This window comes from Streptomyces sp. RLA012, from assembly GCF_056270325.1.
Genome location: NZ_JBWDPA010000002.1, coordinates 11,164,136 through 11,279,478, shown reverse-complemented (window position 1 = coordinate 11,279,478; position 115,343 = coordinate 11,164,136). Strand labels below are relative to the sequence as shown.

The following is a 115,343-nucleotide window of genomic DNA, read 5'->3' as shown; positions in this document are numbered from 1 at the left end:
GACCGCTTCCTTCCCCTCCTTGATCCACTGCTCCACGGTTGTCTCGCTGCGCGAAGCCCGCACCGGGACCGCTCGGCCGGGTGTCGCCTCCAGCGCCTCCAGCGCCTCCAGCGCCTTCACGACCGCCGCTCCGGTGCGGCCGGTGGCGCCGAGGACCAGTACTCGCGGGGTGTCTGTGTTCCGCATCTGTCTCTCCCTTGAGCCATACGAAAGCGATCACTTTCGTATGACACGATAGTGGTCGCTGTCGTATGCTCTGTCAAACCGACCCAGACCTGGAGGAAGAACCGTGCGCACCTGGGCCGAGAACGACCCCAAGGCACGCCTGATGGCGCGCAAACGCGAGGCGATCATCAACGCCGCCCTCGCGGCCTTTCTCGAAGAGGGCTACGGCGGCAGCTCGGTCAACCGCATCGCCGCGAGCGCAGGCGTGTCCATCACCACCCTGTACCGGCATTTCGAGAGCAAGGACGATCTCTTCGTCGCCGTCATCCAGGAGGCCTGCGACACCTCCGCGCAGACCGCGGACCCTGGCTGGCTGGACCTGCCGCCCCTGGAAGGCCTGACGGAAGCGGGCTGCGAGCTTCTCCAACACATCCTGTCCGAGCAGCAGTTGGCGCTCTTCAGAGTGGTGACCCGGGACGCGCAGCGCTTCCCCGAACTCGGTCGCCGCTATCAGCAGGAGATCCTCGGGGACCGCATAGCCCTGTTCACGCGCCATCTGTCCCACTGGCCGACGGAACTGCGCGCCAGGATCAGCGACCCCACACGGGCCGCGCATGTCTTCTCCGCCCTTCTCCAGGCCGAGATCGTGGACACCGCCCTGCTCGGCGGACCGATCCCCGACCCGGCCGCCATCCGCATCCGCTCCCAGGAAGCCGCCAACGACCTGCTTGCCCTCGCCAAGGCCGGACGGCTGTAACCGACGTACACGCCCCTTGGATCATCGGCCTTGACGACCAAGGGGTTCTTGGGCCTGGACACTCGGCTTCGCACCCGGCCATCACCGGCGGTGCGCGAGTGCGGGGACGACCCGCGTCGTGGCAGCGACGAGTCGGAGCGGTCCTATGAACCGGTCCCCCTACCCAGCCTCGGCCGAGCCCGCCTCCACCGCCTCTACTGCATCCACCGCATCGGCTGCCGTCGGCCCGGCAGGGCACCACGGCAGCCCCTGTTGAAGTGGCTGGGGCTCACAAAGCGCCCACCGTCCGGTAATCGCCGCGACGGTGAGGGGGCTCACTGTTCGCGCCGGTCGGACGGACCAGAGCCACCCCCTGCTTGTACGGTGTTCCGGCCGGAGGGCAGGCAACGGGGTCAGTGCTTGGCGAACTGGACCCGGGTGGACTGCACGACGTTCGGCTGGATCGGGAGTGCGTCGACGGTGAGTCGTTCTCCGAAGATGTCGGTGATCCTCATCGTGCCGCCGCATCCCGCGCCGTTGTCGGAGATGAAGTAGTTGTAGGCGGTACGGGGCAGCTCACGCCAGCCGCCGCCGACGCGGACCTCCAGCCGAGCCACCGGATTCCGGTGGCCCATGACCTGGATGCCGCACCAATAGTGGCTGGACCCGGTCTTGTACCGGATCGACATCGTGCCGGGAATGCTGGGGCTCGCCAGCTTCCATGTGATCGCGATCCGGCCGCGTGTGGGGTCGGCGAGTTCGGCGAAGGCCTGCGCACTGAGGTCGATCTGCCCGGGTGCGCACTCCCCTGGGCATTCGTTGGTGATACGGACCGTGATGGACGTTCCGTTGGCCGCGCGGACGGACACATACGCGCCGCACGCCTTGGCCGACTCGTAGTCGGCGGAGTTCATCGCCCCGGTCATGACGTCACCGCTCGGGTCGTAGAGGCAGGCGCCTCCGCCGTCCGAGTCGTAGAAGGTGGCAACTCCTTCGTAGGTGACGTCGGGCCGGATGCGTCCCGCCAACGGTGCGCCGGCGGACGCCGCTTGGGGTGTGTCCGCAGCCGACGGCCTCGTCGACGCGGCGGTCGCGGCGGCGGACGCCGTCGGCGGAGTGACCTTGGCCGACGGCTTCGCCGACGCGGTGGTCGCACTGTCGGAGGGGGTCGGGGACGCCGTCGCGGGCGGGACGTCCGCCGGGGTGCCGACGACGGGCGTGGCTGCGGCGCGCCGGGCGTCGGCCTCGTGGTCGGGCAGGAGCACCACGACCAAGGAGGCGACCACGACCGCCGCGGCCGCCATCAGGAACAGCCACCGCCTGTACACCTGACCTCCTTGACGGCCGTTGACGGCCACAACCCGTTGCGATGGGTGACGGGCGCAGCGATCGTGCCAGACCCGGGGGCACGGCGGCAAGCCCGACTTCGGGGCGTACTTGGGGCCGAGAGCGGTACGGGCGTTACTGAACCCGCAGCCGGGTTGTCGTCCGGATCAGGTGCTCCGGCGTGGTGAACGCTGTGTTGGGATGACACTTCCTGCCGTCGTACGCACCCCGTTCCTGTCGTCGTACGCACCCCGGTTTCCGGGGCTCCCAGGACGGCGGCGGCCCTGTCCTCACCGCACACGGCCGCCACTGCCCTTGTGCCCCTCAGGATCAATAGGCCGTCGTCTGGGACCGCAGATAGTCCTTCAGGAAGGCGTACTTGGCGTCGCTGTCCGCGGCCGGGCGGACAGCGAAGTCGTCGCCGAGTTCCATGGCGAGCGGCTTCGTCGTGCGCAGGGCGGGCCAGGCAGGCAGGGAGCGGCCGTTGGGGTTGCCGGTGGCCACGAAGTTCGCGACGTACGAGGACGTGGTGTCGGCCATCGTGTAGTCGGCCTCGGTCCAGGGGCGGTCGGTGCCGTAGAGGTTACCGAAGAGGTAGTACTTCTCGGCGCCGTGGTAGGCGCCCGCGCCGTTCGCGGGCTCGATCGGGTTGGTGGTGTCGGAGCCGGGAGGGGCGTGGGTCCACCAGTAGTTGTAGATCGGGCTGCGGTTGCCGGCGGTGTTGCGGAACTGGGTGCCCCACAGGAAGGTGGAGACGCGTTCCTCGTCGCGTGCGTAGTTGTTGTACTGTGCGGCCGCCTCCGTGTCGGTGCTCGCCGGGTAGAGCGCCAGAAACTCAGCCGCGCGGTCGCCGAAGGTGGTCGCCGCGTACGCCTCGTACTGGGCGACGGTCATCGCGAGGGTCGGTGAAGCGCCGTTCTCGTCCTTGTTGTTGCCGGTGAGGACGGGCACGTCGACCTCTGCGCCGGACTCCATGGCGGCGGTGTAGCCGGTCGGCAGGACATGGCCGTCCAGGACATTGCCGAAGTCGGTGCCGGTGGCCGGTGCGCCGGGCGCGTAGACCTTCGTCACGATCTCGTCCGCGGTCAGTGCCCGCAGGCCGGCCAGTGAGGAGGCACCCATGTAGTCGGCGAACGCGGTCCCGTTGGCCTCGGCGGTGGCCAACGTGTCGTAACCGCCCGCCACATGACCGAGCGCCGGGTCCTTGGTGTACTGCACTCCGGCCGCCAGCAGTGCGCGGTGGTACAGCCCCCGGGCCAGCCGCGAGATCATCAGGATGTTCACGAACGACGAGCCGTGCGACCAGCCGGCGATGGTGACCCGGTCCGGGTCGCCGCCGAACGCGGCGATGTTGTCCCGGATCCACTTCAGCGCCGCGACCGTGTCCAGCACGCCCCAGTTGCCCGAACCGCCGTGCCCGCCCTCCGCGCTCAGCTCGGGATGGGCGAGGTTGCCGAAGGCGCCGACGCGGTGGTTGTAGGTGACGACGACCGCGCCCTTGGCCGCCAGGTTGGCACCGTCGTAGACCGGCTGCGAGGCCCACATGGCGGAGTTGCGGCCGCCGTAGATCCACACGAATACCGGGCGGCGCTCACTCGAACCGGCCGCGCCCGTCCAGATGTTGAGGTTCAGGCAGTCCTCGCTCAGCGGCGGGACCTTGTCGGCGGCGATGCCGTTGACCGGCTGGGGGCAGGCAGCGCCCCAGGTGTCGGCCGTGCGTACACCGTTCCAGGACGGCGCGGGCTGCGGCGCGCGCCAGCGGTTCCCGCCGGCGGTCGAGGCCGCGTAGGGGATGCCCTTGTAGACGGTGATCCCGTCCAGGGCGGCCGGGACACCGGTCACCAGGCCAGACCGCGTACGCACCGGACGATCGGCTGCGGCGCGGGAGGCGGCCGACGCGGGCCCCGCCGTCAGGCCGCCCAGCAGCGTGGCACCGGCCGCCGCGCCGACGGCGCTCCCGAGTAAACGGCGGCGACCGATCTCCTCGGAGTCGTGGTCGGGATGAGGGACGTCTCGCAAGCTCACAGGAGCTCCCTGTCGGAATGGAGGAAATGGAGGAAATGGAGGAACGGACGCTCCATGTGCACGGCTCGGCGTCCGTTCCGCCTGCGGTTGAGTCGTCCCATGCTGTGGTCGTTCAAGAAGTGGAACAAGCGGTGCCGACCAGACTCACAGCTTCCGCCGCGCACCCTGAACTTGCGCCCCGAAGGGTTGACAGCGCCTGCGTGCCCTTTCCCCTGCCCGGACGGGAACGAGACCCTCGCCTTCACATGTCGAGTTCACCTGTCGAGGACGGCATCTTCTGGGAGGTGTGGGCGGGGTTGGTCGGGGCTGGTCCGGGCTGGTCGGGTTCCGGGTCGATGGACCATGGTCTCCAGCCTTACAGACCGTGCTTTCCGGTGAGACGCTCAAACCCACTGCCGTGCACAAGGGGGGCTGGCCATGGATCGTCTTCTTGCAGATCAACGCCTGAATTTCGGGGACGAGTTGGTCTCGCACAACGCACGGGTGCGCCTGGTGATGCAGGGGGACGGAAACCTCGTTCTCTACCGCACGGACGACGGGGCACCGCTGTGGGCCTCCGACACCCAGCAGCCCGTCTCTCATGCCGTCATGCAGCAGGACGGCAACTTCGTCCTCTACTCAAACGAGGAGAAGCCGTACTGGGCCACGAACACGGACGGAAACCCAGGAGCGTCGATCGTCGTCCAGGACGACGGCAACCTCGTCCTCTACGACAGTCTCGGAACGGCTCTGTGGTCATCCGGCACGGTTCAACGCTTCGGGCCCGCCGCAGTACCTGGGTTTCTGCCGTCGACGCGGGCTCCGCTGTTCAGCAACTCGACAGGTTGGCCGCCCGGCCTCGCTTTGCAGATCAAGGTGATCGGGCTCCCCATCGCGTCCGTCGATGCGACCGGGTTCGGCTTGTGCGGCGGTATGTCATTCCTGGCCAGGGACATCTTCGAGACCGGCACACCGCAGCTGCGCGGACGTGACTCGCGGCAGATCCCCGTCGAGCTGGCGCAGCATGTCCTCGGCCGTCTGCTGCAGAGTTTCACCGGACCTGGTGTGGTGGCCAGATGGCTGTTGGACAGCCAGGCCCTCGACCACGACACCGTGTTCTGGGGCCCCGGCGTCTACCGTCGCACCCTCACCGAGGTCCCCGCCATTCTCGACGACATCGACAACGGCATCCTGTGTCCGCTCGGCCTCGTCCTGGTTCGCTCCTACGCGCCCTGGGACGTCTTCCAGAACCACGTCGTGCTGGTGTGGGGATACGAGAGGCACGCAGACGTGCTCACCTTGCGCACCTACGACTGCAATCGCCCCAACAGGGACGACATCGTCATCCAGCTGGACATCAGCTCTCCCGTGCCGGCGAAGACCATCACCACCAACGGGACGGCGGGTGACACCGCCGGCGAAATACGGGGCTTCTTCCGCATCCCGTACACCCATGCCGACCCCAGCCCCGCCTACATCGACAACGCCACTGTCGGCAGTTCCGTCCACCCTCCGGCCCCGATGGGGACGGGTGCCCGCGCACGGGTCACGGTCACGGCCACGAACGTCGGTTCGACCACCTGGACGGTCGGTGGCGCCTACCGCCTCGGCAGCCAGGCCCCTCAGGACAACACCGTCTGGGGAATCGGGCGGGTGGAGCTGCCGAAGGGCTCGGTGGACCCCGGCGACAGGGCTCAGTTCCAGTTCGACGTCACCGCTCCCGTCACCGCCGGCCGATATACCTTCAGCTGGCAGATGCTCCAGGAAGGGGTCCGCTGGTTCGGCCAACCGAGCCCACCGCTCACAGTTGCCGTCGGTTCGACGACCGGTGTCTGCGAGCAACTGCGCGAGCGGTACCGGGACCTCGCCGGGCAACTCGACGAGATCCGGGGGGAGATGGAACAGATCGACTGGAGCGATCCGTACGAGGCTCGGCGAGAGCAGGGAAAGCTCACCAAAAGGGCCGACACCCTACGGACGCACCTCGATGCCGTCGAGCGCGACCAGCGGACCCACGGCTGCGCCCCCGGCTGACCCACGGGCCCGGCCGGCGTGGATACACCCATTTTCTTGCTTCAACTACGGTTGTTCCGCATGGCCCATACCGAGATCGGGATCACCGCGAGGTTGGTCCGGGACTTGCTGCGCGACCAGCACCCGGACCTGGCCGAGCGCCCTTTGAGGCTCGGCGCGCGTGGCTGGGACAACCAACTGTGGCGGCTCGGTGACGACCTCGCCGTCCGGCTGCCCTGGGCGACGCAGTCTGCCGATGCGCTGCTGCGCAAGGAGCACGCCTGGCTGCCGGCCCTCGCCCCGCACCTCCCTCTGCAGGTCCCCGTCCCGCAGCGCCTCGGGGAGCCTTCCGAGCGGTTCCCACGGCCCTGGATCGTCACCACCTGGGTGCCGGGCGCGCCTGCCGACCGCGCTCCCGCCACGCGCGCTGCGGACGCGGCCGACAGCTTGGCCGCCTTTCTGACGGCTCTTCACCGACCCGCTCCCGGCGGGGCGCCCGCCGGCCGTGGCCGCGGGGGGGGGCGCCGGCCGGCCGTGGCCGCGGGGGGGGCGCCGGCCGGCCGTGGCCGCGGGGGGGGCGCCGGCCGACCGCGCCGAGCAGTTCGCCGGGCAACTCGCCTCGGCCACCGAACTGGGGCTGATCCCCGACCCGGACGCCGTCCGCGCGGTGTGGGAGGACGCCGTCGCTGCGCCTGGCTGGGCGGGCCCGGCCCTGTGGCTCCACGGCGACCTGCACCCGGCCGACGTCCTCACCGCGGACGGCACCTTCTGCGGCGTGATCGACTTCGGCGACCTCTGCGCGGGCGATCCGGCCTGCGACCTCGCCGCCTCCTGGTTGCTGCTGCCGGACGGCGCCGCCGACCGCTTCCATGACGCCTACCGACCGGCCCCGGACGCCGCGACCCTGCGCCGCGCCCGCGGCTGGGCGGTGCTGCGAGCCCTCAGCGGCCTCCTCATCGGAGAGGCCGGCGTCCACGGCCGCCCCGGCGGCAAACCCACCTGGGGCCCACCCGCCGGTATGGCCCTGCGACGCCTCCTCGCGGCGGCCTGCCGTTGATCGACCTCCCACCGTCACAGACCGGCGAGGATCGCGTCGTGCATCGGCGTACTCGCCCGCGCGCAGGAGGAGTTGAGCGCCCGCACCGGCTGTGAACGGGCTCAGTGGTGGCTGAAGGTGATGCAGTCGGGTTTTGGTACGGGTACGGACGCGCCGGTGTCCGTGAGTTGGCCCGAGTGTGGGTCGACGCCGAAGAGGTTCACCGTGTTGCTCGCCTGGTTCGCGACGAACAGCCACCTCCCGCCGGGATGCAGGGAGAAACTCCATGGTGTGAGTCCCGCGCAGGGGATGCGCTGTGTCTGGGTGAGCAGGCCGGTCCTGCGGTCCGTCGAGAAGACGACCAGGGTGTTCTCGCCTCGGTTGGAGGTGTAGAGGAAGCGGCCGTCACGGCTGATGGCCAGTTCGGCGGCGCTGGTGGCTCCGGTGTGTCCGGGCGCGTTGGTCGACAGGCTCTGACGGTGGGTCAGCAGGCCGTCTGCGGGGCTCCAGTGCAGGGTCTGGATGTCCGCGGTCAGCTCGTTGAGCAGGTAGGCGGTTCTACCGCCGGGGTGGAAGGCGAGGCGTCGTGGCCCCGACCCCGGCGCCGTCACGTATGAGGTCGGGCCGGCGGACAGTACGCGGGTGGCCCGGTCGTAGCGGTAGACGAAGACCCGGTCGGCGCCGAAGTCCGGGACCAGCGCGAACCTGCCGCTCGGGTCGATGACCACCTGGTGCGGGTGCGGGCCCAGTTGGCGGGGGTTGGGGCCGGAACCGGTGTCCTGTACTCGGGACGCCACGGCACCGAGTCCGCCGTCCCTGGCGATCGGGACCGATACCGCGGTGCCGGCCGCGAAGTCCGCGACGAGGAGCGTCTTCGAGTGACCGTCCACTCCGATGTACGACAGGCCGCCGCTGCCCGCCGGCGTGGTCTCCGTCTCGATCTCGCCGAACTGCTGAAGCGCGCCGGAGGCGGTGTCGACGCGGAAGACGCGGATGATCCCGCCCTGTTCGCTGCCGGCGACGTACAGGACCGCCCGCTTCGGGTGTGCGACCACCCAGTTCGAGCTGACCTGTGCCACGGGCCCGACCGGCGTCATGGTCGCTCGGGCAGGGTCGAACCGGATCGCGTACACCTGGCCGACGCCCCAGGTGCCGATGTGGAGGAGATCGGCCGTCCTGCTCGGCGCGGCCTCGGCCGGCGCGGCGGCGAGCAGTGGCACGCCCGCCGCGGCGGACGCCGCCATGGCGCCCAGCACCGTTCTGCGGGACGGTGGCCCGGTCGTCGAGTGGGGTCGGACGACAGGCGGAACGTGCGGGTGGTCACTCATCGAGCGGACCTCTCCTTCTTGCTCCCGGGGGTGCCCACGGCTCGGCCCCGCCGCGGTGTCCGACGGCGGGCCGCGAGGCCGAGGCGCTTGAGGGCGTATGTGTCGAGTGCCGTCAGCAGACTGTTCAGAACCAGTGTCATGGCCATGAGGATGATCAGACCGGCGAACTCGCTCGCCGCGTCGAGATTCTGGGCCGCGGTGAACAGTTCGTGCCCCACGCCCTCGGAGGAGGCGATGAACTCACCGCCGATGACCCCGAGGATGGCCAGCGGTCCACCCGTCTTGAGCGCGGCGAAGAAGGGCGCCGCGAGCGTGGGAATCGTGACGTAGCCGAGGACATGGTGCCTGCGCCCGCCCATCACCTGGACGACCTCGACGAGTTCGCGCTCCCTCAGCCGCAGGCCGAGGTAGACGTTGTAGAAGACCACGAAGGCCACGCCGGTCATGGCGATCGTGATCTTCGACCAGGGGCCGATGCCGAAGAACAGCAGGAACAGCGGCGCGAGTGCGATCTTCGGTATGCCGTTGAGGGCCGCGACGAGTGGTTCGAGAACCCGGCCCGCGAGGGGGAAGGAGCCCAGGAGCAGGCCCATCACCGTACCGGCGGCGACACCCAGTCCGAAGCCGGCCAGCACCTCGACGGCGGTCACCTTGATGTCGGTCCACCCGGCCGCCGAGCCGAGCAGCCGGGACAGGGCGTGGGCCACGTCGGTGGGCTTGCTGACCGCGTACTCGGGGACGACGGGGCCGCTCATCAGCTGCCACAGAACGAGGGCGACCACGATCACCGCGAGCCGCAGCAGCACCACGGTGGCGGTGCCCCGCCAGCGGTCGTTCGTCCTCCTGGCCGGTCCGGCCGCGGCTTCGGGCTCGGCCTCGGGCTCGGTCATGGCATTGCCGGTGGCAGTCGCCATGGTCTGCTCCTTCCGATGAGTGCCGGCCATGTCACGGCAGGTACTTGTTGGTCCAGTCGCCCGAGGAGACCTTCGCGTCCGGCACCGCTCCGATGCTCTTGACGAACGCGACGGTCTTGTTCCAGCCCGCGTCGGTCAGCTCGTCGGTCTTGGGCCACTCGACCTGTTCGATGCTGCTCCGCAGAACTTCGTCGGGTGCGCCCGTCATCGTCTTCTGCGCCACGCTCAGGACCGTCTTGTCCTGCGGATGGCCGCTGATGTAGGCGGTCGCCTGCTGAACGGCCGTCGCGAATCCCTTCACGGTGGCCGCGTCCGAGATCGCGTAACTCTTCTTCACCACCACGAGCTGGCCGTATCCGGCGTCCGCGTAGGCCCACTGGGGGACCTTCAGCGAGTCGGCCACCACAATGCCGTCACCGTCGTGTTGGACCTGCAGCGGAATCGGCTCGGAGGTGACGAACCAGTCGATCTCCCCCTTGGTGAGGGCTGCCTTGTCGGCGGCCGGGCTCGGCAGCGAGACCCACTTCAGCTTGGTCGGGTCGACTCCGTGAGCCTTGAGGTAGAGCCCCGCCTCGGCCTTGGTGTTGGCGGAGCTGGCGCCGGCCGTCGAGTCGGCCAGGGCCTGGGCCACCTGCGCCGCCGGGGTGTCGGCGGTCAGCTCGTGCTTCTTGGCGAACTCGTCGCTGACGACGAGGCCGAGCGGGTTGCCGCCGCCGTTGGTGCCGACCGCGAGCTCGGGGAGGCCCTTGGACAGGGCGGAGAGGAAGTTCGTCGGGCTGTCGTTGAGGAACTGCACCGAGCCCGACTCCAGGGCCGAGGTGCCCGTCGCGGCGGTCAGGGTCACGTACTTGACCTTGATGTTCTGCTTGTCGAAGTAGCCGTTCTGATCCGCGAGTCGGATGGACAGGTCGAAGATGTTTCCGCTGATGCCCACCGAGACAGTGGTCTTCCCGTCCGCGCCGACCGAGGTGGAGCCGCTGCCGCAGCCGGTCAGCAGAGCCGCGCCAAGTGCCGCGGCGGACGTCAGCGCGAGGGTCCGGGCACCGGTGTGGTGTCTCATGGGAACTCCTGTTCACCAAGCCTGTTGGGTGCGGAAGAAGCGGGTCCAGAAGTCGGCGCGGGCCCGATCCGCCACCGGGATCGGCCGGAAGTGCGCGCCGATCTCCATGACGGTGCCCGCGTCCGGCGAGTAGGCCGGCCAGCGGGGCAGGCCGGGGCCGTTGGGATCGCCGGTGGCGGCGAAGTTGGCCCAGTAGGAGGAGAGGGTCCGCGCGATCTCGCGGTCCTCGTCGGTCCACGGCGCGGTGCCGGGGGCCGGGTTGCCGAAGACGAAGTCGATCTCGGAGCCGTGTGCGGCACGGCGAGCGCCGCCGGGCCCCTGCGTGGGGGCGCGGTGGGTCCAGAAGTAAGTGCGGACGGGCCGCGTGGTGTGCCGGGTCCAGTCCACGCCCCAGAGGTGAGTGGAGATGCGGGAGTTGTCGCGCACGGCCTGGCTGCTCGCCCACGCCGCCTCGTCGTCCGTGCCGGCCGGGTAGAGCCGTAGGAACTCGTCGGCCATCTCGCCGAACTTCATCCGGGCAGCGGCGCGATGGCCGTCGAGCGTCACGTGGACCGGCGGGGCGCCCGGCCGGGTCGTCCGCCGTCCGGTCCGGAGGGCGGCGAACTCCGTCTCGGGGACGGCGCCGCTTTCGTCGAGGTTGTTTCCGGTGAGGTAGTCGACGTCGTTCTGCAATCCCTTGGTGTAGGTCTCGTCGTAGCCGGAGGGGATCACCCAGCCGTCCACGACCGGGCGGAAGAGCGGTGGTCCGGCCGTGCTGCCGGTCGCGACGGCGTCGTCGACCGGGTGGTGGCCGTCGACCAGCTTCCGCCAGGGCAGGGCCCGCAGTTGCTGGGGCGTGCGTGCGCCGTGCTCCCGTGCGTAGCGGTCGCCGGCGGTCTCGGCGTCGCCCGGGTGGCGGTAGGAGGTGGCCAGGTAGCGGAGTTCGGGGTCCCGCGCGTACCGGGCGTGGCTCTGCGCGACGGCGCGGTGGAACAGGCCCCGGGCGAGCGGGGACATGGCGAGGAAGTTGACCGTGCCGGCTCCGGCGGACTGGCCGGCGATCGTCACCCGGCCGGGATCGCCGCCGAAGTTCGCTATGTTGTCGCGCACCCAGCGCAGGGCCGCGACGCAGTCGAGCAGCCCGTAGTTGCCGGAGGCGTCGTGGCCGGACTCGTGGCTGAGTCCGGGGGTGGCGAGGAAACCGAAGGCGCCGAGCCGGTAGTTGAAGGTGACGACGACGAGGCCTTCACGGGCCAGGTTCTCGCCGTCGTAGCGGGGGTGTGCGCCGGTGCCCTCGCGGAATCCGCCGCCGTAGATCCACACCAGGACCGGGCGACGCTCGTCGCAAGAGGCCGCGCCCGTCCAGATGTTGAGGTTCAGGCAGTCCTCGCTCATGGGCACGTCGACGCCGGTCGCGGCCGCGTCGGTGGGTGCCTGTGGGCACATGGGGCCGAACCGGTCGGCCCGCCGCACCCCCTCCCACGGCAGCGGTGGCCGGGGCGGACGCCAGCGCAGTTCGCCGACCGGTGGGGCCGCGTAGGGGATGCCGCGGAAGACGGTGAGCGAGCGGTCCCGGCCCGCTATGCCCTCGACGGGGCCCGATTCGGTGGCCACGGCGCTACGTATGAGGTCACGCATGGGGTCCTTCCCGCCCCGTACGGTTCGTCAGGTGGCCGACGGTCCGGGGGGCTTGTCCAGGAGCAGCGCCCGGCGGGCGGAGCCGACGTGGTGGCGCATCGCGGCGACGGCCGCGTCGGGGTTGCGGGTGACGATGGCGAGGAAGATGGCCTGGTGCTCCTCCACCGATCCGGACCTCGGGTGCTGCGCGGAGAGGTTGCGGTACTGGCGCATCACCAGCGGGTAGAGCAGCGTGTCGTAGGCGTGGGCCAGGGTCTTCTGGTGCGCGGCCTGCTTGATCTGCTGGTGGAAACGCCGGTTGCCCCGCGAGTAGGCGTCCTGGTCGCCACGGGACTGCGCGTCCTCCATCTCGGCCAGGGTGCGGCGCAGGTCGGCGATCTCCTCGTCGGTGGCCCGTTCCGCGGCTTTTCCGGCGAGGGCGGACTCCAGCGTCTCCCGGGCCTCCAGGATGTCCGCCGCCTCCTCCACGGAGAAGCTCCTCGTACGCACCCCGCGGTTGACTTCGCTGGTGACGTAGCCCTCCTGCGCCAGGCGCACCAGCACGGCGCGCATGGTGCTGCGCGACACGTTGAACATCCTGGTCAGATCCGCTTCGGTCAGCCGTGTGCCGGGCGCGACGCTGCCCGACAGCAGCAGCGAGCGGAGCCCCTCGTAGGCCTGGCTGTGGCGGGTGGCCGATGGCTTCGCCCCACCCGCGGCCTCGTTGCTGTCGCTCTGCTCCACCTTGACCGCCCCTGTGTCCTGTGAGAATGACCACCGCGGCGGGAACCCTAGCCGACCGCACGTCAGGCGCCTGACGTGCCGAGAGCGTCGTACAGGCGCCGGGCCGTGCCCGCGAGGATCTCCTCGCGGGCCGCCACGGGCAGCGGCCGCAGGACGGTCCGGGCGAGGTCGAGGAGTTCGGGCGGTGACTGCTCGGCGGCCGGGCAGTTCGAGCCCCAGGCGATGCGCCCGGCGCCGAACGACTCGACCACCGGTACGAGGAACTCGACGGCCTCCTCCCCCACGTCGTGCAGCGGTTCGAGATTGCGGTGGGTGAGCTTCAGGTGCAGGCCCGGGTGCCGGGCCAGCTCGGTCACCTCCTTGCCCGCGCGCGCCGGGGAGGAGGCGATGTCGGGGTATCCGATGTGGTCGAGGAGCACGCGCACGGTGGGGAACCGCTCCAGGACCTCCACGAGCTGCCGCGTCGCCGGTCCGAGCCGCATCTGGAGGCAGACGGTGACGCCCAGCTCGCCGGCCGTGCGCCAGAACTCGTACGTCTCTGGCGCCGCGAACCACTCGCCCTGCGTGGGTACGGTGCTGCCGCTGGTGAACAGCCGTACCCCGGCCAGGCCGCCGTCGCCTACGCCCGCGGCGAGACGCGTGGCGGCGTCCGGGGCGAGCGGGTCGAAGGTGCCGACGGCGAGGAAGCGGTCCGGGTGACGGGCACGGCTGTCGAGGACGTAGGAGTTGTCGTAGCCGTAGGCGGTCGTGGCCTGTACGAGGACGGCCTGCCGGATGCCCGACTCGTCCATGCGGGCGAGCATGGCCTCGGCGGTGACCGGGCGGGAGGCGGCCCAGGCCGAGGGCTTTCCGCCGATCGGCGACCAGGGGTAGGCGTCCCGGTCCTCCGCGATGATGTGGCAGTGCGTGTCGACGATGTCCATGGCGTGCGCTCCTGTCATGCGTCCGGGTAGACGCCGTCGGCGAACAGCATCCGTGGCTCGGCGGGGAAGTCCGCGTCGAGCAGGCCCTGTTCACGGGAGTAGCGGACGAGCGCGGCCAGGCTCCGCTCGTTGGCGGCCGGGCCGTACGGCACGGGGTCGCCGCCGGTCTGCTCCGCCTGCCGGGCGAACCTCGGCAGGGCCGTCCACTCCGGGTCGTCGGCCAGGCATCGCCGTTTGGCCTCGGCGAACGCCGCGTACAGCGCGGTCGGCAGGCCGGGGTCCTGTGTCACGAGGTCCGCGCGGAGGGCGATCAGTGAGTGGAGCGGGTAGATGCCCGTGCGCAGGTACCAGTCCGAGGCGAGGACATCCGCCTGCGGGAACAGCGGGTAGGGGGCATCGCCCTCGGCCGTCTCCGGGTGGGCCGTCGCGGTCCAGCCGGTGCGGGGCGCGCCCGCCCGACCGGTGCCGGCGTTGCCGGTGAACGCGGCGTCGATCTCTCCGGAGCGCAGCAGTTCGCCGAGGGAGCGGCCGTCGGTGACACGCTCGACGTTCGGCGGAACCCGGCCCTCGACGTGGTCGTCGTCGTCCACCACCCAGGTGATCTTGTCGAGGTCGACGCCGTACTCCTCGGCGAGGATGCCGCGCACCCATACGCCGGTGGTCACCGAGTACGCGCGGACACCCACCCGGCGGCCCTCCAGGTCGGTCGGGACGCGGATGCCGGAGCCCGCGCCGCACTGGATGTCCCCGTGATGGAAGCGGCGGTTGAGGAAGACGGGGATCGCGGTGAGGGGGACGCCGGCCTGCAGGGCCATCAGGTAGGACACCGGCGCCAGTTCGCACACGTCGAACTCAAGGTCGCGAATCATCCGGCGGTAGGCGCCGATGACCGGTCTGACCTGTACCTCCTCGACGAGGTGACCGTCCACGGCGGCGGTGCCGTCGAGCAGCGACCGCGCGTGGGCGTAGTCGCCGACGACCAGCGAGAGCTTCTCCATCTCCTGCCTTTCGCTCGATGGGGGATACGTCAGCCGCCGAGGCGGGACGGGGGAACGCCGAGGGCCGAGCAGGACCGCTCGACCAGGTCGTCGAAGTCGACGGGGCCGGGCAGCACTTCCTGCTCCAGCGCGTAGGCGGCGGCCTGGGTGACCGCGCCGCGGAGCGCGGTGAACCCCACCGGATCGACGTCGGCGGGCCCGGCCGCGGCACGCATCGCGTCGTAGGCGGCGAGGATCGCGGCGGAGTGTTCGTGGGCTGCCTTCTCGGTGACGCCGACGACGTGGTTGACGGGGAGGAAGCCCTTGCGCGCGGACCACTCGGCGGCCACCTCCCGCGCGCCCTCGATGGCGGTGTGGATACGGTCGTCGTCCGGCAGTTCGTTGCCCATGATCCCGAAGTCGAGGCGGCCGTCGAGGAAGTCCACAGGGAGGCGGGCGCCCTCGGGTGCGCGGCCGACCCACGCCGGGTCCTGGTAGCCCTCGACATGCGCGTCCTCGTAGGTCCGCCAGTCGACCTTGCGCAGGTCGACGCCGTACTGCTCGGTGAGGAACCCGCGCACCCACACCCCGGTGGTCTGGCTCCAGGAGCGGACGCCGACACTGCGGCCCTCGATGTCGTCCACCGTCAGCCGGCCGAGGGTGACGAGCGTCTGGTGCTGGTGACGGCCGAGTGTGGTGAGGGGCAGCAGCAGCACGGGCCTGCCGTGGGCGACCGCCTGGAGGAGGGTCACGATCGCGAGTTCGCACACGTCGACGTCCGCGTCGTTGACGAAGCCGCGCGAGGCCTTGTGGACCGGCCGGACATCGAGCCGTTCGATCCGCGCGCCGGTCTCCCGGACGGCCGTCTCGGCCGCTGTCGCGAGGTCGTCGCGGCCCAGGACCAACTTCATGGCTGACTCCTCCTGGAGTGGAAGTGCTCGTGGTGCTGTCGCAGCAGGTCGACGCCGTAGTCGTTGCCGTTCGGGGTACGGACCACGGTGTGGATGTGCCGCCGCGACGGCACGTCGTTGTCGAACATCACGCCGGCCTGGTGCTCGAACTCGACGAGGAGCACGGGGCTGTGGATGCGGTAGTAGAAGACGCCATCCGGGTCGCCGTCGCCGTCGCCGATCCACGCGAAGTGCGTGTGGGCCTCGTGGGCGAGGACCTCGTCCGTCCGGACGCGGGCGTGCCCCGCGTTCGCCCGGCCCGTGTATAGGGCAGTCAACTCACGTGCCACATCCCGCTGTTCGATGGTCAGCGCGCCGAACGGGATGCCTTCGTAGTGCAGTTCGTAGTTGTCGCGGAAGGCGCCCACGAACAGGTCGGGCGGCAACGCGTCGGCGATCACCGCCCGTGCGCGTTGACGGGGGTTCAGATCGGCGAACAGCCTCTGTCCCAGGGCCTCTTCGCGCCGGAAGACGGTGGTTCCCGCGTACGTGCCGGACTCCGCGACCACCGGTTCGGCGCCGAGGAAGGTGGGGGTGAGGACCATGTGGTCGCCGACGAACACGCAGTTGACGTTCACGTGGTGGCCGTCGAGCTGCCAGCCGAAGGGGCGGCCACGGTCGGGATCGCCGTAGAGGCTGAACCAGTACAGCCACTCGTTGAGCAGGTCGGTCTCGCCACGTAGTTCGCCGATGGTGAGGTTGAGGTGCATCAGGTCGACGATCTGCTGGTAGCCGGCCTCGCCGAGGCTCGCGCGGACGACGTCGAGGGCGCGCTGCCGCCCGGCGTCGTCGAGGTCTTCCAGGCACAGGCCGTGGCGCAGGAAGTAGCGTGCCCCGTTGGCCCAGTGACGCCATGACACGTCGTCCATCGGGAAGCGGCCCTCGGCCAGTTCCTTCGGGGAGAGCGCGGCCAGGTAGTCCTCGGCCGCCCGGCGGATGCCGGTGGTGTCGACGCCGGTGCCGGTCAGTGGGAACAGATCCGGCCGCACCCCGCCCGGTGCGGTCACTCCGTGGAAGGGTTCGTCGGCGGCCCGGCGGCGCCACTCGACCTTCGTCAGCAGCTCCGGCGTCCACTCGGCCGGTCTGCGTGTGGGCGCCGCGCCGCGATTCCGCAGTCCCATCCCTGCCGCCTCCTCTCTCTTTCTCGCTGGTCCGGTCGCCCGGTCGCCCGGTCATCCGATGGCCCGGTCATCCGATGGCCCGGTCAGTCGGTCTCCTGGTAAGCCGGTGGCCCGGTCAGTCGGTCTCCTGGTAAGCCGGTGGCCCGGTCAGCCGGCGAGGAACGCCGCGTCCTTCTCGATCCGGGCGAGGTCGACGGGCGTGCGTACGACCTGTTGTTCGAGGGCGTAACGGGCCGCGGTCTCCAGGCACCGGGCGAGGGCGTCGCTCCAGCCGGCGGCGACGGCGCGGCCTGCCGGGGTCCGGTCGCGCTCCCCCGCGGTGTCGGCGATGGTCCGTGCCAGGGCCCGGTACAGCGCGGTCACCGCGTCCCGCGCGGACTTCAGGACGTCGTCGCGCACCACGAGCAGATGGTTCGCGGGCACGGTGCCGTGCCGTTCGATCCACGCGCGGCCCGCGCTCTCCGCGTCCGCCACGACGGGGACCAGGGGCGTTCCCTGGGCGCCGATCGCGCGGGGGCCGAGCACGGCCGCCGCCACGTCGCCGCCGCGGAGCAGTTCCGCGACGCTCCCGCTCGTCGACCGCTCGACGTACGGGGGTTCCCGGTACGACGCGACGTGCGGCTCCTCGGTGGTGACCCAGATGAGGTCCGAGGCGTCGACGCCGTAGTCCTCACGCAGGATGCCGCGCACCCACAGGCCGGTGGTCTGGCTGTAGGAGCGCACCCCGATCCGTTTCCCGGCCAGCCGCCTCGGGTCGAGCGCGGGGCCGTCCGGCAGGCGGGTGAGCGAGTGGTGGTGGGCGCCGCCGATCATGACGACCGGGAGGAGGGTGATCGGCACGCCGGCCTCCCGCGCCTGGAAATAGGTGGCGAGGGCCATCTCGCAGACGTCGAATTCGAGGCTGCGGACCATCCCGGGGAAGGCGGAGTACAGCGGCTTGGCCGTCGGGAAGCGGCAGTCGGCGCCCTCGACGGGGATAGTGCCGTCCTTGAGCGGGCGGGTGTGCGGGTAGTCCCCGAGCAGGACGGAGAGCGTCGTCGCGGCCGTGCGCTGCGGCACCCCGGTCATCGTTACCTCCTTACCTGAAACGTCCCGACCCCTGAAAGGTCCAGATATGTACCAATTCCTCCTCACACGTCCTCGCCGTACCAGAGCCGGCGGTACGGGACGCTGAGCACGCTGCGGGTGATGCGGACGTCGACGACGGTGGGTCCGGGGTCGCGCACATACCCGGCGAGGGCGGTACGCAGTTCGTCGGCGGTGCGGACGGTTGCGCCGGAGCCGCCGAGCGCCACCGCGACCGGGCCCAGTTCCGGTGTCGGGATCACGGCGAGTTGCGGATCGAGCCCCTTCGCCGCCGACTTGTGGTACTCGGCGCCGAGGCCCTCGTCGTTCATGACGACCGCGAGGATCGGCAGGCCGTAGCGGCAGGCCGTCTCGAACTCGGGCAGGTGCATCAGGAAGCTGGCGTCGCCCTCGACCACGAACGACGGCCGCCCACGATCCGCGACGATCTTCCCCATGGTCAGCAGGGGCGCCTGGCCGATGGCGCCGAACATGCCGTAGTTGGAGACGACCTCGCGCGAGCGCTGGAAGAGCATGGTGCCGAAGTCCGTCTGGTGACCGCTGCCGAGGACGAGGCCGATGGCGCCAGGGAGTTCGGCGTCGATGACGCGGATCGCCTCGCGTGGGTCGAGACGGCCCGGCTCGTTCACGTACTCGTCCGGATCCGCCGGCGGGGCTGCCAGGCGGCGGCGCACCTCGGCGGTGTGGAAGCCCTCCGTCCTGGCCGAGCGCCGGCCGAGTTCCTGCTCCAGTGCGGTGAGAGCGGTGACCGCGTCCGCGCGGATGTAGCAGTCGGCGGCGGCGCCGTTGCCCATGACCAGGTGCTCGGCGGTGTCGATCTGGACGTACTTCGCTTCGGGGAACAGATAGCCGTGCTCGGTGGTGTAGTGGTTGAGGCTGGCTCCGACCGCGATCACGCAGTCGGCCTCCTGGAGCAGTTCCATCGCCGTACGGTTGCCGAACAGACCGGAGATGCCGACGTGGTGCTCGGTGCGGTCGCACAGCCAGTTCTTCGCCTGGAGCGTGGTGGCCAGCAGGGCGCCGGTGCGGTTCTGGAGGCGGAGGATGTGCTCACCGGCGTCGGCTTGGCGCGCCCCGCGTCCCGCGACGATCACGACGTTCTTGCTCGCCTGCACGATGTCGGCGGCGCGGGCGATGCGGGCCGGGTCGGGCAGCGGTCGCTGGTGGTCGATCAGTTCGGTGGAGGGGGTGTACGGGTCGGCGTCGGCTCCGTCGAGGTAGGCATGTTGCTGGATGTCGATGGGGGCGCTGAGCATCACGGGGCGGGATTCGGTGCGTGCGAGGTAGAACGCCCGCTGGACGGCCTCCTGCGCCTGGTCCGCGCGGGAGAGGTGGACGAATCCGCACTCGATCGCGGCGGCGAAGCGGCCCTGGTCGAGGTACTGGGCGGCGGCCCGGTCGCCCCAGGCGGTCTCGCCGCAGAAGGCGACCAGCGGGGTACGTGCCCGCGCGGCGACGATCATCGAGGTGGCGAGCTGCGAGACGCCGGGCCCGCTGGTGGTGGTGAGGACGCCCGGGCGTCCCGAGGCGCGCGCCCACCCGTCGGCCATGCCGAGGCCGGAGCCCTCATGGCGCACCTCGTACAGCCGCACACCGCGCTGGGCCAGGGCGTTCATCCAGTGCATGTTGGCGTCGCCCATCATGCCGAAGACATCGCTGGTGCCCTCCTGGACGAACGCCTCGGCGAGCGCTTCGTAGACCTTCACTTTGCGCCCGCCTCCTGGTGGTTGAGGTTCTTGGTGCCCTCTATGCCGCTGACGCCTTGGACTCCTTGGACTCCTTTCAGGCGCGGGAACACGCGCAGTGCGTTGCCGGCCTGGATGAGGCGGCGGTCCTCGTCGCCGAGGGTGTCGATGGAGTCGAGGAGGTACTTCGTGTCGTCGAAGCGGTGGCCGGTCTCCGGGTCGATGCCGCGGACGGCGCCGATCATCTCGGAGGCGAACAGGATGTTCCGCGCTGGGACGACGTCCACCAGCAGTTGCAGCCCGCGTTGGTCGTACACACAGGTGTCGAAGAAGACGTTGCGCAGCACGAGCTCTTCGAGCGGGGGGCGGCCCTGGTCCTGCATGACCCCTCGGTAGCGGCCCCAGTGGTAGGGGACCGCGCCGCCGCCGTGCGGGATGACGAACCTCAGGTTCGGGAAGTCCGTGAACAGGTCCGACAGACACAGCTGCATGAACACGGCGGTGTCACCGGCCAGGTAGTGGGCGCAGGTGCCCTGCAGCGCCGGGTTCCGCGACATCGCCACGTGCAGCATCGCCGGGACGTCGAGCTCGGTCATCTTCTCGTAGAGCGGGTAGTAGACCTCGTCGGTGAGAGGCGGCGCCTGCCAGTAGCCGTCGGACGGGTCGGGGTTGAGCAGACAGCCGACGAAGCCCAACTCGGTTACGCAGCGCTCCAGTTCGGCGGCGCTGCGGCGGACCGAGGACGCGAGGGCCTCGCCGGGTGACTGGGGCAGTTGGCAGACGCCGACGAAGCGGCCGGGGAAGAGGCCGCAGACGCGGGCGATCAGGTCGTTGCTGACGCGGGACCAGGCCAGGCTGGTCTCCTCGTCGCCGTAGTGGTGGGCCATCTTCCCTGCGCCCGGGGAGAACAGCGCCACGTCGACACCGCGCTCGTCCTGGAGCTTGAGCTGGCCCTCCTCCAGGGCGGTCCTGATCTCGTCGTCGCCGATGAGGAGTTCGCCGGGCGAGACACGCGCGCCCGATTCCTCGAACGCCTGGATCTGCCGCTGCCGCCATCTGCCGAGCGCGGGAGGGGCCGTCGTGAAGTGGCCGTGGCAGTCGATGAGCATGGGTGTCTCCGGGGTTCGCGTGGGGCATGGCTGGACGCGCGGGAAACGGCGGTTCGAGTACGGGGGGGCAGAGACGGCCGGTCGGAGCACAGAAAAGGGAACGGGCGGGGAGGGGCGGGGACGACCGGTCGACGCGAAAGGGAGGAAGAGGTCAAGGGAGAAGTCAGGGACGGCCGGTCAGGGCACGGCCCAGGTCCAGGCCCGGGTAGCTGCGCACGGGCGCGGACATCAGGAAGCGGTAGCCGTCGTCGAGCACCTGCTTGACGTTGTCGGCGGTGACATGGGGGTGGCCCACGGCAACGCCACGCGCGTGACAGGTGTCGAGGACGCGGCGCTTGCTCTCGGCCATGCGGGGGTGGTCGTACTGGCGCGGGACGCCGAGCTCCTGGCTCATGTCGCCCTCGCCGATGATGACGAGGCCGACGCCCGGCACCTCGTCGAGGATACGAGGCAGGTTGGCGACGCCGAGCTGGTCCTCGATCATGAGGGCGACGAGGATCTCGCCGTCCGGAGCGAGTGGCCACACCTCGCTCTTCGCGTAGTACTCCTGGTTGGAGATGCCCCAGTAGCGGGCCGCCGCACCCGGGCTGTCGCCGCGCAGTCCGGCGGGGTCGTGGCGGGGTTCGCCTGGCAGCGAGGGGTAACGGCAGGCGGCCACCGCGTTGCGGGCCTCCTCGACGGTGCAGATGTGCGGCCAGACCACGCCGTACGCACCGAGGTCGAGGACCTGCTTGGCGTGCCACTGCGCCTTCTCGCCGCCGTTGGCGGGGATGCGGACGAGCGGGGTGAGGGCCGGGGCCAGGTCGTCGGCCGCGAAGATCTGACGTCGATTCAGCAGGTACTGCAGGCTGTCGCGGAGCGCGACGGCGTCCCAGGGCTTGTGCTCCATCTCGAAGACCAGGGCGTCGTAGCGGGTGGTGGAGAACTCGATCGCGGCAGTGGGTTCGGCCGCAGCGAAGGACGCGAAGACGTGTTGTCCGGCCGCCAGGCCGGCTATGACCCTATTGAGGCGTTGCGCTGCCACGGACAGCCTCCTCGCTCGACGCAGGCGACGGGGACGGGGACAGGGACGGAGAGGGAGAGGGAGAGGGGGAGGAAGACGCAGACGGGAACGGTGCAGGATCCATGGACGGTGCGGGTGGGGCGGTCGTACGTCGGCGGCGCAGCAGCCTGACCCAGCGGGCGCGGATCCGCCGCAGCAACCCCGGCTTCGCCGACGCGGCGTCAAACTCCGGCTGGGTCAGGGGGGTTGAGGGTACAGAGGCTTCGGCGCAGCGCTGGATCAGCGCCACCGAGAATTCCTCGGCCATCCTCGACACCACGACCCCGGCACCCGACTCGATGAGTGACGCGAGCCTCCCGGAGAGCTTCACCTCGCCGCGCAGGGACACGTGCGAGCCGCCCGTGGCGGGCTCGTCGGTCACCCGGAACACGGTGTCGGCGGCGAACCGGGTGGCGCCCTGGCCGTCCCGGCCCCGTGCGGTGATACGGCCTTCCCGCTCCGGCTCGTCCAGCTCAAGGGTGACCCGCGCGGCGAACCTGACCCGGATGCCGCCGAACCTGACGACCAGCGCCGCCTCGAAGGAACCGTCGTCGTGGGACCGACCGAGCTCGGCCCCGCCGATGCAGGACACCACGGCGGAGGGGTCCGAGACGACCTCCCAGACACGTTGCGCCGGGCTCGGCACGGTGATCTCTTCCGCGATCGATATCAACGGTGTGCACCTCGCTTCGCGAACTGCTAGGCGGCGTCCGACGTCCGGAGGTCGGACTTGAAGAGTCCCCAGAGGTCGTTGTAGAGCTCGGAGAACTCGGACGACTCGATGAGGGAGCCGATGGTGCGGGGGCGCTCGAAGGGGACGGAGAGGGTGCGGCGGACGGTTCCCGGCCCCTCGGACATCACGATGACCTCGTCGGCCAGGTAGATGGCCTCGTTGAGGTCGTGCGTGACGAATACGAGCGTGCCGCGCTGCTCCTCCCACAGGTTGAGGAGTTCCTGCTGGAGCTTGAGCCGGGTGATGGCGTCCAGCGGCCCGAACGGCTCGTCCATCAGCACGATGGAGGGTTCGTAGATCAGCGCCCGCGCGATCGCGCAGCGCTTGCGCATGCCACCGGAGAGTTCGCGGGGGTAGTGGTTCTCGAACCCGGCGAGGCCGACGAGCCGGATCCAGTGGGCGATGCGTTCCTCCCGCTCCGGTTTCGGGACCTTGCGGAACTTCAGCGCCAGGCCGATGTTGGCCTTGACGCTCAGCCAGGGAAGCAGGTTGGTCTGCTGAGTCACGTACGCCGCTTCGGAGTTGACGGCGGTGATCCGTTCGCCGGCGAAGTGGACCTGGCCGCTGGACGGGGTGAGCAGCCCGGCGGCCAGGTTGAGAAGGGTGCTCTTTCCGCAGCCGCTGGGCCCGATCACGGCGACGAATCTGCCGCGGTCGATCTGGAACGACACGTCCTCGACCGCCGGCCGGTGACTGCCCGGGAACTCCAGGGTGACGTGCTCGAAGCGAAGGGCTTCTGTCTGGGGGGCGCGTTGGTTGGTCGACATCCTTGTCTCCTCGACCGCTCCACGGGTGGGGTGGCACGGTCCTGCGCTTCGTCTGTGCAGTGGACGCATGTGCAGTTGACGCATGTGCGATGGATGCATGTGCGATGGATGGCCGGCGAGTTCGCCTGACGGCGGGTCCGGTCACGTATGGTCGGTTCGGAGATTGTCCGACAAGAACTGCATGGAACGTAACTCGCACGACCCACACCGGCAAGATGTCTGCAGCAAGAACATGCACTTCTCAGAAACCCAAGAACCGGGCCACGAAAGATTGTTGGACAATGCCCAGCGGCTCGGGGAGGCTCCCGGCGGCTTCAGGAGTTGTGGGAAATTTCGTCAAGCATGTTGCTCACAACATTGCCGCGCGGTTACGTTCTCGTACGCACCAGCCCCCGCACCTGCCCCACGACGCGTCGGCCGAGTGCCCGCGGCGGTCCTCAGAGCGGCAGCAGTCCGCGCGCCCCCGCTACGCCCTGACGGTCAGTCACGACTCCCCGCTCCCGTCCACCCTTGGGAGACAAGTCGCCATGTCCCACCCCACCAAGCGCCGCGGAACAGCGGCTCTGCGGGCCCTCGCGGCCCTGACAGCCGCCTTCGTCCTCACCGCGGGCGGCAGCGGCACCGGCACCGCGTCCGCCGACCAGAGACCCGACAAGAGACCCGACAGCACGCACGGTCTGTCCCCACAGGTGGTGCACACCGGCACCGGCACTGGCACTGGCACCGGCACCGGCACCGGTCCGACCGGCTACCGGGTCACCTTCCGTTACAAAGACCCCGACGCCGACCGCGTGCAGATCAAGGGCGAGTGGTATTTCGCCAACCCCTACGAGCTGTCCGCGCTCACCACTGACGACGGCACCGCCCTCGAAACGCCCGGCACGCTGCCCAGCCACTGGCAGCCCGGCGACATCCCCGTCGCGTATCCCAACTCCCCCGCCGCCAACTGGCCCGTCGTGGACATGAAGAAGGGCCGCGACGGTGTGTGGACGTACACCACACCACTGCCGTCCGGGGTGTTCACCTACTCCTTCTATGTCGACTGCGCCGACGACACCCAGGCCACCTGCACCGCCGTCTCCGACCCGGCCAACCCGCCGTGGAACGAGAAGGGCGGCAAGGTCTCCGGGACCATCGAGCGCACCAGCCAGGTGTACGTGCCCTCGGACCCGTCGTACGGAACGGTCGACTACGCCTGGCAGGGCCCGAGTTCGACCGGCAGGCACGGCACGCTCACCCACGTCACGTATCCGGCCCCGACCTCGGTCGACCCGCCCGGCGAGAACTACCTCTCCGTCTACACCCCGCCGGGCTACAACTCGGCCCGGGCCAAGCCGTATCCCACGCTCTACCTCTTCAGCGGCGACGCCACCGAGATGGACTGGAGCACGCAGGGGGACGCGGCCCACATCCTCGACAACCTCATCGTCACCGGGCAGATCCCCCCGATGGTCGTCGTCATGCCCAACACGGCCGGGTTCCCCGACTCCACCGGATACGCGTCCTTCGACCGGAACCTCACCGACACGCTCGTCCCGTACGTGGAGTCCCGCTACCACGTCTCCACCACCGCCGCCGAGCGCGCCGCCGCAGGCCTCGGTTACGGGGCGTCCCTGACCAACTCGCTGCTCTTCGGACACACCGCCGAGTTCGGCTCGTACGGAGTCTTCAGCCCTGGCCGGCGCGGCAACTACACGCTGCCCGACGCGTCGTCCGTCACCGGCTCCCAGGTCGCCGCACTCAAGCAGGCACGCGTCTACGTCGGCGGCGGATGGCAGGACCCGAGCCACGACTACCACGCCGGCGAGGTCGCCCTCCTGACCGGCCTCGGCGTCCCGGTCACGCCCGGCTTCGTCAACGGCGGCCACAGCTGGTTCGCGTGGCGTCTCAACCTCAAGGACTTCCTCACCGGCACCGCCTTCTTCCCTCCCACGACGGGGTGACCGGCCCCCGTACCCGCTACCCGGTTCGCACGGCAGGCCCACGCGCCACCCATCCACTCAGTGATCGGGAGATCCGTATGACCGTGCCAGACAGCCATGACCCCCGTCCCGCAGAGTCTGCCCCTGCCCTGCGCCGACGGGACTTCCTCGGCCGCACCGCGGGCGTCGCAGCGGGCGTCGTCCTCCTCGACGGTGCCGCGACGCAGCCCTCGTCGGCGGCGGAGTCGCTCGGCAGCAGACCGGTGCGGACCGAATCCGGCCTCGTCGCCGGTGTGCCCGGCGCGGCGTCCGGTGTCACCGTCTTCAAGGGGATTCCCTACGCGGCCTCCACCGCCGGGAAGAACCGGTGGCGTCCGCCGCAGCCGGCTCCGTCCTGGACGGGCGTCCGCGAGGCCGACACATTCGGGGACTCACCCCCGCAGGCGTCGGGCACGCTCACGATGAGCGAGGACTGCCTCAACCTCAACATCTGGACCGGCGCCCGGAGAAGCGGGGAGCGGCGCCCGGTGTATGTGTGGATCTACGGCGGCGGCTTCTCCGGGGGAACCGGCTCGGACCCGAGCTTCGACGGTTCGGTCCTGGCCGACAAGGGCGTCGTCGTGGTGACCTTCAACTACCGCCTGGGCGCCCTGGGTTTCCTCGCCACCTCCGAACTGAGCGCGGAGTCCCGCCACGGCGTCTCGGGCAACTACGGCCTGCTCGACCAGATCGCGGCCCTGAAATGGGTCCGGCGCAACATCGCCGCGTTCGGCGGCGACCCGCGTCGCGTCACCGTGGGCGGCCAGTCCGCCGGCGCCGGGTCCACGGACATGCTGTCCATGTCCCCGCTCGCCACCGGCCTCTTCCAGCGCTCCCTCGCCGAGAGCCAGGTCCGCTGTCCGAGCGATCCCGAACTGCGCTACCTCGGCGTGTCCCTCCGGAAGATGGACACCGCCCTCCAACAGGGCACCGCCTACGGCGCGACGAAGGGCGCGAGCACGCTCGCTCAACTGCGCGCCCTGCCCTGGCAGGACTTCACGGACGGCGCCTCGCTCAAGGACGAGTCGGTCGACACGAAGTCCGTCGCGAAGCCTCCGCTGTTCCGGCCCGTCGTCGACGGCTGGCTGCTGCCGGCCGGCTATCGGGCGACGTACGACGCCCGTGCGCAGAACGACGTCTGGTACCTGGCGGGCAACAATCTCGACGAGAGCGGCGCCGTGCCCGAGACCGCCTTCGAGTACTGGCGCCAGGCGGGTTACCCGGACCGCCCCGGCGCTCCTCCCGTCCACGTCACCCTGGACGACTACGTGAGCGCCGCGCGGCAGAAGTTCGGCGCGATGGCCGACGAGTTCCTGCGGCTCTACCCGGCACGTACGGACGACGAGGCCGCCCTCGCCAGCAACGACGCGGTCCGCGACAACTCCCGGGTCTCGACGTACCTGTGGGGTACCGAGTGGATCAAGGGCGCCGACCGGCCCGTGTACACCTACTTCTGGACGCACCGCCCGCCGGGCCCCGACCACGACATCCGGGGCGCGTACCACGGCTCCGAGATCGTCTACTTCTTCGGCAACCTCCACCCGGACACCCAGGGGTGGACCGACCAGGACCGCGAGATCGCCGACACCATGTCCTCCTACCTGGCGAACTACATCACCACCGGCAACCCGAACGGTCCCGGTCTGCCCAGGTGGCCCGCCTACAGCCCCGGTTCGCCGACCGTGATGGAGGTCGGTGAGCACTACGGGCCGATACGGGTGGCGTCCCGCGAGAAACTCGGCTTCTGGACACGGTACTTCGCGACGCAGGACGCCTGGTAGGGCTTGGCGTCCAGGTCCAAGTCCAGGTCCAAGTCCAGGTCCAAGTCCAGCTCCAGGTCCGGCGGCGACGACGCCTCCGCCGTCGCCGGACCGCAGCCGACGTGAGTTGAGCCCGCACCGGTAGGGAGGAGCACATTTCATGTCACTGACCAGACGTGCGGCAGCACGCGCCATGGCCGTCGGCATCGGCGCCGCGTCCTTCGTCGCGTCAGCCGTCGAAGCAGCCGTCGAAGCAGCACCGGCATCGGCCCGCGAGGGGGACGACGACGGGGATTCGGGGCGAAACCCGGGAGGCAGGGATCCGGCCGCCTTCGGTCCCGTGATCAGGCACACCGGCAAGAGCCCCAGGCCGGATGCAGGATCTGCGCCCCGGCGTCCGGGTACCGGTGGCTCAGCTCTCGCACCGCCGGGGTGACGATGGGACAGGAGGTGTATCCCCCTTTTGCTGCAGTCACACGGCGCCCCCGAGGCGCACTCTTCCCCCAGGCCCTACTCGGGTGGACGGACGAAGACCGGCCCGGCCCAAGCCGGCGGATCCGGGGCGGGCCCGGTCTGTTCCACGGCTTCGGCTGCGGCGGAGTCCGCCGGTGTCGGCGGACCCGAGTCACCCCCGCCCTCGCCCCCGCTCACAGCGGCACGCAGAGCCGCCACGAACTCCAGACAGGAGCCATAACGGTCCTCGGGAATCTTCGCCAGGGCCTTCGACACAATCTCGTCCACGGCCGCCGGGATCCCCGGTCGTCGCTCGCTCAGAGCGGGCGGCCGATCGTACTGATGCGCCCACAGCAGCGCCATGTCGTCATCCCGCTGGAACGGCGGCCCGCCGGCGAGGGTTTCGTAGACCACGCAGGCAAGCCCGTACAGATCGCACCTGCCGTCCACCGGGCGGCCTGAAATCTGCTCCGGCGCCACATAGTCGAGCGTGCCGACGAACTCGCCCACCGTCGTGAACCCGGTCAGCGACAGTGACTTCTTCGTCAGTCCGAAATCCGTGAGATACACGTACTCGGGGTGCTCACTGTCCGTGCCCCTGGCCACCAGAATGTTGCCGGGCTTCACATCCCGGTGCACCAAGTCGTGCTCATGAGCCGCGTCAAGCGCCGACGCCACCTGCGCGGCGATGCGCAGCGCGGTCGCCACGGGCAGCGGGCCGTCCCGGTCGAGCAGCGCTCGCAGATCCAGCCCCGACACATAGCGCATGGCGATATACAGGACACCATCCATCTCACCGGCCTCGAAGACCGGCACGATATGAGGATGATCGATCGCCGCGGCCACCCGCGACTCGTGCGTGAAGCGGCGACGGAACGTGTCGTTGCGAGCCAGTTCCGGAGCGAGCAGCTTCAACGCGACCGTACGGTCCAGTCGTAGATCCCTCGCGCAATAGACGACGGCCATACCGCCACGGCCGATCTCACGCTCCACCCGGTAACCCGCGATCTGCGCCCCGATCAGCCCCGAAGCCCGGCCCGAATAGAGCCCCATGCTCTGCGACGCCGCGTTCATCACAGCCCACCGCCCCAGGCCCCACCATCCACCCCGCGGCACCGGCCCAGGCCCATCACCGCGCCACCGGCACAAGCCCCCGACGCACACCCCGGCGCAACCGAACCCACAGGCCGCCCGTTCATACCTCAATTCTATCCAGCGCCCCCCGTAACCGCCCGGCCACCATCAGCCCCACCCAGCCCCGGAGCGGTACAGGGCCGGCATGCACTGCCCACACGGGCTCTCGTGCGTGAGCTGCTGCCCAGCAGCACATCGGCCTCGCTCCGCTGGTCCCGCGCACACAGTCTGCTCTCCTCCAGCCGTTTGACCTGCGTGGTCAGGTGGATCCCGGCGTGCACCCCGACCAGCGCCGACCCGCTCCAGAGCACGAGGGCGGCGCGCAGGTGCTGGAAGGCTTCGGGAGGGTCCGCAGCGTCCATCAGCGGCTCGGCACCCCACAGCTCCTCGCTCAGCATTGTCTCCCCGCCGAAGACGCTCAAGCTCCCCCCTCCGAACCGCACGGCTCTTGCGCGGCCACCGCCCTCTGACCTGTGGGAATGCAACGCCTTGATGCCCGCACCGGTACCCATGACGACCGTCGACAGCCAGGTCGGCGCCAACCCGACGCCCCGCCTCGTCCACCACGCCCGAGGGCTCTCTCGTGGAGCCTGCCCCGGGCAGGGCGGGGCACGGCAAGGCAGCCCATCCGTCCGCAGGACGTGTCCGGTCGCCGCTCGGCGCGGCGTCACGGGACGGTGGGAGCAGTGGGAATCCCCGCACACAAGTCCAACCGATCCGGACGGGGCCGAACGGCGGCTCTTGCCGTCATCATTGAGCACCACACCACCTGGGCCGCGAGTGTTGTTCAGCCTGCTCCTGTCGCTGTACGCGCACCGCCGGCCCGCAGCACGTCGAAAGCAGACAGCAATGGCAAACACCCGGGCCGCGTCGCCCTGTTCTCCCGTCGGAGCCGCGTCGTGATCGCGGCCCGCATCCCAGGCTTGATCATGCCTCTCGTCTACGTCTGCGCACTGCTCGCGGGCCTGGTCTGGTTCTGGCGTCATCGCGGCGAGTGAGACAGCGCCCCGAGATCGGGTGATCGTGAACGAATCGGCGCGCCGGTGCATCCGTACGGGACGTCTGGCCGGAACCAGTGCCATGACCGGCACGAGACGGGGCAGACGAGTTCTGTCTTCGATTCCTTCGGACGATTTGGGGTGGACCGCATGGCAGCCGTGACGGCAGCAGAGGTAACGGGCACGGCACGGCACGCAGTGACGGCCGAGGAGGTGGAGCTGCCTCTGATAGACGAGCCGCTGAAGATCAGCCCGATGGACGCGCGTGACCTGTCGCGCCAGTTCTTCGACCGGCTGTCCGTGCTGGAAGAAGGCACACCCGAATACCAGTACGCGCGCAACACGCTGATTGAGATGAACCTCTCCCTCGTACGGTACGCGGCGGCTCGGTTCCGCAGTCGCGATCAGGCCGAGCTGGAAGACATCGTCCAGGTGGGCACGATCGGGCTCATCAAGGCCATCGACCGCTTCGAGCTCTCCCGCGAGGTCGAGTTCACCTCTTTCGCCGTCCCGTACATCGTCGGCGAGATCAAGCGCTTCTTCCGCGACACCAGTTGGGCCGTCCACGTACCCCGCCGACTTCAAGAGGCCCGCATCGAGCTGGCCAGGGCGACCGAGAAGCTGCGCGCGCGACTCGGCCGTACCCCGACCACGCGTGAACTCTCCGCGCTGATGGGTGTCTCCGAGGAGGAAGTCATCGAGGCCCGCAAGGCCTCCAACGGCTACAACTCCTCCTCCCTCGACGCCACGCTCACGGCCGAGAACGGTGCGGACGGGGAGACCGTACTCGCGGACTTCATCGGCAAGGACGATCCCTCGCTCGAACTGGTGGAGGATTTCCAGTCCTTGGCTCCTCTGATCGCCGAACTCGACGAACGTCAGCGCAGGATCCTCCACATGCGTTTCGTCGAGGAACGGACCCAGGCCCAGATCGGCGAGGAACTCGGCATCTCGCAGATGCACGTCTCACGCCTGATCACCCGCACGGTCAAACGCCTGCGCAGCGGGCTGCTCGATCCTGACATCGCCTGACACATCCGCAGCGTCCGAGTGGTGTGCGAACCCGAGGAGCCAGCCGGCGAGGCGGCGAGTGAAGACGGTCCCGCCCGTGCGCGGGCGGGACCGTCACTGGGCTACCGGGCCGGTGTCCCCTCGGACGCCGAGCTCGGTGCCGGGGCGTAGCCGGCGGGCCGGGTGGTGAACACTCCCCGGCCCTGGGTCCGGCTGCGCAGCCTGGTCGCATAGCCGAACAACTCCGCCAGCGGCACGGTCGCGGTGATCACCACGGTGCCTGCTCGCGGGACGGATCCCGCGATCTGCCCGCGTCGCGCCGCCAGGTCGCCGAGCACGCCGCCCACGGCGTCGTCCGGCACGGTGACCGTGACGTCGGCCACGGGCTCCAGGAGAACCATCGCGCTGGCGCGCAGCGCCTCCCGGAGCGCGAGCCGACCGGCCGTCCGGAACGCCATCTCCGAAGAGTCCTTCGGATGGGTCGCTCCGTCGGTCAGGACGACCCGCAGTCCCGTCACCGGATGCCCTCCGAGCGGCCCCTCGGCCAGCGCGTCGCGGCAGCCGGCCTCCACGGCCCGGACGTACTCCTGCGGTACCCGTCCACCGACGACGGTGGAGCGGAATTCGAAGCGCGTCACGCTGACGTGGGTGTTGTCACGGTTGTCCCCGTTACCGACCTTCCCGACCTTCCCGACGTTGCCGCCGATGTCGTTGGCGTCACCGATGTGGTCGGCTGTGCCCGGGGCGGCCTCCAGTGGCTCCACGTCGAGAACGACGTGGGCGAACTGACCTGCGCCGCCGTCCTGCTTGACGTGCCGGTGGACCAGTCCGGACACTCCGCGGGCGACCGTCTCCCGGTAGGCCACCCTCGGTCGACCGACCCGGACGTCCAGTCCGTGAGCGCGCCGGATCTTCTCCACCGCCACCTCCAGATGCAGTTCCCCCAGGCCGGACAACACCATCTGTCCGGTCTCGGGGTCGGTGCGGACGACCAGCGAAGGGTCCTCCTCGACCAGCCGCGTCAACGCCTGCACCAGGCGTTCCGTGTCAGCGCTCCAGGCCGCCTCGACCGCCACCGAGACGACCGGATCGGCGACCGTCGGCGGTTCGAGGACCAGCGGAGCCCCGGGGGCGCACAGGGTCGACCCGGCGCGGGCCGATTTCAGCCCGACCACCGCGACGATGTCCCCGGCCACCGCCTGCTCCAGTTGGGCGTGGCGGTCGGCCTGGACCCGCAGGATCCGGCCGATCCGCTCGGTGCGCCGCGCACCCGATTCCCACACCGTCTCTCCCTTCCGGATCGTTCCCGAATAGACACGCAGGTACGTCAGCCGCCCCGTGGCGGTCGCGTTCACCTTGAACGCCAGTGCCGCGAACGGTGCCGCCGGATCGGCGAGCCGTTCCTGTTCCGTGCCGTCCCGGGTGCCGCGTACCGCGGGCACGTCCAGGGGCGAGGGCAGGTAGGCCAGCACCGCGTCCAGCAGCGGCTCGATCCCGCGGTTGCGGTAGGCGGAGCCGCACAGCACCACCACACCGTCACCGGAACGGGTCAGGTCGCGCAGCGCGGCGGCCAGAGTCTGCGCGGAGAGGGTCCCCTGCGCGCAGAACTCCTCCAGCGCGCCGGGGTGGCGCTCCGCCACCGCCTCCTCCAACCGCCGTCGGCGACGGTCCGCTTCGGCACCCAGCGCCTCCGGTACCGGACCTTCCTCGACCGTGTCGCGGCCGTCCGCCCAGACCAGCGATCGCATACGGAGCAGATCCACCACACCGGTGAACCCGGCTTCCGTACCGATGGGCAACTGGACGACGAGCGGGGCGGGATGCAGCCGCTCCCTGATCGACTCGACCGCCGTGTCGAGGTCGGCGCCGACGCGGTCCAGCTTGTTGACGAACGCGATCCTCGGCACTCCGTACCGGTCCGCCTGCCGCCATACCGACTCGCTCTGCGGCTCGACTCCCGCGACGGCGTCGAACACCGCCACGGCTCCGTCGAGCACCCGCAGCGAACGCGCCACCTCGTCGGAGAAGTCGACGTGCCCCGGAGTGTCGATCAGATTGATGCGGTGGTCGTCCCAGTCACAGCTCACGGCCGCGGCGAAGATGGTGATGCCACGATCGCGTTCCTGGGGGTCGAAGTCGGTGACGGTCGTTCCGTCATGGACCTCGCCCCGTCTGTGCGTGGTCCCCGTGACGTACAGGATCCGCTCAGTAACGGTGGTCTTGCCCGCATCGACATGGGCGAGGATGCCCAGATTGCGTACGGCGGCAAGGGGACTTGTGAGGTGACGGTGCAGGTCGGTACGCACGGTCCGTGGCCTTTCGCGATGATCCGGAAACGGGTCGGCGCGATTTCCGGACGAGACGGCCCGCGGTCGGACCACGGGCCGGGCAGTGACCTCTCGCCACGGCACATCCCATCGGGATGCCGTGGTCGATCCACCCGACAACGGGCAGACAGTGGTCAGATGTTCGTCGCGGAGAACCGGTCCCGGCCGCGCAGCCGGCACCGGGCACCCGAAGACACGAGGATCACCTCGTACTGTGACCGGGGAACAACGACAGCGGTGCGGTAACGCACGGCCCGGCTCCCCTCACTCGTCACGATGTGTGGCGAGTGTAGGCAACGCGGAGCGGTCGACGCACCGCATTTTTCCAGCCCGGCACCGCGCATCCAGCCCCGGACATCCGGCCCCGGGTATCAGGCCCCGCAGGTCGCGGATCACCTCACAGCAGACCGCTCTTGGCTGCCGAGAACGCCTGGGCGAGCAGTCCACCGGGCGGCTCGGTGGACGTCAGCAGTTCGGCGACCGCCGAGCCGGTGGCGCGGTGCCAGGTTCCGCCGCGTCGGAGCATGGCGTGGTCACCGCCGTTCACCAGCAGGACACCCGCGCGGGAGCCGCCAACCGGGCTCGACCGACGAACGCGATCGACTCCGCCGGATCCGTGACCCGGTCCCGGTCACCATGCAGCGCGATCACTCGCTTGTCCCGGAGGTGGGTCACCGGTTCCCCCTCCGGACACCATGGGGCCAGCGCCACCACTCCCGCGACCTGTGTCGCCGCCGCGGCTCGCAGCGCGGCCCGACCGCCCATCGAATGGCCCACGAGGACCACCGGAACCTCGTCCACGAGACGGGCAAGCTCCACGAGGGCCTGCTGGGCGTCACGGGCGGCGTCGGCCCGGGAACCGTTCCATCCTCGGAGGCGGTAGCGCACCCGGCCGAGGAAGACCTCGTCGTCCGGCACGGCCGCGGCGACGGCCCGGACGAACGGCCGCATCCGCAGCGCCGCCACATTCCAGGGCCGTGCGGGGGCCGTGCTGTCGGCCCGGCCCCCGTGCAGGACGAGCACAGCGGCACGGGCCGAACCCGAGTGACGAAGCGGCACCAGGGCCGCACCGGCCGCGGCCGTCCGCGCCCCTGCGCGTCGAAGGTCGACATCCGCGTTCGGCCCCGCATGGCAGCTCTTCCCGTGTCCCGACCCGACCCATGGGCAAAACGTTCCGCCACCCGCGGGACATCAGTCGTCCGACGTCCCGCGGATCGGTCACCGGCGGTGCGGCGTCACACCTGCAGAGTGGATTCCAGGCGCTTGAGGTTGTGACGCGCCAGGGCGAGGTTGCTGCGGCCCCGGTCGAGTGCCAAGTAGAGGAAGAGCGTGCCGGAAGAGGCGTTCAGCGGCCTGATCAGGTGGTACTGCTCACCGAGCGTGATCAGGATGTCCTCGATCGAGTCCTGCATGTTCAAGGACTTGAGGGTGCGCTGCTTGGCCCGGACGACCTCGGTGTTGCCCGCGGCGGCGAGTTCCAGATCAAGGCCGGGGCCGCCGCCGAGCACGCCGAGGGACATACCACTGTCGTAGTCGACCAATGCGACGCCGAGAGCCCCGTCGATGGTCATGGCTTCCTTGAGAGTGGACTCGATGTTCACCTGGTTGCCCTCGTTTCCTGATCCTCGAGGGTTGAAGACCTTCGAGGACTTCGATCTTATGGTGTTGCGCAGGAGCCTAAAGAACGCCACATTCGTTCAATGGTGCGCTAGTTGGCTCTTAAAGTACTGTGCACGGAGCGATCAGTGAAGGGGGGAACCGATGCCATCGCTCGACGAAGCACTCACTGGTCTTCTTGCCGCGCCCGGCATCACCGGCGCCACGCTCACGGACGCGGTCACAGGCCTCGTCTACGCGGTGGTGGGTGACGCACACGCGGGCGACGACGCACACGACCTCGCTGTTCTGGCCGGCAACCGCCTCAACAGGGCCGGTTTCGAAGGCGAAGTGGAGAGCGTGATCGTGTCCACCCAGCGAGAGCACCAGGTGATCCTTCGTATAGAGCGGCAGGGGGACCCGCTACTGCTGTCGACGACGGTGGACCGCTCCCGGGCCAACGTGGCCTGGGCCCTGCAGGACCTGACCCAGCGCGCCGACGCCCTTCTGACATGACCGACCTGACCATCAAACAGCCGACCGGCCCACGCAACGTCTCGTCGCTACTGACCGCCCTGGGTGAGCAGAAACGTGACTGCGCCGTGCTCGTCTCAGGCGCCCCCGGGGGTGCGATCCATCTGCGCGGTGGCCTGGTCGTCGCCGTCGAGACGCCTGGTACTCCCACCGTCGAGGGCCTGCTGCTGAGGTCGGGCCGGATCACCGAGCAGGCGTGGGCCGCCGCCTGCGCCACCGATCCGTCGTACGAGCGGATCGGCGAAGAACTGACCCGTCGTGGACTGATCGGTGCGGCAGAGTTCGAAGTCGTCTGTATCGCGGCCCTGTTCGACGGAGCCTTCGCTCTCGCGCTGACCACGCCGGAGAGTTGGGAAGTGGTGGAGGCGACACCTGTCGTACGGTCAGGACGCGGAATCCGCCCCGAGCGGCTGATACGGGAAACCGCAAACCGACTCGCCCGTCTGTCCGACGAGCACGGCTCGGCGGGTGAACGCGCGCGCTCCCGTATCCATCAGATCCCCGCCGTCCACGACACCGGTGTCCCACGTGCGCGATCCGCACGCCACCAGGAGGTCCTGGATCGCGCGGACGGTCGGCGCACCTCCCGGGACATCGCGTTCGCGCTCGGCCGCGGGCTGTACGCCGTCATGCTCGACCTGAAGCAGCTGGAGGACTGGGAACTCATCGAGCGCGAAACCCGCGCCCCTGCCCCCAAGCGGCCCAGCACCGCACCACGGGCGATCCCACCACACGGGACCGCCCCCGATCCGGCCGGACCCGGCTTCAGCGCTCTCCCCCGACGCGTCCCCGGCACCAACGCCCCGCAACCGCCCCCGCACACCCCCCCGACCCCACCTCGCTGAGGCACTCGCGGGAGCACCCGCCCGCACGACAACCGCCGAGGTCTCGACGGCACAGCCGCAGAACTCGTCGCACCACGACCCTGCCGTCGGACAACACACCCTCGAACACAACGTGACACCACCGCTCAAGCCGTTTCGGCGGCTGCTGACCCGCAGCGCGTGCCGCACCGGGTCCTTCATGCGACAAGGAAATAGGACAAGCCATGAGTGAAGCCACGTCAGATCCTGTCCACGGCCTCCTTGCCACACTTCGGGACACCGTGATGGGTGTCACCGAAAGCGTCCTGGCGACGGCGGACGGACTGTTGGTCGCGGCGGACGCCGAGAAGACGCACCCCGAGTCGATGGCGGCGATCGCCGCGGCGACCCTCTCCCTGGGGCACCGTCTCGCCGAGCAGGGCGGAACGGGCACTCTCCGGGAGATGAGCGCCCGCTGCGGCACGGGACATGTGATCGTCACGGCGGTCGGCAGCCGCGCGTTGCTCGTCGTGGTCGCCGACGAAGGACTCGACCTCGCCGCGTTCCGCCGCGAGATCCCGGCGGTGGTGGAGGAACTCGCCCGGCATCTCGACGCCGACGTGACTTCTTGAGGGCAGGGCCTGCCTCTGCTTGCGGATGTCCCTCACACGGGTTGGCTTTCCTCCGGCCGCGTCACCGTGGCGGGCGGGGCACCGGTGACCGCGTGGCGGCCGTGCCGGGGCATTGTCAGTGGTGCCGTGCAGGATGACCGACATGACGACATCTGCAGCAGCGATCATGGATTCCGCCGCCTACGCCCAGGCGGTCGAGAACGCGGTGAAGGCCTCGGCCGCCTACTACGCGGGCGGCACGTCGGTGCTGGACGACGACGCGTACGACCGGCTGGTGCGCGCCATCGCGGCCTGGGAGGCCGGCCATCCCGACGAGGTCCTGCCCCATTCGCCCACCGGGAAGGTGGCAGGTGGCGCCGCGGAGGGCGATGTCCCGCACACGGTGGCGATGCTGAGCCTGGACAATGTGTTCTCGCCCGAGGAGTTCACCACGTGGACCGCGTCGCTCGCCCGGCGTGTCGGCCATGACGTGGAGCGGTTCAGTGTCGAGCCGAAGCTCGACGGCCTGGCGATCGCCGCCCGCTACACCCGCGGTCGCCTCACACAGCTGATCACGCGCGGCGACGGGACGGCCGGGGAGGACGTCTCGCACGCGATCGGCACCGTCGAGGGGCTGCCGAGGGAGCTGGCCGAGCCGGTCACGGTGGAGGTGCGCGGCGAAGTCCTGATGACCACGGCCCAGTTCGAGTACGCCAACGAGGTGCGCACCTCGCACGGCGGGCAGCCGTTCGCGAACCCGCGCAACGCCGCCGCGGGCACCCTGCGCGCCAAGGACCGCGTCTACACCGTACCGATGACGTTCTTCGGTTACGGCCTGCTGCCCCTGTCCGGTACCGACGCCGGGCTCGCCGGGCGGCTGGACGAACTTGCGCACAGCGACCTGATGGCCCAAACCGCCGCGTACGGAGTGGGCACCACCGCCACCACCGCCGTGCCCGGCGCCGCCGTCGACACGGTCGAGGAGGTCCTGACCCGGGTGAAGGAAATCGCCGCACTGCGGGCCCAGTTGCCGTTCGGGATCGACGGGATCGTCGTCAAGGCCGACCTGGCCGCCGATCAGCGAACAGCCGGGTCCGGCTCGCGCGCCCCGCGCTGGGCGATCGCCTACAAGCTGCCTGCCGTGGAGAAGATCACCCGGCTGGTGGAGGTGGAGTGGAACGTCGGCCGCACCGGCATCATCGCGCCGCGCGCCGTCCTCGAACCGGTCGAGATCGACGGCTCCACCATCACCTACGCCACCCTCCACAACCCCGCCGACATCACCCGCCGCGACCTGCGCCTGGGCGACCACGTCATGGTCCACCGGGCCGGTGACGTCATCCCCCGGGTCGAAGCCCCCGTCGCCCATCTGCGCACCGGCGACGAACAGCCGATCGTCTTCCCCGAGATGTGCCCGCGGTGCGGCGCCGGCATCGACACCAGCGAGCAGCGCTGGCGCTGCGAGATGGGCCGCAACTGCCATCTGGTGGCCGCCCTCTCCTACGCCGCCGGCCGCGACCAGCTGGACATCGAAGGCCTCGGACACACCCGAGTCGTCCAGCTCGTCGAAGCCGGCCTGGTCGCCGATCTCGCCGACCTGTTCGCCCTCACCCGTGAACAGCTCCTGGACCTGGAACGGATGGGTGAGACCAGCACCGACAACCTCCTGGCGGCGATCGGCGCGGCCAAGGGCCAGCCGTTGTCGCGGGTGTTGTGCGCGCTCGGGGTCCGTGGCACCGGCCGCTCCATGTCCCGCCGGATCGCCCGGTACTTCGCCACCATGGACCACCTCCGCGCCGCCGACGCCGAAACGATGCGGCAGGTCGAGGGCATCGGCACGGAGAAGGCGCCGTCCATCGTCGCCGAACTCGCCGAACTCGCCCCGCTCATCGACAAACTCGCCTCGGCCGGGGTCAATATGACCGAACCGGGCGCCACCCCGCCCGTCCCCGCGACCGACCAGACCGACGAGGGCGACCAGACCGACCAGACCGGCGAGACCGGCGAGACCGGCGGCAGTGCACAGGGCACGGAGCCGACGGGTGGGCCGCTGGCCGGGATGACGGTCGTGGTCACCGGCGCCATGACCGGCGCGCTGGAGAAGCTCAGCCGCAACCAGATGAACGAGCTCATCGAACGCGCCGGCGGCCGCTCCTCCTCCAGCGTCTCCAAGAAGACCACCCTGGTCGTCGCGGGAGAAGGCGCCGGATCCAAGCGCGCCAAGGCCGAAACCCTCGGGATCCGACTGGCCGCCCCCGACGAATTCGCCACGCTGATCGCCGACTATCTCAGCTGAGCCCGTGTCTCACCTGAGCCCATGTCTCAGCTGGGTCCATGTCTCAGCTGAGCCGTCCGCCGCATGAGAACCGCCGTCCGCCCGTCGGCATCCGGGGTCCCGGACGGCTTGGTGCGTCGGTGCGGGAATTCGTCTTCACCGCCGCGGTCACCTACTGCGCCTACCGGGGTCTCGACTCGTACGTCTGGACAGGCGTCGCCTGGCTGCTGCACACCGCCTGGGACGTCCTGCACCATCTGCGGGGAGCCCCGATCATCCCGTTCGCCTCGCACTCGTCGCTCGGGTGCGCGATCTGCGACCCGGTGATCGCCGTCTGGTGCCTGCGCGGCGGTCCTTCTCTGCCGACCCTGATCAGCTCCTGGTTCTCTCGCCGCCCCTCGTCCGCGTCCGACGCGTCGCGCGCGTAGGGCCGCACGTGCCCGCGGCACGCAGGTGTTGAGGATCCTCCTCGGCCTGCCTCCGGAACCCTTCGTGATGCGCTCGGCACCCGGACGTAGGAGCGTGGTGACATAGGGAGGAGTTCTATGGGCGCGGCCGTCCCGCGGCGGCGGGACCGTGAGGAGCGCGGCTGGCTGCGCGGCGCGCCGCCACCACGTTGGGTGCGCGTGCTGCCACCGGCCCTGCTGGTGGGCGTCTGTGTCGCCGAACTCCTCAGTCGGCGCGCCCTCGACATCGGCTTCCTGCTCGGCGCCATCCCGTCCCTGGCCGTGCTCTCGTACGGACCGGTGGCGACGGCCGCGTTCGGCAGCGTCGTCGTCGTCCTGCTGTACGTACCGGCGCTCCGGCTCAACCATCCGGGCAACACCGACCTGCTGACCATCACGTTCGTCGCGATACTCAGCGTCGTCATATCCCTGGTGCGCAGCCGACGCGACGCCCACCTGGTCACGGTGCGCACCGTCGCGGAGGCCGCCCAGCTCGCCGTACTGCCGCCGCTCCCCGAACGGGTCGGCCCGGTGCGGTGCGAGGCTCTGTACCGGGCGGCGCAGCGCGAGACGCTGGTGGGCGGCGACTTCTTCGACGTGCGCGACGGCCCCTTCGGCGTACGAGCCGTGATGGGCGACGTACAGGGCCACGGACTGTCGGCCGTCGCGACGGTCGCCTCGCTCCTCGGGGCGTTCCGGGAGACGGTGCTCGATCAGGGCGACCTGATGTCTGCCGCGGCGCGCCTCGACCGCCGGCTGATCGTGGACTCGGCCCAGACCGAGCACGCCGAGTTGTTCGCGACCGCTCTGCTGCTGGAGTTCTCGGCCGACGCGGACGCGGTGCGGCTGACGTCCTGCGGACATCCGCATCCGTTCCTGCTGCGCGACGGGAAGGCCGTCGAACTGGTTCTCGAAGCGGGAGCTCCACTCGGCCTGGGATTCTTCGAGATCTCTCCTCCGCGGATCTGCACCGTCCGGCTCGAACGCGGTGACCGGCTGTTCCTGGGGTCCGACGGACTGGCCGAGAGCCGCGACAGTGCAGGTGCTTTCTACCCCTTGGCCGAACGTCTGACCGCGTTCGCCCAGGAGGAGCCCGCCGCACTCACCGACCACGTGTGGGAGGACCTCGTACGGTTTTGCACCAGCGTTCGCGACGACGTCACGATGCTGGTGCTCACGCCCTGCGCTATCGACAAGCCGGGGTGAGAACGACTCGCCCGCCCGGGCCGCGTGCAGCGGGCCGGGCGGGCGAGGTCGGGCGGTGGAGAGATCAGGGTGTGAGCGTCCACTGCTGGATGTAGCCGACGTCGATCGAGGCGGTGTCCTGGACCCTCAGTTTCCAGGTGCCGTTGACGGGTTGCGCGGAGGCGTCGACCGTGAAGGTCTGGTCGACGTTGTCCGCGCTGCCGCCGCTGTGGTTCAGCAGCGAGTAGACGGTGCCGTTGGGGCCGACCAGGGAGACCGTCAGGTCACCGCGGTACGTGTGGATGATCTTGACGTAGACCTGGGTGGTGGCCGAGGCGTTCCCGGTCTGGCCGGTGATGGTGATCGGCGACTCGACCGCGGCTCCGACGTCGGGGATGTCGACGCGCGTGCCGTTGGCGAAGATGTTCGCCACCCGCCAGCTGAAGCTCTCCGCGACCGATGCTCCGGTGCTGTCGGTGACCGTCAGGGTCACGGCGCTCGTCCCGGTGGTGGTCGGGACGCCGGAGATCAGGCCGGTGTCGCTGATCGTCAGGCCGTCCGGCAGACCGGTGGCCTGGTAGGTCAGACCGGCGCCGGAGTTGGTGGTGTAGGCGCTGGTCTGCAGGGAAACCTGCTGGCCGACGCCACTGATCTGGTCGTCGATCGGGGAGACGTTGACGCCGAGCGCTATCCGGTCACCGACGTGGATCCCGGCCCAGGCGGCGGCGACGGCGAGGTAGGTGTCGCTGTACGCGCCGAAGAGGTCGGCCGCGGCCTGGAGGGTCGCCGTCCGGGCACCCGCGTAGTTGGTGGTGGAGGTCATGTAGGTGGTGAGCGCCCGGTACCAGACCCGCTGGGCGTTCTCGATACCGATGCCGGTCACGGGCACGCCGTCGTAGGTCGGGCTGTCGTACGAGACCCCGTTGACGGTCTTGGCGCCGCTGCCCTCGGAGAGCAGGTAGAAGAGGTGGTTGGCCGGTCCGGAGGAGTAGTGGACGTCGATGCTCCCCAACGAGGAGTCCCAGTTGTCACGGGACGCCCCGTCCTTGGAGGGCTTGTCCATGTACCGCAGGGGGGTGCCGTTGCCGTTGATGTCGATCTTCTCGCCGACCATGTAGTCGGGGACGTCGGCCGACAGGTTGGCGTGGAACTCCACCGCGGCGGCGAAGATGTCCGAGGTCGCCTCGTTGAGGCCGCCGGACTCGCCCGAGTAGGTGAGGTTGGCGGTGGCGGCGGTGACGCCGTGGCTCATCTCGTGGGCGGCCACGTCCAGGGCGGTCAGCGGGTGCGTGTTGCTCGCGCCGTCCCCGTACGTCATGCAGAAGCAGGTGTCGGACCAGAAGGCGTTGACGTAGCTGTTGCCGTAGTGCGCCCGGCTGTAGGCGGCCACGCCGTCGTTGCGGATGCCGTTGCGGCCGAAGACGTCCTTGTAGTAGTCCCAGGTGGCCGCGGCGCCGAAGGCGACGTCCACGCCGGCCGTCTGCCGGTTGCTCTGGGTGCCGTCACCCCAGACATCGTTGTCATCCGTGAAGAGGGTGCCGGTACCGGAGGTGCCCTGGTTCAGGTCGTAGGTGCGGTGGCCCGCACGGTCGCCGTCCAGCAGCTGGTACGTGGAGCCGGACAGTGTGGTGCCGAGCGGAACCGATCCGCTGTACTGGCCGGTGCCGGTGCCGGTGCGCACCGCCTGGAAGTCGAAGATGGCCTTGCCCGAGGTGGCGTCGGTGATGACGTGGAGCTCGCTCGGCGTGCCGTCGTCCTGCATGCCTCCGACCACCGACTCCCAGGCCAGGACCGGCGTGGCGCCGCCTGCCCAGACGACCAACCGGGGAGCACCGTCGACCGCGGGACGGGTGGCGTCGGCCTGCTTCGCGACCGCGAGTGCCTTGTGGGCGGCGGTTCCGGAGGTGACGCGGGCGGTGGTCGTCGGCACCTTGAGGGTGGCCTTGCTCGCCTCGGACACGGTGGTGCGGCCGTCCTTGACGTGTACGACCAGGTCGCCGCCGAGGACCGGCAGACCGGCGTAGGTGCGCTCGTAGCGGGTGTGCGTGGTGCCGTCGGCGTCCTTCTCGACGTCCTTGACGACCAGCTTCTCCTTGGAGCCGAGGGCGAGGCTCTTCGCGGTGTCGCCGACCGCGGCGGTCGCGCTCTTGATGAGCGCGGCGTGCGTGGCGGCAGAGAGCTTCGCCGGGGCCGCACCGGCCCGGGGGGTGGCGACGATCTTCGCGTGGCCGCGGTCGCGGGGAGCGGCGGACGCGACACCGGTGTGGAAACCGGCGGCGAGCAGCGTACTGGCGGTGGTGAGGGCCAGCGCTGCGGCATATCTGCGTCGGTGCGAGGAGCGGTGGGGCGATAGCAAGGGCTTCTCCTTCTGGCGACGATCGGCCCATGGTCGAGGCCGAGCGAGCGGGCCGGCAGGGTGTGGCCGGCTGGCAACGCGCTGAGCAGGGAAGGGCGCTGCGTGAGGTGACGCCCGATGTGACGTGGGGTGGGCGTGTCCGAACTCGGCGGCGCGCAACAGGTGGGGGGTGTGAAGGAACGATGAACGTTCATGAGCAGCCTGGCACCGCATATGCCTTCTTGTCATGGAGATGACAAAGCAACGGCTGAAACTGACTATTGCTTGCTGGACTTTCGCCCGGCTCACGGCACTTTTCAGCCGCTGCCGGACGGTTCGCGAGGTGGGTCGGCGAGCCGCCCGGTGTCCTGTCCGGAGTTCCAGCAGATCCAAGAGATCCAGCAGACGCGGGAGATCCAGGAGGCGGTCGGCAGGGCGCGGCTCCCGGTTCTCCCAACCCGTCGGCCCTCCGCCAGCCCTTCAGCCCTCAGCCGTCAGCCGTCAGCCCTCAGACGCCGGGCTTCGGGCTTCGGGCTTCGGTGTATCGGTGTATCGGTGTATCGGTGTATCGGTGTATCGGTGTATCGGTGTATCGGTGTATCGGACCGCAGGGACTCAGCGCGCGAGGATCAGGCCCACGACGAGGACCAGGGGGACAGCCAGGCTCATGCCCCCCAGTCGGGCCCAGTCCCGCCACGTCAGTGACTCCGACCTGGGCCGGACCACGGGTGACGCGGGGGCGACCCGTACGTACGAGGGAGCAGCTGCGGCGTGCGTCGTCCTCGTCTGCCGGGCGGCCCGTCGCGCACTCGGCGCACCACCGCTCCGCTCTCCGCCCGTCAGTCGCCGCGCGCTGCGGTGCGTCCGGACCAAGGATCGCGTTCCCGCCCGGCCTGAAGGCCGGGATTCCCTGCGAAGATCAGGGGATGGATTCCTTGCGGCGGACCGAGCTGCGCATCGACGGGCGCTCGTGCGCCGACAGTCCACCAGCGCCCGACAGCGTCGAGTTACCGACCGAGCGGGTGGCCGGCCACCGGATGTCCCCGCCCTCCGCGACGCCCGCCCCCGGGTCTTCGGATCTCCCCTACTCCCGACCCCGCTACCCGTGGGACCCGACACCGTCGTCGCTCAGCCCCTTCGAACTCAATCCGACCGAATGAAACCGATGGAGTACGGGATGCATGGGGCACACGGGGTGCATGGCGGGCGGGTGCGGCTCGCCACGTTCAATGTGCTGCACGGTCGGCCGATGGGGGACGACGGCCGCCCACTGTCCCGCCACGCCGTGGACCCGGCAGGAGAGCCGCTCGCCCGGGCTGTCACGTCCTTGGAAGCCGATGTCGTGGCCTTGCAGGAGTTGGACCGCCTCCAGGAACGGTCGGGCCGGGTCGACCAGGCACAGGTGGCCGCCGACGCCGCGGGGTTGAAGGACTGGCGCTACGCGACGGCGTTTCACGGCCGTGACACACCGGACCGGGGCTGGGTCCTCGACCCGGCCGAACCGGGGTTGCGGGTCTACGGCCCGAAGGACGTGGGCTCGGACACCGATCTCCCCTCGCACGGCATCGCGTTGCTGTCCCGGCTTCCGGTACGAGGCTGGAGGGCCCGGCGGTTGGCCCCGGCGCCCCTCGCACTGCCTCTGCGGATGGCCGGGCAGGCCGGCCTCACCATGGCCCGGGACCAGCCGCGCGCGGCGCTGGCCGCCGTACTGGAGGGGCGACGCGGCCCGTTCACGGCGGTGGCGGTGCATCTGTCGTTCGTCCCGGGGTGGAACGTCGGGCAGTTGCTCGCCGTCCGCGACTGGATCGCCGACCTGCCCCGACCGCATGTGCTGCTGGGCGACTTCAACCTGATCGGTGTCCTGCCCAGGGCCGTGCTGAACGCGCCCCGGAAAGCACGCACCACCCCACCGCCCCGCGGCTGGCGGGACCTGGCCCGCACCTCCACCTTTCCCGCGCATCGTCCGGTCGTGCAGTTCGACCACATCCTCGCGACCGGGCTCGACATGGCCGAGGTGAGCACGGTGCGCACGCCGGGGACGGGGATCTCGGACCACCTGCCACTGGTGCTGGAACTGCCGCTGTGAACCTGCCTGCCGGTTCAGCCCGTTGAGCCCAGTGCGGCGTGGTTCACGAGGCCGGCCTGGCGACACGGGCACTGACAACGCAGGGGTGGGGACTACGTAGTTCCCTTGATGTCGGGGGCCGGGCTCGGGAGTTCGCGGTACGGGTCAGTGGCCTGTGCGGATCAGACCTGTCAGGTACCGCCAGAGCGACGATCGGCCCTGGACTGCCTGATCCGCCGTCACCGACCCCAAGGTGCCGTCTTCCGGCTCGTCCGGGGCCGACGGGGCCGAGAGGGCCGACGACGGAGCGAGTTCGTACCGCACGGGCAGCGACCGCAGCCCGCGCATGAACGGGGAGGAGCGCCAGGGCAGTTGGTCGACCGGGAGCGCGAGTTCCAGGTTCGAGAAGCGCTCGAAGAGCCGGCTCACGCCCGCCGCCGCGACCGTCGACGCCAGCTCGCGCGCCGGGCACTGGCGGCGGCCCGCGCCCCACGCGAGGTGCGCGCGGGTGCTGATCGTCGTGCTTTCCACCACGCGGTCGGCGAACAGCGGATCGGCGTGCGCGGCGGCCGAGGAGACCCACACCGGGTCGCCCTCGCGGATCGTGTAGTTCCCGAGCGGGGTGTCCTTCGCCGCGAACCTCGGGACGAAGTTCACCAGCGGCGGTTTGCGCATGACCACCCGGTTCATGGTCTCCCTGACCATCCCCGCGGAGAGGCTGGCGCGCGCACCGCCCTCCCCCGCGATGACCTCGACCACGGTGTTGGAGATGAGGATGCCGACGTGGTCGGACGTCATGCCGAGCAGCATGAACAGCTCACGGGCCAGCGCGTCGAGCGAGAGGTCCGGGTGCGCGGCCAGCAGGTAGGAGGGGAAGTCGTCGCCCGGCCGCGCGCGCTTGCCCGCCGCCAGCTCCACCAGGGTCTCCAGCAGGCGTTCCAGGGCGGGTTCCGCGTCCGGCCCCGCGTCGAGCACCCGCCACATGTCCATCAGCGCGTCGTCGCCCTGTGAGCCCGGGAAGCCGAGCAGATGGCTTGCCACCATCAGCGGCAGCGGTCGTGAGAACTGTGCCGACAGGTCCGCAACGCCCGTGCCGCCGCCCTGTCCCAGCAGGGTGATCAGTTCGTCGGCGTGGGCGGTGACGGCGTTCTTCAGCCGCTTAGCCTGGGCGTGGCGCGGGTCCTGGAAGGGTCTGAGGGCCGCGTCCCACGCCGCCCGCAGCGGCGGGTAACCGGAACCACCCTGGATCAGAACGTGGTTGACCTCCAGGGAGGGCCCGAGCGGCCAGTCGGCGGGAACCCTGCCCTCCGACCGGGCCCGCCAGTTCTCCAGTCCCTTGGGCCATGCCTCGTCGTCCTGGAGGACTTCGAGCGACTCTCGGTATCCGAGCACGAGCCAGGCGGGTACGCCCAGCAGGTCGACCGGCGCGACCGGGCCATGCTGCTGCCTCAGCCGCTCGTAGACGAGCGCGGGGCGTGTCTCGTAGTCCCGGGTCATCAGCGGCTGCGGAGTCATCGCCTCCAGCCGCGTGTCGTCCAGGTCCATGGTTCCGCCGTCCCCCATGTGGGATTCCACCGCTCGCAGCCCTCCGACAGTCCCCGCACCGAGACGTAACCGTTGGGTGGCTACGAACCGCTGGCCGACCCTACCCCAGCCTGCGCCCATGCACGGATGCGGGGCTCCCTCCGCGCATCAGGCGGTGGCCTGCGCGGGTTTCGCGGGGGCGCGCATGACCGGCTCGATGCGCAGCCGCAGGAAGGCGAGACCGAGGGCGACGGCTTGCAGCGCGGCGCACATCGCGATGACGTAGCCGAGAGCCCAGGGTGGTGTGAGGGCGACCGCGATGCCCGCGAACGGGAACGGCAGCAGCAGAAGGAGGATGGTCAGGGAGAGGGTGCTGCCGAAGACGGCCGCCGGGATGAGGAGGGAGCGCAACGTACGCAGGACGACGGTCAGGCCGCCGTCACCCGCCATGAAGAGCGCCATGAGGACGACGTAGGCGATGTACGTGGGTGCGAGGGCCAGGGCGAGACCGGCGGCGGACGCGACGGTGGAGCACACCACGCCGACTCCCCACAGTCCCAGCCGATTGAGCGCGAACCGGCAGACGGTGACCGTGAGGAGTGTGGAGGCGGCGGCCGCCGACCAGAGGGTGCCGACGGCCGCGGGGGAATAACCGAAGTGCTCGACCACGATGATCGGACTGGCGGACTGGAGCAGCCCGAGCGCGAGGTTGGAGACGGTCAGCCCGCCCACCAGCCAGCCGAGGGCGGGCAGCGAACGCAAGGTCCGCCAGCCCGTCTTGAGGCCTTCTCCTCGCTGTATGGGGCCGTGTTGCGAGCCGCGCAGCGGGGTCGGCGGGGTCTGCAGGGCGAGGGCCGCCGCCAGGGACGAGAGCACACTCAGGACCACGAGCATGTGGACGGGTCCCACCAGCAGGAGCACACCTCCCAGTGCGGGTCCGGTGAGCGTCGCGGTCTGGTCGATACCGATCAGCACGGCCTGGACCTTGTGCGCCTGGGTGTCCGCGCGGCGGCTGACGATTGCGCCCACAGCCTCATTGGCGATGAAGCTGAACTGCGTCAGCGTGCCGGTGGCGGCGGCCAGCGCCATCACGACGAGCGTCTGGGCCGTCCCTCGGTCCAGCATGGTCAGCGCGACGCTGCCGCCGGCCACCAGGACGGCCCGCGCCGAGGAGGCGAGGAAGAACACGATGGCGGCCCCGCGCCGGTCGACCAGATCGCCGGCCAGACCGAAGGCCGCCACGCGCGGGATCCACTCAAGGGCGAAGGCCAGCCCGGTCAGCGAGGCGGAGTTGGTCGTCGCCAGTACCAGGAGCGGCATGGCGTACGTCGACATGGAGAAGGCGAGCGCGTCGAAGGCACGCGGTGCGTAGACCCGGCGGAGCAGGCTGCCGGGAGGAACGGCTGCGTGCCGACCGGCCGGCAGGCCCTCGTACAGTTGAATGGTCACGGAGTATGGGGGGCTTTCACTCAGCTGTGATGGGGAAGCGCCCGGTAGACCCGGGCAAGCAGGTGAGACGTTCAAGGGTGCGGGTGGCCGCCCCGCCGTCCGCGGCACGGAAGCCCTTGATGACTTCCGACAGCGGCAGTCCACCGGAAACCGGCGGCACCTACGGGGTGGTGCGGCCCGCCTCGCCACCGGGACCGGCACGGAGAACACTGTTCGTCCACCCCATGGTGCGATGTCGGGTCACGCGAACTCCGCTCGGAACGAAGACGAGTTGGAAAACGGGCATGCGGGATGAATCGACATGACCGAAGCCGGGGAAGGGGGCACTGACGTGTGCCTTGTTCAGGCATCAACATTAGTGCAGCCACAAGGTAGCGGATACTTTCGGATCACCCGAAAGGGTAATCAGCCAAAGTCGCGTCCGACGGCCGAATTTGACATCGGTCCCAGGAAAATCCCCAGGTCTCGACTTGATCCTCGCACAGCCGCCAGACAGCCGCCATACGGGTGGTCGATCGATCGCGCGACGCTCATGTGAAGGCAGGTCGTAGGGACGAGACACCGCCTGTTCGGCGCGACGGGGACGTGAGCCGTTCGCCGTCAACCCGGCGGCAGCCTCGCTTCGACGGAAGGCCTCGCTTCGGCGGATTACCTTGCTTCGGCGGAATGCCTCACTCAGGCGGAAATGGCGCGGGATCCACCCCTGGCACGCACTCTGCCGCCGGCATTCCCGGTGCCCTGAGACATCAGTCCGCGTCGGCCGGGATCCGCAGGGACACACGGTATCCGCCGTCGACGACAGGCCCGGACTCGAAGGTGCCGCCCAGGAGTTCGGCACGCTCCCCGAGTCCGATCAGCCCCTGGTGCGAGCCGGGCAGTGGCAGTGACGGCCGGGGGGACGGGGTGTTCGTCACGGTCACCCCGAAGCCACCGAGGTCCTGCCACAGCCGTACGATCGCGGTGGCGCCCGGCGCGTGCTTGCGGACGTTGGTGAGCGCCTCCTGCACAGTGCGGTACAGGGTGCGCTGTGCCGTGGTACCGATGTCCGCCGGGAGTTCACCGGTCAGTTCGGCGTCGATGCCGCCGGTCGAGACGAGTGCCGGGAGGTCGGCGAGCGTGGGCTGCGGGGTGAGCTCGGTGGCGCGGCCGCCGGAGGCCCGCAGCAGCGTGACCCCTCATGGGGGTCCTGGCCGTGCTGCGCCCGGACCTGTACGCCAGGTCCCTGCAGCACATGGTGACCGCCGTTGTCGGCCACCACCGCTGACCCTGCGGCGGCGCACCCCTGCTCCTCCTGCTGCCCCTCCTGAAGCCTTTCGATGCCGTTCAGATCACCACGAACGTGCTCAGTGCCAAGAAGAACCAGACGGGGCGCCTGCTCGACAAGGGCTGACCGGCGGTACATCGTCCGGGGTCTCCCGGAACGCCCCGGAGAGCCTCGTCTCCGGCACTCGCTCCTCGGTACTTGCCACGGGGAGTTGACCTGCCCGGTGGTGCGCCGGGGCAGGACGGAGTGGGCGGCGACGCGCCGTCCACAGCGGGGCCACGAGGGCCTGCAACTGTCTTCGGCAGCGTCCGTGAAATACGGCCAGGGCGATGGCGGCACCTACGGCGATCAGGTGTTCCCGGCCCGCCAGGTTGGGTTTGGCGATCGACTCCCACACCATCGAACCACCGGTGAGTACGAACACGATGGGAGCGCGTCGGACGACCGCGAGGTAGGTGAACAGACCCACCACCGCGGCGGACGGTCCGGTGTCGAGCACCTGCCCGATCGCGGGCGACAGACCCAGACCCCACCAGCCCGGGCCGAGCCCGATCATCACACGCACCGTGAGGGTGCCGGCCAACGTGGTGGCGTACGCGATGGCCAGGGTCCGGGCCCTGCCCAGCGCGAGTTCGGCAAGCGCGAACGCGAGGAACAGTTGGGTGATGCCCGCCCACACGGGCAGGTCGAGGGCGGGGACGTACAGCGACACAGGGGTACGCAGCAGGGCCAGGGGCAGCGGCAGACTGCCCTTGACCCCGCCGATCAGCCTCACCACCGCCGCGCCGGTCGGGTACTGAGCCATCGCGTGGAAGAAGATGACACCGAACGCCGCCACGAACGCCAGCACGAGTCCGGACAGCCCTCGGCGCAGGAGTTGCCGTACCGGCTCGATGACCATGCCGTACCACTCGCCGCGCAGCACATGCCCCGTGGCCAACGCGATCCGGTGCAGCGCGGCGCGGCGCTCATCGACCGCCCCCAGCAATGGCTTCTCCCCTCGACCACCCACAGGACGTCTTATCGTATAGATCGAAAATCGCAAGCCGATGGCCGGTCTCGATCGGGCGCCGGCAACAAGGTTTCCGCCAAGGAGCCGAGGCCCTCCCTGGGGCGCTTCATGACTGAGGGGTACCGACGAGGACAAGGAACCGGCTGCCCTTGCGTTCGTCGACAGGGCCTAGAGTGATCGGGATGAGCGACGATCCCGTGATACTGCGTCCAGTGATCGAGGATGACCTGTCGGTGCTCGAACGGTTCCTGATGGATCCGGAGGCGACCGGGCCGTTCCCATGGCTCGGGTGGTCGGACCCAGGACGCTGGCGGCGGCGCTGGGTGCAGGACGGCCTGCTGAGCGATGGGGATGGCCAGTTGATGGTGGTGACCGGCGCCGACCGGCTCGGCTTCGTGGCCTGGCGGAAGGTCGCGACCTCACGGAACTCGCACTGCTGGAACATCGGAGCCCAACTGCTGCCGGAGGGCCGGGGCCGCGGTGTCGGCACACAGGCCCAACGACTGCTGACACGGTACCTGTTCGCACACACTCCGGTGGTCAGGATCGAAGCGGACACCGAGACGGAGAACATCGCCGAGCAGCGCGCACTGGAGAAGGCCGGCTTCACCCGCGAGGGCGTGCTGCGCAGCACCGTGTTCCGCGACGGGCGGTGGCCGGATGTCGTGCGCTACAGCGTGCTGCGCGGCGACATCGCCCCGACCAGGGTCCGGAGCAGTCCCACACCTGACCCGGTCCGCACCCGGCGCGCCTACGATGCGGCGAGGCCGGTGACAGCAAGCCCGCCGATACCGTCGCCGGTGCCGACTGCCGTGCCTCGGCACAGTGGCACGAGCATGTACTGCTCGCGGTGGGTGACACCCGTCCGGCTGTCGCCCGCGCTCACACGGAGCCCATCCTCCTGGCGCTCCTCCAAGCCAGGGCTACGGTCTCGGGCCGGGTGCCGAGTTGTTCGGCGAGTCCCCGACAGCGGCGGCGCCGGGCTCGGTTGTCCTCGGTGTCGTAGGGATCCGGGATGCGCCGCCGTACGTCGGTGCCGTGCCCGTCGGCCGCTTCCGGTGGACGGCCGTCGCCGCCTCCAGGGCCGCCTGGACAGACAGATTGCCGCCCGGCGTGTGTCAGCGTCCCGGCCGCTGCTGCCGGATGCGCTGCGCGACTTCGCTGTTCTCGGTCTCCCACCACGGACGGACGAGGTCCGGCCCCTGCGCGGACTCCCGCGCCATGGGGGCCACCGGGACCAACTCCGTGTCCAGGCGGCGGTCAAGGGCGACGGTCTCGGCACGTTCGGTGCGCGCCCACTGCACAAGGATGGTGAGCAGGAGGGGCAGCGCCACCAGTTCGGCAATGCCGATCATGGCGCCGCCGCCCAACTGCTGGTCATAGTGCACGTCCGGCGCCCAGGACGGGGCATGGTGCAGATACCAGGCCCCGGCGATCAGCGTGCCGTGGGTCATCACCACGATGCCCGGCACGGCGTCGATGACCCCGTCGAGGAACACCAGCGCCGCCCGGACCGGATGGGTGCACCACTTCGGCAGTGCCTCCTCGCGGGTGAGCACCGGCACCACGAACAGGCTTCCGGCGAGCAGTAGGTGCAGATACATCAGCTCGTGCAGCCGGCCGTCACGCAGGGCGGTCTCGAAGTAGGGCGTGAAGGACACCGTCAGTTCGGTCGCGAGGACCAGGGCCGTGCTGACCAGGGGGAAGGTGAGCAGGCGCATCAGACGTCCGGTCATCACCCGCCGTACGCGGTCGGCGGCCGGCTCGGGCAGGGCCCGGAGTGCCAGTCGGAGCGGATCGCCCAGCGCCAGCCCGAGCGGGGCGATCAGATCGAGGAGGATGTTCTGGACGGCGGCCGGCCAGAACAGCGCACGGTCGTACACGGCCAGCGCGGACATTGTGGCCACAACGAGTGTGCCGAGGCCGAGCAGTGCGAAGGCCGCCACGCGGGACACGGGCCACCGCTCGCCCCGCCGTGCCAACCGCGCTGCCCCCAGGCGTACAGCGCGCCGAGCAGGACGACCAGCAGGAGCGCGGGCACATCCAGGTGCCATGAAGAGAGCAGCCGTCCCGTGGTGAGCTCAGGCAGACTCCCCATCACGACCTCCTCCATCAACACGGCGGACACCCGGCCCGTCCTCCTACCGGTCCATGAGCCGAGCCCGGCCGGATCTCCACGAAGGGCCGGAAAGAGGAACCAGACCTGCCGAGACCCTACGCCGCGTACTCCCCCGGGCCGGTCCCACCCTCACCGGAGTCACCGTATGGCTGGGCCGGGGGCACAGCGGCCAGCGGCGCGGTGACGAGGAAGAGCGGCGGTCACTCGGTCCACGTCCGCCGGGCCCACCCCGATGGCGCTCAAGGAGTGCGGCGAGCGCGCAGCGCAGGCAGTCCGAGTCGGTGCCTCCCATGGCCGAACGGCCCCGCGCCCCGTCCTGGCCCGGCGCGCCCGACCCGTCGGACGCCTGACGACATGGGGCCGTGCCGCCCGGCGGCACGTGCGGGCCGGGGCAGGTCTCCGTCGACCGGCCGACCAGTGTCTCAAGGTCGCGTAACAGTTCCTCGGTCTGCTTCACGCGCTGCGCCAACGCCCTCACCCGGGCGCTCTGGCCGCCGATCTGCCGTCTGCTGACGATCAGCCGCTCGTACTCCTCCGGGGTCAGCGCCACCGCCTCGCGTCCGCCGAGGGTGATGTGCCGCGGTCGTGGTTGTCCGGCCGCTCGGATCCTCCGCCCCTGCCCCTCGCTGCCGTCGTCGACGACGCCGCCGCAATTGTCGTTGCCGCCGTCACCGTGCGTGCGTCATCGGGGAGTCATGTGAGTCGTCAAGTCGTTCGGAGGTCATCGGTGTCGGGAGAACGTGAGAGGGCCCCCGGATGGTCCGGTGGGCCCTCTGCGCGTGATCGCCCGTGCTGTTCTCAGTGCGGTACGGGAGTCGCCCGCGCGGGCGCGACCGCTGCCGGTCGCGGAGCCAGCAGGCGCTGTGCCAACTCGCCGAAGACCAGGCCGAATCCGGTCCAGAGCGTGACCTGGATGGCGAGGGCCGAGGTACGGAACCGCCACAGCAACGTGGCCGGGAAGTCCTTCGGGACCTCGTTGATGACCGGCAGGAACGCGTACGCGAGACCGATCACGACGACGAAGAAGGCGATCGCCGCGACCGTCGCGTACCACGTGCCCCACCTGGGTGCGAGTCGCTTGCCCAGGATCACGGCACCGACCGCGAGGAGCACGCTGAGCAGCATCATCAGGAAGTACAGGGTCGTACGTTTGCCGATGGTGTCGGGGTCGCCGACGGACGGCGGGTTGGCCGGGTACTTGAGGAACGGCACGACGTACACGGCGAGCAGAGCCGTACCCGAGAGCAGCAGTGCCGTGGCACGGGGGGTGAAGCGTCCGACGCGGCCGAGCGCGAAGCAGTAGGCCAGGGCGGCGATACCGCCGAAGGACACCCCGTAGATCAGGACGCCGGTGGCGAGGCCGCCGGTGGACTGGAGGCTACGACTGACGATTTCGACCTCGTGGCCGTGCGCCGGTGCGTGGGCCTCTTCGAAGCCGATGGCGTCGTCGACGCTGGGCTCACCCAGGAAGTAGGCGACACAGAGGGCGAGCACGCCGGCGGCGAGGCCGGCGAGCATGCCCCGAACGAGGAGGTTTCTTACGGTTGCGGAGTTCATGGGTGTGCGGCGTCCCTCGTGTCAGTGGCAGGGGAAGCCGAGGAGGTGGCGGGCGTCGTGCACCCACTCGTGAACGTCCTCGCCGGAGACGACGGAGGTGGCGCCCTGCTCGGCGCCGACGAAGTACAGCAGGACGAGCATCAGGATGCCGAAGAAGACCGCCCAGGGGACGATCGCGCCGATCGGCAGCTTGACGGGGAGAGCGGGGGTGGTGGCTGTCGGCTGGGCGACGGTCTGCGCCATGGCAGGACCTCCTCGGGAGTTCGCGTCCCATCTCGGTGGTGCACAGGACGACAGCTGCGGGTCTGACTTGCGAGGCGCTCCGCCCGTCACAGGCGGTGCGTCTCGTTCACAGTGGCGCGACCGTGCCGGATTTCCACCGGCTTCCGCCATACCGTCGTCGATATCGCACAGACCGTACCGCGTGTCGGGTTCATGGCCAAGACCGCGCCCCCTGCCGTGATCTTCATCTCGCGGACGGGGGCGCGGCCGGTGTGATCTGCGGGTCAGCGGTGGGTGCAGTGGGACGGACGCTTCTCGACGAAGGCGGCCATGCCCTCCTTTCTGGTCGGCCGTCGCGTAGACGTGCGCGGCGATCGCGGTGGAGCCGACGAAGCCGAGCGCGCCGACCCGGGCGGATCCCGCTCGGAGGGCTTGCGGAGAAAGCCGTTGCCGCAGGTGAGGGCAGGAGCAGCCTTCCACGGGGGGATCACCGCGGGGAAGTTGAACGAAGTGATGCCGGCTGTCATCGGTGGCGTCGTGCTCGGCGACGTACTCCCCGGTCACAGTGGCGGGACCGTGCCGGATTCACACCGGCTTTCCCGCACCGCGGATGCCGCCCGCGGGGAGGCGAAGCGGACCGGGGCCCGGAAACGCGCACGGCGGGCGGCGCGGCGGAAGGTGGTCAGTACCGCCGGGCCGGCCAGCAGGACGCACACGAAGTTGCTGACCGCGCGGCCGGTGTCCCAGCCCAGGGAGGTGGCGAGGTCGAAGGCGACGTAGCGGTGCCACTGCTCGGTGAACGGCAGGCCGGGCAGATAGGCGATGGAGCTGTTCGGGTCGAGGGAGAACGGCCAGAAGGAGAGGTTGAGGAGGAATCCGAAGAGGTAGCCGGACACCGATCCGTAGGCGGCCAGGAGGAGCACTTCGCGCCGGCCTCTCGCCCGGGGGAGGAACCCGGCGAGCATGCCGACGAAGGCACAGCCGAACATCTGGTACGGCATCCACGGGCCGACGCCGCCGGTGATGAGCGCGGAGGCGAACAGTGAGGTGCAGCCGAGTGTGAAGCCGAAGCCGGGGCCGTAGACGCGCCCGGCCAGGACGAGGACGAAGAAGACCGTCTCGATGCCCGCGGTTCCCGCACCCAGGGGACGCAGTGCCGCGTTGACGGCGGACAGGACGCCGAGCATCGCGAGCGCCTTGGAGTCGATGCCGCCCTCGGCGATCTCGGAGAGCACCACACACAGGACCAGGACGAGCAGCACGCCGAAGATCAGCGGAGGCGCGTAATTGGAGCCGAACTTCCCCGGTGCTACGACGAAGGGCCAGAAGAACGCGACCAGTCCGACGAAGGCGGCCAGGGCGATGATGATCCCGGCCCTCGGGGTGAGCCGGATGGCCGTGGCGGCGGTGGCGGCGGTGGACGTCATGAGTGCGCCTCGCCGTCGTGGTCTCCGGCGAGTGCGGCAGCCACCTGGTCGACCGTGAGAAAGGGCAGCGGCGCCAGGATCTTCGCGGTCTGGGGAGCGAACACCGGTGAGGCGACGATCACTTCGGACGTCGGTCCGTTGGCGACGATGTCCCCTTCGGCCATGACGACGACCCGGTCCGCGGCGCGCGCGGCGAACTCGACGTCGTGGGTGGAGACGACCACGGTCCGGCCCTGAGTCGCGAGCGTGCCGACGACGCGGGATCTCGGCGGGCGGCCCGCTCAACACCCGGCCGTCACCGGGAAGATGGACGACCCGGTCGGCGTACTGGACGACCCGTTCGAGCCGGTGCTCGGCCATGAGGACGGTGACGCCGAGGTCGTGGACGAGCCGGGTGACGGCGGCGAGGACCTCCTCGGCGGCGGTGGGGTCGAGGGCCGAGGTGGGTTCGTCCAGGACGAGGACACGGGGGTGTGCGGTGAGGACGGAGCCGATGGCCACGCGCTGCTGCTGGCCGCCGGAGAGTTCGTACAGGGCCCGGTGGCGCAGGTCGGCGAGGCCGAGGAGGTCGATGGTCTCCTCGACCCGCTTGCGCATGGTGGCGGGCGGGATGGCCAACTGCTCCATGGCGTAGGCGAGTTCCTCCTCCACGGTGTCGGTGACGAAACCGTCCAGCGGATCCTGGCCCACCACCCCGACGACGTCGGCGAGTTCGCGCGGCGGATGGTGGGCGGTGTCGCGGCCGTCCACGGTGACACGGCCGTAGAGGGTGCCGCCGGTGAAGTGGGGTACGAGCCCGTTGACGGCGCCGAGGAGCGTGGATTTGCCGACGCCCGTGTGACCGACCACGAGGCACAGTTCGCCCTCCTCCACCGTCAGGTCGACCTCGCGCAGGGCGGGTTCGGCCGTGTCGTCGTAGTGGACGGTGACCTGGTCGAAGGTGATCATGAGGCGTCGGCCTTCTCGGTGCGCCGTGCGGGAACGGCGGGAGGGTGCGGAGGGTTCGGGGGCGGGGCCAGGAATCCGGCGGTTCCGGCGAGCAGGATCGCTGCGATGGGGACCAAGGGCAGTGTCGGCCAACTCCGGGGATGGATCGAAGGGTTGAGATCGGCGGCGTGGTAGCCGAGGTTGCTGAACAGCAGCACGGCGGAGAGGATCCCGCTGCCGGCGACGGCCCACTCCGGCAGGCGCCACGGGTTGGGCCGGTACGTCGTACGGATGACCCGGCGCCCGCCCAGGCGCAGTCCCGCCAGGCACAGCAGGGCGCCCGACACCATGGCCGGCAGTCCCAGAAACCGCGGTGCGGTCGCGTCGAGCAGTCCGTAAGCGCCGGCGGACAGTCCGCACATGCCGAGCAGCATCAGCGCCCCGGTGAGGCGGCGGGAGCGGCGGGTGGCGGAGCCGGCCCTGCCGTAGCCGCGGGAGTCCATGGCGGCGGCCAGCCGCAGCGAGCGTTCGAGCGCGTCCTCCAGGACGGGGACCGCTGTGCCGCGCAACGCCTTCAGCCCTTTGGTGCGTCCGGCCCTCAACCTGCGGGCGCGGGCGACGCGTTGGACGCTCTGCACGAGCTGGGGTGCCACGCTGATGGCGACGGTGACGGCGACTCCGAGTTCGTACAGGGCGCCGGGCAGGCCGCGCAGCGCGCGCTTGGGGTTGGCCAGGGTGTTCGCGGCGCCGATGCAGCACAGCATGCAGGCGAGGCGCAGCCCGTCGGTGGCGGCGGAGAGGACGGCTTCCAGGGAGACCGGGCCACCGATCTGGATGCCCGCGTACCAGTCCGGGGTGGGCAGGTGCGGAAGGGAGAACAGGAAGTGGTCGCGGGGGGTGATGCCGGTGGCGAACACGGCCCGGAAGACGACCCGGATCGCGACGACCGTGAGGGCCAGGTACAGGTAGTACTTGAAGCCCCTGGCCCAGGGCGCCTCGGTACGGCGGGCCGTGACGACGTAGCCGAGGACGGCCAGGACGAGGAACAGCAGCAGCGGGTTGTCGGTGCGGCTGACGGCGGTGGCCAGGGCGAGCGCCCAGATCCACCAGGCCACCGGGTGCAGGGTGCGCGGCAGGCGGCGGCCGCCCGGGTCCGGAGCGCGACCGGACACGGGGGTGGCCGCCTCGACGTCGGCGCGGGCCACGGCGGTCACTCGGTACGGCGGCGCCGGCGCGCGGCGAACACCGCCGCCCCGCCGATCAGTACCACCAGCGAGACGCCGGTGACCGCCGGTAGGACCGAGCCGGAGTGGCTGAGGGGCCGTCATCGCGTGGGCGTCCCACGGGAGACGGCTGATCGAACCACGCCGTAGTCCTCGACGGCGTTTGTCGCTGTGGAACACGCTCCAGGCATTCCGGCTCACCCGGCGCGATGCCGGGTCCACGGTTGCGGGTCAGCGCCGGAGGTTCGACCGGCTTCCCCTGGAACTGAGTGCGTATCAGGCGGAATTGAACACGCCGTCACAGGAAGCGTCAAGGAGGGGCACAGGGGACGGGGGTTGTCCTGGGGGTGGCTGGCGGGCGGGAGATGCGTCGGGTACCGTCCTGCGCTGCCACGTGGGGGAATCCGGTACGAATCCGGAGCTGACGCGCAGCGGTGTGGGACGGCAGAGGGCCGTTCCGAGCCCGAATGCCCATGTGGCGAGCAGTAGTTGGAAGCCGGTCCACGCGTTCGGGCGGCGGCCGCACCCGTCGTTTCCCCTCGCCGTACGGGCGGGCCTGGTCGGCGTCCCTCATCCCAGGAGCAGGCCATGTCCCTTTCCGTGATCCTCCGTCGTCCCGCGCTCACGACGGTCGCCGCACTCGGCGCCTTCGCCCTGACCACGCTGCCCGCCGCGGCCACCGCCACCCCGGCGCAGATCGCCACCTCGAAGACGAACGGTGTCACCTACCTCAAGTCCCTGCAGGCCGCGGACGGTTCGTACGCCGGATCGGGGCTGTCCGACGAATGGGCGTTCAGCGCGTTCGCCGCCGCCGGTACGGCCGCCGTGGACGTGGCTCCGGGCGGTGACACGAGCAAGAACGCCAGAACCGTCTACCGCAGTCTGCTGTCGACGACGAGCTGGCCGTCGGCCTCCCCCGTGGTCACCGACTACGAACGGGCCACACTGAACGCGTACGCCGCCGGCATCGATCCGGCCCGTGTGTCCGCCTCGCGCAACCTCGTGGCCGACATCTACGGCTACTGGCAGACCTCGGAGACCGGTTACTTCGGCCCGTCCGCCAACTTCAACGGGACCGTCTTCGCCGCCCTCGCCCTGAACGGCGCCCAGACCCAGGCCGGTCAGCAGCGCGTCCCGCAGGCGCTGCGCGACGCGATCACCACGCGCATCCGCGCCAACCAGCACAATGACGGCGGCTGGAACTACGGCAAGGCCGAGGGCAACGCGACCCAGCTCGCCGCGGCGAGCGACATCGACATGACCGGGGCGGCGATGGCGGCCCTGTGCGTCTCCGGCGTCCCCGCCACGGACGCGGACATCGTGCAGGCCAAGGCGTTCCTCAAGAGCAAACTGGTAGCTGCCAGCGGCGCGTTCAACGCCCTGTTCGGCGTCAACACCGACTCCAACGGCTGGGCCGTCTCGGGGCTCAACGCCTGCGGTGTCAACCCGCAGACCGGGGACTTCCTCACCTCCCTGGGCAGGACACCGGTCGACTTCCTGATCGCCCAGCAGTTCAACCCCGGCGGCGGCTTCAAGTACCTGCCGAGCGACACGAGCCCGTCGGCGTACGCCTCCATCGACGGACTGCGTGCCGTGGCGGGCGGGGGCTTCACCGCCGCCCCGCCGGTCCCGGTCACCAGCGGTGCCCCCCAGTGGGTGAGCCAGTCCTCGTTCGTCTCGGGCACGGCGACGAAGCTGGCGCTGACCGTGGACGACGGCGCGGGCAGCCTGGGGGTGTGCTCGGTGGCGCTCACCCCGACCGGCGGTACGACGACGCTCGGCGCCGTCCTCGACGCGGCGACGGGCTCCGCCACCCCCTCGGGCTGTGTGACCGGTGTGACCCCCTCGTCCGGCACGGGGACGATCACCACGGTCAACGGCAAGGCCAACAGCGGCTCCGGCACCTGGAAGGTCAGCGTCGACGGCTCCGCCTTCACCGGCGCGACCCGCGAGAAGGTGATCAACGTCGGCGACACGATCGCCGTTCGCTGGGGCGCCTGAACGAAACCGGCTCCGGCTCCGGCTTCACGTACGACCGGGGCCGGAGCCGCTCCGCGTACGACCGGAGCCGGCGGCGCGGGATGCCCCGGCAGCCGGGCCGCGCCACCCTCTACGGCCACCGCATGCGCATCGTCTCGGGTGAGGCGGTGCTAGAAGGCCGTCCAGGTGAAGGCCACCTGGTCACCGGCGTTCAGCTTGAACTGGCAGCCGCCGACCGGCGTGGAGGTGCCGTTCACGGAGATGTTCCAGTAGGCGACACCGCCTCCGTCGACGTTCTTGATGGTGTCGACCGAGTAGTCGTCGAACGACGCGTACCAGGTGCCGTCCCAGGTGAAGTGCCGCTTGCGGGCGGCGTCGTCGAGGGCGGCCGTCGGGGTCGGGACGGCGCTGGGGTTGGCGCCGCCGTTCGTGCCGTCGCATCTGTGGGTGCCGCCGGTCACGGTCGTCACGTCGTGTCCCTTGGTCCTGATCTTCCCCTTGTAGAGGAGCCCGTCCGGGCCCTGCACGGTCAGGGTCACCTTGACCGGGGCGTTCGTGTCGGGCACCCCCTGGGCCTCGGCGACGACCGGTGCGGAGGTGAGGGCGAGACCGAGGACGGTGGGGGCGACGAGGACGCGTCGTGCGGATGTCCGGCGCAAGGGAGTGCCTTCCTGGCGTGGGCGGCCCGTTGCCCGTCACCGAGCGGACCGGCCACCGGTCCCGGCCGCCTCCACCCCCGCTTCCGCGAGCGGTGGTCGACCGCGCGGAGTACGGGCGAGCGGGGACACACCGGACCGTCGAGGCAAGGCTCTCGGCTTCGCGCTGCGGACCATGACAGTGGGAAGCGGTACAGGACGTACGCCGGGTTCCCCGACTCGCGGCCCGGACGGGCCGCACACGGTTGCAGGTCAGCGCCGGATTCCCACCGGCTTCCCCCAGTCGCACGCGTATGCGGTTGTGTGGTGCCTGGTGCGTGCTGAAACCCTCGCATCGTAGGGGCAGTTGACATCGAGGCGCCAGGGCTGACCGGCCGGCGCTGTGCCCCGAGCCGGGCCCGAGGACATGGCATGGGGGAAATCCATGCTGCACACCCGTGTGCGAGGGGCGCACCCGGGGAAAGAGTGAGTCCTGTACGCGCCCCCGCGTGCCCGGGGAAAATGCGCCAGGTCGAAGGTGATGTGGCTGAGGTATCGCGTACCCCGCCGCCAAAGGTCCAGAAAGCAGGTCGGCTGCCGTGCTGTTGCGTCTGCCCACGTCCGTTTCCGAAGCGCAGGAAGGCATGGCCGAGGGGGCGGTGCCGATAGGCGGGGCGACACTGATCTGGGCCACCTGGCAGCGGGACGGCTTCCCCGAGCACGCCATGTCGCTGCGCGACCTGCCGGAGGCCAATGCGATCGAGCGTGAGTCGCTGGGCGCGGCCGTGGTGCTGAACCGGATCGACGACCGCGTGCCGACGGCCCTGCGACGGGCGGCCGGCACGGTGGGGACCGGAGCCGTACGCCGTACGGCCACGGTCGGCGGCAACATCGTCGGCAGCACGCTGCGCTGTCTGCTGCCCGCGGCACTCGTACTGGACGCCCGCGCGGTGGTCCTGGAACCCGACCGGGTCTACGAGACCGACCTGGCCGAGGTGCTGGCCAAGGGCCACCTGCTGCTCAGCCTCCGCTGGCGCGATCCGATCGCGAGTGGCTACCGCAAGCTGACGGGCGAAGCGGGCGGTCCGCCGCCTCTCGTCGTCGCCGCCGCTCTGCACGCCACCGACGGCGGAGGAACCCGCTTGCGTGTCGCCGTCCGCGACGGCTACGAGGTGCTCACCGAGAGCACCGAGTGCGACGCCGGCTCCGAGCAGGTCCTCGACGACCTGCGTCGTACGGCCATCGGCGCACTTCCCGCCCCGGCTTGGGAAGTGGTCCGCCAACAGGTCACCGCCCTCATGACCCGCCCCACCGACCTTTGAGGCAACGGCCTCTCCGATGCCGGAGGCGGCACCGGTGGTGATGAGGCCGCGCGGCCGTCCGGTTCGAGGTTCACTGGTTCTCGGACGGTTCTGCAGCGAGGGATGTCCGCGCGCTCAGGACAGGTATGTCGCGAACCAGTCGAGCGCCGGGCCCGGGCGCCGCTGGAACTCCAGATAGCCGTCGAACCGGGCGGTGGTGTCCTCGATCCAGTGCAGCCGCTTCTCCGCGACGGGGATGTTGTCGAACATCGTCTGTACGTCGCTGGTGTGGGTGAGGACGTCGTCGCGCACCTGGTAGAGGAACGTGGGCACGCTGACGCTCTTCGCCCAGAGCTGGGGGTTCCTCGGCCCGAAGCCGATGCCCGTGCGCAGGATGAGGAGCTGTTCCAGTTCGTCGATGCGGTCGGCGAGTCCCATCAACGCCAGGCGGCGCCCGACGATGGTCCGTGGGGTCACCGGTTGCGGCGCGACCAGGCAGCGCACCGTGTCGAACTCCTCGGGGAACTGTGCCATCGCCGCGAACGTGGAACTGGCGCCCAGGCACCGGCTGAAGAGGCCGACGGCCATGTCGCGGGTGTCCGGGCGGCCGCGGACGTAGTTCAGCGAGCCGACGATGTCACGGGCCTCGTAGATCCCGTTGGATGCGATGCCTCCGTTGCCCTCGCCGCTGTGGCCGTGGTTGCGCAGGTCGTAGGCGAGAACGTTGAAGCCTGCCTCGTGGAGGATCCGGTAGTCCGGGGTGAAGTCGATCTCGAAGGCGTTTCCACCGGCCGCCCACTGCGACCGCCACGGCTCCAGGTGGGTGGGCAGGCCGGAACGGTTGAAGCCCATGGGGTGATTGGCGATGACCACCCTGTCCGATCCCGGCGCCGGGATGAACCAGCCCTCCAGGGGCACTCCGTCCCCGGAAGGGAACGTGACGTCCTCGTGGTGAAGACCCTGGTCGCGCGGGGAGTGCAGGATCGGGGAACGCCGCTGGAAGCAGAACCCGTCGGCGAACTGCTCCAGCATGCCGGCGATCCGGTCCTCGCTCGGCACGGGGTGGGCGGGAGTCGTGGTCATGTGATGTCCGGTCACTGGCTCGTCGAGCCTTTCGTCGCAGTGGGCTCAGGCGAGGACGGCCGGCTTGAGCACGTCCTGGCACCACTGGCGGAAGCGGGTGGGCGTACTGGACCGGGCCGTGCGTGGCACGGCGTTGTCGAGCCCGGCGTCCTTGGCCAGCGCCATGTCCAGCAGTCCCTGAGCCATGGCCTCGGACAACCCGAACCCCGTCATCCGGGCCTTGAAGGCCGGGCCCGGATCCTGCTGGAAGCGGACCGGGCGCTGGAGCACCTCGGACATGATCTGCGCCATGTCGTCGAAGGAGAGATCCTCGGGACCCAGCACGGGAACCTCCTCGACGCCACTCCAGGTGTCGTCGAGCAGCAGGTCCGCGGCAACCACGGCGATATCCCCGACGGCGCAGGTGGGCACCGCACGGCTTCCGGAGCTGGGCGACGTGAACATTCCCTGATTCTTGATCAGCTCGGTCTGGCGCAGCAGGTTGTCCATGAACGAGGGCATCGTCAGCGCCCGATAGCTCACGCCCGTGCCGGCCAGCAGTTCGTCCATGGCAAGTGACGCGGTGACGTGTCCGGCGTGGTCGGCCATGGGTGTTCCCCGGCCGAGGGCCGAGACGGCGACGACCCGCTCGACGCCCTGGGTCCTGAGGGCCACGCTCGCCGGCCGGCTGAAGCCCGTGTATGCGGCGTCGACGCTGTCGGCGCGCGGGTTCGGCGGAACCAGCCAGAAGACGGAGTCCGCCCCGGCGAAGGCCTTGGTGACCACATCGGGATCGCCGTGCGAGCCCTGGACGACCTCGACCCGGTCGCGCACCGCGGCGGGAAGGCGGGAGGCATCGCGCACGATCACACGGACCGGCGCTCCGGCGGCCAGCAGACGGTCGAGTGTCCGGCGGCCGATCTGACCGGTGGGGGCGGTGACGACGATCATGAGTACTCCTGGCAGCAGTGCAGGTGGAAGGGCGAGAAGGGGGACCGTGTGACGCGATGGCCCTGAGACGGCCCCGCTCGCCGGTGACGTTCCTCAGTCAACCCGGAGCGGCACCAGACCTGAAGGACCGATCACGGCGCCACTGATACCGTGGAGGTATGAGTGATCTGGAGGTCAGACAGCTCCGGTATTTCGTGGCCGTCGCCGAGGAACTGCACTTCGGACGCGCGGCGGAACGCCTGGGCATGGCGCAGCCTCCGCTGTCGCGGGCGATCCGCGAGATGGAGCGGCAGCTCGGCGTGACGCTGATGGAGCGCACTACGCGCCGGGTCACGCTCACGTCCGCCGGTGAGATCCTGTTGCGAGACGCCCGGACGGCACTCGACGCGGTCACGGCCGCCGCCCGGCGGGCCCGGCGGGCGGGGCAGCCCGAGCCCGGGTTGCGGCTGGCACTGAAGGCCGACTACGACGGCGGACTGCTGCCGCAGATCTTCGCCGCCTACCAGAACGAGGCCGCCGCCCTCCCCGTGGAACTCGTGCTCGGCGGACGCGAACAGCAGGAGCCGGCGCTGCGTGACGGGCGCGCGGACATCGCGCTGCTGCCCCGGCCGTTCGACGACCGCGGCCTCGATGTGGAACCGCTGCTGACCGAGCCCCGCCTCCTCGCCGTCGCGGCGACCGATCCGCTGGCCGCACACACCTGTCTGCGCCTGGCCGACCTCACGGGAAGGGTGCTGCCCGACGGACGCGCCGCGGACCGGGAAGAGCTTCCCCCGGTCTCCGCGGCCGAGCCCCACGACGACGACCGGCGGGCCACGGCCCACACCTCGGTGACGGCGGCCCCGCCCCGTCAGCTGGACCTGGCGCAGATCTTCAATCTGATCGAGTTGGGCAGCATCGTCTGGTTCCCTCCGGAGTCGATCGCCCGACGCCACCCCCGACCGGGCATCGCCTACCGGACCGTCAGCGACCTTTCGCCCCTCGAACTTGCCCTGGCCTGGCCCCAGGAGTCCCGCTCCCCGGCCGTCGCCGCCTTTGTTCGCACCGCCTCGGCCATTGCCACCGTCGCCTATCCCACGGACCGGACACCCGACGCCACCACGGCATCACCGGGGCCCACCGCCGATACCCCTGTCTGATACCGGACTCGGAAGCGAGCGGGCACCCGTCCCGCCACCCCGTCGACGGCGCCGGCGTGACGCGCCATGATCGCTCCCCGTTCCACGAAGGTGTCCGCCTGCGAACGACACAGGCGACCGAACCGATCAGGAATCGAGAAGCGCGGGTCATCGAGCCGCGGCTAGCGTGACCTCCACGGATCTCACGATTTCGCACGGCGTTCCTCCCGTCCCCGGCATCACCGACGACGAGCGCCGCACCGTCACCGACATGACGGCCGAGCACGACTTCAGGAGTGACCATGACCGACTCTTCCGCCCAGGGAATCAAGACGGTGCTGCATCCCGTGTCCGACCTGGCGACGGCCAAGGCGGTGTACGCCGCCCTGCTCGGCGTGGCGCCGCAGACCGACGAGTCGTACCACGTCGGCTTCGAGGCCGCGGGCCGGCACATCGGACTGGTGCCGGGCGGTGGGCCGCAGGGCATGACCTCGCCGGTGGCCTACTGGCATGTGCCGGACATCGAGGCGAAGCCGGCCGAGGTGATCGCCGCGGGTGCCACGGTGACGGAGCCGGCGCACGACGTCGGCGGCGGCCGTCTGGTGGCCACGGTCACGGACCCCGATGGCAATGTCCTCGGGCTGCTTCAGGACCGATGAGTGCCGACCCTCACTCCCCCGCTCCCCGCTCCCGTGCTCGGTGACATCGCGACACGGGATGGGGCGCATCATTCGCCGATCACGTAGGTGACCAGCGGGCCGTTGCCACGACCCGCGCCGACGAAGTAGAACCGGACGTACTGCTCGAAGCTGATCGTATCGAGCCAGGCGACGCCGACGGAGGCCGCGAAGGCGGCCCCGCCCGACAGATGGAGACACGATGAGCATGGCCACGGGGACGGACACGCAGTCGCCTGCGCCGCACCTTGCCGACAGCCACGACCTGATCCGCGTGCACGGCGCGCGCGAGAACAACCTGAAGGACGTCAGCATCGAGATCCCGAAGCGCCGGCTGACGGTGTTCACCGGTGTCTCCGGCTCGGGCAAGAGCTCTCTGGTGTTCAACACGATCGCCGCGGAGTCGCAGCGGCTGATCAACGAGACGTACAGCGCCTTCGTGCAGGGCTTCATGCCGACACTGGCGCGGCCCGAGGTCGACGTCCTCGACGGACTGACCACGGTGATCACCGTCGACCAGCAGCGGCTGGGCGCCGACCCCCGCTCCACGGTCGGCACCGCCACCGACGCCAACGCGATGCTGCGCATCCTCTTCAGCCGGCTCGGGAAGCCGCACATCGGCTCGCCCAAGGCGTTCTCCTTCAACGTGGCCTCGATCAGCGGCGCGGGTGCCGTCACCATGGAACGCGGCGGACAGAAGGTGAAGGAGCGGCGCAGCTTCAGCATCACCGGCGGGATGTGCCCGCGCTGCGAAGGCCGGGGCGCGGTCACCGATCTCGATCTCACCCAGCTCTACGACGACTCCAAGTCGCTGTCCGAGGGTGCGATCACGGTCCCCGGCTACACGGGGGGCGGCTGGAACTCACGCCTCTACAGCGAGTCGGGCTTCTTCGACCCGGACAAGCCGATCCGCAAGTACACCAAGAAGGAACTGCAGGACTTCCTCCACCGCGAGCCGACCCGGATGAAGATCGCGGGCATCAACATGACCTACGAGGGGCTGATCCCGCGGATCCAGAAGTCGATGCTCGCCAAGGACCGGGAGGGCATGCAGCCGCACATCCGGGAGTTCGTGGACCGGGCGGTCACCTTCACCACCTGCCCCGAGTGCGACGGCACCCGGCTCAACGAGGGCGCCCGGTCGTCGAAGATCAAGCGGATCAGCATCGCCGACGCCTGCGCGATGCAGATCAGCGACCTGGCCGAGTGGGTCCGCGGCCTCGATGAGCCGTCGGTGGCGCCGCTGCTCACCGCGCTGCAGCAGACCCTCGACTCGTTCGTGGAGATCGGGCTCGGCTATCTCTCGCTCGACCGGCCTGCGGGCACGCTGTCGGGCGGCGAGGCGCAGCGCGTCAAGATGATCCGCCACCTCGGCTCCTCGCTCACCGACGTCACCTACGTCTTCGACGAGCCCACCATCGGCCTGCACCCCCATGACATCCAGCGGATGAACGACCTGCTGCTGCGGCTGCGGGACAAGGGCAACACGGTGCTCGTCGTGGAGCACAAGCCGGAGACGATCGCGATCGCCGACCACGTCGTCGACCTCGGTCCCGGCGCCGGTACGGCGGGCGGCACCGTCTGCTTCGAGGGCACCGTCGAGGGACTGCGGACGGGCGGCACCATCACCGGCCGTCATTTCGACGACCGGGCCGCCGTCAAGGAAGCGGTACGCAAGCCCACCGGCACCCTGGAGATCCGCGGCGCGAGGACGCACAACCTGCAGGGTGTCGACGTCGACATCCCGCTCGGGGTGCTTGCCGTCGTCACCGGTGTCGCCGGTTCCGGGAAGAGCTCGCTCGTGCACGGCTCGATCCCGGCCGGTGAGGGCGTGGTGTCGGTGGACCAGGCCGCGATCCGCGGCTCGCGACGCAGCAACCCGGCGACGTACACCGGACTGCTCGACCCGATCCGCAAGGCGTTCGCCAAGGTCAACGGCGTGAAGCCGGCCCTGTTCAGTGCCAACTCCGAGGGCGCCTGCCCCACCTGCAACGGCGCCGGCGTCATCTACACCGACCTGGCGATGATGGCCGGCGTCGCCACCACCTGCGAGGAGTGCGAGGGGAAGCGGTTCCAGGCATCGGTGCTGGAGTACCACCTCGGCGGCCGCGACATCAGCGAGGTGCTCGCGATGTCGGTGACCGAGGCCGAGGAGTTCTTCGGCGCCGGCGAGGCGGCGACGCCGGCCGCGCACAGGATGCTGACCCGGCTCGCCGATGTCGGCCTCGGCTACCTGACCCTCGGCCAGCCGCTCACCACGCTGTCCGGTGGCGAGCGGCAGCGGCTCAAGCTCGCCACCCACATGGCGGAGAAGGGCGGCGTCTACGTCCTCGACGAGCCCACCGCCGGCCTCCACCTCGCCGACGTCGAGCAGCTGCTCGGCCTGCTCGACCGGCTCGTCGACTCCGGCAAGTCGGTCATCGTCGTCGAGCACCACCAGGCCGTCATGGCGCACGCCGACTGGATCATCGACCTCGGTCCCGGCGCCGGCCACGACGGCGGCCGGATCGTCTTCGAGGGCACACCCGCCGACCTCGTCGCCGCCCGCTCCACCCTCACCGGCGAGCACCTGGCGGCCTACGTCGGCACCTGACCGAGCCCCTCGCGGACGCCGACGGCGACGGATGCGGCCAGCACGGCCGCGACGCGCCGACGCGTGGTCACGGGAGACACGGAAGGGGCGGGGAGCCGGACACTCGGTCCGGCTCCCCGCCCCTTGGCGTAGGACCGCTCAGGTGCGGTAGGCGTAGTACGCCGCGTTCGGGTACGACGCGATGATGCTCGCCACCGACCTGTTGTAGGTGTTGGTGGAGTGGTACGACACATACGGCACGCCCTGCGGGCTGCGGTAGGTGACGATCATGGAGTGGTCCTTGGACCCGTCCTTGTTGAAGTCCATCTGCAGCACGTCACCCACGTCCAACTGGTAGACGTTGGCGAGGCTGGTGACCCGCTTGGAGGACAGGGCGAACCACGAGAACTCGTTGACCCCGACGAACGAGTCCGACTGGATCTCGGAGTTGCCGAACCACTTGTGGAAGTCGTTCGTATAGCCGGGGGCGTGCTTCCAGCCGCCTGCCTTCAGGGACTGGCTGACGAAGTTGGTGCAGTCGCCGCCGGCCCCCTGCCCGTTGAAGTCCGGGTAGGCCGGGTTGTAGTTCTTCCAGTACTTGGCCGCGTACGCCGCCATCGCCTTGTAGTCGTAGCCGGTGGCGGAGAAGTTCTTCGGCTTGGCCGGCGCGGGCAACGTGGTGACGGAACGGGGCGCCACGGGCGGCCCGTCGTCGGCGGCGGTCTTGGGTGCGGCGACGAACGTGGTGGTGGCGACCTGGTTGACCGCGACGCCGTCGTCGGTGTCCCGGATCCCCGTCAGCTGCCAGTCGCCCTTGTGGTCGGCCTTGAACGTCAGCTCGTGGTGTGCCTGGAAGCCGGTGGTCTTCGGCTCGTTGCCCTTGGCCTTCGCGTACGTCAACGTCGTGGTCTCGGTGACGGCGACCGTGGCGTGGCGGCCCTTCAGCTGCGTACGGTCCAGCGAGACGCTCGTGTCGGCCGAGCTGTACTGCTCGCCGAGCGACGCCAGGCGGGACTTGCGGCCCCGCAGCTGCGACAGCGCGGAGCTCTCTTCACGCGACAGCGTGGAGGACAGCCGTACGTCGCCGGAGAACCGCGACGCCAGTGACGAGTTCCGCCTGGTCTCGCCGCCGCCCACCAGGGCGTCGGTACGGTCGGTGAAGACCGCGTCCGCCAGCCGTTGGAAGGTTGCTTTGGTCGACGGATCCACCGTGGGGTCGTCGGCGACATTCGCCGCGCCCGCGGTCCAGTTGGGCAGCATCGCCGCGCCGGCGACGACCGAGGCGGCCGCCGCGGTGACTATGGTCACCCGTCGCCGCTTACGGCTCAGTTTCCTTGATCTCAATGATGTTCCCCTCTACGCCGGTATTCGATACCGGGAGCCGCATCCTCGCACGGCATGTGCGCCCCCTGTGAAGGGGGTTGCCGAAGTGGCGCAACCGCCATGCGCAAGACATCTCGGCTCCACGTCACCGAACCCGGCGGCCGGGCGGCGGAAATAGCGACGCCCCGGAACGCGTTCGGCATAATATTGATACGTCAACCAAATGGAGCGGGTGAACGACCATGCAGTTCGGGATCTTCAGTGTCGGCGATGTGACGCCGGACCCCACCACGGGCCGTACGCCGACGGAGGGCGAGCGGATCAAGGCCATGGTCGCGATCGCGCAGAAGGCCGAGGAGGTCGGCCTCGACGTCTTCGCCACCGGCGAGCACCACAACCCGCCGTTCGTGCCGTCGTCGCCGACGACGATGCTCGGCTACATAGCCGCGCGGACGAAAAAGCTCATCCTGTCCACGTCCACCACGCTGATCACCACCAACGACCCGGTGAAGATCGCCGAGGACTACGCGATGCTCCAGCACCTCGCCGACGGGCGCGTCGACCTCATGATGGGCCGCGGCAACACCGGCCCGGTCTACCCCTGGTTCGGCAAGGACATCCGCCAGGGCATCAACCTCGCCATCGAGAACTACGCACTCCTGCACAGGCTCTGGCGCGAGGACATCGTCGACTGGGAGGGCAGGTTCCGCACCCCCTTGCAATCCTTCACTTCCACGCCGCGGCCGCTCGACGGCATACCGCCGTTCGTCTGGCACGGCTCCATCCGCTCGCCGGAGATCGCCGAACAGGCCGCCTACTACGGCGACGGCTTCTTCGCCAACAACATCTTCTGGCCCAAGGAACACTTCCAGAAACTGATCAACCTCTACCGCGAGCGCTACGCGCACTACGGCCACGGCACGGCCGAACAGGCCATCGTCGGCGTCGGCGGCCACATCTACATGCGCCACAACTCCCAGGACGCCGTACGCGAGTTCCGCCCCTACTTCGACCACTCACCCCAGATGGGCGGCGGACCCTCCCTGGAGCAGTACATGGACGAGACACCGCTGACCGTCGGCAGTCCACAACAGGTGATCGACAAGACGCTCACCTTCCGCGACCACTTCGGCGACTACCAGCGCCAGCTCTTCAACGTGGACGGCATCGGCGTACCCCTCAAGACCGTGCTGGAGCAGCTCGACATCCTCGGCGAAGAAGTCGTACCCGTCCTGAGGAAGGAATTCGCCAGGAACCGGCCGACCACCGTGCCCGACGCACCGACGCACGCCTCGCTGGTCGCCGCGCGCGACGCCGAGCGGACGTCCGCGGGGTCGGCCGGCTGAGACGGCACGACCGGAGAGAGCACACCTGACGCGATCCCTCACCTCTCCGAAAGAGTGGGGAGGCCGGGGAGGTCGTCGAGGAAATCGGCGGACGGTATGAAGAAGAGCGTTCCGCTGACGGCGGTGGAGAAGTCCAGGATGCGGTCGTGGCTCGCGGGCGGGGCGCCCAGGAACATGTTGCGCAGCATCCGCTCCGTGACCTCAGGGGTACGGGCATAGCCGATGAAATAGGTTCCGAACTCGCCCTCGCCGACCCGGCCGAAGGGCATGTTGTCGCGCAGGATGCGCAGCTCCGTTCCGTCCGGGGCGGAGATCGTGTTGAGGTCGACGTGCGAACCGGGCACGTCCAGTTCGACGTTGGTCGCCTTCCTGCGGCCGATCACTCGCTCCTGCTCCTCCACGGACAGGGCGTTCCAGGCGGTCAGGTCGTGCAGGTACTTCTGGACCACGACGTAGCTGCCACCGGTGAAGTGCGGGTCCTCGTCGCCGATCAGCACCGCGGCACGTGCGGCGCTCCCTTCGGGGTTCTCCGTTCCGTCGACGAAGCCGAGGAGGTCGCGGGCGTCGAGGTACATGAAGCCGTGCACCTCGTCCCGGACCGTGACGACGTCGCGCAGGCGCTCCATGATCTCGGCGGCCAGACCGAAACACAGGTCCAGGCGTGTGGCCCTGATGTGGAAGAGGAGGTCTCCCGGAGTGGACACGGCCGTGTGCTTGGCGCCCCGCAACTCCCGGAAAGGGTGCAGGTGTTCAGGGCGCGGCCCTTCGAAGAGGCGGTCCCACGCCTGCGATCCGACGCCCACGACACAACTCAGCCTGCTGTCCGGGTAGCCGAACCCGATCGCTCGCTGCAGGCCCGCCACGTCTCCCAGCAGATCGCGCGCCACCTCTTCGCCACCGGGGTTCACCGTCACGACCAGGAAGATCGCGGCCGTGGTGAGCGGCGCCAGAACCGGCTGCGCACCTGCTTCTCGAGACTCCACGGATGCCAACTCTTACCTCATTCCAGCGGGACCCACGACGGTACGGGACATCGACCACGGGGCCTGCGCTGCGGGCGGTCCGCACCTGCGCGGGACCACCGCCCCCTCGGTTCGCGGCGCCGACTCGTGCGCGGAGCCGCGCCTCGGACTCCCCGACAGCAGCAGGCGCACCGGCAGTGTCGACATCCGTTCAACCTACTACCCCGGTCGCGGCCGCCGGCATGCCTCGGGCGGTCTCCTTGTCGTCCTGGAAGACGACGACGACGTCGGCCAGCGGACGGACCGCTGCCAGCAGATCGGTGGCGAGGCGCGCGCCCGTCTCCCGGCCGCGGGTCCCGGGCCCGGCCGCGGCCGGTGCGGTGAGGATCTCCTGCGGAACGTTCACGTCCGGTACTTCGTAGGCCGTGTACTCGGCCTCGGCGAAGCCGCTCAGCGCGGCCACGGACACGAGCACCGGCACCCGGTCGGCGCCTGGTGCGTCAAGGGCGTCGAGCATCCGGCGCAGCCCGGTGGTCTCGAACACCGGCCGGGTGACGAGGAATTGGGCTCCGGCGGAGATGGGGCTTGACCCAAGGCCGGGTAGTTGGCGTTTTCGCAGGTCATGCAGGGGGAGTTGAGGTCCATGGTGTGGCGGCGTAGAGGCCGGGGCCAATCTTGTGGACGAGTCCGGTCTCGGCCCATCGGGAGAGCTGTCTGTACATGGTGTGCAGGGTGACGCCTCCGAAGTGTGCGGCGATGTCGCGGGGGCGCCAGAGGCGGGTGGGGTCTTCTTGGAGCAGGGTCAGGATCCTGCGCCTGCGTCGCTGGGTGGGGGCGGTGTGCCGGTAGTCGCGGAAACGGGTCGGCAGCAAGGGCTGCGATTGCGGGGGTTCGAGGACGGTGATGTCGAGGACGGTGACGGTGCTGCTGGCGTCGGGGTGTCCGTCGTCCTGTCGCTCGCTGTAGCGGGAGATCGGTAATGTGACCTTGTGGGTGCTCACTCCCGGCGTCGGGGCGGGAGCAGGCCGGCCAAAACCCGCAGCCCGATAAGGCCGGCCTCGTTGAAGTTCGCCGTGACGATGCCGACGGCCTGGATGACCTGGTCGCGGGCGGTCTGGAAGGCAATGGCGAACCCGCAGCGGTCCGGGTCGGTGCCCGGAAGGGACTCGGCGGCATCGACCATGACCGTCCGCAGTGCCCGGTAGAGCCTCAGAAGTGACCACATCTCCTGCTCGACGCCGGCCGGGTCGCCGGAGCGCAGGACACGCCCGGCCATGAGCGTGTGGAAGAGGGCGTAGTACGCCGATTCGTGTTCCCACCTCTGGTGATAGAGGCTCGCCAGCGCGGCGGCGGGGGTCGGTCAGGCTCGTGGCCAGGCGGTATGCCCCGGTGAAGACCGTGCCGTCGGCGCAGGTCACGGTGATCTGCGCGTCGATGACCCGCACCTTCACGGTGCCGATCACCGACACGTACGAGCCGTCGGCCAGACGCACGAGGACCGGGGTGCGCCGGTTGCTGCGGAGCAGGCCCAGGAACTGGGCGCGGGTCGCGGTCACTGCGGCGTGACAGCCGGCCCCCAGCATGCCCGCCTACAGAAAGACTCCCGGCTCGCCCTTGAAGCACACACCGTGCTCGCTGCAGGTGGGGAGTGATGTCCGGCGTAGCATTCCCCTGCGGGAGAGAACGCGGAACGTGTGCCCGTGCCGGGTCAACGCTGCTGAGCCGTCAGGAGGGTCAGTGCACGTTGATGTTGTTGTTGATGTCACCGACCGTGAAACCGATCAGGCCGCCGCAGGCGAGGAAGCAGAACCCGTTCGCAGGTGGCGTAGGGGGTACGGGCACTGCTGAGACTACGACGGTGGTCGTGTTGTTCGAAGCGAAGCAGTTGTCGTTGCCGTTGTATGCGGCGGTGATGGTGTGAGTGCCGGTGGTGGTGAAGGAGGCCGTGTGCTCCGCTTGTCCGCCCGCGCCGACGGACACGGTTCTCAGGATGTCGCCTCCGTCGAAGAACGTCACGCCGAGACCTTCGGTGGGGTCAGCGTCACAGATCACGGTCGCGGTCAGTGTCACAGGTACCCCGACGTTTGCTGCTGAGGGTGATGCTGTGACCGTCGTCGTCGAGTCGACAGCTGCCGCTGCCGGCGAAGCGAGGCCCACTACGGCGGCCAGCGCCAGGATGGTGCCGGTCTTCCACATTCTTCGGTCTTGCCAACGTCTCACGGTTTCGGCTCCTTGATCGGTCAGGGCGGAGTTCTGCCATGACTGGTCTGGGAGCGTCACGTTACGCCGCAGATTCTCGCATTCCGGGGAGGCTTGGGCCCAGTCAACCCACTTGGGCCAGAGGCACGGCGAGGCAGGGAGCACGGTTCGCGGACGCCAGGTTATGCGCAATGGTCCCTTTGTATGTCGGCAAGCTCGCCCGGCGTCGAAGCAATCGCGCCCGGACCAGGAACGACCGGCGGAGGACCTCCGAGGGCGAGGAGCGGTCCCCCTGTCGCCCAAGCGGGCTCGAGGGCGACACGCCTAGATCATGGGAGAGGTGACACGTGTGTAGGTGAGGGAGTTGCTGGTGCCGCCGATCGTGGTCACGTTGACGGAAACGGGGCCGGGTGTCCCCGCTGGGGCGATCGTGGCAACCGTGGCGTCGGACAGCACGTTGAAGGCCGCGGGTGCGGCACCGAAGTGAACGGCGGTCGTGGTGGCCAGGCCGCTGCCGGTGAGAGTGACTCCGGCTCCGGCGTCGGTGGGCCCTTGGGTGGGGGTGAGGGAGCCGAGGACCGGTGAAGTCACGTAGGTGTAGATGACGGAGTTGCTGATGCCGCCCGGGCCGGTGACGGTCACGGCGACGGAGCCCGCTCCTGCGGGGGCGACGGCGGTGATCTGGGTGGGGGAGTTGACGGTGTAGCTGGTGGCGGGTGTGCTGCCGAAGGTGACTGCCGTGGCCCCGGCGAGGTTGGCCCCGCTGAGGACGACGGTGGTGCCGCCCGAAGACGGCCCCTGGCTCGGCGACACGGTGGTGACGGTGGGCGCGTTGAGGTAGAAGAAGTAGACGGGACCGGTCGTACCGCCGGGCGTGGTGACGGTGATGGGTACGGCGCTCGTTCCTGCGGGGGCGACGGCGGTGATCTGGGTGGGGGAGTTGACGGTGTAGCTGGTGGCGGGTGTGCTGCCGAAGGTGACTGCCGTGGCCCCGGCGAGGCCGGTCCCGGTGAGGATGACGGTGGTGCCGCCCGAGGACGGCCCCTGGCTCGGCGACGCGGCGGTCAGGGAGGGTTGTGCCGCGTAGATATAGGGGACCGAGTTGCTGGTTCCGCCGGGCGTTTTGACGGTCACGGCAACGGTGCCGGTTCCGGACGGGGCTACTGCGGTGATCTGCGTCGAGGAGTTGACCGTGTAGCCGAGGGCCGCTTTGGTGCCGAACATGACGGCGGTGATTCCGACGAAACCGCTGCCGGTCAGGACGACGTCGTTGTTGCCTGCCGCAGGGCCCGTACCGGGTACGACCGAGGTGAGAACGGGAACGGCGGCGATGACGGCGGTGGGCCGGACTGCTCCCGCCACGGGGGCGCTGTCTTTCACGATGTCTCCGTAGAGTGTCGGGCGGGCCAGGAGGGTCGAAGAGAGAGCTGACGGAGTGCCCTGCCTCTGCTGAGAGGTGGGCAGTGGGGCCCCCGGCCCAGGTGGGGTTTCCGGGCCGGGGGCTTGGAGACGAACGGGCCCTGGCGGGCTACCAGGTCCGCTCCGGACAGGCCGGCCGCTGAGAGACCGACCGCTGAGGGCCGGTCAGATGCCGGGGCCGGCGATGTAGGTGAACGCGTCCGCGAGGATGGCGCTGCCTGCGTCGTTGGTCACGACGACGTCGACGGGACCGCCGGTGCCGGGAGGCGTGACGGCCGACACCGAGGTGTCGGAGATCACGGTGAACGGTGCCGGGTTGCCGTCGAAGGTGACCTGGTTGGTGCTGGTGAAGCCGGTGCCGGTCAGGGTCACCGCGGTGCCGCCGGACTCCGGTCCCTCTGCCGGGACGACCGCCGTCACCGTCGGGGCTGCGACGTAGGTGTACGAGAGCCCGTTGTTGGTGCCGCCGGCCGTGGTGACGCTGACGCCGACCGAGCCGGCCGCGCCGGCCGGTGCGACGACCGTGAGCTTGCTGTCGGACACCACCGTCGGCACCGCGGTGTTGGCACCGAAGGAGACGCTGGTGGCACTGGAGAATCCGGTGCCGTTGATGGTGATGGTGTCGCCGCCCGCGGTCGACCCGAAGGCCGGGCTGAGGGACTGCTTGAACGGCGCCCCGACGTAGTAGAACGGGATCGGGTTGCTCGTCCCTCCCGGGGTGGTCACGGTGACGCCGACCGCTCCGGTGCCGGAGGGGGAGACTGCGGTGACCTGGGTGGGCGAGACGTTGGTGACGGAGGTGGCGAGTCGCGTACCGAAGCGCACGGCGGTGGTACCGGTGAGGTTGCTGCCGGTGATCGTGACGAGTGTGCCGCCGCCGCTGGATCCTTGGTTCGGGCTGATAGGCATGAGTGTTCCTCCTTGCTCGGCATGCGGTACATTGCCGAGCAGTGATGGGGCGTTCGGTCCGCTTACGTCCCGGATGAGGGCGAGTCGGCTCTCGTGTCCACTGGCCAAGTGGCATCTCGATGGCCTTGCGCCGATGCCCGGTCGACGGTCTGCAGCCGTCGGCGCTGTGCGCAGGGCCTGTCGAGAATCACAGCCCGTCAGGCGTAAACTGCCGCCTGATCAGGGGGCTTTCCCGTGTCTGTTTGCGGACTCGAATGCCGCTGATACGGACACGAGAATCAACCCAGCAGAGTCACACGCCGACAAGGCTTTCGTCGCAGAATCAGCCGTTCAGGTGAGCGCCACGGCGTGAAAACGGGGCGCATTAGCGGCGTTTTGACGAAGATCTGTTCATATGTCAATTCTTTGCACCATCCGAGATTGTTGCGGTGGTGAAGCTAGGGCCCCAGTAAACGGCCTTGCTCTGACCCGGAAGCAGTCGTTGCGAGGCATGCAGTGGCGGCTGGATACGCGCCTGCGAACACGTACCTCTTTCGAGTGACATATGCCCCCAACCCTTGCCGCGTCCCGTGGACCAGTGGGCTACTCCGAAGAGAGAACCACTGCGGTCATCGATGCAAGGGACCGGCCGAAGACGCAGCCCGCCGATCGGCCGATCGGCCGACAGACTCAGGGAGCGCCCCCATGGCGGTCATACCGAATCAGGGATCCACGGGTGGGGGCGACGCGGTGACGCTCGCCGGCAGCCACTTCACCGGCACCACCAGTGTGCTCTACGGCACCCGCCGGGCTGCGAGTTTCACGGTGCTCAGCGACTCCACCACCGCCACCGTCACCCCCTCCGGCCACGGCCCCGTCCCGGTCTCGGTCACCACCCCCGGCGGAACGGGCGTCGTCGGCAGTTTCTACTACCTGCCGCCACCCTCCTTCCGCCTCACTCCGCCGCCCGCCGGCCCCTTGGCCGGCGGCAACACGGCGACCCTCACGGGGCTCGGCCTCTACACCACGTACGAGGTCCTCTTCGGTGCGCAGGCCGCCGCCTTCACCGTCGACTCCGACGGTCAACTCACTGTCACCGTCCCCGCGGCCGCCTCCGCAGGTCCGGTGACGATCACCGTACGAACCAGGGGCGGAACCGCCGGTGGGGTCGTCTACACCTATCTCAACTCGCCGTCCATCACCGTTCTCACCCCGGACAAAGGGCCGGTGGACGGGGGCAATCTCGTCGTCATCACCGGAACCGCGTTCTCCTACACCACTGCGGTCACCTTCGGTGGCACGCCCGCCCTCTCCTGGCGAATCGCCTCCGACACGGAGATCCACGCCCTGCTCCCCGCGGGAGAACTCGGCCCGGTCGACGTCTCCGTCATCACCCTCGGCGGCACCGCGACCGCTTCGGACGCCTACACCTATCTGGGACGCTTCGCGGTGCTGGGCGGTGCGTCGGTCACCAACACCGGCCCCTCCGAAGTCACCGGGGATCTCGGGGTGAGCCCGGGAGTGTCCGTCACCGGATTCCCGCCCGGTCAGGTTCACGGAACCATCCACATCACAGACGCTGACGCCCTTCAGGCTCACGCCGATCTCATCGCCGCCTACGACACCGCCGTCGCCCAGCTCCCGGACGCCGACATTTCCGGAGACGTCGGCGGCCTGACACTGACTCCCGGCGTCTACCACGCCCCCACGTCCCTCGCTCTCACCGGCACGCTCGCCCTGGACGCCCAGGGCGACCGCAACGCTGAATGGGTTTTCCAAATCGGATCCACGTTGACCACGGCAACGGCCGGCCGCGTGCTCCTCATCAACGGCGCCACAGCCAGGAACGTGATCTGGCAAATCGGAAGCTCAGCCACTCTCGGCACCGACACCGCCTTCACGGGCAGAATCCTGGCCCTGACATCGATCACCGTGAACGCCGGCGTCACCATCTACGGACAGGCCCTGGCCATCAATGGCTCGGTCACTCTCGACACCAACGACATCACCCGCTCCTGGTAATAACCACACCTGGCCGGGTGCCTGACGGCGGCCGTGGAAAACTCCCCATAGGCGGCCATTTACGGCCCCACTGATGGCCAGCGGTTTCCCCGCGTACGGCCAGATATCTCCCCGCTCACAAGATCCAGATCCCGGTCGGCGAGAGTCGGGCGGGTGAAGAACAGCAGGGAGATCATGGACATCCTGGAGGCATACGACCTCACGGGCAGTTACCGCGCGGCGGCCGAGCTGGCCGGGTGCGACCACCACACGGTGGCCCGCTACGTGAAGATGCGCGCGGCCGGGCAGGCCCCCGAGGCCCGCCGGCACCGGGACCGCGCGATCGACGCCTACCTGCCCAAGATCGAGGAGCTGGTGGTCCGCTCCGGCGGCAAGATCCGCGCGGACGTGGTCCACAAGCGCATCACTGCGATGGGCTTCACCGGCGGGGAGCGCACCACCCGCCGCACCGTGGCCGAGGCGAAGGCCCAGTATCTGGCCGGGCGACGCAGGATCTACCGGCCCTGGATCACCGAGCCGGGGCTGTGGCTGCAGTACGACTTCGGCGACGGCCCGGTGATCGGCGGGCGGAAGACCACGCTGTGGTGCGCGTGGCTGGCCTGGTCGAGGTTCCGGGTCGTGATCCCGATCTGGGACAAGACCCTGCCCACGGTCACCTCCTGCCTGGACGCCACGTTCCGCAGGATCGGCGGGATCCCGGCCTTCGTGCTGACCGACAACGAGAAGACGGTCACCACCGACCACATCGCCGGGATCGCGGTGCGCAACCCCGAGATCGTCGAGGTCGCCCGGCACTACGGCACGACCATCCGCACCTGTCTGCCGGCCGACCCGGAGACCAAGGGCGGATCGGAGGCCACGGTCCGCATCGCCAAGGCCGACCTGGTCCCCAGGGACGTCAACCTGCTGGAGGAGTACCGCACGTTCGCCCAACTGGAGGCCGCCTGCCGCGAGTTCTGCACCGAGGTCAACGCGCGGGTGCACCGCGCGACCCGGCGCACGCCGGCCGAGATGCTCGCCGAGGAAGGCCAGCGGCTGCACCCGCTGCCCCGGCAGCCGTTCACCGTCGCGTTCGGCACTACCCGCCGGGTCAACTGGGACGCCACCATCTCGGTGGAGGCGGTGCGCTACTCGGTCCCGCACGAGCTGATCGACACCCGGGTCTGGGCCCGGTTCCACGGCGACGAGCTGGTCGTCACCGCCGTCGGCGCGGACGGCACCGCCGCCGAGGTCGCCCGCCACCGGCGCGGCACCCCCGGCTCCCCGGTCATCGCCGCCGAGCACTACCCCCAGCGCGAGGACAAGGACGCAGAGCGCACCCCGAAGGCCACCAGCGCCGCCGAGGCCGCGTTCTTGATGATCGGCCCCGGCGCCGCGACCTGGCTCATCGAGGCCGCGACCGCCGGCACCCGCCGCGTCAAGGCCAAGATGGCCGAGGCCGTCACCTTGTCAAAGCTGTACTCTCCGCAGGCAGTTGACCGCGCGCTGGGCACCGCCGCGGTCACCGGCCGCTTCGCCGAGAAGGACCTGCTGTCCATCCTCGACTACCAGGCCGGCCGCGACGCCGCCGAGCCCACTCGCGCGAGTGAGACCCACAGCCTGCAGCCCGGCACCTCCGCCTGGGCCGCCTTCGGCACCACCCCGGCCCCCATATCCAGCACCGACACCACGAACAGCACCGAAGAAGAGGACCGCATCTGATGGCCACCCCGCTCCGCCAGGTCCACGGCTCCACCGGCGACCCGCTGGCCGAGGCGATCGACCTCACCCGCCGCCTGAAACTCCCTCACATCCGCCGCACTCTCGCCGACGTGATCCCCACCGCGAAGGCCCAACGCTGGGACCCCGCCGAGGTCGTGCGCGTCCTGCTGGCCGAGGAGGCCGCCGGACGCGACCGCGCCAACCTGCACACCCGCCGCAAGCGAGCAGGCTTCCCCGCCGGGAAGACCTTCGGCGACTGGGACGAACAGGCGTCCTCGATCCCCCGCGCCACCCAGGACGCGCTCAAGACCCTGGAATGGGTCCGCCGCCGCGAGAGCCTTTGTGTCTGCGGACCCTCGGGCACCGGGAAGAGCCACTTCACCGAGGCCCTGGGCCAAGCCGCGGTCGAGGCCGGGATGACGGTCGCATGGTTCACCATCGAGGACCTCGGGGCGCTGGTCCGCCGCCACCGCGCCGACGACTCCATCGCCAGGGCCCTGGCCCGGATCATCCGCTCCGACCTGATCATCGTCGACGACATCGGCCTCCTCCCGGTCAGCCCCGACGCCGCCGAGGGCTTCTACCGGCTGGTCGATGCCGCCTACGAACGGCGCGCGCTCGCGGTCAGCAGCAACCTGCACCCCTCCGGGTTCGACGAGATCATGCCGAAGACCCTGGCCACGGCCACCGTCGACCGGCTCATGCACCACGCCCACATCGTCGTCACCCAGGGTGACAGTTTCCGGCTCGCACAGGCCACCTCCGGCCAGGGCGTCAAGCCCTTCAGCTGACCACCACACCACCCACGGCGGGGAGATAACTGGCCGCCGCCGGGGAAGCCCACATGGCCGCCAGCGGGGAGAACTCCTGGCCGCCTACGGGGAGAACTTCAAGGCCATTGACAGGTGCCCGCCGCAGGCACCTCACCCTCGGGCTGCGCCACTGCCCCACTGGGGCTGGAGCAGGCGGATGCTGTGCCACGAGACAGCTCACGGCTTCGCGGCAGGCTGAGCAGCCTGGGCGTTGAGTTCGTCTTCTGCGTGGTCGAGTCGGCACATGAGCAGGATCGCGAAGGCGGACATCTCCTGCGCTTCCCGATACGCCGCCATGAACTCACCCATCAGGAAGGGGTTCCGTGGCCTCGCGACCAGGTACGAAAAGACCGCCACCTCTTTGAACCGCCCCGGGTTCGACAGAGACCTCAGTCACCCTCGCGCCTTCACGAGGGGGGCAGCCCGAAGCGTGGCCACAGAGGCGAGGAGTGCCTATGACCTTGGATGAGGGGACTTGTCCAGGGTCGTGGTCGTCGTCAAGAGAACTGCACTCCTCAGGTGAAGAAGCGTAGCGGGTCCTACCCGCGTGTCCGTGTCGAGTGCGGCGGCCGCTCGGTGGTCTCGCAGGCCGGGGCGGTGCTGCTGGTCGAGACGGTCCGCAAGTCCGGTCTGGACGGCGCGATATCGGCAGCCTTGGCGCCGTAGGGCAAGCCGCGGGCGGTACACGACCCGGGCAAGGTCCTGCTGCCGCACTCGTGGTCGCCCTGGGCGGGGACTGCCTGGCGGACGCGGCGACGCTGCGTGCCGAGCCCGAGGTGTTCGGACCGGTGGCCTCCGATCCGACCGTCTCCCGCCTCATCGGCGCCCTGGCCGCGTCCGGCCCGAAGGCCCTGACCGCGATCCGCTCGGCCCGTGCCGAAGTCCACACGCGGGTCTGGAAGTTGGCCGGAGCGAGCGCTCCGGCCGCCGACGGGCAGGTGACCGTGGACATCGACGGCATGCTGGTCCGCGCCCACTCCGGGAAGCAGGACGCCACCGCGACCTGGAAGAAGACCTTCGGCCACTATCCACTTGTAGCGTTCCTCGACCACGGCCAGACCGGATCCGGAGAGCCGGTGGCCGCCCTGCTGCGGCCCGGCAACGCAGGCTCCAACACCGCAGCCGACCACATCGAAACCACCCTGCTCGCCCTGGCCCAGTTGCTCAGACCGTTGCGGCGGGGACGGCAGACACTCATCCGCACCGACTCCGTCGGCGGCACTCATGCCTTCCTCGACCGGCTCACCCGGCCGGGCCGGTGGCTTTCGTACTCCATCGGAATGACCATCACCGACGCCATCCACCAGGCTCTGCTGAAAATCCCGAAGACAGCCTGGACGCCGGCCTACGACGCGGGCGGCACCGGGCGGACCGGCGCCTGGGTCACAGAGATCACCGACATGCCCGACCTGAGCACCTGGCCGAAGGGGATGCGGCTGATCGTCCGCAAGGAACGCCCGCACCCGGCGCCCAGTTGCGTATGACCGACGTCGACGGCAACCGGCTCACCTGCTTCGCGACCAACACCAAAGGCAGCCGGCTCGCCGACCTGGAACTGCGTCACCGCAGACGGGCCCGCTGCGAGGACCGCATCCGAGGCGCCCGCGACACCGGCCTGTGCAACCTACCCCTGCACGACAGCGCCCAGAACCCGATCTGGCTGGAGATGATCTCCATCGCGCTTGACCTCCTGGCCTGGACGCCGATGCTCGCGATGACCGGCGGCATCCGCCGCTGGGAACCCAAGAGGCTCCGCTTCCGGCTGTTCTCCGCCGCCGGGCAACTCGTGACCACCCGCCGCCGCCACTGGCTCCGCGTGCCTGCCCGATGGCCCTGGAATCACGTCATCACCCACGCGATCGACAGGATTCACGCCCTACCGGACCCAGGCTGACCAGCCACTTCGACCGTCTCAGCAACTCGCACGACCACCCCGGGCAGTGGCACCCGGCGCCCACCCGACGCGAGAAGCGGGCCCTCGACCTGCCCCGGCGCAGAAAAACCGCACCGCGCAAACACAGAGTGACTGGAACGCCACGGCGGCGACTGTGCGCCCCGCCATGACCACGTCCCCCCTCCACTCCAAAATTCCCCGCTTCCGGGCTCTCGTGAGGGGCGGCCGCTTCTGCTAGCGTCACCACTAGAACGTTCTAGCTGAGCCCGTACGAGATCGGATCAGCCGGTTCCGGTCGTCGCCCGGAGCCGCCCCCGCCTCGGGGCGAACGACGTACCAACCCATGTTCGACCTGGCCCGGAGGGACACCGGAGCCATGGACGACTGGAGGAAATTCCATGGATCGTCTGCTCCTCATGCGCAGTTTCGTCACCGTCGCGCAGATCGGCAGTTTCAGCGGAGCCGCCAAGGCGTTGAGCTCATCGGGATCACTCGTCTCACGCCATGTCGCGGAGCTGGAGCGGCAGATCGGCGTCCGCCTCGTCAACCGCACGGCCCGCTCGGTCAACCTCACCGAACCGGGCCTGCGCTATGCCGAGTTCGCCGCGCGCATCCTGGAGGAGATCAAGGCGGAGGAGGCCGGTATCGCCCAGCGGCACGACCGGGCCGAAGGGGCGCTCAACATCGTCTGCCCCAAGTGGATAGGCAGCTTTGATCTGGGTGACGCCATCGCCGCCTTCTCCACCGCCCATCCGAAGATCCTCGTACGTTTCGAACTGGGCGGGCTCTCCGACCGGACGTACGACTTCCTGGACAGCGGATTCGACATCGCCTTCCACACACGGGACCTACGGGATTCCAGCGTCCGTCTCAAGAAGATCGCGTCCCTCCCCTTCGTTCTGTGCGCGTCGAAGACATACCTCGATCTGCACGATCCCCTCTCCCATCCGAACGACCTGACCGCGCACGACTGTCTCGTGCACATCAATGACCCGGTCTGGCGCCTGGGATACGGACACAGCTCCACCCTGCACAAGATCCGCAACGTGGCGTTCTCGTCCAACTCCTACATCGCCCTGCAGAAGGCGGCCGTCCAGGGCCGCGGCATCGCCCTGCTGCCGCAGCGCTCCGCGTACGACGACCTCATGTCCGGGGCGCTGGAGACACTCCTGCCCGGGATGGCGGTACCGGACCGCCCGCTCTACGCGATCTACGGCCCCGGCCAGGCCACTCCGAGGAAGATCACGGTATTCCTGGCGTTCCTGACTCGGTGGTTCACGCAGAACCCCATCCCCGCCATCGAGAACGGGATCCACGCACCCACCGGGTGACCCACGGCGCGAGAGCCCCCGCACCACTCAATTGCTCTACCGCTCAACCGCTCACGGGAACGGCGCTCGCCACGGGACTCGCGAACGCCGGCCCGGCCCATGCCGTCCGAGCCGCAAAGGGGCCGCTCACCATGTGTGCATGTGAATCCACAGCCGAACCGTCGTGCATGTCCACCTGCGCCGAACCCGTCTCGGTCTCCCAGGGATCCCGGGAGACGGAGACGGAGACGGAGACGGAGACCGAGACGACGAAGACGTCACGCAGACGGATGCTCGGCGCGATGGCCGCCGCCACCGTCGCTGTACCCCTGCTGGGCGCCACATCGGCCGCCGCGGCCGCACAGCCCGCCGGTCCGGGCCTGTCCCTCGCTCTGCTGGGCACCAATGGTGGGCCGCCACCGTTGGCGGACCGGTACGGCATCTCGTCGGCGCTGGTGGTGAACGGCAGGACGTACGTCGTGGACTGCGGCCGCGGAGCGGTGACACAGTACCTGCGCGCCGGGCTGTCGATGCCGTCGCTGGCCGGCATCTTCCTCACCCATCTGCACGCCGACCACATCGTCGACTACTACGCCTTCCCCCTGCTGTCGGCGGGCGCCGCCGGCGGCCAGGGGTTCCTGAACCCGGTCGATGTCTACGGCCCCGGCTCCGCGGGGATCGTCTCGACCGTCAGCGGCGCTCCTGGACCGATACCGGGCACCGTGGAGATGACGAGGCTCGCCGGGCAGGCGTACGCCGCGTCCCCCACGTTCTTCATGGCCGAGCACGCGGGCCTCGACCCGGCCACGCTGCTGAACGTCCACGATGTGCTGCCGCCGTCCGGCGTCGGCGCCTCGGCGACGCACACCGCTCCGGCGATGGCGCCCTTCACGGTCATGGAGAACGACGACGTGAAGGTCACCGCCGTCCTGGTTCCGCACGGTGCGGTCTTCCCCTCCTACGCCTACCGGTTCGACACCGACCACGGCAGCGTCGTCTTCTCCGGGGACACCGCCCCGGCCCCGAACCTCGTACGGCTGGCCCGCCACGCGGACGTCCTGGTGCACGAGGCGATCTACCCCGACGGGCTGGCGAGCCTGGGGCTTCCGCAGGCCCTGATCGACCACATCAGGTCCACGCACACGGATGTGGCCGAACTCGGCGGGATCGCGGCCGAGTCCGGGGCCAGGGCACTGGTCGCCACGCATCTCGGCCCGGGACAGTCGACCGTGGTCTCCGACGCGAAGTGGCGGCGGCTCCTGCGCGACAGCGCGCGCCGCGCGGAATTCGGCGGATCGATGGTGCTGGGCGCCGACCTGATGCGGATTCCGGTGGCGCCGAAGGGCTCGCGCCGCCACTACTGAGCCACCGGTCCGCCGATCGACCGGGGGTGCCTCAACAGCCTTGTGCCGTAAGGGTTCCCGAAATGTCGGTGCCATCTTCAACCGTCCGGCCAAATCGATCCAGTGCGCTTCATCGACGCGCAGCAGTGGGAGTGGGGAATGGACACAGCCGCGCAGCAGCGCGCCACATACGAAGCGGTCCTCGAACTGGGTGAGGCGCCGTTCATCACGGAACGGCCCGCGCTGTTCAGCCCGGCCGCAGCCGCCCAGGACGAAGGCAACCGGCGGGGCACCTTCAGCCGCTTCGCACAGATCCTCCTCCCCGACGAGTACACGGGCTGGGTGGAGGAAGCCCTCGCCCATGTCGAATCGTGCTACGTCGGCGACTGGACCTCGCTGCACAAGGTGAGTGTGCGCGGCCGACAGGCCCTGGATTTCCTCGGTCGGCTGGGCATGCGGGATCTCTCCCGTTTCGAGGCCGGCCAGATCAAGCACCATGTGCAGTTGGACGAGAACGGCTGGATCGCGTCCGAGGGCGTGCTCCTGCGGCTCGGCCCCGAGGAGTTCGTCTACACCGCCGGGAGCTGCGACTGGCTGCTCTGGCAGCTCGGTCAGGGCGGCTGGGACGCGGAGGCGTCCGACATCAGCCCCGATCAGTTCATCTTCGGCATCCAGGGCCCCGCGTCCCTGTTCACGCTGGAGAAGGTCACCGGAGAGAGCCTCCGTGACATCGGCTTCAGCCGGAGCCGGATGTCACAGGTCGGCGGAGTGCCGGTGCGGGTGCTGCGTACCGGCATCTCCGGCGAGCTGGGCTACGAGCTGCACGGTCCGGCCGACCACGCGAACGAGATCTGGTCCGCGGTCGTGGCGACCGGGCAGGGGTTCGGCATCCAGCAACTCGGCTTCCGGGCCCAGCCCGCGCAGCACATCGAGGCCGGCATCGCGACCAACGGGCTCGACTACCTGCCGGCGTCGATTCTCACGCCCGGTGCGCCGAGGCAGTTCCGCAGGGGGACACCGGGCGGCAGCTTCGTCCCCGTCAACGGGGTGACCGACTACTTCCGCAAGCCGGGTGAACTCGGCTGGGGCTTTCGCCGTGGCGTCCCCGACCGCGACTTCCTCGGCCGCGACGCACTGGCGGCGGACGCGGCGAGCGGCGCTCCCGGCCGCGTGCTGGTGGGGCTGCTGTGGAACAAGCAGGATGTCGGCGGCGTCCTGACCTCGCTCCTGGACGACGCCGAGGCCCCCGACCAGATGGACCTCCCCCGCCGGCGCGGCCCCAGCTTCGACCAGGTCCTGCTGTCCGGCAGCCTCGTGGGAGTGTCCACCGGCCGGGCCCTGAGCCCGAATCTGCGCGCCACCGTCTCGCTGTGCGTCATCGATCCCGCGTGCGCGACGCCCGGCACGGAGGTCGTCGTCCTCTGGGGCAGGCCGGGAACGGCACAGCGGGAGATCCGGGCGACCGTCACCACGCTGCCCTTCAAACCGGACAACCGCCGGACGGACGTCACCAGGCTGTGAGGCACCGGAAGCAGCGAGGCACCGGAAGTCGCCGGGCTCGCGACGACGTCCCCGACCACTTCGAGCGGCGCCTTGGCAGCCACCGAACTCCGCATGATCAGGGCCACTCTCAAGAACGCGTCCTTCGGCGAAGGTGTGGAGCGCCGCTTGTTCGCCGCGGCGGCCGAAGCGTCCCGCAGTGCGGGCTGGACGGCCTACGACAGCGGTAAGGCGGCTGCCGCCGAACGGCACTACTCCACCGCCCTGCGGGCCGCCGCCAGCGCCGACGATCACGTGGCCGCGGCGAACACCCTCGCGTTCTGGGCCATCCAGCACTACTACACCGGCGACCCCCGCGGCGCGGTCGACCTCGTCGAAGCCGCCCTGTCGCAGGCACCGAGGACGGGATCAGCCCGCCTGACCTCCATGCTCCACGCCCGCGCCTGCCGGGCCCACGCGCACGCCGGCGACAGCCGGGCCGCCGACCGGTCCGCCAACGCCGCGCTGGACGCCTACGAGCACGCCGGACCGATCGAGGACGACCTCCCGTGCGTGTACTGGTACAACCTCGGTGAGACCCACCAGCTCATCGGGAGCTCCGCCCTCAGCCTCGGCAACCCCAAACGGGCCGTCGTCCACTTCCTGGAAGCCTCCGCCGTCCACACCAGCCAGGAGGCGTACAACGGCGACGCCTTTCCCCGCGGTCACGCCATCTACCTGGCGAGGCTCGCCGAAGCCCATCTCGGTCTCGGTGATGTCGACGCCGCCGTGGCCACCGCGCATGACGCCGTCGACCGGATGGGAGGCGTCACCTCCGCGCGCGGCACCAGCACGTTGGAAGACCTGCGCAAGGAACTCGCCCGCCGTCGCGGCATCCCCGCCGTCGCCGACTTCCTGGACTACACCGACACCGAGTGAGCACTCACGGTCCGCCCGCGCGGAGACCAGTGTCAGGACAGGGTGCGTGTGGTCACTGCGTGACGGCCTCGTTGTCGACCTGGAGGAGCAGGAGGTCGTAGACCGGGGCCGCCGGGCTCGTTAAGGACGTCGTCGACCGCTGACCGTCCGGCAGCATCACAAAGGGCGCCCGCAGCCATTCGAGCTGGCTGCGGGCGCTTTTGCTGACTCTGGCCCGGCCGCTTCCGGGCGCGAAGATGATGGGGCACCAGATCACCGAGCAGAGGAGCCGCCCGTGAAGGTGGCGCTCGGAGGTAGTCATCCGCCCTGCCGAGTCGCTTCTTTCGCCGTGGTTGGGACGAGACCATCATCGTCGACCTCGAAATACCAGACGGAGCGGGAAATGCCGTGGGCCGCAGCCCCGGCACGAGCCTGATCGTGCCGGGGCCGGCGCCTGGCGAGCTTCTCAGCCGACGGTAGCCGAAAGCACGGAGGAATCGCCGATCGGCGTCGGCTCGGCGTCGGGCGGCACGTTGGGCCTCCCGGCCGTGGTGGGAGGGGCAGGGTGACGCAGTTGGAACTGCCGGACGTCTGAATGCCGTTGAACGCCCTGACGCAGAACTCGTAGTTCCAGTAGCCGGGGAAGAGGAACGCGATGCCGTGGGTGGTGCCGTTGGCCACTTCGCGCGACACGCTGCCGTCGTTGATGTTGCGAATGGTCACTTCGTATCCGCCGACTTCGGCGGAGCTGTTCCACGCCAGCTGGACGGTGGTGAGATCCGTCGCGGTGACCGTCAGGTCGGTCGGTGTCGGCGGGGTTCCGCCTCCGACGACGATGCCGCGGGCACCGGCGGGAAGGCCACCTCCGGCGGCGTTCCAGCTCTCGACGGCGACGAGGTAGCGGTGCCCCGAGACGAGCCCGTCGATGCTCGCTGACCGCCCGCGGATACCCACACGGTTGACGAACGCGCCAGGAATGTCGAGGTCGTAGGTGAGCACAGCGTACCGCTCGATGGTGGAGGTGTTGTCGCCGGTGGGCGGGTCCCAGCGGATGTCGAAGCCGGCGGGGGTGGCGAGGGTGAGGATGTCGGCGGGGCCCGGCGCGGTCTGGGGATGGACGGTCGTGGAGACCACGTCCGACCAGCCGGACACGTGGTCGCCGTTGTCGGTGCGGACCTGGGCCTCCCATTGCTGGCTGTCGACGACCCAGCTGTTGTCGTACCGGTTGGTCGACACGTGGAACTCGTTCCAGGTGGAGGTGCCGGCGATGCGAGAGCGCACGGTGTAGCCGAAGGCGCCGTAGACCGGCTCCCAGGTGACGGTGAAGCCGAGCGGACTGGCCTCCGCGCTAACGCTCGACGGTATCGGGGTGGGACGGCTCGGCAGGACGCCGGACGTCGTGGGGGCGCTCGCGCCCAGGCCGTAGCCGTTGTGCAGGGTCTGCGCGAAGGCGCCGGCGATCTCGTACTCGCCGCGGGCGTTGGGGTGCAGGCCGTCGTACCCGGCCGGGCAGGCGTTGACCTCGCAGCTGTAGTTGCCGCGCCAGTCGACGAGCTTGACCGGTGACGCGGTGGTGCTCCAGGTGGGGATCGCGGCGGCGAGCATCCTGTTGTAGGTGTCGGTGTTCACCGGCAGATCGTCCCGGCCGTTGATCTTGGTGCGCTGTGGGACATTTGCCAGCGCCAACTTGAGGTCCGGCTTGGCGGCACGGGCGTTGTCGACCAGCGTCCTCATGCTGGCGAGGGTGCCCTCGGGGCCGCTGACGAACCAGCCCATGTCGTTGAAGCCCAGGCCGACCAGCAGGATGTCCGGCTGGTAGTTCGCGACCTGCTCCCTGATCAGGTCCTTGTCCTGGGCCGCCTGCCGGCCCCAGATGGCGAAGTGTTGGCTGTCGAACGGCGCCGCGTCGGCGGCGTACCCGCCGTCGGCGCGCGGCGGCCCGGCAGCGGGCGTGGGCTCGCCTTGCAGCGGCGGCGGTTGCGGCGGGCCGGCCGGGTCGGGCCCCCGGGTTCCGTCGTACGGGCCGACGAAGTCAACCGCCACGCGCTGGTCCTGGAGCCACTGCCACAGCCGGTAGCGCCACGTATAGTCGCCCTCGTGGCCCTGACTCATCGAGTCACCCACCACCATGATCCTCAGAGGCCGGTCCCCCCCGGGCAAACCGGAGGTGCTGTGCGCCCTAGTGAACGCGTCGCTGAGGAAGCCCGTGAATTTTGACCAGTAAGGCTCCAGCCAATCGATCGTGGACTTGATCTTCTGGTTGATCCAGCTTCGCCGGATGCTGTCCAGGATGTCCTCGAAGAGCGGCCGGACCTGGTTCTTCGCGAATTCGTTGAGGCCGCCTTCCCAGACCCCCGCGCCGAGGGCTGCCACTACGGCGAAAGCGAACCCCTCTGCCCACTGCTTGGGATCAGCCTGCTTTCCGTCCGCGAAGATGATGAGCGCCTGGTAGAACATCGTGCCGCTGAAAGCTCCCAGGACGGCGCAGAACGGCCCGGCGAACACCGATCCCACCTGGAAGGCCGCATAGCAGAGGGTGCGGACGAGATACTGGACCAGGATGCCGCCGGCCGCCGCGAGGAGTCGCTGCCAGACAGAGGCATCGATCTGAGCCGAGTCCACCGGTATGACCAGGGAGATGCTGTTCGTGGGGATCGAGAGGGACAACTTCCCGTCGAAGGTGATCCACGGTTCCGTGCTGACCCCCGACGCGCCCATGTCCACAGGGTTGGCGGCGAAAGACTGCTTGATGGCGTCGCTGAGCACCGGCGCGGCGTTCGATATCTCGTCCATCCAAGTCTCCAGGAGATCGCTGGGGACTTCGGAGATGTGTTCGTTCTCCAGGGTTATCGTTACCTCGTCGTCAGCCTCGACGGCTGTCAGGGTTCCCGGCGCCAGCTGAGCGCGACTCGCCGCCAGCTGAGCGCGACTCGCCGCCTGCTGCGCCGGCATCGCCCGGGCGGGTGTCACCCCGGCCAGCAGCGCCAAGACACACAGGGCCGCGATGACGGGGCCCGCGGGCCACAACACCCGCTTCACATCAAATGTTTGCTCCACACCCACTCCACTGTCGACAGTTGATCGATTACAGATGATCTTCGATGAAAGCCACGCATCGACTTCCACCCGCCGGCGCACACCGGCTGCCTGCTGCTCGGCGGCGACGAAACCGCGGCGCCGGCCATCATCCGGATCCTCGAACGGCTCGCCCCGGACGTGGTCGGCGAGGCGCTGCTCGAGGTGCCCGAATCCGGCGACGAGCAGGAGGTGGCCGCGGCCTCGCCGGCGAGGCCGCGGCGATCCGCACCCTGCGCCGGCGCCTGGTCGCCTTCACGGGCTACTGGCGCCAGGGCAAGGCTGAAGGCAACCAACTCCTGTAGACGGCCTCGATCGCGCTGGTCAGCTCCTCCGGGCGGGAGAGGAACGGCGAGTGCGACGAGTCGAGCTCGAAGACCCGGGTCGGGGTCACCGACACGGCGTCGATCTCGCGGATCAGGCGGCGCTGCAGGGCGGGGCGTACGGCGTTGTCGCGCTCGCACAGGACATAGCTGTGCGGGACGGCGCCGTACCGCTCTCGGGTCACCGACAGCACCTCGCCCGGGACTCCCCTCGGACCGTCCACGCTGAGCAACGCGATCGCGGCGTCGGCGGCGGTCTCGTCGGTGCCGTTGTAGAAGCGCTCCCGCACCTGCGGGCGCCGGTCCTCGGCCCGGATGCGCAGGGCGCCCACGGCAGCGGGGTCCGCGGCGAGCAGTGAGCAAGTGACCCTCCACACAGACGGTGCAGCCTGACCAGCGGCTACGGACACGGGACGGGGGATTTTCGAATCAGGTGAGGAGGTACGCCCTCAGGATCGTCGCCGAGTAGGTGTTGCCCTCGGTGTCGGTCAGGGTCGTCTTGAAGGAGACCGAGTGGGCCTTGACCGGGTGGGTCAGGGCAAGGGTCTTCTTACCGTGGTCGGTGGTCACGCCGGCGGCGGACCAGGTTGCTCCGGCGTCGTAGGAGACCTTCACCACCAGGGACTTCAGGTGCTTGGCGGCCGGGTCCTCGACGGAGAGCGGGACCGTGGTGCGGCGGCCTGAGGCGGCCGTGCCGGTGGGGGTGAGGGTGGGAGGGAAGCGGACGGTGGAGAGGGGGAGGAGGGTGGAGGTGTTCGGGTGTTGTGACGTGTGTTTCGAAGTGAAGGTCCAGGCCGCGGTCAGGCGGCTGCTGGTGCCGGCCACCGTGGCCGGGCGGGTCAGGTCCGTGCGGATCGTGTACCGGGTCGGACCGGCCGGGAGCTTGTCGACGGTCTGGCAGAGGTCGCCGTCGTTGTCTAGGAGGGTGCTGCCGCCCGCCGTGACCGTCGTGTGCCGTGCGGCCACGGAGGACGCCGGGTGGCCGGCGCCGTCGGCCAGGTCGGGGAAGCACACGTCGAGTGTGTCGCCGCTCCGCCGCGCGCCCCCCGCCGACGAGGGGGCTGAAGACGCCTACGCGGGTCGGCCTGGACGAGCTTTTCGAAGAGGGAGACCGTGGAATCGGTCATGAAACGTGCTCCCGTTGGTGAAGGTGTGTCAGTGAAGGAGCCCACACTGGAGCGCACGCTCGGGTGTGGGGCCGGCCCCGGAGGGCCGTCATGGCGGTGCCTGACCGTTCCGGCAGGACGGCGGAACCCCTGACGGCCACTCTGGTGGGCTCCGCCCGTCGGAGTCTTGTTCCCGCCTGCCATCCGTCTTGTACTTCCGTGCCACCCCCGGGAGTTGCGGGCCCATCCCTCGCTGTCGTCGTACGACAACGCTCTCGCTGAGAACTTGTGGATGCTCATCAAGACCGAGGGACTGCGCGGGCGCACCTTCCCCACGCGCGCCGAGGCGAACCTCGCGCTCTTCGAGTACATCGACGGCTTCTACAACTCCCGTCGCATCCAGGAACGGCTCGGCTGGCTCAGCCCGATCGAGTTCGAGGAGAAGCACTACACCAAGCAGGCGACGGCCGAACCGACGAACCTGAAGACCCGTCAACCCTCTCTGACCAGCTGATCAGCACCTCCCGGACAGCGGGGGAACCTCACACCCGCACACGCTCAGCCACGAGGACAGCGTGACGGATGACCACTGTCGGCAACGTCCTTCAAATAGCGCGGCAGTACAGGGCGAACGTTGGTTGACGCGGCACTAGCCCCGCCCTAAATGGCGTTGTCCAGCGTCAGGGTGAGCTCGGCGATCCGCCACCCACCGTCGGACCGGCGCAGGCCGAACGTGTAGACCCCGGTCGAGATCATCTGGATGCTCTCGCCCGTGTTCCTCGTCTGCGCCAGATAGGCCCGCACCTCAGCGGTGGCGGCGTCCGTCGTCGTGACCACGACATTGCCCAGGTGGTGCCGCACCCTTCCGGTCTGGGCCGCGTGCCCGTCACGGATGAAGTCGAGCACCGCCGCGCGTCCGGCGACCGGGCCGAGCACTCTCTGTCCGGGCATCGTGAAGGTCCAGGTGGTGTCTTCAGTCAGGACCGCTTCCAGCTCGGGCACATTCAGCTCGTCCAGGGCGTGGGCGTAGTTCGCCACCGCCTGCTGGAGTTCGGCGATCACGAGACCACCGTCAGCACGATCTTGCCTTGGATGTGGCCCTGCGCGGCTCGCGTGTGTGCGCTGCCCGCCTCGGGCAGCGGGTAGGTGCTGTCCACCCCGACCTGGAGCTTGCCCTCGTCGAACAGGCGCCCGACCTCGGCCAGCTGGGGGCCGTTGGAACGCACCTGAATGTTCGAGACTGTGATGCCCAGACTCGCCGTCTCTTCCGGGTCGTACTCGGCGAAGAACACCGGAAGCATGGTGCCGCCGCGCTTGAGCACGGTCAGGAAGCGTGAGCTGTCCGGGCCACCGACGGTGTCGATCACCAGGTCGACACCGCTGACCACGTCCGCGGCCTGCGTCCTGGTGTAGTCGATGAACTCATCGGTGCCGAGCTTGCGCAGGAACTGCTCGTGCCGGCCCGAGGCCACCGCGATGACGTGTGCCCCCTTCCATTTCGCCAGCTGCACCGCGAAGTGGCCCACTCCACCGGCGGCCCCGTTGACCAGCACGGTCATCCCTGGCGTGATCGGCACCGGCTGGTGCACCTGGCCGGTGAAAGGAGACGGCACGTCGTGGCCGAGATCAACCAGGTACTGCCAGGCCGTAAGCACGGCCATCGGCGCCCCAGCCGCCTGCACGTGGTCGATACCGGCCGGCTTGTGAGCCAGGTCCGAGGCCGGCGCGGCCACGTACTCGGCGTACGTCCGGCCGTCGAACCCGGGGAACCGCAGCATGCCGAAGACCTCGTCACCGACGGCGAACCCCAGCACGTCGGGAGCGACCGCCTGGACCACGCCCGACATGTCCGTTCCGGGGGTCAGGGGGAACTCCAGCGCCGGCCTCATCTCGGCCGGCATGACCTTCATCCCCTCACGCAGGTACCAGTCCGGCGGGTTGATGCCCGCCGCGTGCACCCGGACGAGCACCTCGCCCGGGCCGATCTCGGGAACCGGCACCTCGTCATATCGCAAAACTTCCGGCCCGCCTGCTTCATGGAACTGGATCGCCTTCATCGCGCCTGTCGCTTTCTCGGGGAAACGTTGCTCCTTCAGTCAAGGCCCAGGACGGCATGGCCGTCCAAGGCCGGTTCGGCAACCTGCTCATTCCGAAACGGCATGACGCGTACGCTGGAAGGGTGAACGATCTCGGACAGGACCTGGAACTGCGGCTGGTGCGCTACTTCACCGTGGTGGCGGCACACCAGCACTTCGGCCGGGCCGCCGCCGACTTGCACGTGGCCCAGCCGGCGCTGAGCCGCCAGATTCAACGGCTCGAGAAGTATCTCGGCGCACGACTGCTGGACCGCGTACCCCAGGGCACCCGGCTCACTCCGGCCGGCCAGACGTTCCTCCCCCGGGCCCAAGCCCTGCTGCAGGCCGCCCGCCAGGCCGAGCTGGCCGTGCGTGAACAAGCCGAGACCGAACGCATCGCCATCGGCTACGTTGAAGACCTGGTGATCACTGCCGCCGTACGGGAACTGCGCCGCCGTCACCCGCAGGCCGAGATCGCCACCCGGCACCTGAGCTGCCGCGACGTCGGGACGCTGTCCAACAAGCGCGTCGACGCCCTGATCGCGCGGGCCCCGTTGCCACTCGCCGCCGACGACGTGTTCACCACCCCGCTGTACGAGGAGCCCCGGATGCTCGTGGTCCCGCGCGGCCATCCCTTGGCCGACCGCGCGTCGGTGACCGCGGAAGAACTGGCCGGCGAGGAGGCGGCGCCCTGCGCGTTCGAGACCGCGGACTGGACCTCCTACCGGATCCTCGGGGCCGGCGTGCCGCCGATCGAGAGCTACGAGGACAAGCTCGAACTCGTCGCGAGTGGCAGGGCGATCGCCGTGCTACCGGTCGGCGATCGGCGTAGCTCACTGCGTCCCAACCTCGTCACCGTCCCGATCGAGGGCGCTCCCCCCAGCCAGGTCGTCCTGGTCAGCCGCAAGGGCGACCCGAATCCGATGATCAGGAATCTCCGGCTGGCGGCCAAGGCCGTCCTGACCGCCCCGGCAGCCTGACCGGGACCAGCCGACCCGCTTGGCGCTGAACTGCACCAAGCGGTGCTCACGCTCGCCGTGTTCGTCGCGCATCTGCCGGTATCGCTCGGGGTTAGGTTGTGCCGGCTCAGCGTCCGACCCCATGGAACTGCGATCAAGTACGCCGCCTCGACCAGGAACCGTTGCCGTATCGCGTGAGGGTGCAGGGAAGCTTCAGATCAAGAACTACTACGGCCGCGAGTTCGAGCACGACCTTGCGGAACGTCACCTGCAGTTGCTGCGGCCGGCCCGCAAAGGTGAGGCCGAGCGGGCCGGAGCGCACCTGTTCAAACCGCTGCGGCTGGCGGGCGCCCGCCTCGGCTGCCGCGTCGGAGCGTCCCCGATGATCGTCTGGCCGGGGTGGGAGGCTTCGACGTCGGGTACGGTGTCGAGCATGTCGCGCAGTGTCTTTCGCTCGTCGGCCTTCGCGACGACCCTGAAGAATACGTTACGACGCTTCAACCGCCTGAAGCAGTGGCGCGGCATCGCTACCCGCTACGCGGTTGCGGACCTGGTCGGCCCGCTCGGGGATGGTGTGGCCGATGCCGTGCCGCCGCAGCCAGGTGCGGACGGCCCGGGAGCTGTAGCCCTTGTCGCCCAGCACGTGGGCGGGTCGTGTGCGCGGCCGTCCCGGGCCGATGCGGGGCACTCGTATCGCTTCCATCACGGCGGTGAACTGAGTGCAGTCGTTGGTGTTTCCGCCCGTGAGTGTGAAGGCGAGCGGGCGGCCGACACTGTCGCAGCCCAGGTGGATTTTGCTGGTCAGGCCGCCTCGGGAGCGTCCGAGGCCGGGACTGCGGGCCCCCCTTTTTCGGGCCCCGGCGGCGTGCTGGTGGGCGCGGACGATGGTGGAGTCGACCGACACCAGCCAGTCGATGTCCCCAGCCGCGTCGGCGTGCGCCTGGGCGGCCCGGAGCATGCGCTCGAAGGTGCCGTCCAGCGCCCACCGGCGAAAGCGGGTGGCAGCGTGGCCCACGGGCCGTACCGCTCCGGCACGACCCGCCAGGCGTCCCGGTGCGGAACTTCCACACGATCCCGTTGAGCACCTTGCGGTCGTCCAGCCGCTTCCGGCCCCGCAGTGACACCGGCAGCAGCGGTCCGACGAACTCCCACTCGGCATCGGACAGTTCATGGCGACGTATTACCCGCCCATGATCCACCACTCAAGATCTTTTGAACACACAACCTAGGCCACGGCCGGCGGGAGAACGTGTCCCGGATCGCCGACAGCCACAGCGAACCCCAGGGCACCGGCCACGCCCATCCGCCCTGACCTGCTCTTATCTACATGTCAGGCCACTCGCTAGTCGAAGTCGTAGTCGATGAAGGCGAGGCAGACAACGGTTCCGTCCGGCTCCACTGCTGAGTAGCCGTCCCTCTCCTCCCCTTCGACAGGAAAGAACAGGGCGTTGCCTCCGCGATCCGGATCGGTGATGATCTCGGCATAGTTGGCTTGGCGACCCTCAGCGTCTCCGGCCGCGATGATGCACTTGGCATTGCGGAGATGGGCCTCGGCGCCTTCCACTCCGGCCCGCTTCGGGTCGAACGGGGAGCTGCACAAGACGGCGTATCCGTCTAGCGGGGCCGGTTCGTAGCCGTTATATCCGTCGCCCCAGTCGGCCGCCGCGATACGGGCGGCGTCCGCCAGCGGCACGACGACGATGTTGGCCCGGGCAACCGGAGGCTTGTCGTCCTCCCGGCACCAGTAGAAGCCCGCATATACCGGAGCCTTGCTCAGTCCTGTGGGCAGTCCATCGTGATACCAGCCGCCGCGACCCATCCCGAACCAGGTAACCTCCCCCTCTAGCGTCAACTCCCCTATGTAGGCGAACCATTCTGCTTTGAGCGTGCACATGTCGCGATTGCGGTTGATGTGATCCACGCATTGCCGTAACAAGGCGTCAATGGTGTCCGTGACGCCCACAAAATCTTCTGGATCCTTGACTGAGGTCATGACACGAACAATGGCACAGGGGCCTGACAGCCCCGCCTCCCCACCGCTACGCAGTGGGGCCCTCACCGCAGCCTCGCGGACCCGGTCGCGCAGCCGGTCGTGGAACTCGGCGGTCAGGCCCTTGTCCCGGCAACGCCGGAAGAAGGCGTAGCCACGGTCCCACGCGGGGAAGTCCGCGGGCATCGCCCGCCAGGTGATACCGCCCGCCCACCAGGTAGCGCACCGCGTCGACCAGCTGCCGGTGGCAGTAGCCCCCCGGTTACCCGCCGCGGCCCTCCAACCAGCCGGGGACCGGCATCGCGTCGCGCACGACCGCCCACTCCGCATCGCTCATGTGCGACGGATATCTCGGCCGCCTGTACGGCCGATCACCGGCGTTCCCGAACCGATGCGCGAGGCAATCACACGTCAGGGAAGCCGAGTTGGACGCCAACAACGCCGGCACGGAAGACTGCAGCACCAGGGGCCTCCTGCTGCGCGGTTGGATTCGACACCCACGAGCTGTGCGGGAGGTCCTGCTTCCATGCTCAGCCAGCCAGAAGATCACCCGACCGAGTCGACAACCTCGAACTCCGTCAGCGGTGGTCCGCTCTGCGCCGGCAGTTCGGCGTCGACCACGCCCGCGCCAACTCCCGTGCGAGCGGCGCCTTCTGTGTTGTGATCCCCAGACATGCGGTGAACGTACCGGTTTCGCACAGTGCGGTACACATCGCCTTGCGTGACGGGGTGCCGTGTGCCGTGGTCTACCACTCGCAGCGGTGGGGCAGCTGGCGAGCGGCCCGGATGAGGTCTTCCGTGCGCGGGTGGTACGGGACCTTGAACCAGTCCGGGGCGAGGACGACGGCCGGGGTGTTGCCGTAGTAGTGGGCGCCCCAGCCCGTGTGCAGGGTCAGCCCCAGTCCATGGCGGGCGACGCGGGCGTCTGCTTCACCGAGCTCGCGCAGCGGGACGTCGTAGGGGTACCAGACGTAGGCCACCATGCGGTCGCCCACCCACCACGAGTCCTCGTGGTCCACCTTCAGCTTCCCGCCGAACGACGGCACGTCCGGGGTGAGGGAGCATTCGTCCCACCGGTGGCCTTCGAAGTCGCGCTCGGACTTGCCGAAGTTCGGGTGGCACTTCGGGAGCTTCCCGCGTGGCTTGCGGCGCTCCAGGTTGTCCTGGTGGATCAGATGGCAGGCCGCACGGAACGTGCGGCCGTGGTAGCGGCTGGTGGTGATGCCGTGCTCCCTCTCCAGGATCTCCACCATCGCGTCGCGGATGTCGTGGTACGGGAACCGCTCCGGTTCCCGCCGTCTGCTCGATGCCATGTCCGCTCTCCTTCTCTCTGTCACCCGGTCAACGTCACAGGCGGGGGCCTCGCATCGGAGGCAGCAGTGGGCATCACCCGATCAGCCGCGCCGGGCAGGCATCGCGGCGCAGCGGACAAGCTGTTCCTCGAGCACCTGGCGGTCGACGTCCGCGTGCCCAGCGGTCGCCTGTGCGCCCCGTGGGCAGTGGCGGTTCGGCCTCTGTGCGGCCGCAGTTGGCTGGTCAGATGCTGGGCGGGAATATGGCGGGCTGCCAGACTCAGCCGGTTGAACTGATCACTGCACGGCCGTGGCGCCGTACGGACAGTCCAGGGGGTTCCTTGTCGAGCGCACGTCCAACCCGCGGCCACTACAGACGACCAGGCTCCCAGCCGTCTGCCCTCCCGTTGCTGATCGTCTTGGCTGTCGTGCTCGTGGGCATCGGAAAAGCCGCCGTGGGCGCGGTGCCGCTATGGCTGTGGATCCTGATAGGCGTCACGGTGACCGCGGTCTCGGGGATCGCCATCTACCTGCTGGTCAAGCAGATCCGCCGGGAGGATCTCCAGTTACAGGCGGCTGAAGAGGCGGCCGAGCTGCAGAAGGAGATCGACGCGCAGAAGCTCGCGGACCTCAAGACCGTCACGCCCCTGGCCACGCTCCTGGAGCTCAACCAGTCCCAGATCGACGAATACCACCGGATCGCCACCGATCAAGCCGACCGGTCCTTCCGGTCCTCGCAACGGGCCATGGCGTTGGGCCTGCTGGTGATTGTGGGCTGCTTCGCCGCCGGCCTGTACTTCGCCAACGGGCAGACCAAGGTCTTCGTCGCCGCCATCGCGGGCGTCGCCGCGGCGCTCTCCGCCTTTCTCAACCGCACCTATCTGCAGATGTACGGGCAGACGCTGAGCCAGCTCAACCGCTACTTCGAGCAACCGGTCCTGACCGGCTACTACCTGACCGCGGAGCGCCTGGCCCAAGACCTGGGCGAGGACCCCGAGAGCGAGATGCGCCGCCGCATCATCGACCAGGTCCTGGAAGCCAGCGCCCGGATGAACAACGGCAAAGAACCACCGTCACCGGCCAAGCGGCAGACGAAGAAGAAGCGCGCCGCAGCGACCGAGTAGGCCGCATCACCCAGCTCGCCTCCGAGTGGCCGGAGATGCGCGGCCACCGGCCCTCCAGGACCGTGTCCGATCCCACCGCCGTGCGGCTGAAGGCCGGCCACACGCTGACCGTGACCGAGACCGTGGTCGTCTTCCTCGAGGGCGGCCGCCGCCGCAGCGAGCTGTGCCAGCCGCTGGACTGGATCCCCGAAGTCCACCACGCGATCGGGAGCGGCGAGGCCGTCATCCCCGACGCGCTCCTGTACTACCGGCGCGGCCCCGCCGACGGCGACAACCCCTGGACCGGGCGCGACTACCGGCACACGTAGCGCGGTCACCACAGTGGACACCCCCTTGATCAGGCCGTCGCGGTCCGGGGTCTCATGTCTTCAGGGTGAGGGCGTGAGTCGGTGCCAGATGAAGACGCAGCTCTCCAGGCCGGCGAGTGATGGCCGGCGCAGCACGGACCGGATCTGCTCGGGTCCCACCAGGACGACGGGCATCCGGCGTTCACAGTCCTGGAACAGGCTCCACAGCGCATAGACGTACTGCAGGGCCTCCGTGCGCAGCAGATGGGCATCGCAGACGACCACAACCGGCCAGGAGCGCCGGGCGAGTTCGTCCTCGACAGCCCGCTGCGCGTCGGCCAGCCGTCGCGCGCGAGGAACACCGGCGGCGCCCGCTCCCCTCGCCCGCCGCCCGGGGCCTGTCCCACCCACCCACTTCTTCTTTCTTCCTGCTGTGGGGCGTGGACTCGGGGGCGTAGAGAGGATGTCGGCCTCCCGACCACGGCCGAAGCGGCGTGGTGACCTGCGGATTCGCGGACGAGTGCGGCAGAGCGTGCGGACGGTTGTCGGACGGGTTGTCGGCGGGGATGTGGGCCTGGTCCACGGAGGCGTTGTCGCTTCGTGACCGTGGTCGGGCCTTCGTGGTCGGGGCCGGCTGCTGCTGTGACCGGTACGCGCGGCGCCGGGCAGGCCGGCGCCGCACCGGACGGGAAGCGAGCAGATCCATGATGATCGGCGTGGACGCGGGCAGCGGCGACCGGATGACGCTGGGCGTGCTGGCGCAGTACCGGATGGTCGGCGCGCAGCTGCGCGAGCATGTCGCCGTAGTGGTCGGCGTAGAGGATGCCTTCCATGACGACGTGGAATCCGGCGTCCAGGGCGTAGCGGGCGGTCAGGTCGATCAGCCCGATGTTCGCGGCGCCGGGACGGTCGCGCTCGCGGAGCACGATGCGGCGGAGGTTGTCCTGGCCGACCAAGGCCAGGCCGCGGCCGAACCGTTCGCGCAGGCCGGCTGTGATGGACGACTTCCCCGAGGCGCTGTTGCCGCGCAGCACGGCCAGCCGGGTTTCTTCGGTGCCCACCATCACAACGATCACGCTACCGACGGCCAGTGACAGCGTCTGGGGCCTTCCTGGACGGGGCCGTTTCCGACGCCCGAACGGATGACCTTTCCCCCCAATTACATGGTGATGGGGCGGATGAGCGCCTGGAGGGTGCTGATCAGTTGTGCGCTGCCGGAGCCGAGTTCAAGAGTCCCGGAACAAGGCGTCTTTTCACGGTAGCGGGCCCCTGGGATACGGGCCCGGAGCGAATCAGCAGCTCGACCACGCGGTCGTGATCGGTTGCGGGGTGAGCGTCCCAGACGAGCCGGTCCGGCCGAGCGGCGCCGTGCGGCCTCAGACCGAGTCACGGACGAGCACGCGCCCGGGCGCCCGGGTGATGTCACCCGCGTCGAGGCCGAGGGCGGTGCGTGCGGCTCGTCGGCCGTGGGCTTCGGCGTCGATGTGGACGGTGGTGAGTGCGGGCGTGATGAGTGCGCCGTACTCGGTGTCGTCGAAGCCGATCACGGCCAGGTCGTCGGGTACGGCGAGACCGAGGTCGTGCAGGGCGGTCAGGGTACGCAGCGCTACGTCGTCGTCGAAGGCCGCGACCGCCGTGACGGATTCATGGGCCGCACGGAAGGCCTCGACGGCCGCGGTGCCGGCCGCTCTTGGCCTCGGTACGACGAAGGGTGTGATCGGAGGCAGGCCCAGCGTCCGCGCGGTCTCCCGGACGAAACGCATGCGCACCTCGGTCAGCGGGGAGTCGCTGTCCGGCAGCGCCATGGCGATGTGCGTATGGCCGCGCTCGGCGAGGTGGCGGATCTGCAGCGCGGCGTGCCCGGCGAAGCCGTTCTTCCAGTCCTCGGCGTCGGGCTCGTGGCCGCTGATATAGGCCTCGGCGAACCGGAGCACGGCGCGCGGGTTGATCGTGTCGAGCACCTGCTGGGTCGACTGTGGCGCGGAGTGGCCGTGCCGGACGAGCAGGACGTGGTCGTGGGCGGCGAGTTCGTCGTCGAGGCCCCGGATGTAGCTGCGGGAGTAGTTGCCTTCGAGGCCCCAGTCGATGTCGAGGACGACGATCCGGGACGAGCCCTCGCGCAACGCCCGCGCGATCCCGTGCGGCACATAGCCCAGCTCGCGGGCGGCCTGGCGTACGCGCTCCCGGGTGGCATGGGAGATCGTCTGGTTCGGGTCGTCGTTGAGCACGAAGCTGACCGTCGCCCGCGACACCCCACTCGCCGCGGCGACGTCTTTCAACGTCACCCGCCCCGAACCCACCATCACCACGCCCCGGATCGTCGTGCCGTGCCGCTTCCACGTCCTGCCATGCAGCGCAGCCTAATCCAGCCCCGGCCAAGTTCGTTCGGAGAGATCATTGCACGACTCTCGCCAACGCCGGATCCCCTCTGTTACGGTCCGGCTAGATCGATTTAGCGGACACGTCTGCCCGTGGAACCCATGGAACCGGAACGATCCGGTGTGGATCCGGTGCAGAGGTGCGGCACCACTGGATCGAAGGTGCGGCACCACTGGATCGAAGTGGCGAGTCGCCCGGGGCGGACGGCGATGAGAGGAGCCGTATGGCATCCCCCAGTCTTCAGGACGGCATCGACAAGGCGGGGTCGCCCGTCACACTGCTGTGGAAGCCGAACGCCGCGCCCTGGACCCCCGAGGTCGTCGAGCGCGAGTACGTCGGCTGGCGTCAGGAACAGGCCGCATGGCACGAGGGAGTCGCGCTTCTCAATCTCTCGCACCACATGTACGACATGTTCGTCGAGGGGCCCGACGCCACCCGCCTGCTCGCGGACCTGGGCGCGAACAACTTCGAGAACTTCGCCATCGGGCAGGCCAAGCAGTACGTGCCCGTGACCAAGGACGGCAACATCGTCACGGACGGCATCCTGTCCCGCGACGCGGAGAACTCGTACACGCTCAGCGGGATACCCACCGCGCAGCACTGGGTGCAGTACCACGGAGAGAAGGGCGGGTACGACGTCACCTACGTCACCGACCCGTCGTCGGCGTTCCGCAAGAGTGGTGGCCCGAAGCTGTTCCGGTATCAGATCCAGGGGCCGCTGGCGATCGAGCTCGTGGAGCGCGCGTTCGGCGGCCCGCTGCCCCCGACCAAGTTCTTCCACTCCTCCCCCGTGACCCTGGACGGGCGGAGCTTCCGTGCCCTGCGCCACGGCATGGCGGGACAGGCCGGTTACGAGTTCATCGGCGCCTGGGAGCACGCCGACGCGGTGAAGGAGGCCCTGCTGCGGGCCGGTGAGCCGTTCGGCCTCATCCAGGTGGGCGCGCTGGCGTACGCCACACCCAGCGTGGAGAGCGGCTGGGTGCCGTCGCCGGTGCCCGGTATCTACAGCGACCCGGAGCTGCTCGCGTACCGCAGGCACATCGCCCTGTACGGCATCGAGGGCCAACGGCCCCTGGGCGGCAGCTTCTTCGCGGAGGACATCGAGGACTACTACTGCTCGCCGTACGAACTCGGCTACGGCAAGATGATCTCGTTCAACCACGACTTCATCGGCCGTGACGCCCTGCGGAAGGCCAAGGACGAGGTCCTGCGCAAGAAGGTCACACTCGTCTTCGACACCGACGACGTCCGCGAAGTCCTCGGCGACGACCCCGGATTCGTGCTCAGCTACTCCCGGCACCGGGTGGAGTCGGACTCCGGGCTCGTCGGTGTCACCTTCCAGACCGCCACCATCGATCCGGTGGGCGGCATCCTGTCGCTGACACTGATCGACCAGCGGTACGCCGAGCCGGGCACCGAGGTGTCGGTCGTGTGGGGCGAGCACCCGGGCCCGGGGACTGCGCCGGACGCGGATCTCGGATTCCCGCGCATCCGGGCCACGGTCCAGCCCGCGCCGTTCAACCAGCACGCGCGCACGCTGTACCGGCGCAACGCCTGAGCCGAGCGACGTTCCCACCGGGCCGAGCCGTGAGCACCGGGTCGTCCCGACGAACCCTCGCGGCGCGACCCCGCGGTACGACCTCCCGGTGCAACCCCGCGGTGTGCCCCCGCGGGGTTGCACCGGGCGGGCAGTGACCAGCTCCCGGAGCCGACCCGCCCCCCTGCGGGCAAGCGCCGCGCCGCCCGCCCGGTCGGCGTGCGCGCCGGTCGCGGACGCGTGGACCGGCGTCCAGCCATTCCTCCCGCCCGGCTCGCCGTCGGTATCCGCACCTTCTGGGTGGAACGCGCCGCTCGACACACAGGCACCGCGCCGGCGCCGACGCGCCCCGGCCACCTGAACCTCGCCGACCGCCGACCACTGACCACCGTGGCTGACGCGGCCGTTCTGCGAATGTCCGAGGTATTCGTAGCCCCGGCATCGAGAAGACCCGGCCGCTGCCGCGTACCCATGGTCATGGGGTCGCCCCGCCCCATGACCATGCCCGACATTCGACGAACAGGCAGCACCATGAACGCATCCGCATCCATCGGCGTCACCGGTCTCGGAGTGATGGGCCGCAACCTGGCCCGCAACTTCGCCCGGAACGGCTACACCGTCGCCGTCCACAACCGCACCGCAGGCCGCACCCGTGCGCTCGTCGAGGAGTTCGGCCACGAGGGCACCTTCGCTCCGGCCGAGACGGCCGAGGAGTTCGTGGCCGCGCTGGAGCGCCCCCGCCGCCTCATGATCATGGTGCAGGCGGGCGCGGCCACCGACGCCGTCATCGACGAGTTCGCCCCGCTCCTGGAGCCCGGCGACATGATCATCGACGGCGGCAACGCCCACTTCGCCGACACCCGCCGCCGCGAGGCCGCCCTGCGTGAGCGCGGCCTCCACTTCGTCGGCGCGGGCATCTCCGGGGGTGAGGAAGGCGCCCTCAACGGGCCCAGCATCATGCCCGGCGGCTCGGCGGAGTCGTACGACGTCCTCGGCCCGATGTTCGAGAGCATCAGCGCCAAGGTCGACGGCGAACCCTGCGCCACCCACATCGGGACCGACGGAGCCGGACACTTCGTCAAGATGGTCCACAACGGCATCGAGTACGCCGACATGCAGCTCATCGCCGAGGCCTACGACCTGCTCCGCCAGGTCGCCGGCTACACCCCCGCCGAGATCGCGGACGTCTTCCGCACCTGGAACGAGGGCCGGCTCGGCTCCTACCTGGTCGAGATCACCGCCGAGGTCCTCGCCCACACCGACGCGGCCACCGGCAGGGCGTTCGTGGACGTCGTCGACGATGCCGCCGGGCAGAAGGGCACCGGCCGCTGGACCGTGCAGACCGCCCTGGACCTGGCCTCCCCGGTCACCGCCATCGCCCAGGCCACCTTCGCCCGCGCCGCCTCCGGCCAGAGCGAACTGCGTGCCGCGTACCAGGGTCTGCCCGGCGGCACCACTCCCCCGCTCAGCCGCACCGAGGCCGCACGCTTCACCGCGCAGGTCGAACACGCCCTCTACGCCTCGAAGGTCATCGCCTACGACCAGGGCTGGAAGATGATCCAGGACGCCGCCGCCGAGTACGGCTGGCAGATCGACCTGGGCGCCGTCGCCCGGATCTGGCGCGGCGGCTGCATCATCCGCGCCTCCTTCCTCGACCGTATCCGCGCCGCCTACGCCGCCGACCCGGACCTGGTCAGCCTGCTCGGCGAGAAGGAGTTCGCCAACGAGATCGCCGACGCCCAGGTCCCGTGGCGGGAGATCGTCGCCTCCGCCGCCCGCCGCGGCATCCCCGTCCCCGCCTTCTCCGCCGCACTCGCCCACTACGACACCCTGCGCGCCGAACGGCTGCCCGCCGCCCTCCTGCAGGGCCAGCGCGACTACTTCGGCGCCCACACCTACCGGCGCACCGACCGCGAAGGCTCCTTCCACACCCACTGGGCCCACCCCGACCGCCCCGAGACGACGGACTGACGACAGCCAACAGGCGAGCCGCCGGGCAACCGTCCGGCGCCCGGTGCGACCACCGGGCGTCGGACGGGAAGCGGCAGGTGAGGCGATGGCGACCCGTCAGTTCCGCGGCGCCACGGTGGACTTCGACGGCGAGGACCGTTCGTGTCCGGCCATGTCGAGGAGGATCGTCGCGTCGCGGTCCGGGGTGCCGGGTTCGGCGTAGTAGCTGATCAGGCGGTGGCCGGGGGTGCCTTCCAGCTGCATGGACTCGTAGCCGAGGGTGAGTCCGCCGACCTCGGGGTGCGTCGGCGAAGACCTCACGGGCCGCGGGGTGGAGGAAGACGTCACGCGCCATGTTGCGGTGCCTGGCCGACCATTCCTCGATGCCGACGAGCAGCCGTGGGCCGCCGGGGTTCGCGGCGAGCAGGTCGTTGGTGCGGCTGACCACGTAGGCGGGGTGCGGCCGCAGGCTCTCCAGCAGCAGCTTGACGCCGGGCCGCACACTCCGGCTGGGCGCCGCCGGGGGCTCGGGAGCGGTTCGGGCGGCGAGCGCGGCCAGGCTGCGCAGGTGCTCGTGCTCGTCCTCCTCCGGCAGGAGTGCCCGTGCGACGCCGTCGACCACGGACGGGCTGGGGCGGGTTTCCCGGCCGCGCTCCAGGCGCGTGCAGTCGTCAATGCTGATCCCGGCCAGGCCGAGGGCGTCGACGGTGATGGCGAAGAAGCCGAGCACGGCGGCCGCCGGCGCCGGTCGGGCGCCGAGCTGCTGGCTCCGCCGCCCGCGCTGTACCGGGGAGCGGTGTTCGGGGGTGTGGCAGGGCCCCTCACGTGGCTGTCTCCCGGATCGCGGGGCTGCCAGACTGGACGGCATGGCACGTGAGCAGCACAGCGGAGGCACAGCCGGCGGCAGCGAGCTGGGACGCTTCCTGCGCGCCCGCCGCGCCCGGGTGACCCCTGCCGACGTCGGCCTCCCGCAGGGCCCCGGACGGCGCCGCACGCCCGGGCTGCGCCGCGAGGAACTGGCCACGCTGGCCGGGGTGAGCATCGACTACTACACGCGGCTTGAGCGCGGCAAGGAGAACAACCCGAGCCCGTCCGTGGTCGACTCCCTCGCCGCCGCCCTCCGTCTGGAGGAGTCGGGGCACGAGCATCTGCGCGACCTCGCCGCACACGCCGCCCGCTCCACGCCCGCGCCGTCGGCCGTGCCCGGCCCCTCCGTGCATCCCGGCGTCGAACTGCTGCTGGAGGCCATGCGGCCCAACCCCGCGCACGTCGTCAGCCGCACCATGGAGGTGGTCGCGACCAACCCGGGCGGGCTGCGGCTGATGGCCGGGCTGGAGGACTGGCCCGTCAAGCAGCGCAACATCGTGCGGTACGTCTTCCTCCATCCGGCCGCCCGCGCGCTCTTCGACGACTGGGAGAACCAGATCCGCGGCTGCGTCGCCCGGCTGCGCACCCTGGCCGGCATCGAGCCCGGTGCGCCCGACCTCACCGGCCTGGTCGACGAACTCCTGCTCAAGAGCCCGGACTTCGCGCGGCTGTGGGAGGCGTACGACGTGCAGGGACACTCCTCCGGCCTGAAGACCTTCCACCACCCTCGGACCGGAGACGTCACCCTCGGCTATCAGTCCATGCAACTCGAAGGCACCCCGGGTCACCGGCTGGTCGCCTACTACGCCGCACCCGGTACCCCGGAGTACGACGCGATGCTGCTGCTCGATGCCGCCGTGCCCGAGGACGCCGGGAAGACCTCCGCGCACGGGCCGCCGGCCGGGAGTCCCGCCGCGGGCGGCCGGCGCGTAGGCTCCGTGCCGGGCCCGGTCGGCCCGCGGGAGGCCGCGACGGCACCCCGTACGAGGGTCTCGGGGGGCGGCTCCTCGTACGGGGTGGTCCGGGGCGGACGGTGCCGCGGTGGGTCAGACGAGCGTCGACGTGTCGATCACGAAGCGGTAGCGCACGTCGGAGGCCAGGACCCGCTCGTAGGCCTCGTTGATCTGGTCGGCCGGGATGACCTCGACCTCGGCGCCGATGCCGTGCCCGGCGCAGAAGTCGAGCATCTCCTGTGTCTCACGGATGCCGCCGATCAGCGAACCGGAGTACGTCCGGCCCTGCATGATCAGCGAGAACACGTTCAGTGACAGCGGCTCCGCCGGAGCGCCGACGCTGACCATCGCGCCGCCCACGGCCACCAGTGAGAGATACGCGTCCAGGTCGAGCTTCGCGCTCACCGTGTTGACGATGAGGTCGAAGGTGCCGGCGAGCTGTTCGAAGGTGGCCGGGTCGCTGGTGGCGAAGTAGTGGTCGGCGCCCAGTCGCACACCGTCGTCCACCTTCTTCAGCGACTGCGACAGGACGGTGACCTCGGCGCCCATCGCGTGCGCGAGCTTGACGGCCATGTGGCCGAGTCCGCCGAGGCCGATGACCGCGACCTTCTTGCCGGGGCCCGCGCCCCAGCGGCGCAGCGGCGCGTAGGTGGTGATGCCCGCGCACAGCAGCGGCGCGGCCTCGTCGAGGCCGATGCCCTCGGGGATGGCGACGACGAAGTCGTCGTTCACGACGACATGGGTGGAGTAGCCGCCCTGGGTGAGCGTGCCGTCGACGTCGATGGACCCGTAGGTGAGGGTGTTGCCCTTCTGGCAGTACTGCTCCTCGCCGCGCAGACAGGGCGCGCACGCGCGGCAGGAGTTGACCATGCAGCCGACGCCGACCCGGTCGCCGACGGCGTACCTGGTGACCTCGGAGCCGACCTCGGTGACGAGGCCGGCGATCTCGTGGCCGGGGACCATGGGATAGGCCGCCGGGCCCCATTCGCTGCGGGCGTTGTGGATGTCGGAGTGGCAGATGCCGCAGTACTTGATCTCGATGAGGACGTCGTGCGGGCCGACGTCACGGCGCTCGACGGTGGTCGGCGCGAGCGGTTCGGTCGCGGACGTGGCGGCGTACGCGTTGACGGTGAGCACGATTCTCCAGGGGGTGGTTCCGAACTGATGCTTCTCAGCAACCGGTGGGCTGCCGAAGTCCTGCTATGCGTCCGCCGCCGGCCGCGGCACCAGGCGCATCGTGGTCGAGCCCGCGACGGGGCTCGTGATGCGCGCGATGGTCCGCGCGGAGTAGCGGGCGTACTTGGTGCGGTAGGCGGCGTCGACCGCGTCGTTGATCTCGCCGTCGACGTCGACGAGGGTGACGTCCTGCTCGACGCCGTCGGCCTCGATGCGGGCCTCGTGGCGGGTGCGGGTGCCGCGGTACCAGTCGGAGCCGGGCCCGTTGACGGAGCGGACGTGGATGTAGTCGCCGACGCGGACGACCCAGATCGTCCGTGGGCCGCTCAGCGTGCCGTCGCCTCGCACGGACGCGAGGTCCAGCTCCTCGGCCGCTCCGATCCGGTCGAGCTCGTCGCTCGTCCATGCCGACGCGGCCTTCGATGGGGCGGTCATGGGTTCGTCTCCTTGATGCTCGACGACAGCAGGAGGGGATCTCCAACGAGCATCCAGCCTGCTCGCCGGGGCCGCATCCCGGCAGACCGCGCTGTTCCGGGGAGTGGTGTTCCGGGGTATGACAGGGCCCCTCACACGGCTCCCGCGCAGGGGGTACCGGAGTGTGTTCGGGCCCCTACTCCGGGCTGGGCTCGGGGCTGGGCTCAAGGCTGGGGCTCAGGGCTGGACGAGTACCATGAGTGCCTCGCGGGCGGCCATCGCGCGGTAACCGTCGGGGACGTCGTCCAGGCTCACCGTGCGGTCGAAGACCCGGCCCGGCTCGATCCTCCCCTCCAGGACGTCGGGGAGGAGTTCCTCGATGTAGGCGCGGGCCGGAGCCACCCCACCCGTGAGGGTGATGTTGTTCATGAACTCCGGGACGGCCAGCGGCACCTGCTCGTACAGCGGGGCACCGACCCGGCTCACCGTGCCACCGGCGCGCACCACACCCAGCGACATCTCCAGCGCCGGCAGGGTGCCGACGCACTCCAGCACGGCGTGTGTGCCGTCGCCGCCGGTCAGCTCCCGGACCCGCTCGATGCCCTCGTCGCCGCGCTCGGAGACGACGTCGGTCGCGCCGAAGTCGAGGCCGAGGTCGGTACGGTCCGTGTGCCGTCCCATCAGAATGATCCTCCCCCAGTCTCGGCTTCGCTCGACCGGGGGCACCCCCATGGCGCCGAGCCGCCGGGCGGACAGCACGGCCGACAGGCCGACCGCGCCGTCACCGACCACGGTCACGGTCGTACGGGCGTCGACACCCGCCGTCACGGCGGAGTGGTGGCCGGTGCAGAGCACGTCCGACAGGGTGAGCAGCGAGGGCAGCAGCGCGGAGTCCTCGTCCACGGGCAGCTTCACCAGCGTGCCCCGGGCCTGCGGCACCCGCACCGCCTCGCCCTGACCGCCGTCCACCCCGTCCGCGGCCCAGAACCCACCGTGCCGGCACGAGGTGTGCAGACCCTCGCGGCAGAAATCGCAGGTGTTGTCCGACCACACGAACGGCGCGACCACCAGGTCACCGGCCTTCAGCGTGGACACGTCCGAGCCGACCTCCTCCACCACGGCGAGGAACTCGTGGCCGATGCGGTCACCGTGCTCGGTGAGCGGCCGCGACCCGTACGGCCACAGGTCGCTTCCGCAGATGCACGAACGATCGATTCGTCCTGCGGTTGCTGACAAGGCACGGACAGCGCCGGGTTCGATCCGGAATGGCAGGGAATTCAGACGGCTGCCCACTGCTGCTGAAGAGAGTTTTCGGTCACCCGGAAATTATCGGCCCCGCTATCGGGGCTCGCACTCTCACGCGTTTCTGTGGTGCCGGCCGCCCGGGCCGCGCGGTGGGTCAGACCTTCCAGGAGCGCAGCTGGTCGGCGACGGCGAGGACGCCGACGCGGGTGTCGCGGATCTTGCGCACGAGGTCGGACAGGGCTCCGTAGGGCGGGTCGATGCCCTCGCCGGACTGGCCCATGTACTGGGCGGCGACGAACGCGGCGAAGAGGCTGTTGCGGTGCGGGAGCGGCTCCAGGCGCACGATGGTGTGCATCAGTGCCGCCGCGCGCCAGGCGGCGTCCGGGTCGGACTCGGCGAGCGTCGGCAGCTTGGTCCGGTGCCGGGCGACGGCCGCCACGAGCGCGGAGTAGTCCGAGACGGACATGTCCTCGCGGGCGAGTGCGGACTCCTGGACATCGAGCAGCCAGGCGACGTCGATGGTGAGGTGCATCAGGCGGCCGCGGATCCGTCCTGGCGCTCGGCGGGCGGCACCTCGTCGGGGAAGGCGTCGTCGAACTCGTCGCGCAGCCGGTCGGCCCAGGTGGTGGCCCCGACGACGAACTGCTTGCGCTGCATCTCGCGGACGCCGAGGTCGTGCAGATACTGCTTGAGGCTCTTGCCGTCGGCCGCGGCGGCCGCGCGCACGCCCTCGAGTTCCTCTTCGGTGAAGGTCACGTTCAGCGATGGCATACACCGATGGTACCTGGTTGGTACCACCACCGGGAGGCCCGAGGACCGGCCGCTCGCGCCGACCCCGTCGTGACGCTGGATCCCGCCGACTCGGCGGTCCCGCCACGCGTGGGCGGAACACAGCCGCGATGCCGCCGATCTAAGCTCGACGGCATGGCCAAGTACTTCGACGTGCACCCGGAGAACCCGCAGCAGCGCACCATCAGCCAGGTGGCCGAGATCATCCGTGACGGTGGTCTGGTCGCCTACCCGACCGACTCCTGCTTCGCCCTCGGATGCCAGCTGGGGAACCGGGACGGACTCGACCGGATCCGCTCGATCCGCCGGCTCGACGACCGGCACCACTTCACCCTGATGTGCCAGGACTTCGCGCAGCTGGCCCAGTTCGTACGCCTCGACAACGCGGTGTTCCGCGCGATCAAGGCCTCGACGCCGGGCAGTTACACCTTCGTCCTCCCGGCGACGAAGGAGGCACCACGCAGGCTGCTGCATCCGAAGAAGAAGACCGTCGGCGTACGGATCCCCGACCATGTCGTCGCCCAGGCGCTCCTCGCCGAACTCGGCGAACCCCTGCTGTCGAGCACCCTGCTCCTCCCCGACCAGGAAAAGCCCCTGACCCAGGGCTGGGAGATCAAGGAGGAACTCGATCACGCGGTGGAGGCGGTCCTCGACTCCGGCGACTGCGGCGTCGAGCCGACCACCGTCATCGACTTCTCGCAAGGGGAGGCCGAGATCGTACGGCGGGGAGCGGGCGACCCGTCCCGGTTCGAGTAGCCCACCTCCGCCGCCGGGCCACGCCGGTCGAGGGCCCGCACGGTTCGGTTCACGACCCGTGCCGTTCAGCGGGCCCTTCAGGAGGTCCCGCCCTCAGGCGTGGCGCTCCTGGCCAGCGAGGTCGTCAGTCCTGGTAGACCTCGTTGATGCCCAGGCCGCCCGGGAGGCCGACCGGCCGGTCAGCCGGGACGGAGTCGGCCGCTGAGCACCGGGTTGGTGACGAGGTCCGCGTGGGGAAGGCCGATGCCGAGGTGTTCGGCGAGGCGGAAGAAGAGGCCGCGTGTCCCCAGCGGGCCGGGATCGTCGGCGTCGAAGTCGGCTCCCAGCGCCTGGAGTGCGGCGTCGAAACGGTACGGGTCGTGGCCGATGCGGTGCTCCGGAGCCAGCCCCAGCAACGTGCTTGACGCCCGTCACGCGCCGACCGTCCTCGGCGTAGCCGAACTCCACCCGGGGCCCGGCGGCGTGCAGCACCAGGGCCGCCGTGCCCACGGAGATCCGGCAGACGAGATGTTCGTCCTCCACGCATCGCCGACTGGCGTGTTCCCAGGCCCACGCCCACCGGCCGTACCGTCCCGCGCTGACCACATACGCATGTCCGTCGTGGAGAACGTCTCCGAAGTCGTCGAGGAAATCATCCTGGTCACGCACGGCGAGTGAGGCGGGGTCGGCGCCCATCCGCTCCAGGAGTCCCCGCGCCGGAACATCACGCGCGAACGTGAGACTCAGCAGCGGCAGATCCCTTCCGTACATCCATTCCAGCCCCGTCATCCGCTTCCCTCCGCCGCCACTGGCGAATCCCTTCCCCAGAAGCAAGGTAGCCGCCGCGTGACGCCACCTGCGGGTAAATCCAAGAGCCGTTCACCGGCGTCCCCAGCATGGACACTGAGATCGGTACGAAAGACTTCGGGGGGAGAAAGCCATGGCCGAAGGGTTACCTGACGTGGGGGCGCGGACTCGGCGGGTCTGGGAGGTCGCGGTCCCGGTCGGGCTGGGGGTGGTGCTGACCGTGCTGGACTCGCTGGGTGTGATGAGCTCCGACTACGCGGCAGCCGGTGTTCTCGGGGTGCTGGGGATCATCGGTTACAGCCAGATCGAACGAGACCGGCGATCCGCCGCCCAGATCACCGCGGTGGAATCGCAGCTCTCGGCGATACAACAAGCCTTCGACGGCGTCAGTGAACTGCAGTTCTACCATCATCACGAACTCTTCTACCGGGCACTCGCCCACCAGGTGAGTCAGGCCAAGGAAGAGGTTCTGGTCAGCTATTTCCGCCGTTACGGTCCGGACGAGTTGAACAGTCCGGTCGTCCACGACTACTTCGCCACCTGCGAGGAGTGGGTCCTGGCCGCTCCCACCCACCAGTTGCGCCGTGTGGTCACCTCGGAGGACACGCCTGCTCTGGCGTCGTGGAAGGAGGCCCAGCGCCGGCTGGCAAACGATCACCGAGCCAGATACATGGTGCGGATCGTGGACGTCCGGGGTGATGTCCTGAGTGTCTCGATCATCGACAAGGAGCGGATCTTCGTCACCGCCGGAACCGACCCCTATGTCGTCAGTGGGTTCAGTCTGCGCAGCCCCAGGCTGGGCGAGTACCTCCGGAAGTACCACCAGTCGCTGTGGGACAGGGGGCACGACATCACACTGCCGCCCCGTTGAGCGTCCCGGCCGTCACCGGGATCCGTCCTCGCCCGGCGGGCCGGTGGGCGCGGTCCCGTCCGGTGCGGGGCCGCTGACCTTCCAGATCCGGGTGGCGACCTGGAGGTTGAACCGGCTGTCGACGTCGTCGAGCCGGCGCCCGCCGACCTCCCGGATGCGCTGCAACCGGTAGCGGAGCGTGCTGCGGTGGACGGCGAGGGCCCGGGCCGTCTCGTCGTAGTTGCCGCCGTGGTCGAAGTACTGGGTGAGGGTGTGCACCAGGTCGGTGCCGTGGGCGTCGTCGTAGTCGAGGAGCGCGCCGAGCCACTCGCGGAGGAACACGGTGACGTCCCGCGCGCCGTTGTCCCTGGCCAGGATGCGGTAGAGGCCCAGTTCCGCGTAGGCGGTGGTGCCGTCCGGCGGGTGCGACCGGCGGCGTACGGCCAGCGCGCGGACGGCCTGGTCGAAGGAGTGCGGAATGTCCGCCGCCGCCTCGCACCGGCTGCCGATGCCCACCACGCCGTGCCGGGAGCCCAGTTCGTCGGCGAGGGCCTCGTACAGACCCGCGTCGCGCGGCTCGCCCCGGACGACGAGCACCGCCATCTCCGCGCGTCGGGTCAGCAGTGCCCGCAGCCCCCGTCCCTGTGCGGCACGGCCGACCGCTTCGAGGAAGCGGTCGTCGGCGGGCGTTCCCTGCCACTGGGCGACCGCGACATGGTGCGGTCCGTGCAGGTCGTGGCCGACGGCCTCGGCCCTGGCATAGGCGCCGCCGTCGTCGGTGCCGCTGAGCAGATCGTCCACCAGGTCCCGGCGCAGGCGCAGTTCGGCCTCGGCCAGACTGCGGCGATGGGCCAGTTCCAGGGACAGGGCCGTGCACGCGTGTCCGAGGGCGAACACCTCGGCCTCGCCCGCCGTGCCGCCGGGGTCGATGAGCTCGATGGTGCCGAGGGCCTCGCCGTGGTGGCAGGCCAGTCCGATGAGGCGTCCCTCGTGACGGACCGGCGCCAGCGCGCGCATCGCGTCCCGCACGAGTTGCTCGCGCAGCAGCGGATCGGGCTTCGTGCCGGCCTCGGGCGGGACCGGCCCGGCCCGGGCGAGGAGGTTCCCGAAACGGTCCTCGACGCAGGTGGCGAGTCCGGTCAGCTCGTACACGGCGGCGGCGATGCCGTTCGCCCCCTCCTCGGTGACATGGGTCCGTGCGAGGACGTCGTGCACGGTGCGCTGTCCCTCCAGCTCCGCCACCAGCGCGGTGAGCCGTTCGTTGACCGCGTCCCGCTCCTCGATCGCCCGGAACAGCTGTCGGGCGTACTCGCGGTCGCGGCGGCGGGCCTCGGCGTTGTAGAGGGCGGCGCCGGTCGGCCGGGCGAGGGCGGAGACGAGGAAGCGGTCCTCGTCAGGAAGTGGTCTGCGGGCGCTGACGAGCAGGTAGCCGAGCAGCCCGCCGGAGCTGCGCAGGCCCGCCGCCCAGCCCCAGCCGCCCTCCCGGAAGCGGACGGTACCGTCCTCCCCTTCGAGCGCGGCCAGCTGTTCCACCGCCTCGGGCAGCTCGAACCGTGCCCGGCCGCCGAGGGACTCCGCACTCGGTGTGGCCGTGAGCTCGAAACGGTCGTTTCTCAGCATGTAGCAGCCCTCGGGCCGGCAGTCGACGAGGCGTGGTACCTGGTCCATGGCCAGCTGGAGGATCTCGTCCACCGGACGGCCGTCGAGCATGGCCATGGCCAGCACGAACACGTCGTACAGGCTCGCCAGCTGCTTGCGTCCCCAGCCGCCCGGGCCGGTGACCGGCGCCTGGTTGCCGGGGTCGCGGGGCGCGATGCTCTGGTGCGCCGCGCCGGACGCGTCGTCGGCCGTGCCAGGCATGGCGTAATACTATCTTTCGCTCAGTTTTATCGCTTCTGGTGCCGACGGTCCACGTACGACCGGGGCGCGGTCCCCTGCACTCCCAGGTGGAGGCGAGGGCCCGAA

General features: G+C 69.9%; 95 protein-coding genes, 12 pseudogenes and 3 riboswitches (1 of these 110 cut by a window edge). Of the genes and pseudogenes, 40 read left to right on the top strand and 67 right to left on the bottom strand.

The genetic code is table 11. The annotated features are described in order from the left end of the window. Positions 1-186 carry the beginning of an NmrA family NAD(P)-binding protein gene (locus RV986_RS51270; RefSeq protein WP_475923977.1) on the bottom strand. It extends 747 nt beyond the left edge of the window, so the window shows 186 of its 933 coding nt (coding positions 1-186); the start codon lies at positions 184-186; its stop codon lies off the left edge, out of view. Between the two features lie 103 nt (positions 187-289). Between RV986_RS51270 and RV986_RS51265 the strand changes: the two genes are divergently transcribed. Next, positions 290-922 (top strand): TetR/AcrR family transcriptional regulator, encoded by a 633-nt coding sequence (locus tag RV986_RS51265; protein ID WP_475923976.1) that lies wholly within the window; start codon positions 290-292, stop codon positions 920-922. A 392-nt stretch (positions 923-1,314) separates the two neighbouring features. Here RV986_RS51265 and RV986_RS51260 read toward each other — a convergent pair whose 3' ends face one another. Next, positions 1,315-2,229, bottom strand: a complete 915-nt coding sequence (locus tag RV986_RS51260) for an expansin EXLX1 family cellulose-binding protein (protein WP_475923975.1) — start codon at positions 2,227-2,229, stop codon at positions 1,315-1,317. A 328-nt stretch (positions 2,230-2,557) separates the two neighbouring features. Beyond that, on the bottom strand, positions 2,558-4,252 hold the full coding sequence (locus tag RV986_RS51255; protein WP_475923974.1) for a carboxylesterase/lipase family protein: 1,695 nt from the start codon (positions 4,250-4,252) through the stop codon (positions 2,558-2,560). A 417-nt stretch (positions 4,253-4,669) separates the two neighbouring features. Between RV986_RS51255 and RV986_RS51250 the strand changes: the two genes are divergently transcribed. Beyond that, positions 4,670-6,265: a hypothetical protein gene (locus RV986_RS51250; RefSeq protein WP_475923973.1), complete on the top strand. Its 1,596-nt coding sequence runs from the start codon at positions 4,670-4,672 to the stop codon at positions 6,263-6,265. A 60-nt stretch (positions 6,266-6,325) separates the two neighbouring features. Next, a pseudogene (locus tag RV986_RS51245) lies at positions 6,326-7,301 on the top strand (aminoglycoside phosphotransferase family protein). Positions 7,302-7,402: 101 nt separating this feature from the next. On the opposite strand, the gene RV986_RS51240 reads toward RV986_RS51245, so the two are convergent. From RV986_RS51240 to RV986_RS51170, 15 genes are all read right to left on the bottom strand, one after another. Continuing rightward, positions 7,403-8,608 carry a lactonase family protein gene (locus RV986_RS51240; protein ID WP_475923972.1) on the bottom strand — a complete coding sequence of 402 codons (1,206 nt, stop codon included), beginning with the start codon at positions 8,606-8,608 and terminating at the stop codon, positions 7,403-7,405. After that, positions 8,605-9,522 (bottom strand): ABC transporter permease, encoded by a 918-nt coding sequence (locus tag RV986_RS51235; protein WP_475923971.1) that lies wholly within the window; start codon positions 9,520-9,522, stop codon positions 8,605-8,607. The genes RV986_RS51240 and RV986_RS51235 overlap by 4 nt, the downstream gene beginning before the upstream one ends. A 31-nt stretch (positions 9,523-9,553) precedes the next feature. Then, positions 9,554-10,582, bottom strand: coding sequence for an ABC transporter substrate-binding protein (locus tag RV986_RS51230; RefSeq protein WP_475923970.1), 1,029 nt, complete (start codon positions 10,580-10,582; stop codon positions 9,554-9,556). A 12-nt stretch (positions 10,583-10,594) separates the two neighbouring features. Continuing rightward, positions 10,595-12,199, bottom strand: coding sequence for a carboxylesterase/lipase family protein (locus RV986_RS51225; protein WP_475923969.1), 1,605 nt, complete (start codon positions 12,197-12,199; stop codon positions 10,595-10,597). A gap of 27 nt (positions 12,200-12,226) precedes the next feature. Beyond that, positions 12,227-12,922, bottom strand: a complete 696-nt coding sequence (locus RV986_RS51220; protein WP_475923968.1) for a GntR family transcriptional regulator — start codon at positions 12,920-12,922, stop codon at positions 12,227-12,229. A 62-nt stretch (positions 12,923-12,984) separates the two neighbouring features. After that, on the bottom strand, positions 12,985-13,845 hold the full coding sequence (locus RV986_RS51215) for an amidohydrolase family protein (RefSeq protein ID WP_475923967.1): 861 nt from the start codon (positions 13,843-13,845) through the stop codon (positions 12,985-12,987). 14 nt (positions 13,846-13,859) lie between these two features. Next, positions 13,860-14,843, bottom strand: coding sequence for a substrate-binding domain-containing protein (locus RV986_RS51210; RefSeq protein WP_475923966.1), 984 nt, complete (start codon positions 14,841-14,843; stop codon positions 13,860-13,862). A gap of 29 nt (positions 14,844-14,872) precedes the next feature. Continuing rightward, on the bottom strand, positions 14,873-15,733 hold the full coding sequence (locus RV986_RS51205) for a hypothetical protein (protein WP_475923965.1): 861 nt from the start codon (positions 15,731-15,733) through the stop codon (positions 14,873-14,875). Continuing rightward, complete coding sequence (locus RV986_RS51200) at positions 15,730-16,893, bottom strand: DUF3500 domain-containing protein (RefSeq protein WP_475923964.1); 1,164 nt, start codon at positions 16,891-16,893, stop codon at positions 15,730-15,732. Before RV986_RS51200 ends, RV986_RS51205 begins: the two co-directional genes overlap by 4 nt. 147 nt (positions 16,894-17,040) lie before the next feature. Beyond that, the gene (locus RV986_RS51195) at positions 17,041-17,961 is read right to left on the bottom strand and encodes a substrate-binding domain-containing protein (RefSeq protein WP_475923963.1); all 921 of its coding nucleotides are present in this window, start codon (positions 17,959-17,961) and stop codon (positions 17,041-17,043) included. A gap of 62 nt (positions 17,962-18,023) precedes the next feature. Further along, positions 18,024-19,685, bottom strand: coding sequence for a thiamine pyrophosphate-binding protein (locus RV986_RS51190; protein WP_475923962.1), 1,662 nt, complete (start codon positions 19,683-19,685; stop codon positions 18,024-18,026). Then, a complete protein-coding gene (locus tag RV986_RS51185; protein WP_475923961.1) occupies positions 19,682-20,773 on the bottom strand; it encodes an amidohydrolase family protein in 1,092 nt (363 codons plus the stop codon). Before RV986_RS51185 ends, RV986_RS51190 begins: the two co-directional genes overlap by 4 nt. Before the next feature lie 163 nt (positions 20,774-20,936). Continuing rightward, entirely contained in the window at positions 20,937-21,797 is an 861-nt protein-coding gene (locus tag RV986_RS51180; protein ID WP_475923960.1) for an HpcH/HpaI aldolase family protein, read from the bottom strand. Further along, entirely contained in the window at positions 21,775-22,488 is a 714-nt protein-coding gene (locus RV986_RS51175) for an SRPBCC domain-containing protein (RefSeq protein WP_475923959.1), read from the bottom strand. The genes RV986_RS51180 and RV986_RS51175 overlap by 23 nt, the downstream gene beginning before the upstream one ends. 26 nt (positions 22,489-22,514) lie before the next feature. Continuing rightward, a complete protein-coding gene (locus RV986_RS51170) occupies positions 22,515-23,315 on the bottom strand; it encodes an ABC transporter ATP-binding protein (protein ID WP_475923958.1) in 801 nt (266 codons plus the stop codon). A gap of 527 nt (positions 23,316-23,842) precedes the next feature. Between RV986_RS51170 and RV986_RS51165 the strand changes: the two genes are divergently transcribed. Both RV986_RS51165 and RV986_RS51160 read left to right on the top strand, forming a co-directional pair. After that, a complete protein-coding gene (locus tag RV986_RS51165) occupies positions 23,843-25,258 on the top strand; it encodes an alpha/beta hydrolase-fold protein (RefSeq protein WP_475923957.1) in 1,416 nt (471 codons plus the stop codon). Positions 25,259-25,335: 77 nt separating this feature from the next. Further along, positions 25,336-27,057, top strand: coding sequence for a carboxylesterase/lipase family protein (locus RV986_RS51160; RefSeq protein ID WP_475923956.1), 1,722 nt, complete (start codon positions 25,336-25,338; stop codon positions 27,055-27,057). Positions 27,058-27,546: 489 nt separating this feature from the next. Here the strand turns inward: RV986_RS51160 and RV986_RS51155 are convergent, their stop codons facing one another. Together RV986_RS51155 and RV986_RS51150 are read right to left on the bottom strand one after the other, a co-directional pair. Continuing rightward, positions 27,547-28,563: a serine/threonine-protein kinase gene (locus tag RV986_RS51155; RefSeq protein ID WP_475923955.1), complete on the bottom strand. Its 1,017-nt coding sequence runs from the start codon at positions 28,561-28,563 to the stop codon at positions 27,547-27,549. A 134-nt stretch (positions 28,564-28,697) separates the two neighbouring features. After that, complete coding sequence (locus RV986_RS51150; RefSeq protein ID WP_475924707.1) at positions 28,698-28,985, bottom strand: BTAD domain-containing putative transcriptional regulator; 288 nt, start codon at positions 28,983-28,985, stop codon at positions 28,698-28,700. Positions 28,986-29,771: 786 nt separating this feature from the next. On the opposite strand from RV986_RS51150, the gene RV986_RS51145 reads away from it, so the two are divergent. Next, a complete protein-coding gene (locus tag RV986_RS51145; protein WP_475923954.1) occupies positions 29,772-30,653 on the top strand; it encodes an RNA polymerase sigma factor SigF in 882 nt (293 codons plus the stop codon). A 101-nt stretch (positions 30,654-30,754) separates the two neighbouring features. Here RV986_RS51145 and RV986_RS51140 read toward each other — a convergent pair whose 3' ends face one another. The 4 genes from RV986_RS51140 to RV986_RS51125 form a co-directional block, all read right to left on the bottom strand. Continuing rightward, positions 30,755-32,938 carry an elongation factor G gene (locus tag RV986_RS51140; RefSeq protein ID WP_475923953.1) on the bottom strand — a complete coding sequence of 728 codons (2,184 nt, stop codon included), beginning with the start codon at positions 32,936-32,938 and terminating at the stop codon, positions 30,755-30,757. A 418-nt stretch (positions 32,939-33,356) separates the two neighbouring features. Further along, on the bottom strand, positions 33,357-33,506 hold the full coding sequence (locus tag RV986_RS51135) for a hypothetical protein (RefSeq protein WP_475923952.1): 150 nt from the start codon (positions 33,504-33,506) through the stop codon (positions 33,357-33,359). Continuing rightward, on the bottom strand, positions 33,503-34,018 hold the full coding sequence (locus RV986_RS51130) for an alpha/beta fold hydrolase (RefSeq protein WP_475923951.1): 516 nt from the start codon (positions 34,016-34,018) through the stop codon (positions 33,503-33,505). The genes RV986_RS51135 and RV986_RS51130 overlap by 4 nt, the downstream gene beginning before the upstream one ends. A gap of 176 nt (positions 34,019-34,194) precedes the next feature. Beyond that, positions 34,195-34,560, bottom strand: a complete 366-nt coding sequence (locus tag RV986_RS51125) for a hypothetical protein (RefSeq protein WP_475923950.1) — start codon at positions 34,558-34,560, stop codon at positions 34,195-34,197. A gap of 160 nt (positions 34,561-34,720) precedes the next feature. Between RV986_RS51125 and RV986_RS51120 the strand changes: the two genes are divergently transcribed. The 6 genes from RV986_RS51120 to RV986_RS51095 all read left to right on the top strand — a co-directional run bounded on the left by RV986_RS51120 (position 34,721) and on the right by RV986_RS51095 (position 40,430). Beyond that, complete coding sequence (locus tag RV986_RS51120; protein WP_475923949.1) at positions 34,721-35,071, top strand: hypothetical protein; 351 nt, start codon at positions 34,721-34,723, stop codon at positions 35,069-35,071. Next, positions 35,068-35,934, top strand: coding sequence for a hypothetical protein (locus RV986_RS51115; protein ID WP_475923948.1), 867 nt, complete (start codon positions 35,068-35,070; stop codon positions 35,932-35,934). Before RV986_RS51120 ends, RV986_RS51115 begins: the two co-directional genes overlap by 4 nt. Positions 35,935-36,137: 203 nt before the next feature. After that, the gene (locus RV986_RS51110; protein WP_475923947.1) at positions 36,138-36,524 is read left to right on the top strand and encodes a roadblock/LC7 domain-containing protein; all 387 of its coding nucleotides are present in this window, start codon (positions 36,138-36,140) and stop codon (positions 36,522-36,524) included. A 142-nt stretch (positions 36,525-36,666) separates the two neighbouring features. Further along, positions 36,667-38,799, top strand: coding sequence for an NAD-dependent DNA ligase LigA (ligA, locus tag RV986_RS51105; RefSeq protein ID WP_475923946.1), 2,133 nt, complete (start codon positions 36,667-36,669; stop codon positions 38,797-38,799). 119 nt (positions 38,800-38,918) lie between these two features. Then, positions 38,919-39,206, top strand: a complete 288-nt coding sequence (locus RV986_RS51100; RefSeq protein WP_475923945.1) for a DUF6010 family protein — start codon at positions 38,919-38,921, stop codon at positions 39,204-39,206. 117 nt (positions 39,207-39,323) lie between these two features. Next, positions 39,324-40,430, top strand: a complete 1,107-nt coding sequence (locus RV986_RS51095) for a PP2C family protein-serine/threonine phosphatase (protein ID WP_475923944.1) — start codon at positions 39,324-39,326, stop codon at positions 40,428-40,430. 64 nt (positions 40,431-40,494) lie between these two features. Here the strand turns inward: RV986_RS51095 and RV986_RS51090 are convergent, their stop codons facing one another. Then, positions 40,495-42,765, bottom strand: coding sequence for a M4 family metallopeptidase (locus RV986_RS51090; protein WP_475923943.1), 2,271 nt, complete (start codon positions 42,763-42,765; stop codon positions 40,495-40,497). 1,156 nt (positions 42,766-43,921) lie between these two features. Here RV986_RS51090 and RV986_RS51085 point away from each other — a divergent pair. After that, on the top strand, positions 43,922-44,830 hold the full coding sequence (locus tag RV986_RS51085; protein ID WP_475923942.1) for an endonuclease/exonuclease/phosphatase family protein: 909 nt from the start codon (positions 43,922-43,924) through the stop codon (positions 44,828-44,830). Positions 44,831-44,974: 144 nt separating this feature from the next. Here RV986_RS51085 and RV986_RS51080 read toward each other — a convergent pair whose 3' ends face one another. The 4 genes and pseudogenes from RV986_RS51080 to RV986_RS51065 form a co-directional block, all read right to left on the bottom strand. After that, entirely contained in the window at positions 44,975-46,372 is a 1,398-nt protein-coding gene (locus RV986_RS51080; protein ID WP_475923941.1) for a cytochrome P450, read from the bottom strand. Between the two features lie 129 nt (positions 46,373-46,501). Then, positions 46,502-47,782, bottom strand: coding sequence for an MFS transporter (locus tag RV986_RS51075; protein WP_475923940.1), 1,281 nt, complete (start codon positions 47,780-47,782; stop codon positions 46,502-46,504). Between the two features lie 746 nt (positions 47,783-48,528). Continuing rightward, a pseudogene (locus RV986_RS51070) lies at positions 48,529-48,954 on the bottom strand (ATP-binding protein); the annotation flags it as partial. 171 nt (positions 48,955-49,125) lie between these two features. Then, entirely contained in the window at positions 49,126-50,034 is a 909-nt protein-coding gene (locus RV986_RS51065; RefSeq protein ID WP_475923939.1) for a hypothetical protein, read from the bottom strand. Between the two features lie 206 nt (positions 50,035-50,240). On the opposite strand from RV986_RS51065, the pseudogene RV986_RS51060 reads away from it, so the two are divergent. Further along, a pseudogene (locus RV986_RS51060) lies at positions 50,241-50,657 on the top strand (GNAT family N-acetyltransferase); the annotation flags it as partial. Between the two features lie 519 nt (positions 50,658-51,176). On the opposite strand, the pseudogene RV986_RS51055 reads toward RV986_RS51060, so the two are convergent. The 6 genes and pseudogenes from RV986_RS51055 to RV986_RS51030 form a co-directional block, all read right to left on the bottom strand. After that, positions 51,177-52,156 (bottom strand): annotated as a pseudogene (locus tag RV986_RS51055) (cytochrome c oxidase assembly protein). A gap of 819 nt (positions 52,157-52,975) precedes the next feature. Next, positions 52,976-53,734, bottom strand: a complete 759-nt coding sequence (locus RV986_RS51050) for a CbtA family protein (RefSeq protein WP_475923938.1) — start codon at positions 53,732-53,734, stop codon at positions 52,976-52,978. 21 nt (positions 53,735-53,755) lie between these two features. Then, complete coding sequence (locus tag RV986_RS51045; protein ID WP_475924706.1) at positions 53,756-53,977, bottom strand: CbtB domain-containing protein; 222 nt, start codon at positions 53,975-53,977, stop codon at positions 53,756-53,758. Between the two features lie 35 nt (positions 53,978-54,012). After that, positions 54,013-54,148: riboswitch (cobalamin riboswitch) on the bottom strand. A gap of 144 nt (positions 54,149-54,292) precedes the next feature. Further along, positions 54,293-54,483 (bottom strand): annotated as a pseudogene (locus RV986_RS51040) (aldehyde dehydrogenase family protein); the annotation flags it as partial. 33 nt (positions 54,484-54,516) lie between these two features. Further along, on the bottom strand, positions 54,517-56,331 hold the full coding sequence (locus RV986_RS51035) for an ECF transporter S component (RefSeq protein ID WP_475923937.1): 1,815 nt from the start codon (positions 56,329-56,331) through the stop codon (positions 54,517-54,519). Next, complete coding sequence (locus tag RV986_RS51030) at positions 56,328-57,524, bottom strand: energy-coupling factor transporter transmembrane component T (protein WP_475923936.1); 1,197 nt, start codon at positions 57,522-57,524, stop codon at positions 56,328-56,330. Before RV986_RS51030 ends, RV986_RS51035 begins: the two co-directional genes overlap by 4 nt. A gap of 406 nt (positions 57,525-57,930) precedes the next feature. Further along, a riboswitch (cobalamin riboswitch) is annotated at positions 57,931-58,006 on the top strand. A 115-nt stretch (positions 58,007-58,121) separates the two neighbouring features. On the opposite strand from RV986_RS51030, the gene RV986_RS51025 reads away from it, so the two are divergent. Next, entirely contained in the window at positions 58,122-59,534 is a 1,413-nt protein-coding gene (locus RV986_RS51025; RefSeq protein ID WP_475923935.1) for a prenyltransferase/squalene oxidase repeat-containing protein, read from the top strand. A gap of 149 nt (positions 59,535-59,683) precedes the next feature. Here the strand turns inward: RV986_RS51025 and RV986_RS51020 are convergent, their stop codons facing one another. Beyond that, positions 59,684-60,172 carry a DUF4430 domain-containing protein gene (locus RV986_RS51020; protein WP_475923934.1) on the bottom strand — a complete coding sequence of 163 codons (489 nt, stop codon included), beginning with the start codon at positions 60,170-60,172 and terminating at the stop codon, positions 59,684-59,686. Positions 60,173-60,376: 204 nt separating this feature from the next. Continuing rightward, positions 60,377-60,449, bottom strand: a riboswitch (cobalamin riboswitch). A 298-nt stretch (positions 60,450-60,747) separates the two neighbouring features. On the opposite strand from RV986_RS51020, the gene RV986_RS51015 reads away from it, so the two are divergent. Continuing rightward, positions 60,748-61,470 carry an FAD binding domain-containing protein gene (locus tag RV986_RS51015; RefSeq protein ID WP_475923933.1) on the top strand — a complete coding sequence of 241 codons (723 nt, stop codon included), beginning with the start codon at positions 60,748-60,750 and terminating at the stop codon, positions 61,468-61,470. A 114-nt stretch (positions 61,471-61,584) separates the two neighbouring features. On the opposite strand, the gene RV986_RS51010 is transcribed toward RV986_RS51015, so the two are convergent. After that, positions 61,585-62,532, bottom strand: coding sequence for an alpha/beta hydrolase (locus RV986_RS51010; protein WP_475923932.1), 948 nt, complete (start codon positions 62,530-62,532; stop codon positions 61,585-61,587). Positions 62,533-62,577: 45 nt separating this feature from the next. Next, positions 62,578-63,462: an NAD(P)H-binding protein gene (locus tag RV986_RS51005; protein ID WP_475923931.1), complete on the bottom strand. Its 885-nt coding sequence runs from the start codon at positions 63,460-63,462 to the stop codon at positions 62,578-62,580. A 158-nt stretch (positions 63,463-63,620) separates the two neighbouring features. On the opposite strand from RV986_RS51005, the gene RV986_RS51000 reads away from it, so the two are divergent. The 3 genes from RV986_RS51000 to RV986_RS50990 all read left to right on the top strand — a co-directional run bounded on the left by RV986_RS51000 (position 63,621) and on the right by RV986_RS50990 (position 67,850). Then, complete coding sequence (locus RV986_RS51000) at positions 63,621-64,601, top strand: LysR family transcriptional regulator (protein ID WP_475923930.1); 981 nt, start codon at positions 63,621-63,623, stop codon at positions 64,599-64,601. 281 nt (positions 64,602-64,882) lie between these two features. After that, entirely contained in the window at positions 64,883-65,239 is a 357-nt protein-coding gene (locus RV986_RS50995; protein ID WP_475923929.1) for a VOC family protein, read from the top strand. 220 nt (positions 65,240-65,459) lie between these two features. Beyond that, complete coding sequence (locus tag RV986_RS50990) at positions 65,460-67,850, top strand: ATP-binding cassette domain-containing protein (RefSeq protein ID WP_475923928.1); 2,391 nt, start codon at positions 65,460-65,462, stop codon at positions 67,848-67,850. Positions 67,851-67,988: 138 nt separating this feature from the next. Here RV986_RS50990 and RV986_RS50985 read toward each other — a convergent pair whose 3' ends face one another. Further along, positions 67,989-69,173 (bottom strand): amidase domain-containing protein, encoded by a 1,185-nt coding sequence (locus RV986_RS50985; RefSeq protein WP_475923927.1) that lies wholly within the window; start codon positions 69,171-69,173, stop codon positions 67,989-67,991. A 221-nt stretch (positions 69,174-69,394) separates the two neighbouring features. Here RV986_RS50985 and RV986_RS50980 point away from each other — a divergent pair, with 221 nt between their 5' ends. Further along, positions 69,395-70,498, top strand: a complete 1,104-nt coding sequence (locus RV986_RS50980; protein WP_475923926.1) for an LLM class flavin-dependent oxidoreductase — start codon at positions 69,395-69,397, stop codon at positions 70,496-70,498. A gap of 38 nt (positions 70,499-70,536) precedes the next feature. On the opposite strand, the gene RV986_RS50975 is transcribed toward RV986_RS50980, so the two are convergent. The 4 genes from RV986_RS50975 to RV986_RS50960 all read right to left on the bottom strand — a co-directional run bounded on the left by RV986_RS50975 (position 70,537) and on the right by RV986_RS50960 (position 72,736). Next, on the bottom strand, positions 70,537-71,481 hold the full coding sequence (locus RV986_RS50975; RefSeq protein WP_475923925.1) for a Dyp-type peroxidase: 945 nt from the start codon (positions 71,479-71,481) through the stop codon (positions 70,537-70,539). Between the two features lie 190 nt (positions 71,482-71,671). Continuing rightward, positions 71,672-72,004, bottom strand: coding sequence for a hypothetical protein (locus RV986_RS50970; protein ID WP_475923924.1), 333 nt, complete (start codon positions 72,002-72,004; stop codon positions 71,672-71,674). A 76-nt stretch (positions 72,005-72,080) separates the two neighbouring features. Next, a complete protein-coding gene (locus RV986_RS50965; protein WP_475923923.1) occupies positions 72,081-72,461 on the bottom strand; it encodes a helix-turn-helix domain-containing protein in 381 nt (126 codons plus the stop codon). Then, complete coding sequence (locus RV986_RS50960; RefSeq protein ID WP_475923922.1) at positions 72,458-72,736, bottom strand: hypothetical protein; 279 nt, start codon at positions 72,734-72,736, stop codon at positions 72,458-72,460. The genes RV986_RS50965 and RV986_RS50960 overlap by 4 nt, the downstream gene beginning before the upstream one ends. A gap of 92 nt (positions 72,737-72,828) precedes the next feature. Here RV986_RS50960 and RV986_RS50955 point away from each other — a divergent pair, with 92 nt between their 5' ends. Beyond that, positions 72,829-73,026 carry a hypothetical protein gene (locus RV986_RS50955; RefSeq protein ID WP_475923921.1) on the top strand — a complete coding sequence of 66 codons (198 nt, stop codon included), beginning with the start codon at positions 72,829-72,831 and terminating at the stop codon, positions 73,024-73,026. 168 nt (positions 73,027-73,194) lie between these two features. Here the strand turns inward: RV986_RS50955 and RV986_RS50950 are convergent, their stop codons facing one another. The 3 genes from RV986_RS50950 to RV986_RS50940 form a co-directional block, all read right to left on the bottom strand. Further along, positions 73,195-73,740: an Ig-like domain-containing protein gene (locus RV986_RS50950; RefSeq protein WP_475923920.1), complete on the bottom strand. Its 546-nt coding sequence runs from the start codon at positions 73,738-73,740 to the stop codon at positions 73,195-73,197. 243 nt (positions 73,741-73,983) lie between these two features. Continuing rightward, positions 73,984-75,039, bottom strand: coding sequence for an IPT/TIG domain-containing protein (locus RV986_RS50945; RefSeq protein ID WP_475923919.1), 1,056 nt, complete (start codon positions 75,037-75,039; stop codon positions 73,984-73,986). 204 nt (positions 75,040-75,243) lie between these two features. Further along, on the bottom strand, positions 75,244-75,987 hold the full coding sequence (locus tag RV986_RS50940) for an IPT/TIG domain-containing protein (RefSeq protein WP_475923918.1): 744 nt from the start codon (positions 75,985-75,987) through the stop codon (positions 75,244-75,246). Positions 75,988-76,671: 684 nt separating this feature from the next. On the opposite strand from RV986_RS50940, the gene RV986_RS50935 reads away from it, so the two are divergent. The 3 genes from RV986_RS50935 (at position 76,672) to istB (ending at position 80,480) form a co-directional block, all read left to right on the top strand. Further along, entirely contained in the window at positions 76,672-77,988 is a 1,317-nt protein-coding gene (locus RV986_RS50935; protein ID WP_475923917.1) for an ice-binding family protein, read from the top strand. Between the two features lie 153 nt (positions 77,989-78,141). Beyond that, positions 78,142-79,689, top strand: coding sequence for an IS21 family transposase (gene istA, locus RV986_RS50930; RefSeq protein ID WP_475923916.1), 1,548 nt, complete (start codon positions 78,142-78,144; stop codon positions 79,687-79,689). Beyond that, on the top strand, positions 79,689-80,480 hold the full coding sequence (gene istB, locus RV986_RS50925) for an IS21-like element helper ATPase IstB (protein WP_475923915.1): 792 nt from the start codon (positions 79,689-79,691) through the stop codon (positions 80,478-80,480). Before istA ends, istB begins: the two co-directional genes overlap by 1 nt. A 198-nt stretch (positions 80,481-80,678) precedes the next feature. Here istB and RV986_RS50920 read toward each other — a convergent pair whose 3' ends face one another. Then, positions 80,679-80,810, bottom strand: a complete 132-nt coding sequence (locus tag RV986_RS50920) for a hypothetical protein (RefSeq protein ID WP_475923914.1) — start codon at positions 80,808-80,810, stop codon at positions 80,679-80,681. Between the two features lie 210 nt (positions 80,811-81,020). Here RV986_RS50920 and RV986_RS50915 point away from each other — a divergent pair. From RV986_RS50915 to RV986_RS50895, 5 genes and pseudogenes are all read left to right on the top strand, one after another. Further along, positions 81,021-82,395: pseudogene (locus RV986_RS50915) on the top strand (IS1380 family transposase). A 398-nt stretch (positions 82,396-82,793) separates the two neighbouring features. Next, entirely contained in the window at positions 82,794-83,726 is a 933-nt protein-coding gene (locus RV986_RS50910) for a LysR family transcriptional regulator (RefSeq protein ID WP_475923913.1), read from the top strand. A gap of 167 nt (positions 83,727-83,893) precedes the next feature. Next, entirely contained in the window at positions 83,894-85,069 is a 1,176-nt protein-coding gene (locus tag RV986_RS50905) for an MBL fold metallo-hydrolase (RefSeq protein ID WP_475923912.1), read from the top strand. A gap of 138 nt (positions 85,070-85,207) precedes the next feature. Beyond that, positions 85,208-86,569: an aminomethyl transferase family protein gene (locus RV986_RS50900; RefSeq protein WP_475923911.1), complete on the top strand. Its 1,362-nt coding sequence runs from the start codon at positions 85,208-85,210 to the stop codon at positions 86,567-86,569. A 93-nt stretch (positions 86,570-86,662) separates the two neighbouring features. Further along, positions 86,663-87,466 (top strand): hypothetical protein, encoded by an 804-nt coding sequence (locus tag RV986_RS50895; protein ID WP_475923910.1) that lies wholly within the window; start codon positions 86,663-86,665, stop codon positions 87,464-87,466. 52 nt (positions 87,467-87,518) lie between these two features. Here RV986_RS50895 and RV986_RS50890 read toward each other — a convergent pair whose 3' ends face one another. Further along, a complete protein-coding gene (locus RV986_RS50890; RefSeq protein ID WP_475923909.1) occupies positions 87,519-87,767 on the bottom strand; it encodes a hypothetical protein in 249 nt (82 codons plus the stop codon). Beyond that, positions 87,764-90,502: a GDSL-type esterase/lipase family protein gene (locus tag RV986_RS50885; RefSeq protein ID WP_475923908.1), complete on the bottom strand. Its 2,739-nt coding sequence runs from the start codon at positions 90,500-90,502 to the stop codon at positions 87,764-87,766. Before RV986_RS50885 ends, RV986_RS50890 begins: the two co-directional genes overlap by 4 nt. Positions 90,503-90,559: 57 nt before the next feature. On the opposite strand from RV986_RS50885, the pseudogene RV986_RS50880 reads away from it, so the two are divergent. Further along, positions 90,560-90,715, top strand: a pseudogene (locus tag RV986_RS50880) (SIP domain-containing protein); the annotation flags it as partial. A gap of 67 nt (positions 90,716-90,782) precedes the next feature. On the opposite strand, the gene RV986_RS50875 reads toward RV986_RS50880, so the two are convergent. Then, positions 90,783-91,220 carry an alpha/beta fold hydrolase gene (locus tag RV986_RS50875; RefSeq protein WP_475923907.1) on the bottom strand — a complete coding sequence of 146 codons (438 nt, stop codon included), beginning with the start codon at positions 91,218-91,220 and terminating at the stop codon, positions 90,783-90,785. 52 nt (positions 91,221-91,272) lie between these two features. Then, positions 91,273-91,857, bottom strand: coding sequence for a hypothetical protein (locus tag RV986_RS50870; protein WP_475923906.1), 585 nt, complete (start codon positions 91,855-91,857; stop codon positions 91,273-91,275). Between the two features lie 384 nt (positions 91,858-92,241). Here RV986_RS50870 and RV986_RS50865 point away from each other — a divergent pair, with 384 nt between their 5' ends. Then, complete coding sequence (locus RV986_RS50865) at positions 92,242-92,463, top strand: IS3 family transposase (RefSeq protein WP_475923905.1); 222 nt, start codon at positions 92,242-92,244, stop codon at positions 92,461-92,463. Between the two features lie 146 nt (positions 92,464-92,609). On the opposite strand, the gene RV986_RS50860 is transcribed toward RV986_RS50865, so the two are convergent. After that, on the bottom strand, positions 92,610-93,011 hold the full coding sequence (locus RV986_RS50860) for a nuclear transport factor 2 family protein (protein WP_475923904.1): 402 nt from the start codon (positions 93,009-93,011) through the stop codon (positions 92,610-92,612). Continuing rightward, a complete protein-coding gene (locus tag RV986_RS50855; protein WP_475923903.1) occupies positions 93,008-94,006 on the bottom strand; it encodes an NADP-dependent oxidoreductase in 999 nt (332 codons plus the stop codon). Before RV986_RS50855 ends, RV986_RS50860 begins: the two co-directional genes overlap by 4 nt. A 122-nt stretch (positions 94,007-94,128) precedes the next feature. Between RV986_RS50855 and RV986_RS50850 the strand changes: the two genes are divergently transcribed. Both RV986_RS50850 and RV986_RS50845 read left to right on the top strand, forming a co-directional pair. Continuing rightward, positions 94,129-95,004 (top strand): LysR family transcriptional regulator, encoded by an 876-nt coding sequence (locus RV986_RS50850; RefSeq protein WP_475923902.1) that lies wholly within the window; start codon positions 94,129-94,131, stop codon positions 95,002-95,004. Positions 95,005-95,200: 196 nt separating this feature from the next. Next, positions 95,201-95,323 (top strand): annotated as a pseudogene (locus tag RV986_RS50845) (IS982 family transposase); the annotation flags it as partial. A gap of 198 nt (positions 95,324-95,521) precedes the next feature. Here RV986_RS50845 and RV986_RS50840 read toward each other — a convergent pair. The 3 genes and pseudogenes from RV986_RS50840 to RV986_RS50830 form a co-directional block, all read right to left on the bottom strand. Beyond that, positions 95,522-96,062, bottom strand: a pseudogene (locus RV986_RS50840) (IS5 family transposase); the annotation flags it as partial. Positions 96,063-96,325: 263 nt separating this feature from the next. After that, on the bottom strand, positions 96,326-96,976 hold the full coding sequence (locus tag RV986_RS50835) for a hypothetical protein (protein ID WP_475923901.1): 651 nt from the start codon (positions 96,974-96,976) through the stop codon (positions 96,326-96,328). 743 nt (positions 96,977-97,719) lie between these two features. Then, entirely contained in the window at positions 97,720-98,286 is a 567-nt protein-coding gene (locus RV986_RS50830; RefSeq protein WP_475923900.1) for a hypothetical protein, read from the bottom strand. Positions 98,287-98,693: 407 nt separating this feature from the next. Here RV986_RS50830 and RV986_RS50825 point away from each other — a divergent pair, with 407 nt between their 5' ends. Next, entirely contained in the window at positions 98,694-99,389 is a 696-nt protein-coding gene (locus tag RV986_RS50825) for a TRADD-N-associated membrane domain-containing protein (protein WP_475924705.1), read from the top strand. Positions 99,390-99,451: 62 nt separating this feature from the next. Beyond that, positions 99,452-99,697 carry a replication-relaxation family protein gene (locus RV986_RS50820; protein WP_475923899.1) on the top strand — a complete coding sequence of 82 codons (246 nt, stop codon included), beginning with the start codon at positions 99,452-99,454 and terminating at the stop codon, positions 99,695-99,697. Between the two features lie 60 nt (positions 99,698-99,757). Here the strand turns inward: RV986_RS50820 and RV986_RS50815 are convergent, their stop codons facing one another. From RV986_RS50815 to RV986_RS50805, 3 genes and pseudogenes are all read right to left on the bottom strand, one after another. Further along, positions 99,758-100,087 carry a hypothetical protein gene (locus RV986_RS50815; RefSeq protein ID WP_475924760.1) on the bottom strand — a complete coding sequence of 110 codons (330 nt, stop codon included), beginning with the start codon at positions 100,085-100,087 and terminating at the stop codon, positions 99,758-99,760. A 359-nt stretch (positions 100,088-100,446) separates the two neighbouring features. Then, positions 100,447-100,740 (bottom strand): annotated as a pseudogene (locus tag RV986_RS50810) (P-loop NTPase family protein); the annotation flags it as partial. A gap of 312 nt (positions 100,741-101,052) precedes the next feature. Next, entirely contained in the window at positions 101,053-101,961 is a 909-nt protein-coding gene (locus RV986_RS50805; protein ID WP_475923898.1) for a LacI family DNA-binding transcriptional regulator, read from the bottom strand. A gap of 317 nt (positions 101,962-102,278) precedes the next feature. Between RV986_RS50805 and RV986_RS50800 the strand changes: the two genes are divergently transcribed. Together RV986_RS50800 and gndA are read left to right on the top strand one after the other, a co-directional pair. Further along, positions 102,279-103,613, top strand: a complete 1,335-nt coding sequence (locus RV986_RS50800; RefSeq protein ID WP_475923897.1) for an aminomethyl transferase family protein — start codon at positions 102,279-102,281, stop codon at positions 103,611-103,613. Between the two features lie 510 nt (positions 103,614-104,123). Next, on the top strand, positions 104,124-105,563 hold the full coding sequence (gene gndA, locus RV986_RS50795) for an NADP-dependent phosphogluconate dehydrogenase (RefSeq protein ID WP_475923896.1): 1,440 nt from the start codon (positions 104,124-104,126) through the stop codon (positions 105,561-105,563). A 96-nt stretch (positions 105,564-105,659) separates the two neighbouring features. Here gndA and RV986_RS50790 read toward each other — a convergent pair. Then, positions 105,660-106,233: pseudogene (locus RV986_RS50790) on the bottom strand (MmyB family transcriptional regulator); the annotation flags it as partial. Positions 106,234-106,408: 175 nt separating this feature from the next. Between RV986_RS50790 and RV986_RS50785 the strand changes: the two are divergent. Next, a pseudogene (locus tag RV986_RS50785) lies at positions 106,409-107,284 on the top strand (helix-turn-helix transcriptional regulator); the annotation flags it as partial. Positions 107,285-107,455: 171 nt separating this feature from the next. Here RV986_RS50785 and RV986_RS50780 read toward each other — a convergent pair. From RV986_RS50780 to RV986_RS50760, 5 genes are all read right to left on the bottom strand, one after another. Then, positions 107,456-108,499: an NAD(P)-dependent alcohol dehydrogenase gene (locus RV986_RS50780; protein ID WP_475923895.1), complete on the bottom strand. Its 1,044-nt coding sequence runs from the start codon at positions 108,497-108,499 to the stop codon at positions 107,456-107,458. Between the two features lie 63 nt (positions 108,500-108,562). Beyond that, entirely contained in the window at positions 108,563-108,973 is a 411-nt protein-coding gene (locus tag RV986_RS50775; RefSeq protein WP_475923894.1) for a DUF2255 family protein, read from the bottom strand. 216 nt (positions 108,974-109,189) lie between these two features. Further along, the gene (locus RV986_RS50770; protein ID WP_475923893.1) at positions 109,190-110,188 is read right to left on the bottom strand and encodes a zinc-binding dehydrogenase; all 999 of its coding nucleotides are present in this window, start codon (positions 110,186-110,188) and stop codon (positions 109,190-109,192) included. 163 nt (positions 110,189-110,351) lie between these two features. Further along, positions 110,352-110,729 carry a toxin Doc gene (locus RV986_RS50765; RefSeq protein ID WP_475923892.1) on the bottom strand — a complete coding sequence of 126 codons (378 nt, stop codon included), beginning with the start codon at positions 110,727-110,729 and terminating at the stop codon, positions 110,352-110,354. After that, on the bottom strand, positions 110,729-110,968 hold the full coding sequence (locus tag RV986_RS50760) for a hypothetical protein (RefSeq protein ID WP_475923891.1): 240 nt from the start codon (positions 110,966-110,968) through the stop codon (positions 110,729-110,731). Before RV986_RS50760 ends, RV986_RS50765 begins: the two co-directional genes overlap by 1 nt. 153 nt (positions 110,969-111,121) lie before the next feature. On the opposite strand from RV986_RS50760, the gene RV986_RS50755 reads away from it, so the two are divergent. Beyond that, positions 111,122-111,742, top strand: coding sequence for an L-threonylcarbamoyladenylate synthase (locus tag RV986_RS50755; protein WP_475923890.1), 621 nt, complete (start codon positions 111,122-111,124; stop codon positions 111,740-111,742). 179 nt (positions 111,743-111,921) lie between these two features. Here RV986_RS50755 and RV986_RS50750 read toward each other — a convergent pair whose 3' ends face one another. Beyond that, complete coding sequence (locus tag RV986_RS50750; protein WP_475923889.1) at positions 111,922-112,137, bottom strand: hypothetical protein; 216 nt, start codon at positions 112,135-112,137, stop codon at positions 111,922-111,924. A gap of 524 nt (positions 112,138-112,661) precedes the next feature. On the opposite strand from RV986_RS50750, the gene RV986_RS50745 reads away from it, so the two are divergent. Beyond that, positions 112,662-113,399, top strand: coding sequence for a hypothetical protein (locus RV986_RS50745; RefSeq protein WP_475923888.1), 738 nt, complete (start codon positions 112,662-112,664; stop codon positions 113,397-113,399). 12 nt (positions 113,400-113,411) lie between these two features. Here the strand turns inward: RV986_RS50745 and RV986_RS50740 are convergent, their stop codons facing one another. After that, positions 113,412-115,238, bottom strand: a complete 1,827-nt coding sequence (locus tag RV986_RS50740) for a PucR family transcriptional regulator (protein WP_475923887.1) — start codon at positions 115,236-115,238, stop codon at positions 113,412-113,414. Positions 115,239-115,343: the final 105 nt, after the last annotated feature.

Bases quoted from the DNA above. Each gene is read 5' to 3' on its own strand.
- RV986_RS51250 (WP_475923973.1), top strand. From the start codon at position 4,670: ATGGATCGTCTTCTTGCAGATCAACGCCTGAATTTCGGGGACGAGTTG.
- RV986_RS51240 (WP_475923972.1), bottom strand. From the start codon at position 8,608: ATGAGTGACCACCCGCACGTTCCGCCTGTCGTCCGACCCCACTCGACG.
- RV986_RS51235 (WP_475923971.1), bottom strand. From the start codon at position 9,522: ATGGCGACTGCCACCGGCAATGCCATGACCGAGCCCGAGGCCGAGCCC.
- RV986_RS51230 (WP_475923970.1), bottom strand. From the start codon at position 10,582: ATGAGACACCACACCGGTGCCCGGACCCTCGCGCTGACGTCCGCCGCG.
- RV986_RS51225 (WP_475923969.1), bottom strand. From the start codon at position 12,199: ATGCGTGACCTCATACGTAGCGCCGTGGCCACCGAATCGGGCCCCGTC.
- RV986_RS51215 (WP_475923967.1), bottom strand. From the start codon at position 13,845: ATGGACATCGTCGACACGCACTGCCACATCATCGCGGAGGACCGGGAC.
- RV986_RS51210 (WP_475923966.1), bottom strand. From the start codon at position 14,843: ATGGAGAAGCTCTCGCTGGTCGTCGGCGACTACGCCCACGCGCGGTCG.
- RV986_RS51205 (WP_475923965.1), bottom strand. From the start codon at position 15,733: ATGAAGTTGGTCCTGGGCCGCGACGACCTCGCGACAGCGGCCGAGACG.
- RV986_RS51200 (WP_475923964.1), bottom strand. From the start codon at position 16,893: ATGGGACTGCGGAATCGCGGCGCGGCGCCCACACGCAGACCGGCCGAG.
- RV986_RS51195 (WP_475923963.1), bottom strand. From the start codon at position 17,961: ATGACCGGGGTGCCGCAGCGCACGGCCGCGACGACGCTCTCCGTCCTG.
- RV986_RS51185 (WP_475923961.1), bottom strand. From the start codon at position 20,773: ATGCTCATCGACTGCCACGGCCACTTCACGACGGCCCCTCCCGCGCTC.
- RV986_RS51170 (WP_475923958.1), bottom strand. From the start codon at position 23,315: ATGTCGACCAACCAACGCGCCCCCCAGACAGAAGCCCTTCGCTTCGAG.
- RV986_RS51165 (WP_475923957.1), top strand. From the start codon at position 23,843: ATGTCCCACCCCACCAAGCGCCGCGGAACAGCGGCTCTGCGGGCCCTC.
- RV986_RS51160 (WP_475923956.1), top strand. From the start codon at position 25,336: ATGACCGTGCCAGACAGCCATGACCCCCGTCCCGCAGAGTCTGCCCCT.
- RV986_RS51155 (WP_475923955.1), bottom strand. From the start codon at position 28,563: ATGAACGCGGCGTCGCAGAGCATGGGGCTCTATTCGGGCCGGGCTTCG.
- RV986_RS51150 (WP_475924707.1), bottom strand. From the start codon at position 28,985: ATGGACGCTGCGGACCCTCCCGAAGCCTTCCAGCACCTGCGCGCCGCC.
- RV986_RS51145 (WP_475923954.1), top strand. From the start codon at position 29,772: ATGGCAGCCGTGACGGCAGCAGAGGTAACGGGCACGGCACGGCACGCA.
- RV986_RS51120 (WP_475923949.1), top strand. From the start codon at position 34,721: ATGCCATCGCTCGACGAAGCACTCACTGGTCTTCTTGCCGCGCCCGGC.
- RV986_RS51115 (WP_475923948.1), top strand. From the start codon at position 35,068: ATGACCGACCTGACCATCAAACAGCCGACCGGCCCACGCAACGTCTCG.
- RV986_RS51110 (WP_475923947.1), top strand. From the start codon at position 36,138: ATGAGTGAAGCCACGTCAGATCCTGTCCACGGCCTCCTTGCCACACTT.
- ligA (WP_475923946.1), top strand. From the start codon at position 36,667: ATGACGACATCTGCAGCAGCGATCATGGATTCCGCCGCCTACGCCCAG.
- RV986_RS51095 (WP_475923944.1), top strand. From the start codon at position 39,324: ATGGGCGCGGCCGTCCCGCGGCGGCGGGACCGTGAGGAGCGCGGCTGG.
- RV986_RS51085 (WP_475923942.1), top strand. From the start codon at position 43,922: ATGCATGGGGCACACGGGGTGCATGGCGGGCGGGTGCGGCTCGCCACG.
- RV986_RS51080 (WP_475923941.1), bottom strand. From the start codon at position 46,372: ATGGGGGACGGCGGAACCATGGACCTGGACGACACGCGGCTGGAGGCG.
- RV986_RS51050 (WP_475923938.1), bottom strand. From the start codon at position 53,734: ATGAACTCCGCAACCGTAAGAAACCTCCTCGTTCGGGGCATGCTCGCC.
- RV986_RS51045 (WP_475924706.1), bottom strand. From the start codon at position 53,977: ATGGCGCAGACCGTCGCCCAGCCGACAGCCACCACCCCCGCTCTCCCC.
- RV986_RS51035 (WP_475923937.1), bottom strand. From the start codon at position 56,331: ATGATCACCTTCGACCAGGTCACCGTCCACTACGACGACACGGCCGAA.
- RV986_RS51025 (WP_475923935.1), top strand. From the start codon at position 58,122: ATGTCCCTTTCCGTGATCCTCCGTCGTCCCGCGCTCACGACGGTCGCC.
- RV986_RS51010 (WP_475923932.1), bottom strand. From the start codon at position 62,532: ATGACCACGACTCCCGCCCACCCCGTGCCGAGCGAGGACCGGATCGCC.
- RV986_RS51005 (WP_475923931.1), bottom strand. From the start codon at position 63,462: ATGATCGTCGTCACCGCCCCCACCGGTCAGATCGGCCGCCGGACACTC.
- RV986_RS51000 (WP_475923930.1), top strand. From the start codon at position 63,621: ATGAGTGATCTGGAGGTCAGACAGCTCCGGTATTTCGTGGCCGTCGCC.
- RV986_RS50995 (WP_475923929.1), top strand. From the start codon at position 64,883: ATGACCGACTCTTCCGCCCAGGGAATCAAGACGGTGCTGCATCCCGTG.
- RV986_RS50990 (WP_475923928.1), top strand. From the start codon at position 65,460: ATGAGCATGGCCACGGGGACGGACACGCAGTCGCCTGCGCCGCACCTT.
- RV986_RS50980 (WP_475923926.1), top strand. From the start codon at position 69,395: ATGCAGTTCGGGATCTTCAGTGTCGGCGATGTGACGCCGGACCCCACC.
- RV986_RS50960 (WP_475923922.1), bottom strand. From the start codon at position 72,736: ATGGCCGGGCGTGTCCTGCGCTCCGGCGACCCGGCCGGCGTCGAGCAG.
- RV986_RS50940 (WP_475923918.1), bottom strand. From the start codon at position 75,987: ATGCCTATCAGCCCGAACCAAGGATCCAGCGGCGGCGGCACACTCGTC.
- RV986_RS50935 (WP_475923917.1), top strand. From the start codon at position 76,672: ATGGCGGTCATACCGAATCAGGGATCCACGGGTGGGGGCGACGCGGTG.
- istB (WP_475923915.1), top strand. From the start codon at position 79,689: ATGGCCACCCCGCTCCGCCAGGTCCACGGCTCCACCGGCGACCCGCTG.
- RV986_RS50920 (WP_475923914.1), bottom strand. From the start codon at position 80,810: ATGGGTGAGTTCATGGCGGCGTATCGGGAAGCGCAGGAGATGTCCGCC.
- RV986_RS50910 (WP_475923913.1), top strand. From the start codon at position 82,794: ATGGATCGTCTGCTCCTCATGCGCAGTTTCGTCACCGTCGCGCAGATC.
- RV986_RS50905 (WP_475923912.1), top strand. From the start codon at position 83,894: ATGTCCACCTGCGCCGAACCCGTCTCGGTCTCCCAGGGATCCCGGGAG.
- RV986_RS50900 (WP_475923911.1), top strand. From the start codon at position 85,208: ATGGACACAGCCGCGCAGCAGCGCGCCACATACGAAGCGGTCCTCGAA.
- RV986_RS50895 (WP_475923910.1), top strand. From the start codon at position 86,663: ATGATCAGGGCCACTCTCAAGAACGCGTCCTTCGGCGAAGGTGTGGAG.
- RV986_RS50890 (WP_475923909.1), bottom strand. From the start codon at position 87,767: ATGACTACCTCCGAGCGCCACCTTCACGGGCGGCTCCTCTGCTCGGTG.
- RV986_RS50865 (WP_475923905.1), top strand. From the start codon at position 92,242: ATGCTCATCAAGACCGAGGGACTGCGCGGGCGCACCTTCCCCACGCGC.
- RV986_RS50855 (WP_475923903.1), bottom strand. From the start codon at position 94,006: ATGAAGGCGATCCAGTTCCATGAAGCAGGCGGGCCGGAAGTTTTGCGA.
- RV986_RS50835 (WP_475923901.1), bottom strand. From the start codon at position 96,976: ATGACCTCAGTCAAGGATCCAGAAGATTTTGTGGGCGTCACGGACACC.
- RV986_RS50830 (WP_475923900.1), bottom strand. From the start codon at position 98,286: ATGGCATCGAGCAGACGGCGGGAACCGGAGCGGTTCCCGTACCACGAC.
- RV986_RS50800 (WP_475923897.1), top strand. From the start codon at position 102,279: ATGGCATCCCCCAGTCTTCAGGACGGCATCGACAAGGCGGGGTCGCCC.
- gndA (WP_475923896.1), top strand. From the start codon at position 104,124: ATGAACGCATCCGCATCCATCGGCGTCACCGGTCTCGGAGTGATGGGC.
- RV986_RS50775 (WP_475923894.1), bottom strand. From the start codon at position 108,973: ATGACCGCCCCATCGAAGGCCGCGTCGGCATGGACGAGCGACGAGCTC.
- RV986_RS50765 (WP_475923892.1), bottom strand. From the start codon at position 110,729: ATGCACCTCACCATCGACGTCGCCTGGCTGCTCGATGTCCAGGAGTCC.
- RV986_RS50760 (WP_475923891.1), bottom strand. From the start codon at position 110,968: ATGCCATCGCTGAACGTGACCTTCACCGAAGAGGAACTCGAGGGCGTG.
- RV986_RS50755 (WP_475923890.1), top strand. From the start codon at position 111,122: ATGGCCAAGTACTTCGACGTGCACCCGGAGAACCCGCAGCAGCGCACC.
- RV986_RS50745 (WP_475923888.1), top strand. From the start codon at position 112,662: ATGGCCGAAGGGTTACCTGACGTGGGGGCGCGGACTCGGCGGGTCTGG.
- RV986_RS50740 (WP_475923887.1), bottom strand. From the start codon at position 115,238: ATGCCTGGCACGGCCGACGACGCGTCCGGCGCGGCGCACCAGAGCATC.